Genomic DNA, 115,343 nt, shown 5'->3' on the forward strand with positions numbered 1-115,343 from the left:
GCACAGGCCATTGAACGTTATGCCTTGCATGCAAGACAAGTGAAGACGGGATCCTGACGAAACAGGTTTGTTCTTCCCATGATCACAACAGTTCGGTATGCATCCGGTCATATTCGATGGCGAGCAGGAATAGGTTGTAGGGCTGCGGACTGCGAGTACAGTTTCGGAATAGGGACGAAAGGGGAACGGATCGATGAAATATTTCTTTGCTTCCCGTACCAACAGGCTTTTGTCATCACCACTGAGGGATATACGTGAGATGTCTGGCAGGGATTATTTCATTTCTCTGGCGGAAGAATTGCCTGCGGAGGAGTTGTTTCCTTTCAAATTGTTGGAAGAAGCAGCGGTGTCTGTCTTTAGTTCAGGCCCTTCCGCATTGCAATATGGAGAGCCAGCAGGCTACACACCCCTAAGAGAGTGGTTGAACAAAGACTGGAATGCACGCAAAGGCATACGAACGGTACCCGAGCAGATTCTGTTGACCACTGGTACCCAGCAGGCCATCGATCTGGTGATGCGTCTATTGCTTGAGCCAGGAGATTCTGTACTGGTTGAACATCCCACATCTCCAGGCTGTCTTGAGGTTCTGGAGATGCAAGGAGCCAAGATTGTGCCCGTAATGGGTGATCGGGACGGCATACTTCCAGACCTTTTGGAGCATCACATGCAGCAGGTTAGACCGAAGCTGCTTTTTGCTGCACCCAGTTTCTCGAATCCGACCGGTGCTTTGTGGAGTATGGAGCGGCGGGAGGCAGTCCTTGAGCTGTGTTCGCGCTATGGTGTACTGCTCGTGGAAGATGATTCTTACGGAGAGCTCCATTTCGATGGGCTTGAGCCAACGGAATTCTATCGTAAATATCCTTCACTTTTTGCACTGGATACTGCCGATCAGGGTGGACATGTTCTCTACATTGGTTCATTCAGCAAAACAGTAGCGCCCGCTCTTCGAACCGGATGGGCCGCTGGACATCCTGCGCTGATTCAGGCAATGGCCTCGGTTAAACGAATTGCAGATGGTCAGTCCAGTCCGATGAATCAGCGGCTGTTGTATCAATTGCTTGCCCATTCCCCATTTCGTTGGAGTGATCACCTATCGATGTTGAATCGGGAGTATAAGACAAGACTCAAACTGATGCTTGAACTGTTGAAGAGGCCGGGCTGGAAAGGGTGTCAGTACAACATCCCTGAGGGCGGAATGTATCTGTGGGTACAGTTGCCGGAAGGATTGGATAGTGGCGCTCTGCTTAAGGCGGCTTTGCCCAAAGGTGTATCCTTTCTTCCTGGATCACTATGCTCCACAGGTGTACAGGATCAACGTTACATCCGATTGAACTTTAGCCACCCGGGCCGGGATGAATTGCTACTTGGCATGAACCTGATCAGTGAAGCCATTTCCGAATTTACGGCTCGTAGCTAAGTCAGATCAAAAATAGATTTTGTAGCAAAAATTAAAATTGGTTCATGACCAAAGTGATTACGTTATTGCATCCACTAACATTTTTATATATAATATGAATTAATGAGTTGTTGGTTTCTTTATATAAGCTACAATGGTGGCCAGTTCAGGAAAAGCACTCATATATTTTATTTAACGGGGGAAAATTCAACATGTCTAATATTTTATTTGTTAAAGCAAATGACCGTCCTGCAGATCAAGCAGTCAGCGTTAAATTGTACGATGCATTCTTGAGCGCATACAAAGAGTCCCACCCAGGTGACACAGTTACTGAGTTGGATCTCTACAATACAGAATTCCCATTCTATGGTAACACTGCTATCACAGGTACTTACAAAGCAGCTAACGGTTTTGAACTGACAGCTGACGAGCAAAAAGCAGCTTCACTTGCAGCACAATTGCAAGATCAATTCCTGGCAGCTGACAAAGTTGTATTTGCATTCCCACTGTGGAACTTCACTGTTCCAGCTCCATTGGTAAACTACATTGCTTACCTGAGCCAAGCTGGTAAAACATTCAAATACACTGCTGAAGGTCCTGTAGGACTTGCTGGCGACAAAAAAGTAGCTTTGCTTAACGCACGTGGTGGCGTTTATTCCGAAGGCCCAATGGCAGCTGCTGAAATGTCCCTGAACTTCCTGAAAACAGTTCTCGGCTTGTGGGGCATTCAAAACCCTGAAGTGGTTATCGTTGAAGGACATAACGCTTCTGCTGATCGTGCTGAAGAAATCGTTACTGCAGGTCTGAAATTGGCTTCCGAAGTAGCAGTAAAATTCTAATAACAATCTTCTATATAGAACACATCAAAACACCTGTAGTCTCCAGTGGAGATTACAGGTGTTTTTTTGCCTTCTCATTTTTTTTCACATCCGTTACTTCAGATGATTCCATATCAGATATGGCCTGTATTTTTTAAGTACTGCTCCACTGTTTCAGCGATGTGTGCAAGTCGTCCTTATTTTCACCAGATACAGAATACGTTACATCGAGTTCATTAATGGTTCGTTCAATCATATCATTATCCTCAAGCATGTGTGCATGCTCGGTTAACGCCTGTACTCCCTTAATCGTCAAAATATACTTTCCACGGGAGAGGCGTTCAAACCAGCCATAATAATTTTTTTGCAGAATTGCTGCGGCAGAACCTACGCCTGTCTGTCTGGCAAGGTTGGCCGGAGAGGCTTCTCCGTTCGTCCGTAGAGCGGATGCGACACGCAAAGCCTTCTCACGATATGCTGTGACCAGCTGTCTTCGTGTGCTGCCTCCCGTATTGTAGTCTCCGCTGCGTTCGTCGAATTCCTTGAGCAATCGTTTCCGCCGAACACCGCTTTTACGGGCAACCTGATTGGGGCCAGTGAGGGGGATCAGGGCGGAGGGCTCGCACAATACATCAATCAGGGGAGCTTTGGTTTTGTAAAATGTGACAGTCAGCAGCCCCAGACCGAGCTGTCTGCATAGTGCGGTCAGTTCGCTCCAGCGTTGGTTCACGGCTCCGCGTTTACTGCGATTGCGCTCGACGGCCAGATACACGAACGGGCTAAGTTTCAAGCGCTGCATGCCCTGCAGCAACAGGGAGAGGTTAAATGTTTTTTTCATCTCCACAATGAGTGGTTCGTCCTGGTCTGATCTGACTCCGACGAGGTCACAATGTCTGACTTCCGCCTTGACGTCGAAGCCACGCTGCTCGAAGAAAGTCTTCACGGGCGAATATAATTCGGTTTCGTATTTCACTGCCATCGTCCGTGCTCCTTTCCAGAAGTGGCCTGTCTCTGACCATGTGTTGTCCGGTTTCCTGAATTTAGAACCCTCATTATATCATATTCGTTCTTTTTTTTCTGAAGGCACAAGATGTCTGATAGAACAGGGAAAAGCCAAAATTCGAAGCGGTTGATTGAAAAAAAGAGGTCAACTTATCCGAATTGCCGCATAGGTATGTAATACACTTTTCACAACAAAACAAGACGTTTGGACAGAGGGTGGCGGGACAACACAGGACCGCAAGATTGGTATTCAAGCAGGAGCCGCAATTCTATTGATTTCTTCATACCATTCGGAATGGTTGACAATCACACTAAAGGAGCCATGGGAGGTACCAAGCATGAATATTTTTGAACGCGTTGCGGAACATCGGGCAGAGAGTGACCGTTTGACATGGAACGGAACATTTGAAGATTATATTGCACTGCTGAGAGAGGACCCGACTCCGGCAATGACGGCTCACGCCAGAGTGTATGAGATGATTGAATCGTTTGGGGTGGAAGAAGTAGGTGGGCATAAGCGGTACAAGTTTTTTGAACAGGAGATCTTTGGGCTGGACCGTTCGATTGAAAAGTTGGTTGAAGAATACTTTCACTCGGCTGCACGCCGTCTGGATGTACGGAAGCGGATCTTGCTCCTGATGGGTCCTGTAAGTGGAGGGAAATCGACGCTGGTGACGCTGCTGAAGCGGGGGCTTGAACAGTTCTCGCGGACAGAGAAAGGTGCCATATACGCCATTGATGGATGCCCGATGCATGAGGAACCGCTACATCTGATTCCACTGGAGCTTCGTCCTGAAGTGGAAAAGGAAATTGGAGTCCGCATTGAGGGTAACCTTTGCCCATCCTGCCAGATGAGACTTCGTACCGAATATGGTGGTGATATCAGCAAGGTGCCGGTGGAACGGGTCCTTGTTTCCGAAGATAATCGGGTGGGGATAGGAACGTTCAGTCCATCTGATCCGAAATCACAGGACATTGCCGATCTGACGGGGAGTATCGACTTCTCCACCATTACGGAGTTTGGTTCCGAATCCGATCCACGTGCCTATCGTTTTGATGGGGAGTTGAACAAGGCGAACCGTGGGTTAATGGAGTTCCAGGAGATGTTGAAATGTGATGAGAAATTCCTATGGAATCTCCTGTCGCTCACGCAGGAAGGAAATTTCAAAGCGGGACGTTTTGCCTTAATCAGTGCGGATGAAATGATTGTGGCGCATACGAATGAATCGGAGTATAAATCTTTTATCTCCAACAAGAAGAATGAGGCACTGCAATCCCGGATGATTGTCATGCCTATTCCGTACAACTTGAAGGTATCCGAGGAAGAGAAAATCTATGCCAAGCTCATTCAGCAAAGTGACATGAAGCATGTTCATATTGCACCGCATGCACTGCGGACTGCAGCCATTTTTTCCATACTTACCCGCTTGAAGGAAACGAAGAAACAAGGCATGGATCTCGTTAAAAAAATGCGCATGTATGATGGTGAAGAAGTGGAAGGATACAAAGAAGCTGATCTGCGCGAGATGCAAAATGAGTATCTGGATGAAGGGATGTCCGGCATTGATCCACGGTATGTCATTAACCGGATCTCCAGTGCTTTGATTAAGCAAAATCTTCAGTGCATTAACGCGCTGGATATTCTGCGGGCGATCAAGGATGGTCTGGACCAACATGCCTCGATCACGAAGGAAGAGCGGGAGCGTTATCTGAACTTCATTGCTCTTGCACGCAAGGAGTATGATGAACTGGCCAAGAAGGAAGTGCAGAAAGCATTTGTTTACTCATTCGAGGAATCCGCAAGAACGTTATTCGAGAATTACCTCGATAACATTGAAGCATTTTGCAACTGGTCCAAGATGCGTGACCCGCTCACGGATGAAGAGATGGACCCGGATGAGCGTCTGATGCGATCCATAGAGGAACAGATCGGGATCTCCGAGAATGCAAAGAAAGCGTTCAGAGAAGAGATTCTGATCCGAATCTCGGCATACTCCCGCAAGGAGCGCAAGTTCGAATACAGCAGCCATGACCGTTTGCGTGAAGCGATTGAGAAAAAGTTGTTCACCGATCTGAAAGATATTGTCAAGATCACAACCTCAACCAAAACACCGGATGCAACACAATTGAAACGTATGAATGAAGTCATTAAACGTTTAATTGAGGAACATGGATACACCGCAGCCAGCGCGAATGAACTGTTACGTTATGTGGGTAGTCTGCTTAATCGCTAATCGGCAACGAACCATTCCGGATCAGGCTCCTGATGCCTGTTGTGAGGCTCCTTCACAGCAGGGTCAGGGCCTTTTTAATTACATGAAGGTCATATTAGTCTAAAAAGCTGACAAATAAGGTTAATTTTAAAGAGAATTAGTTCTAATGGTATATGTATATTTAGGTATTTTAGTCTATAATCAATACATATATTTACAATTTAAAGTAATTTAGTGTTTATTAAGGAGCTGACTGAACCAGATATGAGCAGTATTTCCGCAACAAGACAGAAGCAACTTGATTACATGGGATTAACCGCAGGGGATCTAAAACTGCTTGCCGATCATCGGCCTGTTTTTAAAAAAGTCGTTAATGAAGTGGTGGATCATTTCTACAATCATGTGGGGAATTATCCTGAATTGGTAGATCTGATCGCTCGATTCTCTACCATTGATCGTCTAAAAGAAACACAGAAGATGTACTGGTTATCAATGACGGATGGAATCGTGGACGACGCATATATTGAGCAACGGATTGCGATTGGACTTGTGCATTCACGGATTGGTCTGTCTGAAGATTATTATCTGGGTACCTATATGGTCTACCTGGATATTGCAACGAGCATATTCCAACAGGTTATCCCTGATTCCTGGCATCTTGTCATTCAAGCGCTCAGCAAAATGTTTAATCTGGATTCACAGCTTGTCCTTGAAGCCTATGAGAAGAAAGAAAAAGAAAAGTTACATCAGCTTGCCGATGACCAACAACATACATTACAGGCAATTACGCAGATTACCCAAGAGCTTACAGGCATGATTAGTGAATTAAATGAAAGTGCAATGGCTATATCGAGTGTTGCCAAAGAAACAGCGGCTTCTCAGGATCAGGCTCAGGTTCTGCTTACCGAATTAACAGGAGAGATCCAGCAGATCGGAAAAATGGGTGAACTCATTCGCGAGATATCGGATCAGAGTCATCTTGTCGGCCTGAATGCAGCGATTGAAGCTGCTCATGCAGGAGAGTTTGGACGTGGCTTCGAAGTAGTCGCTAGTGAGGTGCGCAAGCTTGCAGCCAGTTCCCGGGATGCCCAGGGTAAGATTCAGTCTAATCTGGAGAAGATCATGAAGAAACTGAGCAGTGTGCAGCAGGAGTCGGATCATACGTCTCGCGGAGCACGTAGCCAAGCTTCACGCTCGGCTGAACTCGCTGTATTTGCAACAACAATGGAGAAACTGTCTCTGGATTTGAAGAATCTGGAACAGCAGGAATAGAGCTTAAAAGCATTAGGAACCTTCCATACCGTTTCAGGCTGTTTTAAGCTATAATGGGTAGACAAACCTGCCGATGTTATAGAAAATGCAGCCGGAGACAGGGGATTCGAAAGAGGTTGAGGTGATCAGATGGCTTCTATCCATGATGTAGCCAAGGAAGCGGGAGTATCTGTTGCAACCGTTTCCAAAGTGATAAACGATTATCCTGATGTAAGTGAAAAAACACGCAAAAAAGTCAATATAGCCATCGAATTATTGAAATATCAACCCAATGTGGTCGCACGTGGACTTGTCAAACGCCGTTCATGGACGGTGGGAGTACTGTTAACAGTTCCGTTTACGAACCCTTTTGTGTCGGAGTTGCTGGAAGGGATCAAGACAGCGCTGGAGAACAGTGGATATGACCTGGTCCGGTTGTCTACTCGATTCGATGATCCGGCGTACTCGTTCATCAAACATTGCCGCAGTCGTAATGTGGATGGCGTTGTGGTATTCGGGGAAGGCAGAGAAAACGCGAGTATTCAGGAACTGGTGGATGCAGAGATTCCAACGATGTTTGTTGATACGGACATGTTGGGCAAACGTGCCGGTTACATTACTACGGATAACGCGAACGGGATCTCGATGGGTGTCAAACATCTGCATGAGCTTGGGCACCGCAAAATTGCCTATATCTCAGGGACACTTGGACCTGCTGTAGCCAATCTGCGATTGGAAGGATATCGGGAAGGGCTGCGAGAATGCGGCATCCCGTATTCTACGGTATATCTGGAGATCTGCGATTATTCCTTCGACGGGGGAAGCAAGGCTGCCCGACGATTGCTGGCACTTCAGGATCAACCAACGGGAATTGTCTGTGCATCAGACATGTCTGCTTTTGGTGCGATTCATGAAATTGAAAAGCATGGACTGAGTGTACCGGAAGATATCTCGGTTGTCGGGTTCGATAACACGTATTATGCTGAGGTATTCAAACCGGGGTTGACCACGGTGAATCAGAATATCTATTCCATTGGCATTAAGTCCATTGAATATCTGATTGCCATGATCGAGAATCCATCTTATTCTCCTCCTGTGGTGACGGAACCTTCCAATCTGGTCATCCGTCAGACGACAGCACCTTTAAAAGACTAAAAACGTAAATAGTAAAGATGTTTACACGAAGCACAGCTAATAAGCTGTGCTTTTTGTCGTTCTATATCTCATTTGGAAACATATGGATTATGGAGTGGTGCAAATCCTATAGTTTAACGGGTAAACAAAGTTTGCTGGCAATCGTATAATGAAAGTGCTTACAATTTTCTGTCCATTTGCATCTATCCATCCTGTATAACGATCTTGTAAAGGGCTGGCACATGGCAGAGCAAAGGTTATTCTTCACAAACAACGAACCAAGGAGGAGATCGGATGCATTTGAGAAAATGGTGGAGCTTGTGCTTGTCGGCTGTATTGATCTTCAGTTTGTTCCCAAGTGTGGGAACAGGAGGGACACGTGCTTCGGCAGCGGACGTTAAGACTGGCGATGATGAAGTACTGTTCAAGGCTGATTTTGAAGATGGTGTGTTGGGACAATGGCGTCCACGTGCAAGTGAAAAGCTTGATATCGTAACGCAAGTAGGTCATGACAGTACACGCAGCCTGAGAACCTCTTCACGTACCGAAACGTTCCATGGACCCTTAGTTGAAGTGCTGGATCATGTACAGAAGGGCAGCACAGTTCATATTTCATTTTGGGCCATGTACGATGAAGGGCCGGACAGTCAGGTCCTTAACGGTGCACTCGAGAAAGAATACAATAAAGACGCTTCGAGTCTTGAATATGCTACCTTTGCCTCCGCTACCTTGAACAAAGGACAGTGGAAAAAAGTCGAGGCCGATGTGGTGATTCCCGAAGAAAATAGTGGCATCACCGGATTCCGCATGTATGTGGAGACACCATGGAAGACGTCAGCGGAAGTGACGCCGGCAGATACGATTTCATTTTACGTGGATGATGTTCTGATTACGGCTGCTCAGAAAATTGAAATTGAGAAGGATATTCCGAATCTGGTCGATATCGTGGGACAAAATTACGCAATGGGAGCTGCCATCAACCAGTCTGCACTAGACGCGGAAAACCAGCATTCCCAGTTGTTGACGAAACACTTTAATAGTATTACAGCGGACAATTTTATGAAAATGGATGCGATGCAGCCCAAGGAAGGAGAGTTTGTCTGGTCAGAGACAGATCGCCTGGTGAAGTTTGCCGAAGCAAATGACATGGAAATCAGAGGTCATACGCTGTTATGGCATAGTCAGGTGCCGAATTGGTTCTTTACTGATCCGAATGATGCATCGAAACCTGCCACGCGGGAACAGTTGCTTGCAAGGATGAAAACCCATATTCAAACCATCGTGACCCGGTACAAAGGAAAGGTTCATACATGGGATGTCGTCAATGAAGTCATCTCAGACGGAGGTGGCTTGCGGAATGAGGCCAGTAATTCCAAGTGGAGAGATATTATTGGGGATGTAGATGGCGACGGAGATGACAGTGATTACATTGAGCTGGCTTTCCGTTATGCACGTGAGGCTGACCCCGATGCTGTACTGGTGATTAATGACTATGGAATGGAGGGCAATGGAAACAAGGTGAATGATATGGTGAAGCTTGTAGAGAAGCTGCTTGCCAAAGGAACACCGATTGATGCGGTTGGATTCCAGATGCATGTATCCATGTACGGACCGGATGTAAAGCTCATTCGTGAGGCTTTTGAGAAAGTGATCGCTCTTGGTGTAAATGTACAGGTTACAGAGCTGGACGTTTCGATCTATTCGAGTAATTCTGAACTGGAGATGCCTGTCACAGATGAATTAATGCTGCAACAAGCTTACCGTTATCGTGAACTGTTCGACCTGTTCGACGAGCTGGGAAAACGCGGCGTAATGGACAGTGTTACAGTATGGGGACTTGCGGATGATGGTACATGGCTTGATAATCATCCAGTCAAAGGACGCAAAGATGCACCATTGTTATTTGATCGTAAATTAAAAGCAAAACCGGCATTTTGGGCACTGGTGGACCCTACCACCCTTCCGATCTATCGTAATGAATGGACAGCATTGAAGGCCAGCCCTTCTTTCCCGAATCACAAAGGACAGGAAGATATTCTTTGGGGTGCTGTGAAAGGACTCGAAATTAATCATCTGGCAGATGGTACATCTGCGGTTACGGGTGAGGCTCGTATGATGTGGGATGCCAAAAAGGTGAATTTACGAGTGGAAGTGAAGGATACCACACGTCGCAAAGGGGATCAGGTGCAGGTTTTCCTCGCGGAAGAAGTCAAGGGGACAGGCGCTGCAACTTCTGAAGCTGATCTGTCTGCCAAGAAGAAAAATCCGTCGTCTGCAAATGGTCAATATACATTTAAACGGGATGGCGGTAAAGGCAAAGATAAAAATACTTACAACGTACAGGAGACAAAAACCGGGTATGTTGTATACGCATCACTGCCTATGTCAGCTGCTTTACTTACCGAAGGGCAGGTCTTGTCTCTGGATTTTCGGATTACGGATGAACATGCTGCTGGAAAGACAGCGACCATTGTTTGGAATGATATTTCCAATCAACAGCCCGACAAACCAGCCAACCGGGGCAAACTGAAGCTCGGTTCTGTCTTGAAACAAACCAAGGTCACTTATGGCAAACCTGTCATTGATGCAAAAAAGGATAACGTCTGGAAAAAAGCTGCATCTGTTAAAACGGATGTCTGGGTGGTCGGAAACTCCGGTGCAACGGCGACTGCACAGCTGTTATGGGATGAGAAATACCTGTACGTATTGGCAGATGTGAAAGATCCATTGCGAAGCAAATTAAGTTCTAATGCACATGAGCAGGATTCGATCGAGATTTTTATCGACCCTAGCAAAGATCAGACGACATTCTATCAGGAGGATGATGCCCAGTACCGGGTCAATTTTGATAATGAGGCTTCTTTTGGTGGAAATGCACGGAAAGAAAGTTTCAAATCAGCTACCCGATTAACAAGCGGAGGGTATACAGTTGAAGTGGCAATCCCACTAGACAGCGTTCGTGCTGAAGGGCAAAGATGGATTGGGTTTGATCTTCAAGTTAATGATGATGGCGCGGGAGATGGCAAGCGAAGCAGTGTGTCCATCTGGAGTGATTCATCAGGTAATTCTTATCAAGATACTTCCGGTTTTGGCAGTCTGTTACTGACTCGTAAATAGAATATTTAGTTGTGAATTAGAATATGAGAATGTTAGTTATTCAACATTGTATATCTGGAAATAAGTGTTGATTTTAAAGGCTGGGACGTTTAGACTATATACATTCATATAAACGGGTTCCAATGTATGACAACGGCTTCAACTAAGTCTGTTGTCACGAGTCAAATGATGCGGAGGGAGTGCCTGTCATCCAGACAGCGCACTCGCTTCTTTTTTACATTTTTGCATACATACAAGGCATTTCCCGGTTGAAAGGACAGAGTGAGTGGAGCACCTACATGGCACGTACAACTTAGAACTTGTTATTTTATCCTATATTATTGCATCGTTAGCTTCATACGCTGCCCTTGACCTTGCAGGCCGTGTAAGTCAGGCTAGCGGGATGGCGCGGAATGTATGGCTTACCTGCGGTGCAGTATCGATGGGGCTGGGAATCTGGTCCATGCATTTCGTAGGTATGCTAGCTTTTGTTCTGCCTACGCAAGTCTCCTATTCCACCGGTAAGGTTGTTTTATCTGTTCTACTTGCTATTGTCGCATCGGGGGTGGCCTTGAACATTGCGGGTAGACAATCGGGCAGGATAAGCAAACTCATGATTGCTGGAGTACTGATGACCGCGGGGATCAGCTCGATGCATTATGTGGGAATGGCAGCGATGTCAATTCCGGTTACGTATGAACCAGGCAGAGTGGTGTTATCTATTCTGATTGCAGCGCTTGCTTCATTTGCGGCATTGTGGCTCATGTTTTTCTTCCGTTATCATCAATCAAGACATACTTGGGTTTACAAGATGGGCAGCGGTCTCATTATGGGTATTGGAATCTCTGGCATGCATTATACCGGGATGTCAGCGGCACATTTCCATCATTCACATGGCTCGATGGTAAGTTCAGGTATGCAGATTGAGCCAGGTATTCTCGCCTACTTGATCGCATCGGGCACATTTATTGCTTTGGGCTTGACGTTGTTTGGCATATTTATCAATCAGCGAATGTCACAGAAAGATCGACGGATTCATGAGAATGAGCAGTGGTATCAGGCCCTGTATCATAACCATTCGGATGCTATTATTTCAGTGAACAAGGAAGGTATTGTTAAAGGGATTAATGCTGCTGTAACAACAATCACTGGATATCCTGAAAAAGAGGTCATGGATCGTTCCATTGATGAGATCGCTCAGCAAATCGATATAGAGTGGATAAGTGAATTTGATTCCATCGATTGGGATGATCATGGGCTGGAGCAGGCGCACTACATGGCCAAAATGAGAGATGTGCAGGGTGAACTTCTGGACCTTAGTATTGTTGTAGTTCCTGTTGTCATTGATGGCAGACATGTGGGAAGTCACATTTTGATCAAAGACGTAACGGAGGAGAAACAGGCTCAGGAGAAGATTCGTCACCAAGCTTTGCATGATCCGTTGACGGGGCTGCCCAATCGGCGCAAGTTGGATGATGTGCTGGCTTGTACGATTAACGATTCAGCAGAAAAAGGGAACTCTTTTGCCGTTATGGTGATGGATATAGATCGTTTCAAGATGATTAATGACTCGCTGGGACATTCCATTGGAGATGTATTTCTAAGAGAAGTGAGCAACCGGATCATGAAAGCCATAGAAGCTTCTGATCCCTTGGCTATGGAGAATGTCATGCTGGCCCGGATGGGCGGGGACGAGTTCACACTCGTTGTGACCCAGGGTCAAGCGACAGAAGTAAGAGTGGCAGAACTTGCAAAACAGATTGTTGAAGCCATTCAGTTACCTTATCGACTGAAGGAGAATGACTTTTACGTAACCGCCAGCATTGGAATTGCGATGTATCCAGATCATGGAGTGGGTGTGGATGCTTTGCTGAAACATGCGGACTCCGCCATGTATGAAGTGAAGAAAAACGGCAAAAATGGTTTCCAATTCTACACGGCCCAACTGGATTCGGAACTATATGAACGCATTGAGCTGGAGGGTTATCTTCGTAAAGCGTTGGAACGTGATGAGATGGTCCTGTACTATCAACCACAGATTCGTACCGAGGATAGCCGCATGATTGGTGTGGAGGCTCTTATACGTTGGAACCATCCACTCAAAGGTCTGCTCGCACCCAATGTGTTTATCCCGCTTGCAGAAGAGACAGGCATGATCTATGAGATTGGCAATTGGACGCTGCGGGAAGCATGCAGGCAGATGAAACTCTGGCATGCCAGTGGCGGGCCACTCATTCCGGTATCGGTTAACTTGTCCAGCCAGCAGTTCCACCAATCCAACTTGGTAGAACAGGTCATGAATGCACTCTTGGAAACAGGGCTGGATGCTCGATATCTGGAGTTGGAAATAACAGAGAGCATGATGATGGATGCAGCCGTATCCACGGCGATTCTTAATGAACTGACAGCACTGGGTGTCAAGATCAGCCTGGATGATTTCGGTACGGGATACAGCTCACTCAGTTATCTGAAGCATTTCCCGATTCACAAGCTCAAGATTGATCGTTCGTTTGTGACGGACATTACAGAGAGTCACAGCGATCAAGCCATTGTGGCGACCATTATATCGATGGCACAGAATCTCAAGATGGAAGTCATTGCCGAAGGCATTGAGACGAAAGGCCAACTGGATATTCTGATGCAGAATGATTGCCGGGAGATTCAGGGCTATTATTTCAGTCGCCCACTGCCGGCAAGTGAAGTGGAGCATGATTTTTTTGTGCCGCTGCGATTGCAGGGTAATGGTACACCACCGGCACCATCCTAATTTTATGTATGCCAAGCGGCAAGTCCCCGTTTATGTCGGGAACTTGCCGCTTTTTTATATCTTATCTTTTATTGATATCGTTCACGATATGAGCATTTATTACGGGCTGTTTAAAGTGTACGATAATCCAAAACCTCACAAAAACTTGCCAGTAGGATGCCAAGCCTTCGTTTAGCTAAGGTGGATCTATGATTGTCATATTTTTTCATGAGAAAGTGAGGTTGAATTTCATAGAAGTATTATTTCCTTTGATGTATAATATTTCTATTGATAAGGGCATGTAGTTCATGCGAGTGACCCTCATGACTCCAATAAGGGGAGAATACTATGATAGTAACTAAATACACATCCAAAAAGTCTGCAAATAATCAAGCCACTTGTTATTTCTGTGGAACAACTCTAAAAGAATATATTGAAAATTTGCCAGCAGATTTTATGGAATATGATATACAAAGAGGCATAGTTAACAATGTGTACTTAGACAGAATCGTTGAAACTGTTTTAAACAAGGATCACATTCCACCAATCACTATTGTTACTGAAAGTATCGACAATGATATTAAAGAAAATAACAAAATGATTGTACAAGAATTTAAAATTCTTGATGGTCTCCAGAGAACATTTAGACTGAAAATCTTGTGGGATACAGTAATATATCTTGAGCAGCTTCTTAAGGATAATCCAACGATATCTGAGTTTTCAAAACTAGGGTTATCTCGTAAGTTTGGAAGGGAACTTAAAAAAATCTCTTCGTCAACACTAGTGTTGGAGCGTTTAATAAGCAGTGAGAAAGACATGCGCGAGATCAAGGAGTGTTTCAATGAAATTCAGTGGATTGAGGTCTGGGAGGGGCTTAGTCCGCATCAGGAAATCGAAAAAATGTTACTGTTAAATGCAGGTCATAAACAGGTTTCCTTAAAACATCAATTAGAATTATTGTTTTTGAATCTAGTGTCATATTTTGATGATATTAAAAAGGAGCATCCAGAGTTTACGTTACTTAGAGAAAAAGAGATCAGCTCAATAAGTTTTAGTAAAGGACGTAAGAAATGGGAGTTTCATTTTTCTCACTTAATTACTTCATGTTTGGCCTTTTTAGAAAAAGACACTATCACTGCAAATGCATCATTAATTAAAGGAATTCAAGATGAAAAACTTAAGAATGGTGAATTCGTAGGCATTATTTCTTACGAGCTCTTAATAGGACTTATTAAATTTTTAATGGAATTCGATACATATCTCGAGAAAAATTATTTGTTTGATGAAGGTATTCAATGGATTTCTCGCGATACTGTAACAATAGGATTATTTGCAGCATTAGGTAAGTATTCAGAGAATAGTAGTGTTAATAACCCTCAAGATGTGTTCGATCAATTTCTCGTTTCGCTTACCACAAGTGATGATAGTGATGTGCTAAATATCAAAGAGTATAATAGGGAACGAGCTAACATCAATTTAAGTAAAGTTAACGTAGGGGAATTTACAAAAAATGCAGTATATTTGGGCGTATACAATTATTTAGAAAACAAAAAGCCTATTATATGGTCGGAATGCTTTAGGGGTGTAGAACATGCAGATAACTGATACATCGAAGAAAGCTATAGATATATACTATGATAAGTTGGAGTCTTTAATTAATTCTGTTATCACTGAGTATGAACAAAACTTTGAACGTGAAAATATTGCAGAATTAGACAATTATATTGCTGTACTAAACGATAGCTTAGATACTGTTCAGGATAAAAGAGCCACGGGAGAATTTTATAGTGAATTGGAAGTAATTTTTGGGATTTTTAATAAGCTTAATGATGAGTATCCTGCAATATTGAAGGAAGCAATTCATTACTTTAAAATAATATTTGCACTATTCTCAAAAATTTCTAGACTTGACATCAGTGTAGTTCCGTTAATTCCTCTAATTGATGAGGATATGTTTAAACTTATACCATTCGACACTTCTTTTGAAGAATTTTACTTCAGTCCAGCAGATATAAGAAAGGCAATTATTGTATTTTCACTTAGTGATTTATCTGGAATAAATGATTTCTTAAATAAATTTAATGTTGAATTATTATTTCATTTACTTGATAAATTGGATTTTACAAATGAGAATAGTGGGACTCAAAAATATTTATTAATTGCTAAGGATAGTCTGGACAATCCTGATAGCCTTAAGTCGTTTATGAATTTATATGAGGTATCTGTAGGGAAAGAGATCCATAATGCGTATAGCTATGAGCAAACCCCATCCATAAGATCTGATGTTGAATGGGATTATTCAAAAGGGTATCAACAATTTGATGATACTATTTATATTCTAAGCGAGTACAACTATCAAAAAAATATCATTGATAAATACTTAAAGCTTTATCAAGTTATTGAGAATTTTATGTTTAGAGAGCCCATTTGTTCTCTTGTAAACTTAAGCGGTGATGTTATGTTTTCAATAAGGGATTTTCAAAACTTGTATAAACGTGTTATGGAAAATGAGATGAACGCATTAAAGAAGTTTATGAAGTTAGCACTAACTTTGAATTATAAGGAAACAGAATCCATTAAGTTCAAAGACATAGTGTATCTGAATTGGGGAAATTTGATTAATACTCCTGATAAAACTGCTGAGATTAATGGATTCCTTCGGAAGTTGGGTTATAAAGAAAATTATTCGGAAACTGTTAATTTGGGAAATATACAGGATTTCTTCTCAGAGGTTGTTTATAAACTTAGAAACTGTATTGTTCATAATAAAGAAACTGAATTCCATTTGACATATGGGAACTTTTCTGAATACCCTGCCATCGCAAGACTATTAGAGGATTTTTTAATTGTTTGCCTAGAAGAACTTACATTTAACATGTTGATAAATAAGAGTCAATTAATATCGTATAATTACCCACATATCAAGCTTTTTAGGTAAATGGGGAAGATTATATTTATAATTTTAGAGGTAGTGATTAAATAGGCGCTTCTATATCACTTTTCCTATGATCGATGCGTCTCCTCACTAAACACGGATTCCGAGAATCTTATCTTGTCCGAGAGAAAGAAACAAAATTAGTTTTTCTGAAAAGCTAATAAAGCAAAGTAATGTGAACAGAAAACCGAGAAAAGCTTACTGAGCTGAAACTCTGCTTAGACTGGCTAACATAGAAAGCCGAACAAATCCAATACAGGAGTTCAGGGAGACTATGTGATAACGACGAGCGACTTTAGGAGAAACGCCCGTAACTTTGCTGAAGGGTTGGATATCGATCTGATTATGGTTGGAACATTTGGAAACTAAGAGTGAACGTGTTATAATGCTGAATCTTGTTGCGCAAACGTAATCAACAAAAAGTAATGGTTTCATGGCTGAGTTGCAACATGGTTGTATGCTATAATTCAGGTGAATGTTCTATTCGTCAAGTTTAATGTATCATTAAAGGAGGTCGCGAGGGATGAATTTTAGTCTTAAAGCTCCTGATGGGACCGTCATTGAATCCTATGAGAAGGATCATAAAGAATTCATTCGTATTGCCGGTCTGGAATATGAAGTCTATAACCCGGTTGAGCTGGACTCCGATCCGGAGATACGGCAAATGATTGAAATTTCTGAGAAAGACATTAAGCAGGGAAACTTGTATCCAACAGATGACTTGATAAAACTGGTGTGATCACTTCATTTAAGCTTAAAATATTAATTATGAAATGCCAAGCGGCAAGTTCCTGAGTATGTCGGGAACTTGCCGCTTTTTTTGTTTTATCTTTTATTAAACATTAAACTTATCCATGATAAGAGCATTTATATTTTCGTTTCCAATAATGATAATTGAAAACCTTAATAAACTTGCGATGGTGTTTCTTGCGATCATACGTAAACCAGATCGGTTTATCCTCGACACGTGTCTCCACATGTACCGTACATCCCCAGAGGCGATACAGATAAGGCAGGGTGCGTTCCATATATTTCAGATCCAACTCGATGCCTTCATATTGATGTTTCAGCACGAGTTCCCCTGTCCGCAGATAATCAGCATCTTGCACGACCAAGTAAGGGGAGCCCCCGTTGACACGTGAAAATACGAGCTGATCACGTATATTTCCCAGGACTTGTCGGTGATTTTCCAGTCCGGACCTTTTTTCTCAAATACGTAGAGGTCTAGATCCTCTGTTAATTGTTTGGTCATGTAATTGCGGATAAAGGAGGTATCGGAATCGAATTTACGCACCTCGAACATTTTGGCACGACCTTGCCCTGGTTTGCAGCCCCAACGTTCCTGTTCTTCCCGGGTTGGGTTATCCCAGCGCCGTTCAATATCTTCGAAAATCTTCAAACCCAAATAATACGGATTCAGACTTTGTTTGGATGGCTGCACCACGGAGGAGTTGAGTTTGGCAAATTCGATCGTATCCTCACTGTTCAGATCCAGTTCAAGTATAATGCGTTGATGCCAGTAAGAGGCCCAGCCTTCGTTTTGCTAAGGTGCTTAGAAAACCAGGTGAAAATATGTAGGAAAAAAGAGGTATTTATATATACGTGTCGAACTTTATACCTATTAAATTTCAATATAGATAGCGGGGATCATATGTCAGGTTTTATTCATACAAAAGGGTCACAATGGAGAAAATGGGATTTACATGTTCATACACCTGCATCTTTTCACTGGAAAGGTCAAAGACTTGCAACAATGACTCCTACCGAGAAGATTGATGCATTCAGACTAATGTTAGACACGATAAATAATTCTGATGTTGATGTATTCGGAATTATGGATTACTGGACATTTGAAGGTTATTTAGAATTCATGTCAACTATTCGATCCCAGGGGTGGGTACTAAATAAAACAGTCTTACCAGGGATGGAGTTGCGAATCGAGTCACCGACTAACTATCGCTTAAATATACATGTTATCTTATCTAATCAGCTCACAGACCAGCAACTTATAGATTTTAGATCTCATTTAAAACTGAGGCTACCAGATAGACAAATATCAAATGAAGCATTATCGGCTTTATCAGATGAATTAGGTAATGATAAAAAACGCGCTCATGGATTTGATCCTGATTGTATGGATGATGAAGCACGATTACTTTTTGGTTCGATGGTAGCTGAAGTAACGAAAGATTCTTTTGTTGAAGCGATTAAACGTGTTCCTAATAATAAAGCTTTTGTATTGCTTCCATACGACACAAGTGATGGTTTGAGTAAACTTGATTGGAAAAGTTTTCCTATTTCAGACACCTTCTTTCTAAGGTTTGCAGACATATTTGAAACGAGAAAACAAGAAACATTGGACTTATTTATAGGTAATTGTACTCCTGAAAATGAAGATTTTATTAACGATTTTCAAGATGCCTTAGGAGGCGTTCATAAACCAGGAATCGCAGGAAGTGATGCACACTCGTTCGCAGATTACGGGGTTTATCCAAGTAATAAGATCACCTGGATTAAGGCTGATCCCAATTTTAATGGATTAACTCAAATAATTCATGAACCAGAGACACGTGTATGCATTTCTCAGAATAAACCGAACCCTAAAACATCATATTTAGTTATTGATAAAGTTAGGTTTAATGATAAAAGACAAGTTAGAGAATTCGATGATACCTGGATTGAGCTCAATGAGGGGTTGAATGTAATAATTGGGGGTAAATCTTCTGGAAAATCATTACTACTACATTGTGTTGCAAAGAGCATTGACCCGAATCAGGTGAATGAAAAAACGACTAATAGAACATATGATTTTGAACATGATTTAAATTTTAATTTTGAAGTAAAATGGCTTGATGGGTCAGTGAACTACCTTCGGGAAGATATTGAAAGCAAGTCATTGCATCAAATTTCATATATCCCTCAGTTATACATTAATCATTTAGCAGACGAATCAGGACAAGAGAATTTAAGGGAAATAGTTTTAGGGATATTGTTACAAAACAGTACTTTCAAAAAAAAATATAATGATCAGATGGATGGAATAACAAAGCATTATACAAATATCGACAAAGAAATAATTGCTTTGTTTACCTCTAAGGATGAACTGGAGAAAAATAAAGAGCATCTTAGTAAAATGGGTAACAAAGAATCAATCAGTATTGAAATTAAGAAAATTGAAGATGAAATGGACCAATTGAAAATAAACTCAGGTTTTTCGCCTGAAGAAGAAACAAAATATAACGATCTCATTTATAAGAAAAACTTTCATGACGCTGAAATAAATAGATTATCTTCAATGAGTTCGGCACTCGAGTTGTTTGCTAAGGAAATAAAAAGTGTTACTTCAAATTATGCAACTGCAATGCAAAACTCAATTGGTCAGTTGCGAAAGCAGTTCCAAACAGATGAAAAGAGCAGCTTGGTTGTAAATCAACTCATAAAAGACTTGGTTGAGAAACTAGTACCTACATTAACAGAAGTTAGTGACTTTATAAATTATGATAGCATTGATGAATCGCTTGTTTTAGTCAGTCAATTAAATGAGAAGATAACTGAGGAATTAAAACCTTTTGTTTCAAAGTTTGCAAACAGAACCCGACTTGAAGAACTTCAATTGAATATTGATGCTCAAAAAAGAATTTTAAATAACATTTTTGAGCAAGAAACCCGGCTAAGTATCGAAACCGAAAAATACAATGCTCAAAAGAAGTTGATTTTAGATGAATTTAAAGAAATGTTACACAAATATCAATTGATTAATGATGAGTTGAGTAAACCTGAGTTTAATACAATCTCCGACGATATGAATTTAGAAGCAAATATCATATTTGATAAAGCAAAGTTTTCTAAACAATTTACTGATTTATTCAACAGACAAAAAAAACTTCATAAGATCTTGCCATCTTGTTTCGATGAAAATGATGACTTATTGTTTACTAATCTTGAGACTCACTCGACTTTAATTGAAGAACTATTCAGGAATTTACTATCGAATGATGAATTAAGATTAAAAGGTGCATATGAACTAAAAACGGTAGTGAGATCTTTATTCTCGAACTATTATTATTTTGACTTTAATCTTATTCAGAAAAATGATCCGTTCATGCATATGTCCCCAGGGAAGAGAGGACTAGTTCTTCTGCAATTGTTTTTACATTTGAGTAACTCGACCCATCCGATTCTAATAGATCAACCAGAAGACAATTTAGATAATCGAACAATCTATACTGAGTTGAATGAATTTATTAAAAATAAGAAAATAAATCGTCAGATTATCATTGTTACACATAATGCAAATTTAGTTGTATTAACTGATGCTGAACAAGTAATTGTTGCAAACCAAACTGGGCAGCAGAATCAAAGAGAAAACCAAAAATACAGATTTGAATATGTTTCAGGATCATTAGAGTGTTCCTTTACTCATGATGAAACCAATGGTGTTTTGCAAAGAATGGGAATTAAAGAGCACGTTTGTGAGATTCTTGAAGGTGGGAAAGAAGCTTTCGAAAAACGCGAAAAGAAATATAATTTTTAATTTCTATCCTTCGTTCCTCTGGTATTATTGCCAGGGGACTTTCCTTTAGAGATATTTTCAAGGCGTATTGACATATCTTCCTTACAGTAATCATGAAGCCCGAATACTCCAGTTTCGTGAAAAATAAATTCGAAGTTTTTATTTGGTCCAATACCTTTGCGGCAGTAGTCACAATAAGCCATTGAGACAGCCTCCTTCTTTTAAATAATTTGTACAAGCATATGTGAGAATAGATATTTATATTCTTACGCAACTAATAGTGTTCAATACTTATTACCCAATCACCGAGAAATGTTTACTGAGTTAAATTCCTGTCCATAATGATGAATATAAAAACAGGATGAGCTCTATCGGAAAAGCACTCTTCAAGCACTCTATCTCGGTAGCCGGGTAGGCTGCCGTTTAATAAAGAAGATGTAATACCGAGCTTGTTAATTTATTGTCCTCAAATCACCAGAGCAACAATTGAAGAAGAGAAATAATTTCAATAATTGATTGAATATCAATAATATCTTCGTAAAGATGCAAGCGGCAAGTCCCCGTGTATGTCGGGAGCTTGCCGCTTTTTTTGTTTTTTTATGGTATGTCGCCATCCTTCATACGTGATACGAAGGTTCTCTTTTTTAAAAGGGAAAGGGCTGTTGGAACCTTACATAAACTTGCGGTGGTGTTTCTTGCCATCATACGTAAACCAGATCGGTTTATCCTCGACACGTGTCTCCACATGCACGGTACGTCCCCAGAGGCGATACAGATAAGGCAGAGTGCGTTCCATATATTTCAGATCCAACTCAATGCCTTCATATTGATGCTTGAGCACGAGTTCCCCTGTCCGCAGATAATCAGCATCTTGCACGACCAAGTAAGGGGAGCCCCCGTTGACACGTGAAAATACGAGCTGATCCCGTATGTTCTCCCAGGACTTGTCGGTGATTTTCCAGTCCGGGCCTTTTTTCTCAAATACGTAGAGGTCCAGATCCTCGGTTAATTGCTTGGTCATGTAATTGCGGATAAAGGAGGTATCGGAATCGAATTCACGCACCTCGAACATTTTGGCACGACCTTGCCCTGGTTTGCGGCCCCAACGTTCCTGTTCTTCACGGGTTGGGTTATCCCAGCGGCGTTCAATATCCTCGAAAATCTTCAGTCCCAAATAATACGGATTCAGACTTTGTTTGGATGGCTGCACCACGGAGGAGTTGAGTTTGGCAAATTCGATCGTATCCTCACTGTTCAGATCGAGCTCACGGATAATGCGTTGATGCCAGTAGGATGCCCAGCCTTCGTTCATGATTTTGGTTTCCATCTGTGGCCAGAAATATAACATCTCCTCACGCATCATACTCATGATATCCCGTTGCCAGTCGGTCAACACTTCGGAGAATTCCTGAATAAACCACATGACATCCTTCTCCGGTTCAGGCGGAAAATGATGAACCTGAATACCTTCAGCGGGTGCTTCTTCGGTCTGCACGTCATCAAGTGACCACAGATCATCATAGCGGCCTTCCGGCCGTGGTTTTTTCTCACCGCGCTGCTCCCGCATTTTCATCTCCATGTAACGTTGTTTGTCCAAATGGCGGGGTTTAATCAGCTGTGGGTCCACATGTTCCTGAATTGCGATCACGGCATCGATAAATGCTTCAACCGCTTCCGTTCCGTATTCCATCTCATAATTGCTGATCCGATCCGCCGTAGCGGCCATGCTTTCGACCATATTACGGTTGGATTTGGAGAAGCGGGCATTGTTTTTGAAAAAATCGCAGTGGGCCAATACGTGGGCTACGATCAATTTGTTCTGAATCAGGGAATTGCCATCCAGCAAGAAGGCATAACAAGGGTTGGAGTTGATGACAAGCTCATAAATTTTACTGAGTCCAAAATCGTATTGCATTTTCATCTTATGAAATGTTTTGCCAAAGCTCCAGTGGCTGAATCTGGTCGGCATGCCGTAGGCTCCAAATGTATAAATAATATCCGATGGGCAGATTTCGTACCGCATGGGGTAATAGTCCAGACCAAAACCATTGGCAATCTCCATAATCTCGGCAATAGCGTATTCTAGGTCGCGGATCTCATCTGTCATCTAACGCTGCCTCCTTCCCGTTTCTGGAAAAAGCTGCGCAAAGCTTTGTACACTTCGCCTTTTTCTTTGATCACATAATACATGAACTGATCCATCTTGATATGACGGTAAGCCGACATCAGTGTGCTGCTGCGGTTGTACTGATTCACTTCGCCGTATCCAAACATATTGCTACGCTTCATTAACTCACCGATCAGCTTCACACACCGTTCGTTATCCGAGGTCAGATTATCCCCGTCAGAGAAGTGAAAAGGGTAGATGTTGTAGCTTGAAGGTGGATAACGACTGTCAATAATATCCAGTGCCTTCATATATACAGAGGAGCAGATGGTGCCTCCGCTCTCGCCACGGGTAAAGAACTCTTCTTCGGTTACTTCCTTGGCTTCCGTATGATGGGCGAGGAAAACAATCTCAACTTTCTCATACTGACGGCGTAGAAAACGGGTCATCCAGAAGAAAAAGCTGCGCGCGCAGTATTTCTCAAACGAACCCATGGACCCGGATGTATCCATCATGGCAATAATAACGGCATTGGATTGTGGAATGATTTTGTCTTCCCATGTCTTGTAGCGCAGGTCATCCGGACTGATGTGATGGATGCCTGGCGTACCAGTCGTTGCATTGCGACGCAGATTCTCCAGAATGGTACGTTTCTTGTCAATATTGGACTGCATGCCTTTTTTGCGAATATCGTTGAAAACTACCGTATGTGTCTCAATCAGGTCTTTATCTTTCTGCTTCAGATCGGGTAATTCCAGCTCAGCGAAGAGCATATCTTCCAATTCCTCAATACTCACTTCGGCTTCCACAATATCATGACCAGGCTGATCACCAGCTTTTTCGCCTTTGCCGGGTTTCTGCGAAGCAGAGGGATCCCGACCGATGACGTCTCCGACCTGACTGTCACCGTCTCCTTGACCGACATGTTTTTGCTTCTGGTAGTTATACACAAAACGGTACTCATCCAGACTGCGGATTGGTACCTTGATGATTTGTTTTCCATCAGACATGATGATGTTTTCTTCCGTAATCAGATCAGGCAGATTCTGCTTGATGACATCTTTCACCTTTTGCTGATGGCGCTGTTGGTCCTGGTACCCTTTGCGGTGAAGCGACCAATCTTCCTTCGACACAACGAACGAGTAAGGCTGGTGTGAATTTGACATGTAGGCACCCCCCATTGATTACGCGGCACAGTTTGGCCTGTCGGTAATTAAGTATATTCACGGGCGAGGACGATATGTGATGAGAGTGGATATAAAATGATACAATTACGCAAGTTCACCTCAGAGGTAAGGTGAGTCGTAAGAACAGAACTGCACCATTTTTTACAGAAATAGTGAACAAGTGTGATATCCTTCCTTTACAATAGGAGAAAGACATCGATCTGGCATCTAATAGAGGTTGTTCAAAAAGTCCACTTAGACTTGTTGAACTCGCACTAATATAGAGATGCATGTAAAGGAAGGATTTATGTGAATAAAAAGGCGATCAAGGCTTGGATTATGTATGATTGGGCCAACTCGGCTTATGCAACAACTGTGCTGGCCGCAGTACTGCCTGTATTCTATGCATCGGTGGCTGCAACAACGCTGGATACGGATACCGCCGCCTCCTACCTGGCCTATACACACTCCATTGGCATGTTGTGCGTAGCTCTGCTAACACCGTTGCTAGGCACGCTAGCTGATTTGTCAGGACGGAAGGGCGACTTCCTGCGTGTATTTGCAATTATAGGCGTCCTTGCTACATTGGGATTCAGCGCAATCGGTGAAGGGGACTGGTTCCTTGCTTCCGCGTTGCTGGTCATATCTACAATCGGTTTTGCGGGTGGTAACACCTTTTACGATGCAATGCTGCCGGATCTCGTACCCGTGGAACGAAGGGACATGATATCCTCCAAAGGTTATGCCTATGGTTATATTGGAGGAGGCTTGTTGCTTGCAGTGAACCTGCTGATGATTCAGCAACCGGGCTGGTTCGGGATGAGCAGTACACTGGCAGGCACAAGACTTGCTTTTATCTCCGTCTCGTTGTGGTGGTTGCTGTTCTCGATACCGATCTTCCGCCATGCTCCGAGACGGCCTGCATCACCGGATCTGCCCGGAACGTGGACAGGGTACGTTGCGGTGGGCGTGCGCAGACTGCGGCAAACCTTTCGTCAGATGCGGCGTTTTCCCCAGTTAATCCGCATGTTGGTGGCTTTCTGGTTTTTTAATGACGGCATTAATACCATCATTCTAATGGCTACGATCTATGGGACAAGTATAGGCATAGGCACAGCCGACCTGATGCTCGCGCTACTGTTAACCCAGTTCATCGGGTTCCCGTGTACATTGTTACTGGGAGCATGGGCACAGCGTTGGGGAGCAAAGCAGGTATTAATCGTTAGCTTATCGGTCTACATATGTATTGTGATTCTCGGTTATTTCATGACACAAGCGATCCACTTCTATGTGCTCGCCGGGCTGGTTGGTGTCGTGCAGGGTGTGAGTCAATCCACAGCGCGTTCCCTGTTTAGCAATCTGATGCCAGCAGGCAGAACAGGAGAGTATTTTGGTTTTGTGAATATTACAGGCAAATTCTCTTCGATCTTTGGTCCATTTGTGTTTGGTTATGTTGGGCAGATCACTGGTTCCACACGTTGGGGTATTCTGTCGCTCATCTTCTTTTTCGTCGCGGGCATTGCTGTATTGTTAACCGTGAAGGTACAGAAGGGGATGCAGGATGCTACACGGGCAGATCAGGAAGAAGAGCGAAATGGGAGCGTTGGAGCTACTGGGAAAAGTTCAGATGTAAGATTTACCTGATGGTTGTTCACCCGTTTTCATATTAAGTTTCTCAACGGATTACGTATGGCTTCAGGCATTGTTCCTCACAGAACATGTCTGGAGCTTATTCGCGTTTGTGCAATCAGAACATAATTGATCCATGAATAAGTGCTTAAATGACAGACAGCAGAATACAGTGAAAGAGTATCAATTTATGAAAAGGTGAAAATAAAAGATTGACATGATACATTTTGTATCATAGAGTAAAACTATAAATACATATTGTATCCGAGAGTTGTCGAATGTAACCATGTGTTTTGCTTCATTCCCGGGTGAACTTCCGACGGAATATTGCAAAATGCTGACCTATAGCGTGCATATTACTCGTTTTGCCAAACACAAAGGTAGAGTCTGGTCTATCCCAGCTACACATTTATACTAATGAACAGAGGAGAGGCTGCCATTGATCGATGCTCAAGGTAACGGACTTGTTTTCTTACTATGTGTTCCCCGTAGTGGTAGTTCCTTATCCACCGTAATGCTGCAAAATCATAGTCGTATATTTGCCACCCAGGAAATGTGGTTTCTGATGAATCTTGTCGATTTACCCAAGGCTGATTCACGTGCTTACGGTGGCAGCTCCATCATGCGCCAGTTCTACAATGCCATGGTATCTGAGGATGTCTTCGAGAAGGCGTGCAGAAGTTTTGCTCTTGAAGTCTACAATGGATTCCTGGAGGGGAGCGGAGCAGACTTCGTCGTTGATAAATCTCCGCGTTATTATTACATGCTGGAATGGCTGGATCGTCTGTTCCCACAGTCCAAGCGCATTCATCTCCAGCGTAATCCTCTGGCCGTAGTAGCATCATTCAAAAAGGTAAACCGCCACACAGGAGAAGGATTCGACCTGATTCATAGTCTGCAGAGCCCCAAATTAAATATGAAATCCGTAGATCTCACACTTGGGATGCTCCGCTTGAATGATTATTTTGCCAAACCCCATTCCAATGCGTATGAATTGCAATATGAACGATTGGTTTCCAATCCTCAGGAAGAACTTGAGAAACTATGCGCATTTCTGGGAATTCGATATGAACAGGGAATGGAGCAGTATGGACAGTTTCTGGACAGTGCCAAGTCTGACATGTTCTACAGTATGGGCGTGGGTGATCCTTTCCTCTCTTCGCATCAAGAGGCACATCAGGGTTCTGTTAACAACTGGAAAAACATATTAGAACCTCATGAAGTTGAACTGTATTGCCGTGTGATGGGGGCAGATCTGTTCCACCAGATGGGATACAGTGAACAGCTCGCAGAAGCCGAACAATGGACGGGTGTACATTATGATGCAAGTCCGGATCAGGAGGTCATTGATCGAATCACGCATCAGTTGACAGCAGCGACCGGTTGCCAGTGGCAACCGCAATACCGAATGCAGCCAGCAGATTCTGTCGTTCATGATCCGCTTGGGAATCTTAATGACCAAGTTGTCGAAGAACCGGAAAAGACAGACCCGACGCTAGCTGCACTGGTAACGATCAGACAGCTGCAAGCCGCATTACGGGCAGCAGATCATCGTCTGGAACGGGGTTACAGTGAGCGAGAACGCTTGAAGGTCCAGCTGGCTTCTGCTCAAAGCAAAATACAGCGTATCAAATCATGGGTACCATTTGGTCATCAGATCAGCGCATGGGCTTCACAGCGCAAGATTCTACGGGGAGGCAAGTCATGAGCGCCATAGCAGGAATTGTTCACAACGATGGTCAGCAGGCGCTATGGGAAGACAGCTGGCGTCTGTACGCAAGCCTGGGGCATGTCCCTGCGGATACAACAGGAGTGTGGAAAGGCAATGAGGCGTTCCTCAGCTGTCATGCCCAATGGATTACACCGGAATCGGTTAGCGAGAAGTTGCCTTTATATGATGAGGAAAGTGGTCTGACCATCACGGCAGATGCCATTCTGGATAACCGGGAACAACTGGCAGATCAATTACAGATATCCAGAGCTGAACTGGCTATGTTAGCGGATAGTGAATTGATCTTGCGTGCCTATCAGCGCTGGGGAGACAATGTAGCCGTCCGATTGCTGGGGGATTTTGTATTCGCGATATGGGATGAGCGGAATCGCAAACTGTATGCAGCAAGAGATATTACAGGCATGAGAGCTTTTTATTACCGACATGATGGTTCACGTTTTGCTTTCTGCACACTTATGAATCCGTTGCTCGGGCTTGAAGGGGTACATAAAGAACTTGATGAGACCTGGCTGTCCGAATTCCTTGCCATTCCTGACATGCATGATTCAGCAGATATCAATTCAACTGTATATCGGGGAATAAGCCAGCTGCCTTCTGCACATACACTTGTCTTCCGGGATGGGAGACTGGAGCTGAAGCAATATCATCGCTGGAATGAAGTGGAACCTCTAAGGCTTAAATCCGATGGCGAGTATGTAGAAGCGTTTAGGGAGGTCTTTGGGCAGGCGGTTGGATCACGATTGCGAACGCACAGACAGGTGGCTGCTGCATTAAGTGGCGGACTGGACTCGGGAGCCGTGGTTGGTTTTGCTTCCGGAACACTGAGAAGTCAGGGCAAACGGCTGCAGGCCTATAGTTATGTTCCCGTACCCGATTTCACAGATTATACGTCGAAAACGTTGCTCGCAGACGAACGGCCCTTCATACGTTCCACGATTAATCATGTCGGCAATATCACAGAGAACTACCTCGATTTTGAAGGCAGAAGTCCACTTAGTGAAGTAGATACCTGGCTCGACATTATGGAGATGCCTTATAAATACTTTGAAAATTCATTCTGGATTCGCGGATTCTATGAAAAAGCGAGCCAGCAAGATGCAGGCATCCTGCTCACAGGGGCACGTGGTAATTTCACCATCTCCTGGGGACCGGCTCTGGATTATTACGCCAGTCTACTGAAAAGTGGCCGCTGGTACCGCTGGTTCCGTGAGATGCAGCAGTATAGTGAACGAACGGGCATGCCCTTCTCCCGTATTGCCAAGATCACCGGGAAAAAGGCATATCCGGATTGGTTCAAGGCGCAGTCCAAAGGAGCCAGTCAGGCGGCATCTGTACAGTTGATCCATCCTGATTTTGCGCAAAGAACAGGTGTGTTGGAACGACTCAAATCCATTATTGTCCTGCAGGGCGGTGCCCAGGCGGATGCTCTCAAAGTCCGTGCCGAGAAATTTAATAACCTGGCTATTGCGAACAAAAATGGTGCCGTAGCTACGAAATGTTCTCTCCGTTACCGCGCTTGGGAACGTGATCCGACAAGTGATGCCAGAGTCATCCGGTTCTGTCTGTCCGTTCCGATTGAACAATATGTGAAACACGGGACAGATCGTTCATTGATTCGCCGGGCTACTTCACCGGAGTTGCCCGACAAGGTCAGACTGAATCAACGGGTACGGGGTGTACAACCGGCGGATTGGTTACATCGCATCATTCCCAATTGGGATGCTTTTACTGCCGAGTTACGTGCTTTGTGTTCTGACAGCAAGGTCGCTGGCATATTAAACACGGAGCGTATCAAATCTGCCTTGGCCAACTTTCCGAGTCCGAGACCAGAGCTTGCTTCACATCCAGATCTGCGATTGATGATGCATAGTCTGATCGTCTATCGGTTCATTCGGAAATTCTGATATAGCCCGGTGAACTGTGAGCCCGGATTTTTCTTACATTTGACTCATGATAGGAGGTGAATACGATGCAAAGGGAAAAAAAGGAATGGCAAGAACCAGCACTAGAAATATTGGAAGTCAACCAAACAATGGCGGGCACAGGTTACAAACATATCGACTGGGTTACGGTTCACGATGCGGATCTCTACGGAACTAGTTAGAAAGCTTTACCATATGCCATCATACTTAGAAGTGCGAAAAGGAGGTGAATACGATGCAAATGGAAAAAAAGGAATGGCAAGCACCAGCTCTTGAAGTGTTGGAAGTCAATCAAACAATGGCCGGTACTGGCTACAGACAAATTGACTGGATCACGGTTCACGATGCGGATCTGTACGATCCAACTTCCTAAGTTGTTTAGTTTTATGAAGTGTCATCATACTTAAAGGGCGGAAATGCAACAAATCCAGCTTTTCGCCTCCGCCCTTATATTGAGCAACATGAATATAAGGGCTTTTTTTACATTTTATTACGAAGGAGGCGTCGTTCATTGTTGCCTTTGCATTATGTGGCGTATGGTCTGCGCTGGTCGAGCCAAATTCGAATGCCTGAACTACAGATCGCACCCAAGGATGCGGAGACTGATTTTGATGTCGTGGATGTGCACATCGAGTCTTCAGATCTGACCCCATTGTGGGAGGATTGGGATGTAGGCAACGACAACTTTGTGGCACGAGAGGGCAGTCTTTTTTTCAAAATCGAAGATACAGGTCTGTTTCTAATGGAGCATGGAAAGCGTATCGTTGTATCCCCTCAGCCAGGAGCGGATGAGAAGAAGGTCAGATTATTCATCCTGGGCACCTGTATGGCGGTCATTATGATGCAGCGTGGTATTCTTCCATTGCATGGTAGTGCAGTGGTTATTGATGGCTGGGCTTACGCATTCGTCGGACATTCGGGGGCAGGTAAATCGACGTTGTCGGCTGCACTGGCATCACGCGGATATCCGCTTCTCACCGATGATGTTGTTGCACTGACCTGGGATGCCGGAGGAAGAGCTATCGTATCACCTGGTTACCCGCAACAGAAGTTATGGCAGCCCAGTCTGGACGGCTTCGGCATGAAGGAACAGGACTATGCAACGGTTCACGCAGAGATTACAAAGTATGCGATACCTGTTCAGCACTATTTTCATGAGATGGCCGTACCACTAGGTGGAATATTCGAACTTGCTCCACAACCGGAGGCAAACCATACAGCTGTTCAACTGGTGGAAGTGACGGGGCTAGAACGACTGCATCTGTTATGCTCGCATACGTTCCGTGGTGGACTCGTTGCAAGACAGGGGCTGGCACAATGGTTGTTTGAGACGGCTTCAAGACTTTCAGCAAGTGTGGAGATTGGCAGATTGGTCAGAACGGGTGCTGAGTTTACAGCATTTGAGATGGTGAATCGGATCACAGATCATATACGTAAAGGAGTGCATACAGGACAATGACAGCGACTACGCCGATGAATGTGGAAGACCGGGTAACCCGGAAGGAAGGCAATCTGGTCAGTGATATGGGCAGTGAGAAAGTCATGATGAGCATTAGCTCTGGAAAATACTATAATCTCGGGAGTACCGGTGGACGAATCTGGGACCTGATCGCAGAAGAACGCACGCTGGGTGAAGTTGTTGAGGTACTTGCTGCGGAGTATGAGATTGAGCCAGATGTATGTCGTGAGCAGGTGGTGCAATTCCTGGAACATCTGTCCCGTGAAGGTTTAATCGACGTTACTCGCGGAGTGTAGAATGATGTTGCGAAAAATAAAGGCTTATCTCTCGCTCCCGCGGTCGATGCGTCGACTGGTATGGGAGGCCTATATCCTCCTTGGCTGGGCACGCATACAGAAGGCTATGCCATTCGCCAAAATCGCGCCAGGGCTGGGTACGCCTATGGTAGAAACACCGATGACAGGACTCGAACGTAGCGAGGTCATCACTATACGGAATATTTCCAAAGCAATTTCGCTCGCCAGCAAATATACGTTATGGGAAAGCCGCTGCCTTGTAATGGCGATTGCCGGGATGAAGATGCTTGAGCGACGCAAGATAGAGAGTACGTTATACATGGGGACTGCACGGAATAAGCAAGGACATATGATGGCTCATGCCTGGCTGCGAAGTGGTAAATTGATCGTGACCGGAGCTGATACTATGGACCAATATACGGTTGTCGGTGTGTTTGGCAAACGGTGTCCGGAGAAGGGATCTGGGGAGATTGTCTATGATACATGAAAGTGAACTCTATTCATCAGGGTTTCCGAAGGAGCTTAAGCTGATTTTGAGCATGATTAGAGGTGATCTGACGGCTCTATCCCCTGAAGAACTCAAGGCGGGTTTGCAAGGAACCGATTGGCAGCTTTTTCTGCGGCTTGTCTATCATCACCGCTTATACTCTGTCCTTTATGCGAAAATGAAAGAATTCAACTCTGCAATCATTCCTGCAGATGTTATGGAGAGTCTGAGACAACAATATACGGTCAATACGTTCCGCATGTTACATCTGACAGCTGAAATGGAGCAGGTGTGTGGAGCTTTTCGTGAACGCGGTATCCGCAATATTACACTAAAGGGACCAGCGCTCGCCCATGATCTCTATGGCGATGTATCGATGCGAACCTCCAAAGACCTGGATATCCTGATTCCGTTTGATGATGTGGAAGCGGCTGAAGGCATTCTGGCTACCCTCGGATATGTATCCAAGGAAGGGGAGCGGGCACCTACGGTGCGCAGCTGGAAATGGCGGGAACATCATATCTGTTACACCCATCCGGTCAAAAGGACTCAAGTGGAGATCCATTGGCGTCTGAACCCGGATTCGGGTAAAGAAACCGATTTTGAATTGCTGTGGAAACGCAGTCGGTTCAGTTCATACACACAGACACCTGTCCGTATGCTCGAACAAGAAGACCTATGGGCCTATCTCGTAACCCATGGTGCACGACACGGCTGGTTCAGACTGCGCTGGTTACTGGATATCGACCAGATGATCCGCAGCATGCCACTTGATGTGAAGAAATTAGAGAGACGTCTGAAAGCGGAGGGGCGTTTATCGATCGGTTCGCAGGCTCTTCACTTAGCCTCAGATCTGTTGAATACGCCGCTGGATGTAGAGTACAGGTCCTTGATGTCCTTAAGTGACCGTACAGGCAAGCGATTAGCCAACGAAGGCGCAAAGTTCATGAACGACATGCTGGAAAGTCCGGCTGATATGAAGTCTTATCAATCGTATTTGTTTAAACTTCGAAGTACAAAACAGAAATGGTTTTTCTTTATTGAACGTTTATATCCAAGTACATGGGATGTGGATCAATTGCCACTTCCACGTTCTTTGTTTTTTCTATACTTTCCGTTACGTCCGTTTCTCTGGTTCTGGCGGCGAATTAAAAGGTATACGGTGACGGAAAGGGGTAAAGTATGATCTCGGAATTAAGGTATTTCATGCGAAAGTTGCATCATGTCACGGGGCCCATTTTATATTGGAATCTGCTAGGGATGATCTGTATCAGTCTCATGGAAGGGATCGGTATCTACATGCTTGTTCCGATGCTGAGTCTGATTGGCATATTTGAGATGGGCTCCACAGGCTTAAACATTCCCTGGCTTGGCGACGTGTTGAATCGTTTTTCTGAAAATAGCCAATTGTTACTCGTATTGTTCACCTTTGTGTTGATTGTCTCCGGACAGGCCTGGATGCAGCGTCTCCAGACGATCCGTAATACTCGAATCCAACAGCAATTTGTACGAACGCTGCGCATGGAAACCTATGGTGCTATTATTATGGCGCAATGGTCATTTTTTCTCCAAAAACGAAAATCCGATTTTAACCATATATTAACGACTGAACTTGCACGTGTGAGCCAGGGAACGAGCATTATGCTGCAAATGGCAGCCTCTCTGATCTTTACGGGCATTCAGATCGGTCTTGCTTTCTGGTTATCCGCCAAGCTGACGGCACTTGTGCTGGTCTGTGGATTGGTATTATTTATCGTCTTACGAAAATTCGTCAAGCGGGCCAAGCAGATCGGAGACCAGACCTCTGAATTCTCGCAAAGTTATTATAACGGCATTACCGAGCATTTTAACGGCATTAAGGATATTAAGAGCAACATGCTTGAGCGCTCCCACATGAACTGGTTTGAGCGCATGTGCAGACAGATAGAACGCAATGTCATTCAATTTAGCCAATTGAACAGTGGAACACAGCTAATTCACCGGATGTCCGCGGCAATCATTATTGCGGCATTCATCTATCTTTCTCTCCGTGTAATGACGGTGCCACCCGCAAGTCTGCTGCTCATCATCCTAATCTTTTCCCGCTTATGGCCAAGGTTTACGGCAATTCAGTCCAATCTGGAGTACATCAGCTCCATGCTGCCTGCATTTCGGGTAGTCAGAGAATTACAAGCGCAGACGGCGAAGAGTCGGGAGATTAGTGAAGAGATTGCTTCGGCAGGAGACGTTGGAACTGATGGGATTCAACCTATGGAACTGAAGGGATCTATCACCTGTGAGGATGTCTGCTATCGCTATGAGGGAAGTGATGCTTACTCATTGAGAAATGTGCAAGCTTCGATTCCAGCAAGGGGTATGACCGCAATTGTGGGGAAATCCGGAGCAGGCAAGAGCACGCTGATAGATCTGATTATGGGCCTTGTGAGGCCTGAAACTGGTCGTATTTTGATTGACGGTGTGCCTCTGTCAGAAGAACGATTATTGAGCTGGCGAAGTTCAATCGGATATGTCTCCCAAGATCCATTCCTGTTTCACACAAGTATTCGTGAGAATCTGCGTCTGGTTGATCCAAATGCAAGTGAAGAACAGATGTGGCAGGCTTTGCAATTTTCCTCCTCTGCGGCATTTGTACGGAAGTTGCCTCAGGGTCTGGATACGATCATTGGTGATCGGGGTATTCGGCTATCCGGGGGTGAACGTCAGCGATTGGTGCTCGCCCGGGCCATGCTGCGGAATCCTTCTGTATTGGTACTGGATGAAGCAACGAGTGCGCTCGACAGTGAGAATGAACAGTACATTCATGAGGCGCTGGAACGGTTAAAAGGACATGTGACCATTATCGTGATTGCACACCGATTGTCCACGATTCGTACGGCAGATCGTGTAATTGTGCTTGATGAAGGTCGGGTGATTCAAGAGGGCGGGTACCAGCAGTTATCTACTGATCCGGTAGGGACGTTCAGCAAACTTTTGAACATGCAAGCGGGTGTTGTGGGGCAGTAAAGGGTATGACATAACGTAAAGAGGCGCGCCACGAGGGGCGCGCCTCTTATGTAGGTGGATCGTATAATGAGCAAGAATTAATGAACGAGGGCTGTTTTCGTAGGAAGCGGCAGTTGAAGAGCACCAATCTGCTCCAAATGCTGTACGATCTCTTGCACAGCTTCCTCAATGGACCATTGCTCTGTATCGATGATAAATGAAGGAGATTTGGGTACATCATAGGGGGCGGAAATGCCTGTGAAATGCGGGATGTCACCATTGCGGGCTTTTTTGTATAGACCCTTGGGATCACGCCGCTCACATTCTTGGATTGAACAGCGCACATAGATTTCAATGAAATCATCTGGTTCAAATAACTGTCTAACCATCTCCCGATCCTGTTCATGAGGAGAGATAAAAGCCGAAAGTACAAACAACCCGGCATCAACCATTAACTTCGATACTTCACCAATTCGCCGCAGATTTTCTTGACGATCCCCTGCTGTAAAACCGAGATCACGGTTCAGGCCATGACGTATATTATCCCCGTCCAGAACATAACAGCGTACGCCTTGATCGTAGAGATACTGCTCCAGGGCAAATGCAAGGGATGACTTTCCTGCACCTGATAACCCGGTAAACCATATGGCACGACTATGGTGCCCATTATGCTTCTCCCGGTCTTGCCTGTTGATGCTGGATGATTGCCAGGTTATGTTGCGCTCTTCCTTCGACATGAGTATCCCGCCTTTTCCCTACCATGATATGTATAATATTTTAACATATTTACAAGATTATAGCACCTTACAGATTTCTTCAAAATAAGCGTGAATCGACAAAATATCGGGTATAGATGTAGTACATACATAAGCATTATGCATATATCCAAGGAGTATTTTGAATCGAATGATGCAAAATGCTCACATAGCAGGAGGAACAATGTCATGAACAAAAACATACAAAACATACAAGTTGGGTTCAAATGCCCGGATTGCCAGCAGGATATCCGAGCGGAATTTATAGATGAACAGGTCAGCACGGTTCGTTGTAAAGGTTGTGACAGAGCGTATACACTTTTGAAGCCAACCATCGGTGATGAGATTCTACTGGATTGGGAGCAGGAGGCTTTGTATCACAAGCTGAGGGCAGAGCGGTCTGAACTGGATAATCACAATATGTCGGCCTTGATTATCAAAGTTATCGAGTTGCTTACATGGCGTGATCGGGGAGATGGACAGACCCGTGCCATTCAGACCGTGAGGGAATGGCTTGCTTCCAGTGGCAAACCTCAGACCTTACTTGAATTGTTCCATCAATCTCCGCCACAACCTGAAAATAAACGTTTCGATCGTTAATGATTTACATACATTAGCCGTTCCTGTGGCATATTACCTGAAGGTGTTCGTGTGTGCAAACGACTAACCGAATTTTTCAGGAACAGGAGCGGATAGAATGAAGCGAATGGTTCTATATATACTGTTGGGGCTGTTATCCATCAGTATGGTACCGGCACAGACTGAAGCATCACCGGTTACCGGAGCGTATCATTTTGGCTTCAAAAAAAGTCAAAACGGTCAACTGCCCTCCATTGATCAGGAAGGCTTTAAATCGATCTTACAACATAACGATGCCATTTTCCTGGGGGATACAAAGCAGAAGGAATTGTATCTCACGTTTGATAACGGGTATGAGAATGGATTCACACCTGCAATACTGGATGTTTTGCGTACCAAGAAGGTGCCGGCGGCTTTCTTTGTGACAGGTCATTATCTGAAAGATCAGCCTGAGTTGGTCAAACGTATGGCGGCTGAAGGTCATATTGTCGGTAATCATTCATGGAATCATCCGGATATGACCCGCATCTCCAATGAAAAGCTTAGAGAGGAACTTGAGAAGGTCAAGACGGAGGTCAATCGGCTGACCGGTCAACAAGCGACCTTTTTACGGCCACCGCGTGGAATTTTTAACAATCGTACGCTTGCAGAGAGTCATGCCCAAGGGTATGTGAATGTGTTCTGGTCTGTTGCTTATAAAGATTGGGATACCAATGTGCAGCGTGGCGCACAATATGCTCATCAACAGGTGTTGAAACAACTCCATCCGGGCGCTGTCATTTTGCTTCATTCGGTATCCAAAGATAACACGGAGGCTCTTGGTTCCATTATTGATGAGGCCCGCAAGCAAGGATACGTATTCAAAAGTCTGGATGATCTTCGGACCAAAAGTTATTGATCCATTATCATAATGAGCAATAGACCAAGTGTAGGTCATTCAAAAGTTTAGCAAAAATATTAAAGGGCATCCTGAGCGATTATGCTCGGAATGCCCTTTTTAGTTATAACGGTATGCCAGTCCAAGTATTGGATGTACCCACATACAGATTTAGAAGAAAGGATTGGGTAATACGATACGATGTAACGTGTAGTACTATAAAACAGTATTATAGATGATTCCAATCGTTTTCGGGCCGCAATGACTGCATACTACACAACCAGCAGTGGTTAGTTCAACTCGGGCACCCGTCTGTTCCTGCAAAGACTTCTGCAAGTCAAGCGCATCCTCTTCAGCCATGGTGTGCACAACAATCAGCAGGTCTGGATCGATCTGATCCTTCTGGCTGAGCGTATTATTCAGCATTTGTTCCAGAGCTTTCTCCCGTTTGCCGCGCACTTTATAGGCAGGTGCCATCTTGCCATCTGTTACCCGGATGACAGGACGAATCTTCAACAGGCTTCCAATCAGGTTCTGCATGCCCGAACAGCGTCCGCCTTTATGCAGATACTCTAGTGTATCGATAACAAACTCCGTGCGTACATTTGATTTCATCGCCTCAATCAGGTGTGTAATCTGAGTCAGGTTTTGTCCTTTATCAGCAGCATGAACAGCTTTCATCACCATCAGTGCAATTCCTGATGAGAGATTCTGTGAGTCAATGACCGATATTCGACCTTCCGGGAACTCGGAACTCGCTAGTCGTGCATTTTGATAGGTAGAGGAAAGTTCAGAAGATAAGCTGATATATAAAATCTCATCCCCTTGATCTATGTAAGGTTGAAATGCCGTTATGAAATCAGCGGGGGAAGGTGCAGCTGTTTTGGGAAGACGCCCATCTTGGCTAACACGTTCATATAGCTGTTCAGGCTTAATCTCAGCACCGTCTTTCAGTGATTCTTCACCGAACACGACATATAAAGGGATGATACCGATATCGTGCTGCTGGATCCATTCTGGAGCCAGATCACTTGTGCTGTCCGCAAAAATTTTGATTCGTGACATGTCAATCTCCTTTGAAAACAATGATTTTGGCAAAAAATATAGATTATACTTATGTGTAAACCCATTCATTTTAATTATAAGGAAACATGACGTTGATGCAAAGCGTTACATCAGCGTCATGCCTACCAAGATAAGTCCAACGAATAACAGAATCATGATCCCATTTAATATGGTTCCGATAATGGCAAAAACTTTCTTTCGATTCTTGAGGACAAGACCAATAATTCCGACGATACCTCCGGCCAGATTGAGAATCAGGCAGACCAGGATGGCTAATGAAGCCAGAACCACTGCTGGATGCAAGGCGATCTCTTCTGTCTGCAACGGGGTGAGAACTCCGATGGATTCGTTTACAGCCATGGTGGCAATAAAGAATATCAGAATATAACCCAAGATTGCAACCAATCCAATGACAAAGCTGGCGATCCCAGGTCCGGAATGTTTCAGTGGTGCCATTGGTTGCCTCTCATGATCTGGCGGGTATGCTTCATACCCATTGTTATTGTATGGATCTGCATGGCCAGGATTCTGATCCGTGTTGTTATAACCTGAATTATAGGAATCGCGATTATCCATAATGTTGACTTGCCTCCCTTAATCATCGTACTGAGTGTTATTAACCTAATCAATGAGTAATGATTCTTTCTTAAAATACAACGATTACATACCTGTTTACTTTTCCATAAATATCGATAAAAATCAAGGATTTACGCTTGTTTCCTACAATTTATAGGGCAGGGATAGGATTGTTAAGTATAAACAGACATATGACCTTTGAAGCTCCGTCCCGACTGGTAAAGAAGGAGTGGATTCGCTACAATAATAGGTGTGAAGTGTAGTTGAATTAAGGGAGAGAACTTATATGCAACGAAGATGGATGATGCTTGGAGCTGTAATGACCATGCTGTCGGTGGCGATTGGTGCGTTTGGTGCTCACATGCTCAAGGATACGATTGGGCCGGCGGCCATAGCTACATATGAGACAGGTGTGCAATATCACATGATTCATGCATTGGCTTTGCTCATTATTGGCTTGACGGCTGGTCAACTTGGAGCATCGACAAAACTGAAGTGGGCAGCGCGTCTGTTGTTTATCGGAATTATCGTGTTCTCGGGCAGTTTGTATGTGCTTAGTATTTCTGGCATCAAGATTCTGGGTGCCATCACACCGATTGGTGGGGTAGCCTTCATTGCCGGATGGTTGTTATTGGCATTAGATGTATGGCAGCGAGGTAAGGATCGCTCCTGATCGGTCCAAATAAATCTCGGAGGGTTCAATCCTACATGAACCATTGAACTAAAAAAGCAACTTGCGTTAGAATGTCCCGTCATTCTAACGCAAGTTGCTTTTTGTTTTAATCTGATGAAGTTAGTTACAGAAACTCATCGATTTCATTGGTTCGGAACGTATACACCTGTTTTTCATCGACATGGTAGATGCTCACAATACTGGTATCACGATCAAAATTCAGAATACGGCAAGGAATGCTCTGATGTTTACCGTTCTTGTTATTGACAACAATACGGGTGAGTTTATTCTCCTTGATGAGCGTGTCAATCCACGCGTCAAACGAGTTTCCATCGGATACATTAGATGTTTGGGTGGCAGGCTTTTTCTCACTAACCGGTTGTTCTTGTAGATTCTGTGTTTTGACTGGAGCAGGTGAGGCAGGTGTCTGAGCTGCAGTGGACGCCTTCTGTGCTGCGTTGGCTTTTTTGCGTTCGTTGTGAAGTGTGACGAAAGAGTCCTTCTTGGACTGGAGTGTCGCTTCAATAATTTTGCCTAGCTCTATGCCGGATTGAATCCGAAAGTCCGCAATTTGTTCTTCATTGTTTATGAACTCCAACAGGGACTGCAGTGCCAATGCATTTGAGCGGCTCTTAATAAGTATATCGACATTAAATAAAAAGCCGATGTCCTCTTGATTGGATAAGGTTTCTTTCATTCATCCCAGCCCCGTTAAAAATTATGTCAGCTCAAAAAACGCTTCAATTCACTATATCATTAAAAAGGAAATTATCATAGTGCTAGAGACGCAGAAATATGCCGATTCGAAATGAATCTAGCCCCGGAGTGCCCCTTAATTTCTCCCCAGAATAGAACAAATATTCTTCTTTTTTCATCCCCTGATCGTCCTGTTTGCCTGCGCCAGTCGTGCGGGTCTACTCTATAATTTATTTAATCAGGACAGGAAGCAACAGGGGGAATCGGGAATGGGCAATGCATATCAGGATCGATTGAGATACGTTTATAAAATTACATCTTCCAGAATTAGAAAAGCGGATTATGATCTGCATCTTACTTATCAAGAAGCGACAGTAAATGGAGAAGTGGCATCTATTGGAAACCATCAGGTGTTTCGTTTTATCGATCGTATTCGAGGCTACAAAGAGAGGGAACAAGATCTGGCTAGAATCAAGCTGGAAATAGAGCGATTAAAAGCCTTGAAAACCAATGCTGAACATAAAAGAACAATGAAGAAATTGCATGAAGAACTGAAAAACCTGAAATTTGCCGATGATTACTTGCTGGTGGTCATTGAAAATAATAAAGACTATGATCGGCTGAATTCATCGAAAACCTTCTCTGTTAACGGCAAGAAATACAAGCGTCTACTGGCTACGACAGGTGGAGCCAAAAGTTCGACGGTCATCTATGTGAGTAAGGATATTCATCCGCTGTTGGAGAAAAGATTGAATAACGGCAGAGATCCCAATAAAGAGCTGGTTCCTGCCAAACTGGAGGCATATAAGGCCTTGGCTTGCAGTACAAGCACGCCTGTGTCACATCCCGAGCGGGTATTGGTTGTTCATGATTGTATAACTGAATTTGGCGCAGACATAATTCAGATTGATGATACCGAGACAGAATACCCTCGCATAGAGAGTAAGAAAAATGAGCCTATTCAGATGAACATGAGTGATGGGTTCGGTCTTATCTCTCCTGCACTTAGTGAACGATGGGCAACCGAGCTGGGACATGCATATATCCCGAGTGGCTTCTGTATCCGTAATAGCTTCTGTAAAGGTATGGTCTTTACATTTGATTATCACGAATTTGCAGATCGAGTTGCAGGCAATGATATGGTGGACGATGCCTGGGGTAATCCTGTGGATATTCGAGAGGTAGACCTGATCATCACAACGTCCATGCTCAAACTATGGAGCTCATACAACAGTATCGACGATTACCTGTTATGTTGCGGTTATTATGGCTACACGTTCAGCGTAACGAAGGTTACACCCGAAGAACTGGAGGATGAGCGTCATTTAAATTACCAGTTTATTCAGTCACTCCAATTGGATGATAACGAGATTGGTGAACTTATTCGTCCCACAGTAGACTCGATTAAAGATGTGCTAGGTGAAGACTATCGCAAGGCACTGTTATTTCTCAAAGGAATTCACATCCATGAGAACGATTATAGAAATAGTCCAGATGATTATATCAAAGGGCTGATGGTAGACCCGCGACTTATAGATGATCCTTTTGTGCGCAACAAAATTCATACCTTAATACGTAAACGAATGAATGAAGCCAAGATCGGAGTTCTAAGAGTGAAAGGCAATTTCAGCATTATATCTGGCGATCCCTATACATTGTGTCAGAGCATATTTGGCTTGCCTTTAACAGGATTGCTGAGTTCAGGTGAGTTCTACTCCAGCTATTGGAATGAACGCCATGTGGACCGTGTAGCTTGCTTCAGAGCTCCGATGACTTGTCATAACAATATCAAGGTGCTTCGTTTTCAAAATACAGATGAGATGCAGCATTGGTATCGCTATATGAACACGGTCACGATCTTGAATTCATGGGATACGACGACACATTCCTTAAATGGTGCAGATATGGATAGTGATCAGGTCTTAACTACAGATAACCACACGATTCTTGGGGCAATACAGGAGCTTGATGCGATTGTATGTGTACAGAAAACCTCAGCCCATAAAATTCCGGATGAAAAGGATCTGATTCAGGCTAACAAAGACAGCTTTGGTGATCTGATCGGTTTTACAACGAACAAAATCACGTCGATGTTTGATGTATTAGCCAATTATGAGGAGCATAGTGCAGAATATCTGGAAATGATGTACCGAATTCAATGTGGTCAGCATTATCAACAAAATGCCATTGATCAGGCTAAAGGTATTGAATGCAAAAAAATGCCGAAGCACTGGTATGATATTCGCGCTGCGGTAACGGACGAGTCTGCCTTGAAAATGGTAGCAAACAAGAAGCCATATTTTTTCATATACAATGACCCGGAACAGAAAAAAGAATATGCCACCTATGTAGAAAAAACGAGTCAGAAGTGCTTGCAGTTATTTGGCATGACTGTGGATGAGTTGTATTTGAAGAAGGAGCTATCTCCGGATCAGGAACAGTTCCTGGCACAGTATGAACAGAGAATGCCTGTATCCACGGCACCATCTGTGATGAACCGGTTATGCCATCAAGTGGAAGATGAGTTCAACAAGTTAAAGCTAAAACAGTCCGAGAGTCCATTTGATCATACGATACTGATGAGTACCAAAAAATACTCACAAGCTCGTTACAAAGAGATTCAACGTTTATATCAGATGCATAACGAAGAGCTACGTAGCTATATGACTAACTTGCGCAAGAGTAAGGTGAAAAAGGAAGAAAGATCTGCCCGATGGCAGTTGTTTGTTTCACGCTTTAAGGAGCAGGCGCTGGAGATCTGTAATAACGAAGAAGATCTGTGCAATATGATTGTGGACATGTGTTATCGAAATGCGGAGAAATCAAAGCAATTTGTATGGGATGTGTCAGGAGATCAGATTATTCGCAATCTATTGCTCAGCAATGATCACATCATCCATTATCCGGTTAGAGAGCCGGACGGCGATATTGAGTATGCCGGAAGAACCTTTAAAATGACCCAAATGTATGTGAAGGAGCAGCGCCCTTGAAAATCATTCTGAATGAACGTCATCATGCCGAGCAAGCAATTGCACATGGGAAAATGGATAAGAAGCCAACCAAAACGTTGATTTGTTTAGCTAAATACGGGCTTCAACAAGGGAAGAACGCCGAAGATGCATATGCGTTGTTAAATCAGTTTATGACCAAGTATTATCCAGACTACAATGCTGTCCAGTGGGATACATTTCTCAATCGTATCATTAAGCAGTCTCAGAAGTATATCAAGATAAGGGAGGAGGCAAGCAAGAGCACGTTAATCGAGATTGATCATGTACCTGTAACGCACGAAGAACTTCAAAAGATCAAACAACTTAAAAGTAAACGACTCGAGAAATTGGCCTTTGTTTTACTGGTCTACAGCAAGATTAATAATCGAATCAATGAAAATGATACGTACTGGATTAATAATGAATGGAAAGAAATCTACGGTGATAGTCAAATGGCCGTAAGCAAAAAAGATCAGGGGTTATTGGTGCACAAACTTATTCAGTTAGGGTATCTCAAAGAAAGTCAACGTGTCGATTCAACTAACGTACAGGTTTTGTTCGCTGCGGAGCATGGTGAGGTTGCCTTCCAGTTAGTTCGCTTCGATGATTTTGTGTTGGAGTATTCTCGCTGGAAAGGAGAAAACATCAAAAATTGTACCGTATGCGGAAAACGAATGCTTGCAAAATCGAATCGAATGAAATACTGCAAGGAGTGCAAAAAAGCTGGCATTAGTCCAATTAGAAAACTTCTCTAAAGCCAGACACAGCAATGCTTTGCATGGTTGTTCAAGAATTTCTTTAATGATAAGCCAGAGACAGGTTTCCTAGTTATGGGGGAGGTATCAACTTGGAAACAGTCTTATAAAGAAAATATGCTACATAACGCTTAGGTAGGTGAATTATGTCAAATGGGATAACTTTAGCACATGTAGAGTCTTTAATTAGAGAAGCGGTGAAACATAGCGGTCCCGGGCAGCCAGGAGATCCTGGCGAAACTGAACTCGCTATCAAGCGGGCACTGGAGGCTGCTGGCGAAGCCTTACAGGCTGCCGGAAAAGCAAAAGAGGCTTATCAGACGACTCGACTTGTGTACCAGAGTCCGGTTGTTGATTTTGAGGAGTTAAGTATGCAATACCCTTCTCCTGAAATAGGCTGGACGGTGCAGACGTATAAGGATGGTAAAAGATATCGTTTTGATGGACAGACATGGGTAGAGATTGATGTATTTGGTCAAAACCTTCAGGTGGTTAATTCCGATATGGATGGGCTCATGAGTACAGCTGAACACCTGAAATTAAATGAGATTCCGTTGGAAGTACAGGATCGGGTTATAGTCTTTTGCAAAGAATCACGGGTGTACCCGGAAGTACTGGGGATTTTAGCCCCCTTTCCATTCGATGGCGAGATTTTACATGTAAAGGGCTACTGTGGAGTTTCTGGAGATACCGCGACTGGAATAAGAATTGAACGATCCAAGGATCTCATTCACTGGCAGGATGTGATGGGGAGTCCACTGAAATTTGAAGCATTTCAACATCAAGATGATGGTGAGGCTACATTTGAGGTGAGAAAAGTGGAGGCTGGAGATATCTTCAGAATCAACATCATCGAAGCCGGTTCAAACATTCAACATCTTACGATTCAATTAACGATCAGAACATAAAAAAGGAGATGGATTATAATGACACAACCAATTATTTCATGGATGGATGCTACACATAGTAATGAGATTATTACCCCTTTTGACTACAAGGTTATTGATGCGGATAGCAAAAGTGATATTTTTATTTTCAATGTATGGAACAATAAAAATGGTGCTTCGGACGTATCTAAAATGGAAGATTGCACGATTACAACGCGAGATATGACTGGTGGTACTGGTGACACGGAGGCTCATGATGTAGAAGTGGTGAAGAATAACTGGTTCCACGTTCAGGTTGATTCCTTGGGGGAGACAGACCTGGAAGAAGAAAGTTCACGTATTGGTAAGGATTTTTCCAAACCCATCGGAACAACAGGCAAGACAATCAAAGATCATACGGGAACCGCTTATGCAACACCATTTGCACCGGGACCGAAAGAAATCCTGGGGGTTAGTAACAATGGAAATCCTCAAGATGCGGCAGGTAACTATGTGACCCTATCCATACAATGTGTAGTACCGCTGAATGCAAAAAGTGGCAAGCAACAGTTCAAGAAACGTATCTCCTATCGTTACGTGTAAAAAAGAAATAATCATGTGGACAGGCTATTGCAGCCTGTCCTTTTTATTAAAAGGGGGGAAGTCCTGTGATTCTAGGTAATACACAATTTACGCGCTCACCTGTATCTCAAGCTTATGTATGGATTGCTGATTACTATGATGGTACTTATTTAAGCGAATTCGATTTGCAGACACAACAATCAAACAGTTTTTATAAAATTAACAAGGAAAAGTTGGTCTCTTTTGGATTGATCGGGCAAGGATCTCACGTGTATCACAACGTTGCCAACGGTGTATTTCATATTAATGCGGATCGGTACTCTATATCATACGTATGTGAAGAACAAGAATACCCGCTAACGGGTAGGACCTTTCTATACAGTGACATCATTCAATTCAAGAATGTTTCTTCAGATGTGAATATGAGTGGACATTCAGGTAATGGGAGTTCGGGGGCTTTCCATAATACGATTGAATGTTTTAACTTCGGTTACAAAAAAATGATGAATTTGAACGATGTGCAGATTAACTTTCAATGTGTGTGTTCCCTGCCGTTGAAAGAAACTGCGTTTCTCCAAATTAAAATCACCTCAGATCAGGACCTGCCTGGGCAATTAGTTATTCGTAAAAATGGCTTTGTCATAGATCAAATCGTTGCCCCTCTGAAGGCAAATCATGCAGGAATCATAAACTGGGACATTCGTTGAGTTGGATTTTGAGATGAGATAGGTGGTGAAAGTATGGCGATTCAAGAAATAGCACTGGATATAGATCTATCCATAGGTGTTTTTCAAGATATGATATTTCAGGATCAGAAATTGAAATTAAGAGAGTTGAGCCAGGATGCGGATGGGAATTCAATCTATCCAGCTAATGGATCTTGGGAGTCCACTCCCATCCGGATTCAGGATAAGATCGCATCATTTAAAGGTGTGGCTGCAAAGGTAGATGTAGTAGGGGGAGCATCATACAAGATCTATTGGAGTACATCTGAGGATGGCTTTGAGTGGGGGGCGTATGAGGAAATTCTAGCAGATGTGACTGCTCCTAAGTCTCCTGCAAAGTATATGAAGGTGAAAATTGAGATTTTTGCAGAAAAGAAATATTCGAATTTCTACATAGACGATTTTAATGAGGATGGGAAATACAACAATTCCTTTGTCGAAAGTGATTCGGGTTCACTAGGCTTAAAGAAAATATATCAATTGAACATGGAACGAGCATCGGACACTCCAACAGGGATAGTGCTACGTCAGAAGGTTGAAAATACGAAATTTCAAAAAGTAGATGGAATCAGAGTAAGTAAGGGGTGATTTTATGACAGCTCCAGCGACTACAGGGCAGTTGAGAACAAATATAGGAGATATGGAGATTGGCGATTATATTTCATGTAGTGCTATACGTTTAGGAACAATAAGCGCATCAACAGCATTTTATGATCTTGGTTATCCCAATTCAAATGAAGTAGCTTTGACTGGATTTGATGCAACCACTCAACAAACTGGAGTTTTTTATCTTGTCAAAGTTAATAAAGGCATTCTTGTGGCTGACCGAGTTGTTTTTAATATGGTAAGTTGGGATTTGCTTAATGCAAGAGGGCTGATAGAAGGTTATGCGAATTGGAATCCATTCGTTTTAACTCCAAAGATGACTAGCAATATTGCTCCTCATGGGGAAGCAAGTGCAAGTTCAGAAATAAGTACAAGGCAAGCTTACCAAGCTTTTGACAAAGTATATACTGGAAATAAATTTTGGCAAGCAAATGCAGCTACAGGGTGGATTCAATATAAATTTTTAGAAGGAAAAAGAGTGTCTAAGTATAGTTTGACTGGAATTGATACAGGACAATTCTCTTTACAAATCAATCCTAAAGATTGGACGCTTGAAGGTTCAAATGATGGTTCTAATTGGACAGTGTTGGATACAAGAGTTGACGAAAGTTTTACAACATTAGAGAAAAAAATATGCACCTTTAATAACACCGAAAAATTTACTCACTACCGTTTAAATATAACCAAGAATAATGGTATGGCTGGCTATGTTGCTCTAACTGAATTAGAGTTGATGGATAATATTGTTGGAACATTTCGAAGTCTTACAGGTGGAATTGCTTTTGCTGATTCGGATGGTAAAAAGTCTGCTTCAAAAACAGATTTGAATTTTGGCGCTTGGCCTAAAATCAACGAATGGGACAAGTACATTGTTAATTTCCCTATGGGTAAAATTCAAGCTGGCAAAACTCTAGACGATGTTTTTCACTGGAAAAACGTTTATTCATTTACACAGGACACTCCAGAGTTAAATATATCTTTCAGTGTTTCTAATTACAGAATGCCAAGAGGATCGACTACACCTCAAGGTACCTTAATATTACCTGCGGCATCAATCCATACAATATATGGGTATCGTCCTGTATTTGAATATAAGGAGGTGTAATGATGGCAACTGTAGGACAGCAATTACCAAAGCCCCAAACAGGATGGAAAAGATCCAATGCAATTTCCTCAGCAATTTCTTATGTAGGAACTTGGGAGAGATTTGAAACAACTATAGGCTCCTATCAGTTTACTGATAATGTTGGTATGTTCTCTATCACAGCAAACAATACAATGAAATTTAACTTTACTGGTAAAAAACTTATTTTGAAAGCATATGGAAATAATGATACAAGTGGATTTGTACTAATACTTGATGGAGTGAATCAGGGGAACATTAAGACTGCTTACGGAACTCCATCTACTGTGGTCGTTTATGAAAAAGACGATTTGGAAGATCGTGAACATAGCGTTGAAATAAAAGTCTTACCCTATACATCCGTTTCAGGGGCAACTAGGACAAGACTTTTGTTTGACTCCATTGATATTGATCAAGATAGGGATCTTGGATTGGTAAGACCAGTGGTAGGATCTCGATTAACAGCGCCAGAATCAGGATGGAAGAGATATGATGACAATATTTCCTCAATTAAATATGTTGGAAGTTTCACTAACGGTGCTGGTACAGGTGCATACAACGGGTACTCTAATTACACATCAATGATAGGCGACAAAATTGTCTTTGATTTTGAAGGAACTAAGCTAAGAATTATTGGAGCACGTTATACCAATCGAAGTGATTTAATTGATATTTACGTTGATGGAAAGTTGCATGGAACTCATTCACAACTAGGTTCGGAGCTTGCACAAGTACTTCAGGTTGAAATTGTTGGATTACCCGAAGCAAGACATCGAGTAGAAATGGTTAATAAATCCAGTCGATCAACGACAACTTTTATGGCTCTTGATGCAATCGACATCGATTCCGATGGTCGTTTATTTCATCCAGATGAAGTAGAAGATGTCTCTAAGCTCACTATTGGCAAGCGAATCAGGTGTAATTATGCTGTGACTTCAAACGGTGGAGAAGGTGTGTTCAGTGGTCTTGGGAAAGAAACAGACGACTTCATTATAACTTCTCCTACTGTCCCTGCAATCAATAAAGGTGACTTTTACTTTATTATGGCAGATGAATTCAACAACAAGAATATTCTGATTGCGGATAGACACATCCAAAGCTTTGTTTCGTGGGATCAATTAAATAGTTATGGTAGAGTTTTCGGTATTCCAGTTGATATGGGCATGGTAGAATTTAATTTCGTTGCACGTCTTTTGACAGGTAGTATAACATCTAATGATGATTATAGTGAATGGTATAAATACATTGTAACATCTACGTTAAATAACACTATTTCGCCAGGAGATAATAGTGTTTGGAATTGGAACAGTAGTAGTGCGTATAGTTGGACAACAACAACTGCATCAGCCAATTCAACTTATAGGGCAAGGAAAGGTTTAAGTGCAGTCAATGCGTTCAATGCTCCTGCTAGTAGTAATGCAACTTCAAACACTGGATATAGACCTTTGTTTGAAGTTGAAGTGCTTCCAATGAACAGATCATTTATTAATCATAAAGGGGCGTATAAAAGGTTTTACGCTGGAACTCCTGAAATATCTGAAACGCATGCCACCACGGATAGTATTCCACCAATGATATCAAAATCTTCTCCTTCTGGATTCGCGAGTGCAAGCGCGTATTTTAGTACATATGACGCTTGGCAAGCTTTTAGCGATACACCTTCGGGTAACATGGCGTGGATATGTACTGCAAGGACCGGTTGGATCTGCTATAGATTTGATATACCAAAAGTCATAACAAAATATACTATATTACCACCTTCAGATAATACGTCTGTCCTAACAAGAAGTCCAAAAGATTGGATTATAGAAGGTAGTAATGATAGCACAAACGGTTCTGATGGAACGTGGGTTACAATTGACACTGTAATAGGTGTTACAGGTTGGGAAATGAATAAGAAGAAAAAGTTCACCTGCTCCAATATTAACAGTTATCTTTCCTATCGCATAAGAATTACATTAAATAGTGGAGACACCTCATACGTTTCAATTTGGCAGATCGAATTGATGGAAAGAATAACTGCTGTTCCTGCAATTCCTTCAATGTGGAATACAATTTCCGAAACTCTACCATCAGTAGACACATTTATTAATGACGGAATGGATGATCTATCTGTTGTAGATAGAAAAAACGAAAATTTCGTTCAGATTATGACTGTAAAGGGATCACTAGGATCAGGTAAGTTTTTCAAAGGAAGAATCGAACTGAAAAAATATTATGAAGTAACAAGTGTAAATGTGAAGTAGAGTAAAATGCTCTACTTCTTTTTGTTTATAGAACAATAATTTTAATTAGAAAGGGGATGGTTAAATGGCAGTTGGGGATGTATTGGCTAATCCAGCTACAGGATTCTTGCGTATTGATGAACGTGACACAAACATTACTTATTTTAATATAGGTACACAATCAACCAATTCAAATAACCATGGAGGAACCTATTCAACAATTCAAACTAATACAGAAATTAGATTTAATTTTGTAGGAAGTTCTCTCAAATTAATTGGTGGATTAATAGGAAGCGCACTTTCTTTTAAAGTTTTTATTGACTCAGAACAAGATGGAAAAACATATACATGTCCAGTTAATAACAATAATAAGGTAGTATATTTTGAGATTGATGGACTCAGGGAAAGTGAGCACTCTATCATACTCAAGGATTTTAATGTAACTTTTAGAATAGATGCAGTTGACATACTTACGGGTGAAAGTTTAATGCCGTATAGAATAACAATTCAAAATAAATTATTACTTTCATCAGGTGATAAGTTTTATTCTCTATTAAATGATGGCATTCAAGAAACGACCTCTATACCTAAAATGACGAGTAATACAACTCCAGAAGGCGAGGTGCTTGTCAGTAACACGCCTTCTGGAAATATGACTTGGGGGTGGGAAGCATTCGATGGTAATAAAAGTTCGAATTGGGGTGGTAACACTCTCCCAGGTTCATTGCCAAGATGGTTAGGTTATAAATTTACAAAACCAAAAGTGATAGCAAAGTACAAGCTTTATGTTACAAGTGCAACATATTATCCTCGCAACTATGAATTCCAAGGAAGTAATGATGGTGTTAACTATGACACTCTTCATTCAATTGTTGGAGGAACTAGTGGTGTATTAGATTATGTTATTCCGAATAGAAAATCTTATACTCATTATAGACTCTATATAACTTCATTAAGCTCAGGTGTAACTTTACCAGCTATATATGAACTTGAAATGTTCGAAATAAAACCATCTTATCTAGTTCAAATGGAATCCGCAACCGAATCGGATTTTCTGGATCGAGGTGTTGGAGATATAAACTATTTCAATCAAATTTTAGAAACAAAGAAAAATTTAATAAAAGGAAATACTGTGCTTGGATCAGGAAAAACCTTTGAACACATAATTGATATGTCAAAACGCCGAGTAGATAAAATTACCCTCGGTTAATCGAGAACACCTTTATAAGATGTGTTCTATTTATTTTTGGGAAGGAGATGCTCCGTTTATGGAAACAATCCCAGTTACATTAAACCCAAACGATATGGGTTCAGGGTTCACTTTTTCTAATGGTAACCTTACCGTAGTCACCTCAACTGATTATCGTGCTATTCGTGCTACACACGGTAAGTCAAATGGAAAATGGTATTGGGAGGTTAAATATGATGCTGGAGTAAAAAACGTTCATATTGGAGTATCCAACAAATCATTCTTTTTAACAGGGAATATTGTTGCAGATAGCTCAATGTGGAGAACTTATTATGGTAATAGCGGGAACAAGTATCCGGAAAATACAGCATACAGTACAGTCTGGGATATTGGGACAGTTGTGGGTGTCGCACTTGATCTTGACAATGGAACATTAGAGTTTTTTAAGAATGGTGTTAGTATGGGCATTAGTCACACTAATGTAAAGGAATTAGGAGAAGTTTATCCTACTCTAGGCTCATTTAGTTCAAACAGTAAAACAGTCACAATTAACTTTGGTGTAAGACCCTTTGTACATAATGTTCCTTCTGGATTTAAAGCTTACAACTTAGTGTACTCTAATAAAATTTTATTTTCATCAGAAGACAAGCACTATAGCATTACAAATAAATACAAAGATAATGCTATTCCTGCAATGACATCTAACACTACTCCATCAGGTGTTGTTGATGCAAGTTCGACTTACACAACATTTTATCCATGGAGAGCATTTGATAGAATTGTTGATCCAAATGGATGGGTTGCAGCTAGTGGAATTTTGGTCGGATGGTTAAGCTATGAGTTTCCGCAGGCCAAATTAATAACTGCGTATTCTATTAAGTCTGGAACAACCCCAGTCAACAGACCTCCAAAAACCTGGACATTTGAGGGATGGGAAGGAACGAAATGGATTATCCTTGACACCAGAATAAATGAGCCTAACTTTACTGTAGAAGAGTTCCGTCTCTACGGGTTTAAGAATAAAGTTGGGTTCAAGAAATATAGAATTAATGTTACTGCCAACCAAGGCGCTGGAGACTTCTTGGCGATTGGTGATTTTGGCATGTATGAATCCGAAAGGTACATAACTTCCGTGGAATGTTCGGAAGTAAGTATTCTAGAACATGGGATGAACAAAGGAATGATTATTGATTTGGAGGATGAATTCAGCGAAAGAAGGTCATTGGTTAAAGATAGTGAAAAAATCGGTTCAGGAAAAGTCTTCAAACAAAAGATTAATACTAACAAAGTATCAATCAAAAAAGCATCAATTATTTAAATCAGTTAGATGAAATTGTTTAATTTACATTTAGAAAGGAGATGGGATTATGGCAAAGCTTGTGAATATCGTACCACCTATGACATCGTATACTTCACCTTCAGGGGTAGTAAGCTACAATGGTCAAAATGGTGCATATCACGCTTATAAAGCCTTTGATAGAAGTCAAGGTACGTTCTACGGAACCTATCGTGTCACTAATACATGGGTTTCTTACAGGTTTCCAACCTCTATAAAATTGGCAGGGTACTCGATATATTGCTTGGAAAACAACTCGCCACCTCGATCTTGGGTTCTGGAAGCAAGTAATGATGCAGTTACATGGGATCTAATTGACACAAGAAATGATTATGTAGTCGCATCATGGACAAACAATAGAAAAGTCACTTTCAATATCGCTCCCACTAAAGCCTATCTCAACTATAGAGTACGGGTAACAAGAAATAACACCTCTGAAGTAATCAATATCCATGAGATTGAATTTATGGATTGGGTCTATGACAATAAGTATTTAGTGCAAAATAGCTCAACCTATAAGTATTACGCAAGTGGGCAATGGCAAGTGATTTCAGGTTCACCCACCGAGCAGGACTATTTAAACTATGGTATGGACGACATCTCCATCATACCTGAATCCGCATGGTCACAACTTCAAGGTGAAGTAGAACTATGTTACTACACGGACGACCCAACCAAAACAGAAGCATCTTTCAATATCGAAACTGAACCCTTCACCCTAGCGGAAGAATGGGAAGACAAAGAGATCAAAATCATTGAATACACTGACGACCCGAATCAAACCGAATCAACGATTACAATCGAAACCGAGCCTTTTACAATATACGATGAGTTGGGTGATAGTGTAGACGTTCTATACTACACAGATGATCCATCCAAAACATCAGCGGAACTGAATATTACGGCTAACTACTCCCCATTGGATGAACTTGAGGGAGATTTTGACGTAGTTACGTGGACGAATGATGAAGAGGTAATCGCCGGAAATCGGGACATGATGCTGACGTATAACGCGCTACCGTTTGAACAATTAATTGTTCAACCAACAGACATAGCGCTCTTTGGAGATGTCAAAAAAGTTATTGCTACAAAAGTAACGGAGAACAGTCCGGAAGGTATACTAAGAATGGCTGCTTCATTCGACTCAGGGCTCACATGGAAGACATACCGTTTCAACAAGTGGCTCGATATGGATATCCAGAATACAACCCTATTCAAAAGAAAAGGAATGAATCTGGACACACTCAACGCCATCCCTGAAAAGGATCTAATTGATTTAACACGAATCGCCTATTACTTCGATAGCAGTAAGCATTATGAAAACAGCTACTTGCTTGACGAAGTGAAGATGGTCGTTGATGCACCGCGACATGCAGTGGAGTTTAGAGATATGTCACTACAACTGTTAAACACCACAGCCACAATCGACCTGACCTTCTCTGGTAACAAACTTACAGGTGTGCTTGATGATGCAGATCAGGGCAAGGTTAAATACCGCGTCTTGTTGAACGGTAAAACGTATTATCCGGCGGATGGCAATTTTACACGACTAGCAGCATCTCCATTCAATATTGAACTCAATATTGACGAGAGAAATGTTAATTTTGGCGTAGAGAATACATTGAAGGTTGAATTTCAGGATTATTGGGGTGCCGTAGACTCACGGGAAATCAAGTTTATCGGATCGTATTCAGGATTAATGTTTATGGATGAGTCTGGAGATTTTCTTTCAGATACCTTTGGTGGTATTTTGAAAAAACTTGATTATGGGGTGATCATTGCCGGACAGACGACGTTAACAAAGAAAGTCAGAATCAAAAACTTGCTTGGTTATGCTGTGGATCATGTTTACCTGGAGATGGATAAGAAATTCGAAACGGATGGTGTTGAAGTCCAATTATCCAGACAGGCCGACCCGTTTCTTCCGATCGATTATCTGACCTATGGTCTGATTCAACCGGAGGATAGCATCGATTTTTATATTCGTATCGCAACGGATATTCATGCCAAGCCGAATCCTAATGGCAATTTTGAAATGAAGGTCACAGCAGACCGGGTGTAGCTCTCAATACAATGAGACAGGAAGTGAGTGGAATTAATAACGGGGAGACTCTATTAGATAGTTATATACATATTAAAAGTCCGGAAAATCGTTTTACAGCAAAGTATATTCTGTACAATCAGGTGGATGAAGAACTGTCTTCAACCCTAATAGCTGCTACAAGAAAAGTGTCCGAGATCGTCTCTAGTGTATCCGTACGTGTCAGACGGTCACAGGAATTGAGCAATTCGCTATCGGTGATGTACAGGTCGCAAGGAGATCTGGGCGCAACCATTCAAGCGGCATCCAAAGTTGATCTTGAAGGCATGTTGTACGTTCGCCCACATAACCGTGCACACGGCAAATATGAATTACTGGAAGCACCGCGTGTAACTGTTAATCTTAAGCCTGTTGCTGATGCGACCACACGAAGCCAAACTCACCTGCAGACGCTCAACTTTGGTGATACACAGCGTATGATGATCGGTAGAGACGAGATAGAGCAATTCGAATCGTTTATACATTTCGGTGATTTGGATACTAGAATACCTGATCTGTTATATCTGGAAGACGCTAAATTGAGGTTATATTACACAGGAACCCTGGCACCTGGAGCACACATTGAGTTGCATCAGCCGGATACGTTGTGGCGTGAGTACGGGATTACGTATGCGAACAGACCTCAGTCCATTCAGCTCTTATCGTCCAGTTATATCCTGGATACGACTGAACGTTATGTTGAGTTTGATATGATGGCATTGCTTCGAATGTGGAGAGAAGGTATTCTTTCGAATGTTGGAATGATTATTCAGTCTAGCGGTAACACGCCGATCTATTTCAACACTCGCGAGTCTTCCAAACCACCTGTTTTGCAGATTAAATATATCACTTCTAAAGTCTATTCCATCGGTCGAACCGAAATTGAAAGTGAAGTTTTTATTTATGGTGTAGGTCGCAAGGATATAGCTTCAACGTTAGTTGTACACAGTGATATTGGGCTGGACTGGCTCAAATCTCAGTTGTACGTCCATCGTTATCAGGATCATATGCATCATGATATACCTCAAGTAATCGCGGTCAGCCGTCCGGACGTGGATGTAGATCTGATAGTAGCTAAACGTATAGATGCAGAACTGGATTCGAACATTTCTATTGCTGAAAGTAGGACAGAAGAGAAGGAAACATGGGTTTCTATTTCTAAGCCCGAGCTTCATTCGCAGTTCATTACTGCTATACGAACAACTAAGGATACAGACGGTAATCTTGCCGTTAGAACAGGTCTGGACGACGAAAAAACTGTAGAAATCGCAGTGTCTCATCCTGACTTACCTTCAGTTATTACGGTAGATAGACAAATGTCTCTAGTCAGTACGTTAACGATATCACAGCTGCTCGATGATGGACGGGATACGAGTTTAATTGTATCCGTACCAGATCTTCATGCTTCATTGGAAGTCTCCAATTATATAAAAGCAACTTCAACGTTGGGGTCTTTGCTTACGGTCATGTACGACGGTGATTCGACTGTGATTTCGGAGATTACGGTTAATAAGCCTGATCTGAATAGTGTTCTTCAAGTCAGAGCATTAGATCATGATGAGAGGGCAGGCAGTCTTGAGATTCCTTATTTGGAAGAACAGCTTGGGCAATTATATATCTCCAGACCTGATGTGCTTTCCAGCATTGAGGTCAAGTATATGGATGTTTTGGATGGCCACATTAGTATTAAGGAAAGAGAATACTTGGATGGCTATCTTCAGGTGCGAGAGTGGAAGGATATTCAGTCTACGGTAGATGTGAGACAGATTGTGGATATGGCTACTGAAGTGACAATTTCCAAGCCTGATCTGGCCGCGTATGTCTTACCAAGAGTTATTGCGAATGTAGAGTTAGATTCGATCACAAGTATCCGTAAACGGGATGCCGGTGATTTAGTGACCACAGTAATTGTGAAGAGTCCAGGAAATCAAGCGTATTTTTACATTTTATAAAATGAGTACATCATCAAAGAGGGCGTTGGCCCTCTTTTTTTTTACGTTTAGGCTCATGTCCATCCCTAAGCATCTGTACTTTATTGTGTAACAGTCGTCTTCTCGTTATGATACAATGTGTTCATCACACATTAAGGAATGAAGACCATGCATCAAGGGGACAGTGTATTTGAACAGATTATGAAGCAGAAAAGATTGAAGCCTATCAAGCCTGAAACTACAAAAGTTCTAGTTAAACCAATACATAAAAAGAAACTAGCTCAGGAGCAATTAAGTGATATGGATGTCCAGTTCAAAAAGTCGGTAGCTGAATCAATAGACCGCAGTGTACTGCATAGACGTGTACTGGGAATTAGAAGAGAGTTAACGGAGATAAGACGATTAAAGAATGATGAGCATACGTTTTAAGGTAGGCCCAATTTGGCTCACTTTAGACGACGCTTTAATCCGTTTTCATATGGTGTGAATTCCATTTATAGTCTATTTTAACCAGTTAAATTTATGATAGCAAAGACGTAGAAAAAGATATAGACGCCGATGTGGTTGCTTTTGAATCTAATTGGGTGAGGGTCAAAAATAACCATCTCCACCTCCTGAAACAGAGATTGATGATAGGTGGTGATTATATACTTGCGCCCTCTGTTTTTTATTTTCTTGCGATATATTGATGTATTGATTATTTCTAATAGCTTTATCTGAAAGTGGAGAGGAACGAACAACAGGTTCTCTATTGCTACTACAGTCTTTTTTCGGTGATTTCTTTTGTTGTTTTCTACATCCATAACCATGTTTAGGATTTGTCTTTTTGTTCGTACTTAAAGTTGTTAGAGGAGAGTCTACCTGAATCTTATAATAATAGTTATATGATTCAAAAGAGATAGACGTAAAGAAACAAATAGATTTAAAATGAAAGTCTGTTTGTATACTGATATTTAAGGCCTATTTCAAGCAGGATGAAATGGCAATTATTTAAAGACATTAGTCATTATTTACTATATAATTAGCAATGTAAATAGTACATTAGGAGGTAGTATTTTGAAGTTGTTAAGAATTTTAGCTTGGTTATTCGTTCCTTTCATTATGATTTTTGTCTCATGGAAGAAGCTTGGCAAGGTTGCGAAAATCGGCGGTGCTATATGGGCTGGCTTTATATTATTGATAATTGTGATACCAACTGAGGAAAAGCCAAACGTGACAGCAACCGTAGAAACAGATGCAGTGGCCTCACAGGAAAAAGCACCAAAAGTGGAAAAGGCAGTTGCTGTGGTTGATACAAAAACCGAGAAAAAAGATGATCAAAAGGCTAAAGAAGAGGCTAAGCTGAAAAACGAAACTGACGCTGCAGCTAAAAAAGCCAATCAAAAAGAAGTATTAGCATTTGAAAAATCTGTTTATGCATTAGAAGAGACTATGTCTCCAATTATGAATACATATCAAGAAGCTATGACAGGCTTAGGAAATGGTACGGTTGACATCTATACTGTCTATGAAGCAACAGAAAATGCACAGAAGGCCGCCAAACACTTGCAGAGCAAATTCTATAATTTAGATGTTCCAGAAAATCTCCCTAAAGATGTGAAACAAATGTTGAATGCAACGGCCTCGAACTTGAGTACAGCCTATTATTCTAAAGGTAAAGCATTCGATGCAGTTCTTGAGTTCTTGGACGATCAGAAGCCCAGTCATATGTCCAAATTTAAAGAAGAAATCTCTATGGCAGATTCATTTGTTATGAAGGGTATTTTGAAATTAATGGAAGCGAAAACTGCTGTTGGATTAGAGGTAGATTCAAAATAGGTTAATATTAGAATAAAAATGAGATGCCCGTTATAGGGCATTTTTTCATTTTTAAAAGATTAATTTTAACAGTAACTAAGCAGTCCTAATAGATCTCTTTTTTTATTTTATGAGAAATTAAAAAGAAGTCCAGTTCGTACTATATCGCATTTTTTGTCCTGTTAAAAAGCTGCCTCATTTCTGAGGTGGCTTTTCATATTCCAATGAAAGTGTATATCTATATCTAAGTCTGCGAGGAGAATTACCAACAGTATATTTGAACTGTAAGTACCTACATTTTCTCAAACACGGCTGGTGTCCACACGACAATCCAGAATGAGGCATACAATTATCGTGACCTGTGGAAGAGGAGGTGGATCGGGAAATTATGGTGACGATGGAGCCCATTGTAGTTGGAGAGCATGTATTGGTAGGGGTAGAAGTCAAGCTGCCCAAAACAACGTTGTTGACTATTAACACATCCAAAGGATATATCATGTGCGGAGCACTCGACGTGGGATTACTTAATGAGAAGCTCGGGGATCGCAAAATTATTGCGGCTCGGGCGGTTGGTGTGCGTACACTGGAGCAATTGTTGCATGCACCTATGGAGTCGGTGACAACAGAAGCCGAGGCCATGGGCATTACGGTTGGCATGACGGGTGTAGAGGCTTTGTTGAAAATGATCTAATCACGAAAAAGAAGGGCTCCCCATATGGGAAGCCCTTCTTTAGCGTCTTAGCGTCCTAATACAGAGCCGGGCACATCAGTAGCCAATGGCTCTATACACGATTTTTTTTCTTAAATACTCTCATTAAATTAAGCTTCTTCCTTCGCGAACAAGGCAGCCAGATTTTCTTGGAAAGGTGCGCGAACAACACCTTTTTCCGTGATAATAGCTGTTACATATTCGTTAGGCGTTACATCAAATGCTGGATTGTATACTTTAACACCTTTCGGTGCTGTACGTTTACCAAATCCTTCAGTGACTTCTTCCGCAGCGCGTTCTTCAATCGGAATGAGGTCCCCGGATGGAGTGGACAAGTCGATAGTCGACAATGGGCTGGCTACATAGAACGGAATATTGTGAGCTTTGGCAAGCACAGCCACGCTGTATGTTCCGATTTTGTTTGCTACGTCACCATTCGCTGCAACACGATCCGTTCCGACGATTACAGCTTGAATCCAGCCTTTGGACATCACCATGCCTGCCATGTTATCACAGAGCAGCGTAACGTCAATGCCGGCTTGCTGTAACTCAAATGCAGTCAGGCGTGCACCTTGAAGTACGGGACGAGTTTCGTCTGCAAATACCTTCAGGTGAATGCCACGTTCCTGTGCGAGATACATTGGAGCAGTTGCCGTACCATATTTCGCAGTAGCCAGTCCACCTGCATTACAGTGAGTGAGTACACCCATACCATCTTCGAACAATGGCAGTGCATTCTCACCGATCATGCGGCATACTTCTTCGTCTTCTTTCTGAATCAACAGAGCTTCTACTTCAAGAGCATCATTGCCCTCATCCAGGCTCAGGCCGGATTCAACGACCTCATTTGCTTTTTGCATCATGCGATCCAGTGCCCAGAAAAGGTTCACCGCTGTTGGTCGGGAAGTAGCCAGATGAGCACATATGGATTTTACGTGATCCAACCAACCTTGAACGGTTGTTCCGTCATATGATTTGGCACCCAATACAACACCAAATGCAGCAGCAATACCAATCGCCGGAGCACCGCGCACTTTCATGGAGTGGATGGATTCCCATACTTCCTCGGGTGTATACAATTTCAACATGAGGATCGTTTCGGGCAGCAGACGCTGGTCAAGCATTTCAAGCTTGTCCTTTTTCCAGATGAGAGAGGACAGAGGCTGATATTCAGGGGTTGTCATGGGTGGTTCCTCCGTTCCTTATGTTAAACCTTAGTAGTAGTAACAGCTGTGGATACAATATCCAGTACTTCGCCGATGGTATTCAAGCGACGATTGTTCTTGATCAATGCTTTACCAATGGCCAATGATTTACGCTGAGCATGTTCACGTTCAGTCGCATTTGGAATGGTATCTATATCCGCCACGTGAGCGAGTCCCACGATACGACGAACCATTTTGGCACCTGCGAAGCCAATGGAATCTCTGAACAATTGTTGCACATATAGATCCTGATACCCTGGCGTTTTTGCCATCGGATCAACGAGGTCATTAACCCAGAGGGCACGGAAACGAGATTCGAATTCAGTCCATACATCACGAACCATATTCAGCAAAAGCGTCTCACGCTCACGCAAAGCAGTCTCATCCTGAATCCATCCTGGCAGGGATGCGTAATTCAAGAGCAGGTTCGCAAGGACTGCACCGACATCAAATCCCATGGGGCCGTAATATGCAAATTCGGGATCGATGACCTTGGTTGATTCAGGTGTAACAAAAATACTGCCTGTATGCAGATCTGCATGAAGCAATGCCTGCCCATGTGTTAGGAATTTTTCCCGCAGTAAGGCCACTTCAAGGTGAAGTTCTCCATCTGTGCGGAGGGCTTCAGCCTCGTCCTCAATGGAAACATCATAATTATTTTTCTCAGCGATCCGGTAGGGTTCATCAAAGATCAGATCCTCCGTTATTTTGCATTGGTCCGGATTAATGAATCTGCCCTGTTGTTCCTTCTTCAATTGCTGATCCATGCCCAAGTCGGATGTGAAAAACAGCGTTCTTGCCATGAATTCCCCAATATGCTGTGCAAAAAGAGGATAGGAAACACCTTCGATCAGGCCTTTGCGCATGATCACATGATCACTCAGATCTTCCATAACCGTTAACGCGAGGTCATCATCGTAATGATACACTTCGGGTACCATCCCTGGACACAGACGATACTCTTCCTGAAGAATCTCACGTTCAATTCGGGCACGTACCAGAGAGAGCGGCCATGATTCACCAACCACTTTCGCATAAGGAAGCGCTTGTTTGATAATGATACTTTTATCGGAGTTCTGATCCGTGATGTGGAATACCAAATTCAGATTGCCATCGCCGATCTCGTGACAATCCAGATTTGCATCTGCCGCAAATGGACCCGGTAATGTTTTGGCCAGTTCAATTGCATCCTGGGGGGTAAACGGGCGATATTGGGACAAAGGTGCCACCTCCATATATATGAAGAAACAGGAAAACCCACTTCTTTGCTTGGTATATGTCAGTATATCGGAAATAGCGCGGTTTTTGAACTTTTTTTTGAGACAAGTCAAGTCGATCCTGATTCGAACTTCCGGTTCAAGGGTAAAAACAAATAGGCCGGACGGTTGAGAGAAACGCCGTTAACAAGCCTCTCCACTACATGTGGTGACACATTATTAACTCTCTGTTATGTATTGCGGGACAACCTGCTTATCATGGCATGACAGACTAATTTTAAATAAAGGATGGGATTAATATGGCTACAAAAAACAAAACAGATCAAGCAAAATCGGTGGAACAAGTACTTAATCGTCAGGTAGCTAACCTGAACGTATTGTATGTTAAAATCCATAACTATCACTGGTACGTTAAAGGACCTAACTTCTTCACGTTGCATGTGAAATTCGAAGAGTTCTACAACGAAGTTACAGTACAAATGGATGAAATTGCAGAGCGTATCCTTACGCTGAAAGGTAGCCCGGCGGCTACAATGAAAGAGTATTTGGAGCTTTCCTCTATCCAGGAAGCAGCAGGCGGAGAAGACGCAAAAACAATGGTGCAAAACCTGATCGAGGACTTCGCTACACTTTCGAATGAATATCAGGAAGGTATCGAAGTTGCAGATGCAGCTGAAGATCAACCAACATCCGATATGCTGACAGGTTTCAAGGCTGACCTGGAGAAACACATGTGGATGCTTCGCTCTTTCCTGGGTTAATATAGGTAAGATTTTGCCTAATACAAATGGTCTCTTACGTAAGCTTTCTGAGCCCGGATCATGTTGTCAGAAACGCCCTGAGCGTCTATACTGCTGACAAGAACGATAGGGGAGGGGACCGCTTATGTTAGAACCAACGATACCGGCTTTAAAAGAATGGGCTTCTGCAATCAAAGCACTGGAAACGGGTCGCCAGATTATGGTGATGCGCAAAGGCGGGATTGTAGAGGAAACCCGACATTTTGAGCTGAAAAGTCCAGCGTTTTATCTGTATCCGACTTATGAACATCAGCGTAAAGAACTGATTAAGTCCTCGGATCAATCCTATGTTGAAGAATCACTGGCCGAATGGGTGCCCGAAGCTTCGACAATCCGTATTACTGCATATGCCGAAGTAACGCAGGATCTGGAGATACGAGATCAGGAGATGCTGGATCGACTTCTTGACTTTCATATGTGGACAGCGGATTTTGCCGAAGACCGTTTGAAATGGAAACGTAAAGATCCGCTCCATGTATTGATTTTACGTGTGTACCTTTTGAAAGAACCGATGGAAATCCCCGTACTGCCTGAATATAATGGTTGCCGTTCATGGATTTCTATTCCGAATGGTCCGGTGCCGCGCGAAATGACGCCGGTGGTGGACGTTGCGGATTTTGACGAACAGGTACAGAAGATTAACGAGATGCTCAAATTGTAAATGGTAACGTTATTTAACGGAGGGACTTGTCCATAATATGGATGAGTCCTTTTTTTAGATTAGTGTACAGCAGATGACATAAAAGCTTGAATTGCTGTGATTTTTCTCACTGTGCATTTGTGCTTAAGATGTTTTCTGATTTGATTCAATTTGTCTTTTACTATAGAATCAGAAAGAATAAGGTTTCATGCAATGGACAAAGGTTCTTAGGAAATGACTTGATTATCATTGAGAATCAGTTTAGAATTATTCTAAAGTGTTCTTGCTTTAAGAATCGAGTACAGGAGAAATTCAGGGGAAGCCCTGTTCAGATATAATAGGCGCTTTTTCGTTTTCGACAACTAACATCAATTTAATCAATGGAGGGAAACAATACACATGGCTACGAATTTCGTCATTGAAGGTCTGAAAGCGACGATCGAAGGTAAGGAAATCCTGAAAGGCATCAACCTGGAAATGAAAGGTGGAGAAATCCACGCAATCATGGGGCCAAACGGAACAGGTAAATCCACTCTGGCTTCTGCATTGATGGGTCACCCTAAATATGAAGTAACAGACGGTAAAATTACACTTGATGGTGAAGATGTATTGGATATGGCTGTAGATGAGCGCGCACGTGCAGGTCTCTTCCTGGCTATGCAATACCCAAGTGAAATTGCAGGTGTTACAAACTCCGACTTCTTGCGTAGTGCAATTAACGCACGTCGTGGCGAAGGTAACGAGATCTCCCTGATCAAGTTCATTCGTCAAATGGAAGGTAAAATGAAAGAACTCGACATGAACCCTGAGTTTGCTCACCGTTACCTGAATGAAGGTTTCTCCGGTGGTGAGAAAAAACGTAACGAGATTCTGCAAATGATGCTGCTTGATCCGAAAATCGTAGTACTTGATGAAATTGACTCCGGTCTGGACATCGATGCTTTGAAAATCGTGGCTGACGGTGTGAACGCTATGAAGAGCGAAGACCGTGGCTTCCTGATCATCACTCACTACCAACGTCTGTTGAACTACATTACGCCTGACTATGTTCACGTAATGATGCAAGGTCGTATCGTGAAATCCGGCGGACCTGAATTGGCTCACCGTTTGGAAGCGGAAGGGTATGACTGGGTAAAGGCAGAGCTGGGAATTACAGACGAAACTGTAGGCCAAGAAGCGTAAAGACAAAACGGAGGAGGATTAATTAATGACTACACAAACAATTCTTCCGGTTGAATCTGAAGCGCTTCGCGCCTTGTCGGAAAGCAACAATGAACCCGGCTGGTTGACCGAACAGCGGCTTGAAGCTTTAAAGCTTGCGAGCGGGCTTGCGCTTCCTAAACTGGAAAAACAAAAAATCGAACGCTGGAATGTCAGCGAGTACGGAACATATAAAACAAGTGAAGCTATTTCTTCATTGACAGAAGTACCTGCTTCTATCAAAGATCTGGTTCAGGATCAAGCTGAAGGCAGTCTGGTTATCCAGCGCAATTCCGGTACGGTATACTCCAAGGTGTCTGCTGATCTGGCAGCAAAAGGAGTTATCTTCACGGATCTGGCTACAGCGGTTCGCGAACATGGCGATCTGGTAAAACAATATCTGAACACAGCAGTGAAAGCGGATGAGCATTCCCTCGCTGCATTACATGCGGCACTTTGGAATGGCGGGGTCTTCCTGTATGTTCCGAAAAATGTCGAAATCGAAGTACCACTGCAAGCAGTGTTGCTTACGGACGACGCATCTGCAACGTTTGCACCTCACGTGCTTGTAGTTGCAGAAGCAAACAGTTCAGTAACTTATGTTGATAACTATGTATCTGGCGAATTGTCCGCACCTGTTTTCCATAATGGAGTTGTGGAAGTATTCGCAAAATCCGGTGCTAAAGTACGTTTCGCATCGGTTCATCAACTGAGTGTGAATGTAACTGATGTTTCATTCCGTCGTGCAGTGTTGGAGAATGATGCTTCCATCGAGTGGATTGTAGGCGAAATGAACAATGGCGACACAGCGAGCAACACGATGACCGTGCTGAAAGGCAATGGATCAAGTTCTGATTCCAAAGTCATCGCTGTAGGTTCCGGTTCGCAGAAAATCAACTACACCACAGAAGCTCGTCACTTCGGTAAGAATACGCCAAGCCAGATGATTACACGTGCAGTTATGCGTGAAGAAGCTTCTGCAATCATCAACGGCATCACGAAGATTGAGAAAGGCGCTACCAAAGCCGATGGACAGCAGACAGAGAAAGTGTTGATGCTGAGCCCTAAAGCACGTGGAGATGCGAACCCAATCCTCCTTATTGATGAAGATGATGTAACAGCAGGTCACGCTGCTTCTGTTGGTCAAGTCAATGCCGAGCAGATTCATTACTTGATGTCGCGCGGAATTAACCGTACGGATGCCGAACGCCTGATCATCTATGGCTTCCTGGCTCCGGTGGTGGCGGATATTCCTCTGGAAGCACTGCGCACCCAATTGCAGTCCCTGATTGAGAAGAAGCTGGGACAATGAACCCATCCATTCGCGAGCAGTTCCCGATCCTCCACCAGGAAATTAACGGACACCCGCTCGTATATTTAGATAGTGCTGCAACTTCACAGAAGCCTCATGCTGTGATCGAAGCAGTCAAACATTATTATGAGTATGAGAACTCCAACGTTCATCGCGGTGTTCATACCCTTGGAAGCCGTGCAACGGACGCTTACGAAGGCGCACGGGAGAAGGTAGCCAAGTTTATCAATGCCCGTAGTACACAGGAGATTATCTTTACTCGCGGGACAACGACAGCCCTGAATCTGGTGGCTTCATCATATGCCCGCGCCAATTGCAAAGAAGGCGATGAAATTGTTATCACGCAAATGGAGCACCATAGTAATCTGATTCCTTGGCAGCAGGTTGCCAAGGAGACAGGTGCAACATTGAAATACATCCCGCTTCAGCCGGATGGTCATATTGAATTGGCTGATGTCGAGAAGACGATTACGAACAATACTAAAATTGTAGCAATCGCTTATGTATCCAATGTTATGGGTCTGATCCATCCTGTGAAACAAATTGCTGAAATTGCACACCGTAATGGTGCTGTCATCGTTGTTGATGGCGCACAAAGCACACCTCACATGAAGGTGGACGTTCAGGATCTGGACTGTGATTTCTATGCATTATCCGGTCATAAAATGTGCGGACCAACCGGAATCGGTGCACTCTACGGCAAAAAGGCGCTGCTAGAGTCCATGGAACCCATTGAGTTCGGTGGTGAAATGATTGATGATGTGGGTCTGTACGAATCCAACTGGAAAGAGCTTCCCTGGAAGTTCGAAGGCGGAACCCCGATTATCGCAGGTGCGGTAGGGTTGGGAGCTGCCATTGATTTTCTGGAGCAGATTGGTATGGATGAGATCGCACATCATGAGAGTGTGCTGGCAGCTTATGCAACAGAACGACTGGCCGAGATCGATGGGTTAACCATCTATGGCCCAGCCAAGCGGCATGTGGGTGTTGTTACCTTTAACTTGGGTGATGTTCATCCGCATGATGTGGCAACCGTACTGGATGCGAGTGGCGTAGCCATTCGTGCCGGACACCATTGCTGTCAACCACTAATGCGCTGGCTTGAAGTTAGCTCAACAGCTCGTGCCAGCTTCTATCTATACAATAACGAACAAGATGTAGATCGGCTTGTCAGCGCCTTAATCCAGACAAAGGAGTATTTTGGCGATGCAACTTGATGATCTGTACAGACGTGTTATAATGGACCACTACAAAAACCCGCGTAACCGCGGAACATTTGATAATGACGCTGTCACGGTGAATTTGAACAATCCAACGTGCGGCGACCGGATTTCACTGCAAATTTTGCTGAAAGACGGAATCGTCCAGGAAGCCAAATATACGGGTGAAGGCTGCTCCATCAGCATGTCCTCTGCATCGATGATGACAGAGGCCGTCAAAGGCAAAACGATGGAACAAGCACTCGATATCGCTAACCGTTTTTCCTCACTGATGAAAGGTGAAGAAGTCGATTTCGACGATTATGAAGATCTCGAAGCCCTATCCGGTGTGAACAAGTTCCCTGCACGCATCAAATGTGCCACTCTGGCCTGGAATGCATTACGCAAAGGGATTGACGAAGAGAACAAAGTACAATAACGATAGGGAGGTAGAGCAAGATGGCTAAAAAAGCACCAGAAATGGAAGAGTACAAATATGGTTTTCGCGACGAGCACAAATCCATCTTTCAAACCGGTAAAGGTCTGACTGCAGAAGTGGTTACCGAAATTTCCAAGATTAAGAATGAACCGGAATGGATGTTGGAATTCCGTTTGAAATCCCTGAAACAATTCGAAAAGATGCCAATGCCAAAATGGGGCGGAGATCTAGACGGATTGGATTTCAATGAAATTCAGTATTATGTGCGTGCTTCGGAGAAACAAGGTAAAACATGGGAGGAAGTTCCTTCCGAAATCAAGGAAACCTTTGATAAATTGGGTATCCCTGAAGCAGAGCAAAAGTTCCTTGCAGGTGTATCGGCTCAGTATGAGTCCGAGGTTGTATACCACAACATGCAAAAGGAATTGGAAGACCAAGGTGTAATCTTCATGGATACGGACACGGCTCTCAGAGAGCATCCCGAAATCCTGCGTGAATATTTTGCAACGGTTATTCCACCAGCAGATAATAAATTTGCTGCATTGAATAGTGCGGTATGGTCCGGAGGAAGCTTTATCTACGTGCCTAAGGGCGTTAAATGTGAAGTACCTCTGCAAGCCTACTTCCGGATTAACTCCGAGAATATGGGACAATTCGAGCGTACACTCATCATTGCGGACGAAGATAGCTTCGTTCACTATGTAGAGGGATGTACAGCTCCAATCTACAGCACGAACTCACTGCACAGTGCGGTTGTTGAGATCATCTGTAAGAAAAATGCTCGTGTTCGTTACACAACGATTCAAAACTGGGCACCAAACATCTACAACCTCGTTACGAAACGTGCGGTTGCTGAAGAAAATGCAACGATGGAATGGGTCGATGGTAACATCGGTTCCAAACTGACGATGAAATATCCAGCGGTTGTACTGAAAGGCCGTGGAGCTAAAGGTTCCGTACTCTCCATCGCTGTAGCTGGTAAAAACCAGCATCAGGATGCAGGTGCGAAAATGATCCACTTGGCTCCGGATACAACATCTACGATTGTATCCAAATCCATCAGTAAACATGGTGGTAAAGTAACGTACCGTGGTTTGGCTTCCTTTGGGCGTCAAGCTGAGGGCGCGAAATCCAACATCAAGTGTGATACACTCATTCTCGATAATGAGTCCACATCAGATACAATTCCTTACAATGAAATCATGAATGATAACATCATGCTGGAGCATGAAGCTACAGTATCCAAAGTGTCTGAGGATCAACTCTTCTACCTGATGAGCCGTGGTCTGACTGATGCAGAAGCAACACAGATGATTATCATGGGCTTCATTGAGCCATTCACGAAGGAATTGCCAATGGAATACGCCGTTGAGATGAATAGATTGATCAAGTTCGAAATGGAAGGTTCCATTGGTTAATCCAATGCAGCGCCTTTCGAAGCCGTAAAGCTGAAGCTAGTTGCTGATGTTAAGCGGTAGATATCTTTTTATGTGATCGAATACCCTCTAGAACAGACTTTCTAAAAAGTCTCTCTAGGGGGTATTTTTATTCAAAAAATCTGGGGATAACAGTGATCAGAAGATTATTTGTTATCGGAGTGGCAAGCGACTCTCCAATTACATAAAGGAGCACTCGGACGGGAACGCAGTTATCGTATTTGGGGATACCAATACACGGTACACCCGTGCCGCTGACAATATAGAGCTACTCATGTCTGAGAATGGGTTAAGAGATCCATGGATCGATTTGATTCGAGGTGGGAGTATTCCCGCTGATGGAGAAGCCCTTATGGATGCAAGCAATTTAAATGGACCCAACTATGAGATCGTGGACAAAATTTTGTATCGCGGAAGTAAAGCATTGTCACTTAATGCACAGAGCTATCGGTTAGAAAATCAAACATTTGTTGACCCGAGTGGGAAGCAACTCTCCGATCATTATCCGATTACAGCGGAATTTGTGTATAGCACATCTTCTCAGTACCAACTAAGTTCAACAATCGGAGGATCTGGAGGAAGTGGGTTTAATGATCTAAATCATATTCCGGAGTCCAGACCTAGTTCAGTGGTACTTAACTCGGGCAACCGTGTAGACGGCATTTCAACGTTGTACAGGGATGGAACGAACCTAGCACATGGTGGTCAATCCAACATTGTCACACTGAACCTGGCAGACGGAGAGTACTTAACTCAGGCTACAATTGGTCAGGGGACACGTAATGGAGATAAACGGATCTTTTACGTGGAGTTGTCCACCAATCTTGGAAATAAAGTTGAAGGCGGACAAAAGACCTCGGATCAAATCAAACTTGAGGCACCAGCGGGGTGGTACATTGCCGGATTTTATGGAAGAGCAGGACAGGAATTGGATCAGCTAGGCGTCATATACAGACCTCTGAATTAGAAGTGAGCAGTGGTTAAAATGAAATAATAATATATACATCTCATAGAGTGTTCATATTAGCACAGCGCCGCTTGGAATATACGTTGGAGAGAGACCATAAGGTTTCCCTAATGATATTCTGAGCGGTATTTTTGTGGAATAAAATAAGACCAATAGCACAAGCCATTTCATAGATTTAAGCATTTAATGATAGAAAAGGATGTGAGTGTATGAGCGTGAACCCTTTCGAGGGATATCGGATTACAAGTTCATTCGGCTATCGAATTCATCCTATTCATGGTGGACAGACATTTCACCGCGGAATTGATCTCGTGACAGAGCCTTGGAATGGCCCCGTCTATGCCTTTATGGAAGGCAGGGTACGTTTTTCTTCCGAAGGAGTTACAGGCTCCGGATTCGGCGGTTACGGGCTTACAGTTGCCCTTCAAGATCATCGTGGCTACTTGCATTGTTATGCTCACCTTTCGCGGATTGCCGTAACCGTTGGGCAGCGGGTGAAGCGAGGGCAGCTTATCGGGAATCAGGGAAGCACGGGTCAGAGTACTGGCCCGCATGTACATTATGAGATTCGTAAAACAAGTGCACCATCTTACGGGTACACAGCCAGCGAAGATGGTGTGACGGAACCGGGTGCGTATCTACAGGCCGAATACGGAACTGCATCTCAGGAACAGGAGGCTCCGCCGATGACCACTGAGCAGAAGAAAATGTTTGAAGCCATGCAGAAAACGCTGGAGATTCAAGGGGGATGGATTCAGCAACAGGAGCAACTTTCCAATATGGATTGTCCCGCATGGGCGAAGCAAGCATTTGATTATTATCGACCGTTTATTATGAACGACAAAGGCAGTTATGAATTTTGGAGATTACTTGTTATCATGTACCGCAAGGAAAAAGGCATCCAGGTTCATTCGGAGTCCGACATATAGATCCCTGTAAAGAACAGGGAGTAACAAAAGGCTGATCCACTTAGGTAGATGCAGACAGACAACCATTTATCGAATGTTGCCTGTTCGCCCGGTTCATTCCAACGGAAACGTCATATGTTAGGGTATACCTGATGAAGAGGAGGCAATCACATGAGCGAAGTAGGATATGGCTGTGGTGGCAATGTAGGCGGAGTAGGCGGCGTTGGTGGATACAATATGTTCACAAACACTGGTGCAATCTTGGTACTGTTCATTCTGTTGGTTATCATCACAAAAGCATTCTGTGTGTAATCCAACATGATCGAATCGGAATAGACAAAAGGGAAGCCGATTACGGCTTCCCTTTTGTCATATGCCAACCTATAAGTTGGTTATTTCAGTTACTATGGGGTTCTTCGTATACATGCTGTGTACAATGAACAGTTACTGTACATAAATCTCAACGATAGCAATATCTCTTTCTTTCGCTAAATCGATAAAGGCCGTAGAGGTCTGAACGAGTGGTCGGAAATAATCCGCAGGATTATTCATGACAATGAGCCCCGTCTGACCCGTGGTGAGCAGAACCCTTTTACCGATAAAATTAGGCAGCATGTGCTTGATCAGTTCCTGTGTTGCTTCAGCATTTAACTGACCAAAGCTGAGGCTGTACAGCTCACACAGAACAGAGATCAGTTCCTGTTTGGTCTGGTATACCCGATTGGTCGTCATGGCGCTGTAAACGTCTGCTACAGCAGTTATACGGGAATAGGGGTGGATCTCGTCTCCTCGCAGTCCATGAGGATAACCACTTCCATCCTCGCGCTCATGATGTTGAAGTGCAACCGTTGCCAGAATTTCATCCTGCGTGGATTCTTTAATGATATCGTACCCATAGAATGTGTGTTTCTTCATTTCGTCAAATTCTTCCGTGGTCAATTTACCAGGTTTATGTAAAATCTCAGAAGGAATCTTGGACTTGCCGATATCATGAAGATATCCTGCTTTGGCTACAGTTAGACATTCCTCGGGGTTGTAACCCATCCAGCCGGCGATATAAAAAGCGAGCATTCCGACTTGCAATGAATGGTTGTACGTATAATCGCTATCCCCGTCAAGCATAAGCAACAAGGAGACAACATCTTTTTGTTTTTCCAACTGTTCTGTTAGGGTAAACAAAATCTCATCGACCTGTGTCTCATCAATAAAACCCTTCTCCATCGCTTGTTGAAATAGAGATTCAGTACCTTTGATCGTATCGTTAAACAAGTTAGTTAACAGACGGGATTGATCGGAAGGTAAGGTTTGTGCATCAGAGTGTAGGTCGGATGGTGTGTGTTCTACATCTGCGTACTCGATTCCATGTTGCAACAGTTTGGATAGGTCATCTTCACTGAGGGTGGAACCTTTCATCAGCATGTGGAGACCCGAACTGTTGTATACATCATTTTGTAACAGGTCACCCGGTTTAAGATCAGTAACATGCACTCTCACGTATAAACCACCTTTTCTCGACTAATATCGACACATATAATTATAATAACAAGAAAAAAATGGGTTGACAACGACTTATTTACTATTAACCCACTCTGTCTAAAAAGGTGTAAAGGCTCATTATTTAGTTCTCCATGGGGTTCCATGGTCCTAATTGATGTCCCTTCCATTCAGATCCATCTTCCCAAATTTCCTTTTTCCAGATCGGAACGGTCTGTTTGAGTCTCTCTATGGCGTAACGGCTTGCATCATAACAGTCGTTGCGATGAGGCGAGGAAACAGCAATGACTACACTAATCTCTGCCACATCCACTTTGCCAATTCGGTGACTGATTGCACATAACACACCAGGCCAGCGATCCGAGATTTCCACACCAATGGCTGCCATCTGAGAAAGAGCCATCGGCACATAGGCCTCGTATTCAAGATAAACGGTGCGCTGTTCACCGGTCATTTCACGAGTCGTACCTACAAAAGTAAGAGCTGCCCCGTGATTCGGGGTAATCACTAGCTCCGTTGTTGCTTCCACGGACAAAGTGGATTCTGTAATTAGAAATAAGCCATCTTCAGTCCGATGCTCTGGAACGGTAGAGCGAAGCTGTTCATCGGAAATATCCGTACCATCACCTCCAGAGACGGGAGGGATCAACGCAAGTTCATCTTCTGAGCTAAGTATAGTATCGGCAGGAGCGTACTGCTGGTTAACTGCCAAAAAGGATGTCCTTATCTGAGAAGCTGCCTCTGGGTAGGCCAGACTCAGTTTTTCTTTTAAATCGGCAGCGGTTGGAATATCTCCAATGTACTCAAACTCCAGAAGGGATGTATTTAAACGTTCTGCAATGCCTGCAAATAGTTGAATTGTCAATTTCATAGATATGACTCACCTCTTTTTGATCTCTAAACCCTATAAATATATCATAACGACGCGGAAAATGTTATGCTTATCCATTAGAAGAATGAACGTTTATTGAAGAGCAGGGGAGGCGGTGTGATGAGCACCAGGGAGAAGCAAACGTTAACGATTCTGCACACCAACGACATCCACAGTCACTTCGGCTCCATGAGTACCATCGCCGCTATGATCAATGAGGAACGTGACCAAGGTGGCAACTTCCTTGTATTGGATATCGGCGATCATATGGACCGAATGGCCGTTGAAACAGAGGGAACACTGGGTACGGCTAATGTTGATGTTATTAACCTGACGGGCTACGATGCCATTACAATCGGTAACAACGAAGGACTAACCTTTACGCCAGATCAGCTCTCACAGTCCTACGCTGGACTTCTGTGTCCTGTGGTATGCAGCAATGTTGTAGAGCAAGATACTGGACTTGCGCCAGTGTGGATGAAACCTTCTCTGATTGTGGAGAAAGGTCCATTTCGCGTTGGTCTGCTGGGGGCAACGGCCCCTTTTACCACGTTTTATGAATTGCTCGGGTGGGATGTTCTGGACCCTGTGGAGTCATTAAGAGCTCAAGTGGAAGCATTACGTGATGAAGTGGATGTTGTGGTTATTCTTTCTCATCTGGGGCTTTCGACAGATCGGAGACTGGCGGAGCAGATTACGGGAATTGATGTTATTCTCGGTGGACATACCCATCATGTTCTCGAAGAACCCTTAGTCATTGGTCAGACCGTGCTGGGCGCAGCTGGAAAATTTGGCCAGTGGCTTGGGAAAGTGGTTCTGGAACGAACAAGTGTGGGGGAACCTCTCCAACTGGTAAGTAGCGGTTGTATGGCTGCCAAGAGTATATTACTGGATGATCAGGTCGCGCTGGCAATCGCTACGAATCGTGCGGAGGCTGAAAGGACACTCAATCAGACGGCAGTGATAACGGATCGGGTGCTGCCCATCACGTACGACCGGGAATCCCCGTTTGCTACCTTGCTTGCACAAGCTGTTCGTCATTTCACGGGGGCACAGCTGTCTCTGGTGAATGCAGGTCAGCTTCTCGGAGAGCTTCCACAAGGTAATATTACAAAAGGAATGTTGCATTCCCTATGTCCATCTCCTATAAATGCTTGTACAATATGCTTGAGTGGAAGTCATATTCGTGAAGCACTTGAGCAGTCCTTGTTGGACGAGTTTTCAGGTAAGCCCATTGTGGGATTTGGTTTTCGTGGTCATATTCTAGGCACGTTATGTATGGACGGAATGGAAGTTCAATACAATCCAGATGCGCCAGCCTATGAGAAGATCCAGGCCATATCCATCAATGGGGAGCCTATGGACGAACAATGTGAGTATATCGTTGGGACACTGGACATGTTTACGTTCAATGTGGGGTATCCTCCTCTTGCTCATGGAACCCGTACGCTCTATCATCTTCCGGAATTCATACGCGATTTGCTGGAAACGGAAATAAAACGACCAGGGGCTCTGGACGACAGCCTGCGAGCCCGCTGGCATCAAAGCTAAATTTAAAGTACTTGCCTTCTGCTGAAGCGGCGGCTAGTGGTAATTACATCTACGGAGCGGGAGAGGATAGGCTGTGCGTTTAGTACATATAAACTTATTGCAGCCTGGCATGAAGCTGGGGAAACGTATTTATAGTGAAGAAGGCCTTGTATTACTTAGTGAGGATGTAGAGCTAACCAGTCGATTGATTGGACGCCTTAAGGATCTCGGAGTCGGTTATGTGTATATTAAAGATGCTGCGACAGAGGACATCATTGTTCCTGAAATGTTGCAGGAAGAGACCCGAAGGAAAGCACTGGTCGAGATTAAACAGCAATTTCAGAGCATGTCAGGACTGAAAACCAAAAATCGGATTCCTCATTTCGGTAAAGCGCTTAGTGGTGTGATGAATGCGATTCTGGAAGACATCGGCAGTCAGAAGGAAGCCATGATTATGCTGATGGACATGAACTCCAGTGATTTTGACCTGTATAATCATTCGCTGAATGTATGTGTGTATACACTGGTTCTTGGTGTCGCTTCGGGTTACACACGCCAGCAATTAATGGAGATTGGTCTGGGTGCCTTATTGCATGATATTGGCAAGACACAGATTGCACCAGAAATTCTGCATAAGCCTTCCAGATTAAGTGACGAGGAATTCAAAATCATTCAGCAGCACACTACATATGGACATCGTATTCTCAAAGACGAACCAGGTATACCGCTTCTATCTGCACATTGTGCATTGCAGCACCATGAGCGAATTGATGGCAGCGGATATCCCTTTGGGCTGAAGGATAAAGAGATTCATGAGTATGCCAAGTGGATTGCTCTTGCTGATTCGTATGATGCCATGACAACGAATCGAGTCTACAAGCAAGCCTTGCTGCCACATCAGGCCGTAGAGGTGCTGTATACGGGCTCAGGAACGCTTTATGAACAACGAATGCTGGAGAGATTCAGGGATTGTGTAGCGATCTACCCCGTGGGCCTATCGGTCACGCTCAGTACGGGAGAGGTTGGGGTGGTCGCAGCGATTCATCCACGTGTTCCTCAACGTCCACTTATCCGGGTGCTCAAGGATGCCGACGGCCAGACCTTATCTTCGCCCTACGAAATTAACCTGTCCACAGCACTGTCTGTGATGATCACAGGTGTAGAGGGTCTGGAGGATACACCTTCATCTGCCCAAAGTGAACGGTTGGAAAGCTGAACAAGCTTAGAAATGATTAGCGCTCATGTCGTAATATCGGGGCCGTTTCGTGATTCGGCCCGGAGTTACCTGAGTGTTTTTTGTCATGTAATGGACAGGGTCTACGTATGCCGGAGCATTCAAAATTGTGCTATGATAAAAGATAACTCCAAAAAGAGAAACACAAGGTATGATGTAAATAAAACTTTTTAGGTTAATAAAAGGAATAAGGTGAAGAACAATGACCATGCTAAACTCAGGATCGGTACAACCGATGCCTTTATCTCCAACGAATGATCCGTGGGATCCGATTGGCTCTCTGCGTACATATGGACGCCATGTGTTGACCAGTGTAGAAATGACTGTGACACATCTGTGTAACATGCGGTGTGAGCACTGTGCCGTAGGAGATATGCTTACGATGCGTGAAGCGCCGGCTCTTCCATTACCGCTGATGCTGAAACGATTGGATGAAGTGGAGCATCTGCAGACGATTAGTCTGACGGGTGGCGAGCCAAGCTTTAGCCAGAAAACAGTGGATGAGATGATCATCCCGCTGCTCAAATATGCCAAGGAACGTGGAATCCGTTCCCAAATCAATTCCAACTTAACGCTGGATATCAGCCGATATGAGCAACTTTTGCCGTATCTGGACGTTATGCATATCTCATTCAACTACCTGAATGCTGACGATTTCCATCAAGTCGGATTTGCGAATAGTGGCAGACCTGTGAAACGTGAAGTCGCGGTGAAGATGTATGAGAAAATGATTGAAAATTCCCGCAAATTAAGTGAAGCAGGCATGTTTATCTCTGCCGAGTCCATGATTAACTTCCGTACACACGACAAGCTGGATGGTATTCATCAATTGATTCGTGAGATGGGCTGTGTTCGTCACGAAGTGCATCCAATGTATAATTCGAACTTTGCTTCGTCGTTGCCCGTGTTATCACTGGACCATATGAGAGCAGCGATTCATCGTTTGCTTGATGCACGTGACAAAGATATGTGGATGCTCTTTGGTACTCTGCCATTCTTCGCGTGCAGTGCAGCAGAGCAGGATCGGGAACTGATCAACCGTTTATACAGCGAACCAAATGTGACGGTACGTAATGATCCGGACGGACGCAACCGCGTTAACGTCAACATGTTCACGGGTAATGTGTATGTGACCGATTTTGCCGATATCCCGGAATTTGGTAATATTCGTGATCGTAAACTGGATGATGTGTTCCATGAATGGTCAGCTGAACATCCGTTGAATCAAACGGTCAATTGCCATTGCGATATTGCATCCTGTTGCGGACCAAACCTGCTAGTGGCAGATATGTATTACAAAGGTGTGGATTTCAAATCGAGAAAGGCAATCACACGTTGATATTCCAGGTGTGTTCCTGAAATAGATAGAAAAGGGGAGTTTCAACTTGGATATTCATACCGAATTTCATCTTGGGCAGCTGGTATTTAATCTGGTCTGTGTCTTTTTGCTCGTATTTTTGAATGGCGTATTTGTCGCAGCGGAATTTTCCCTTGTGAAAGTAAGGCAGACACGCTTAACTCAATTGCAGAGTGAAGGAAATCGTATGGCTGGTTATGCACTGAAGGTGAATAGTAAACTGGATTCCTATCTATCGGCAACTCAGTTCGGGATTACGCTGACATCGCTTGGACTCGGGTGGCTGGGAGAACCGGCCATCTCCGAATTGCTCGTTGAGCCACTCATGTTTAAACTTGGTGTAGGAGATACAGGGCTTATTTCGACCGTGTCGGTCATTATCGGTTTTTGTATCATTACGTTTCTGCATATTGTGCTGGGTGAGCTTGCACCTAAATCGTTGGCAATTCAAAAAACAGACGGAGTGGCATTGTTTTTATCTGCGCCCTTGCTGTTGTTCTACAAAATCTTCTTCCCGTTCATCTGGGTACTGAATGTATCGGCCAATGCATTGCTGCGTCTAGCGGGTATCGAACCTGCCAGTGAAGGCGAAGCTCACTCGGAAGATGAACTTCGTATTTTGATGAAGCAGAGTGCCAAAAGTGGTGTCATCGATAAAGATGAGATCAAACTGATGGACAACATCTTTGATTTCTCCGATATGCTGGCACGTGAAGTGATGCTGCCACGTACAGACATGGATTGTTTGTACACGCATATGTCTTTGGAAGAGAACTTGGAGATCATTAACGCAACCAAACATTCCCGGTATCCCGTAGCAGTAGAAGACAAGGATGAGATCATTGGATTTATACACATCACCGATCTGTTGCTGGCTAAACCGGAGCAACAACATGATCTGGCTTCACTTGTTCGTCCAATCTTAAACGTTCCTGAATCGATGGAAATCAGCCATGTGCTGCGTCTCATGCAGAAGAAACATTCACAGATGACGCTGGTTGTGGATGAATATGGTGGCACAGCTGGATTGCTGACTGCGGAAGAAATTCTGGAAGAGATCGTTGGAGACTTGTATGACGAGTTTGAGGATGAGCGTCCGCATATGGAACGGAGTGGAGATTCATTTTCCATTGATGGTCGTTCGCTTATTGAAGAAGTTCATAAGTGGACCGGAGCCATCATTGAGGATGAAGAAGTGGATACCATCGGCGGATGGTTGTTTAAAGAGCTTGGGGGCAATCCATCCAAGGGGAAAACGCAGGAGCTGAATGGGTACGTTTTTGAAGTGGAAGAATCGACTCGTTTGCGAATTACCCGTGTTCGAGTGTACAAGCAATCTGTCCCTCAAGACATGAATTCGGAAGAAAAACCAGCAGAATAGAACTCGTTGCAGGAGTAAGATAAGACGAGCAAAAGTATGAAATGATGCAGATTACGAAGATCTGCCAGGATGTAAGGCCTTTGGACGTTACCTGAAAGGGGAACGAACCGAAGGTCTTTTTTTATTTTAAAGAAGAATTTGGAGAAATTCTGCACATAGTTGAAACGAATTTCGGATTAACTTCGGGGACAGCGTCATATGGATATAGAGACGGGAAGCGGGAAAGAACTCAGTGTTATTCAATATGCACCAACGATGTAATAAGGAGGCGTTGTTTTGTGAAAGATCCGCAGCTTCGTGCTTACGCCCCTTTTGTGGGGCCGTTTGATCCTTGTCCGCCGGTAGCGATTCGGACGTATCTGGTACCTCCGCAGTTATTTATTCCATTTCAGCCCATGGGCTGGCCGCAGTACAGCCCGGCGGAAGCGTTGAGATTGGGAACCTTATGGCCTGCATTATACAGCCCTTATACACCAGCTAGATCAAAGGGAAGGAAGGTGGAAGTGGATGGAACCTGAAGTGCCGAAACCCTGTGACGCTAAATACTACGAATTGCTTGAAGAACTTCAGGCGCTGGATTTCGTGTTGGTGGAACTGAATCTGTACCTGGACACCCATCCGGGAGACTTCCAAAGCATTGAGCAGTACAACAAGTTCAGCCAGGAGCGAATGAGGGTAGCCCATGAATTTCAGCAGTTGTACGGACCGTTGATGAACTTTGGGCATGCTTTCTCCAAGTATCCTTGGGAATGGTCTCAGACACCCTGGCCATGGCAAGTGTGACACATCAGCCTCAGGCTTCCTTGCAGGACTTTAGGGACAGGAAGCCCGAGGGTTAGAAGAAGGGCTGTATTTTAATAACGTAGAGGGAGGCATCTTACATGTGGGTGTATGAGAAAAAACTGCAATATCCCGTAAGGGTTAGTAAATGTGATCCTCGTATGGCGAAATTGCTGATGGAACAATATGGCGGTGCCGATGGGGAGTTGGCCGCTGCCCTTCGATATCTGAATCAGCGTTATACGATTCCAGACAAGATTATCGGTCTGCTGACGGATATTGCTACAGAGGAATTTTCTCATCTGGAGATGATTGCCACCATGATCTACAAGTTGACCAAGGACGCGTCGGTGGATCAATTGGAAGAAGCGGGACTTGGGCCGAACTATGCTCAACGCGATTCTGCCTTGTTTTATACCAATTCCTCCGGTGTACCCTTTACAGCTGCCTACATTGCTGCGAAGGGTGATCCAATTGCGGATCTGTACGAGGACATTGCAGCAGAAGAGAAAGCCCGGGCTACATATCAATGGTTGATCGACCTGACCGATGACGTGGATCTGCAGGATAGTCTGAAGTTTCTGCGGGAACGGGAGATTGTGCATTCTCTAAGATTCCGCGAAGCCGTGGAGATTCTGAAAGACGATCGGGATACGAAGAAAATTTTCTGAATATTTGATATCGAGGCAGAAGTTCAGCAGTCCAGTAGGGCTGCTTTTTTGTATGAAAAGATAGTATTACTAAATAATTCATTTTAAAATAAAATTACATATAATTATATAATTTACAAATATTGTTGTTAGATGTACTCGCATACTATACAATGAAATTGTAGTTAAAAACTCTATTTAGGAGATGATCATTTTGAGACTTAGTAAAGTTCTTATGTTGACTGCATGTTCCTTTATTCTGACCACTTCCATTTCAAGTGGAGGCGTGTCTGCGGTAAAAGTTCAACCGAATACCAGTACAAATGTATCAGACGTAGTATCTCCTATGCTTGAAAGTAAATTTTTTTCTGTAGTGCATTATTACCCTGTAGGTTTTGGAGTACCAAAATATCTTACGGGCTATAAAACGGACGACGGATATGAAGGCACCTTGGTGTTGGTTAGTTATCATACGGTGGATGGAATTGTTGCTGCAAGATTTGAAGGGACCGTTTACAGATAATCAGAAATGGTAGATTAAACTTAGTTCACAGATTCTTATAACAACGATTTTATAAAATCATAAAAGTAGCAGTTCTCAAGATTGAATAATCTTGGAACTGCTACTTTCATTTAGGGCATCTTTTTCAGTTTAATAGATACCACATCAATTTAATAGATACTACAGTTGTATGCTGACGGTTTCTTCACCAGGGCTTACATAGTTGACACTTACTTTATTGGAAGGCACAGAGTGATATCCTCCGGTTTGTCCACTGCCCCAGCTGTTATATATAAGATTGCTACCTGAATAGTAGCCTACAGTGATATCGTGCCAGCGCACATTTTTAATGGTTGAACCTGTGTTCATGTTCTCGGGTTTTTGACCAATGGTGGTCATTCGTTTTACTCTCATCCCTATACCGCTTTTATCCCAGCCACTTACCCCGCTTCTTACAATTGTTGTTGTTAGCTGTTCGCCAGTCGTTGTGATTCCTGATACTGCCAACGTACATTCATTCGGATTAGTCACATAAAATTTCATATAAATGTCCTGATTTGAACGATAGCGAGTAGTACTGGGAACCATCGCTCCATTTGCTAGCGTCGTTGGGGACCAATTATCAAAGGCTGTGCTGTATTGTAAACCGGCATCGATCCCATTTCCGTTAGTTCCCCAACCGCCCAAGTATACATATGGAACATCTGTAGACACATTGCCTTTTACGTATGGGGCACCTGGGATGGTAACATACGTACTTAACCAGTTGTATCCATTATTTGAGAAAACTCTTCGATAAGGACCGGAACCTCCGCTTGGATTAGGTACTTCGGCAGCGGGCGAAATTTGGGTATCATCTTTAACGGCAGATGCTGGTAAATCATTCGTGGACACTCCAGGACCAACAATTTCTTTTCCGGATGCACTTTGATAGATGTTGTTCTCAACCAGATCATATACTTCTGTCGTCTCTTTGAGTTCCGTCTTGTTAGAGTAAATGGCACCGTCTTCTGCGACATAGATGACATTTCCTCGATCTTCTTCGTCAAGCCGGGCCATCACGTCAGCAATTACTTCTCGCTCATTTCCCGTGATTGATGAATCGATGTTGACTTCGATCCTTTTTTTAAGTTCATTGTTCATGGTGATCGTGTCCATATTACCATCTGCGAATACAAGATTTAATGGAGTTAATAACAAAGCTAAGGATAATAAAGAAGTTAGCGATTTTCTTATCTTCAATCTAAAAACTCCCTCTCTTAAATGGAATGTGTGTTGAATAATTACCAATGCAATTTCTAACTCCGTTTAATGCAGCAGCAACTCATGATAATAGATAGCATTTGAACATAAACATCTCCTTTTATGGGTTTTAATTACTTCTAAATCATAGTTTTTATGTAATAATATGTAAGTGACTATTTTCACAATAAAAGGTAATAAATTTTCAATGAACGTTATAGGTAGAAAATGAAGAAACAAAAAACCATCTCCAGTAGTGGTACCAGAGATGGTTTTATCGGATTTTGAAGTGTATACCTAATATTCAACTACCATGGCAACATTTTGCCACCCGGCTCCAACGGTCCAGAACAGAACTTTGTCACCACGCTGAATCTGACCGGTTGTAACCGCTCGATGTAGTGCGATGAACGGACTGCTGGTTGAGGTATACCCGAACTCATCTCCGATATAGACGGCAATATCATCACCAATGCCGACGTTCTCGGATACAGCCCGAATGTTACTAATGGATAGTTGGGAGAAGCAGGCGGCTTTGATCTCGTCTGGTCTAATCTCGTTGCGTGTCAGCAACGTACGAATGGACTCTGAAGCAGCATCCACACAGATGGAATCATCAAATGGGATGAATTTCACATGAAAGGCACCCGCATCTACACCCGTTTTGCCCAGCTTTGCCAAGCCTTGTGCAGGAAAAAGAGAATTACCATACACGCAGGTATCCGTCTGATAGATTGAATCAATGAAACCGACAGCATGTTCATCCCGCTCTACAATAATCGCCGCTGCTGCATCACCGAAATTGGCGAAGTATACGGGATCATCGGGACTGGCGTGAGGAGCCACGTAATCAGAGCCGATGATTAATGCGCGGCGAATTCGAGGATTGCCCAGCATCTGCCGGCTAACTTGTTCGAAAGCAGCAGTCATACCCGCGCAGTTGGCGTTGCTGTCAATACAGATCGTGTGAGAAGCGCCGTTAATCAGGCGATGGATCATCAGGGAATTCGTAGGAAAGATGTATTCTGGCGTTTGGCTTGCATAAGCAATCAGATCAATATCTGCACCGGTGAGCCCGGTTTTTTCCAGTAGGTTACTGGCCGCCTCATAGGCCATGCTTAGTGAATTTTCGTCATCGTTGTCAATTTTATAACGTGTATCACGACCAAGTGCCTGTAACAATCCACGAATATCTACACCTCTTGCATCAAAATGTTCAATATAAAAATCATTGTGCACCTTGGTTGCTGGATGATAGATATCGATATCTACAATACGAATTCCGGCCATCTTCATTCTCCTCTTGAGCGGAAAGGTGAATTCACAGCTTGTCCGCCTGGTTTATTAAGTGGTAACGGTAGATATGATTTCGAGATTGTCCAGACCGACTGACCGGCCGAGCCGGGACAATTGCATTTTTAGAATCGCGTTGTTCTCGAGGGTCAACACGACTTTTTTATATTCATCTTTTTTGAACAATTGAAGGCAGCCTTCCAGAAGAGGAACAATCTCCGGAGCAGTAACATTCAACTTTTTGCAATCGATGTTCAGGTCATACTCCTTGGTGTTAATAGAAGCGATCGTATCCTGATAGGCCGAGATGGAACGCAAACCGTCTTCTTGAGAGAAAGAACCCTCCAGTTCAATGTTTAACACCTTGTTTGGAACGTCAGTCTTCAGAATGAAATTTCCCATGTTTGATCTCTCTCCTTTAAATGAGTTAAGGCTATCCTGTTAGTGGATACACAGCCCATTGGGCCTCTGCCGAAAGCTTCTAAGATGCGAGCTGGTTCGAAGGATAATTTAACCATATTATAAAGGTAGGAATGTAAAAAGATCAATAAAAAAGTCGAATCATGTATAAAAATGTAGAAAAGTGAATTACTGTATTTCGTCCAAGGTGGCAAGCAAAATATTAAATGAACTTATAATGCGTGGAGCACCCACACATGGCGCCAGATGTAGCAATATTCCCTTGAGCTGATCTACAGTTACCCCGACACTCAGAGCCATCGTGTAATGTACGCCCAATTGTTCATACTGTCCTTGGGTGATCAACGAAGAGATGATAGCAACTTCCTTCCATTGATCCGTAATCGTGGTGCGCTGAAAGATATCCCCGTACGCCGTCCCCATAATAAATTCCGACAATTCGCGAAAATGTTCTTTGATGGGTGCGAGAGCTCTTGCGCCGTACTCACCAGATAGTTTCGCGAAACGGTCTAGTCCCTGAGCTACATGTTCACTCATGATATGCTCCTCCTAATTCAAATTTACGGTGCGGTGAGCTGTGGGTGGAATTTCATCTCGATCGGTCAGAAGCTCAATAACAGTTACCTGATTCAACGTCTGGGCTGTGTTCAGCGCAGATGAGAATTCAGCAAGAGTCTCTGCTCGAAACGCAACCGCACCGAGAGATTCGGCAAATTTGGCAGCATCCATAGGAACTTCATATAATGTGCCATCAATTCTGCCTGTTGTTTTTTCCATTCCTTTGAGTGCCATGTCCAGTTGTTTGTTGTTAACGACAATGAAAATGACGTTCAGATTGTTGCATACCGCGGTATTGATCTCCGTCCCCAGCATCATGAAACATCCATCCCCGGTGATACATACAACGGTCTCTTCAGGTGAAGCGGCCTTTGCACCTATCGCCATACCAATGGCGTTCCCCATGCAGGCAAAGTAAGCGTCAAACACAAAGCTGCCTGGTTTTTTGACTTTATATCGCTGAACCGCATGAAATCCATGGCTGCCATCATCAACAAACAGCTTGTGATCGTACGGAAGCAGATCGCTCATTCCATCTAGCACAGAAGCCAGAGACAGTTGGGGGAGATCTGGTAAAGGGACCGTGTAATCCATGGGTGCCGTGGTTCTCACAGGAGTAGGAAGTTCTTCTAATGTGCCCAGCAAATATTGCAGGTTGTCCTTCAAATCACCGGTGATATGTAAGGTTTGAGCGCTCAGAATCTTGCCTACAAATGTAGGATCAGCGTCAAATTGAATGAGGTGTGCCGGGTGATGTTCAGGCTTCAGATTGCAGAGGGTCATGTCACTTAGACGTGAACCGAGTACGATATAAAGGTCACTTTGGTTCAACATGTCGTCTGCATGCGGGAAACCTCCAACACCACAAGGTCCATGGTACAGGGGATGGTCCCACGCAATCGCTCCTTTTCCACCAGGAGTAGTAATGACGGGAATGTTGAACGATTCGGCTAATTGAAGCAATTCATCATGGGCTCTGGCGCGACTTACACCTTTACCAGCAATAATTAAAGGGCGATTGGATTGTTGAATGAGAGGAAAAATGCGATTCAGATTAGATACGCTAAGCAGAGGTTCCGGTTCGGGAATGACAATCCGGCATTGGGATAACAATTCGGTCTGTACGTCAAAAGGAATACAGAGGTGAACAGGGCCTTTATTAGGGCCGAGTGCAATGGAAAGGGCATGATTCAACAGTGTTCCGAAGTGATCTCCACGCTCAACCAGTTTGCTGAATAGCGTAGCAGGCCTGAACATTTCAGCCAGATCAGCCAGATAGGAAGAGGAATCCTGACACTGGGGTAGCCCCAGTTCCTGAATGGATTGATGACCCGTAATAAACAGTACAGGCAGATTGTTGGCCTTTGCATGGGCTGCTGCAGTAAGCAAATTGGTTCCGCCTGGACCGGATGTGGCAAAGGCAACGCCGAGTTTACCTGTCTGTAATGCATAACCGGATGCGGCAAAACCTGAGCTGGATTCATGACGGCCTGGAATGAACTCTAATCCGTAATCCACCATTTTCAGTACAGCAGGACAGATGGATTTACCAATAATACCAAAGACATGAGTAACGCCTAGATTACGCAGAGTTTCTGCCAAATAGTCCGCAACTGTTCTCATGCGGGACACCTCGCTTCATGAAATAGGTTATTAGAACCATACGCATATTCCATTTATTGAATGCAAGTTACAGTCTAAGGTTGTAAGAGGAAATATTCATTGTTATTAGGAAGAGTATCTTTTTTTGTGGTTTTTTGTCAACCTGTTTTTGTGAGTCTAAATTCCTGATTCTTAAGTTGGTAACGCTTTAAGTATTGCTGGATAAAGTAAAAATAATTGGTTATATATCCCTGCAACGAATTACCCAATCGCAACGAAGTTACAAATAATGTAAAATAATGACTGTAAATGATGAATTTCAGCCTCTAATAGCCACTTGAAAGCTAGAGGTTTATTTTTTTTTCGTATCAATGCATCGCATTCGCAATTCTTTGCTTTCTGCTATACTGGAAAGGAATTGGGAGGGGATGGAATGACAGTCATCAAGATGGCTCTGATTGGGCTGGGTAAAATGGGATTACATATGGTTCATCTAATCGAGAATACAAAGATGGACACGGAGATTGAGATTGTAGCGGTGTGTGATGCGAATGAGGAAGGTTTGGCGTCTTTTGCAGCTTCTCATCGGGGAGTTAGGACGTATACGGACTACAAGCAATTGATGAATGAACATCAGATTGATCTGCTGTATATTGCAGTTCCGCCGAAATTTCATTATCCGATTGTCATGGAAGCACTGGAGCGCAAAATTCATGTGTTCTGTGAGAAACCGCTTGCCAATAGTGTAGAAGAAGCCAAAAAGATGCTGGAGGCAGCAGAGCAGGCGGGCGTTGTTCATGCCATCCACTTCTCGATGCCGCATGAACCTTCCGTGCTGAAGTTGCAAGAGATGATTGAGCAGGGTACTGTGGGGGCAATTCGCAAAATAGATCTCATTTTGCAATTCCCGCAGTGGCCACGATCATGGCAACAGAATGCATGGATTACGAGCCGGGAACAGGGTGGATTTATTCTCGAAGTGGGGATTCACTGGATTCATATGATTCAAAAGGTGTTTGGTGCCATCCGGGTTGTTAGCACTCAGGTTCAATATCCTGAGAATGGTGACTGTGAACTAGAAGTACAGGCTGCAATGGAACTGGAAGACGGAACGCGAATTCAGCTAAATGGCATCTCTCAATTTGCGGGGGAAGAACGTGTATCCATGGTGGTGTACGGCACAGAAGGCACGATTGCCTTGGAAAATTGGGAAGAATTGAAGACGGGTCTGGTGGGGCAGCCACTGTCTCCAGTAGAAGTGCTTGAATCCGGCAGTGAATTGCCGGTTCTTAAACATGTCATTGCCCGTATACAGGGCAAACCAGCTAAGATATATGATTTTAACGATGGGTATCAGGCACAATTGATACTTGAAGCGCTACGGAACACGGAACAATCGAGATAAGAAAAGGAGTGCTTAGGTTTTTTCATATGAGGTGCCCGGTGCACCTTTTCCTGATCCAGCTCTCCTTAACACAAAGAAGCATCGCAGTGGCCCAGGTGTGCCTGTCTGCGATGCTTCTTTCCTTTGTTTTAGCGCAGGATAGAGCTATATAGACATTCTATCGGTATGTTGAATCAGGTCACGCCAGCTTGAATTGCTTAACCAGCTGATCAAGTGCATCAGACATTTCATTCAACTGCTTGGACGTGTCAGACATTTCCTGCAGAGAAGCAAGTTGTTCCTCCGTCATCGCAGATACTTCTTCCGTGGCTGATGCAGTATCTTCCACAACAGCCGATACTTCATTAATGGACTTCATCACAGCCTCACTACCGGAAGTTAACTCCTCGACAACAGCAGATACCTCCAGAACTTCACCACTGAGGTTATGAATATGCTGAGTAATGGTTGAAAAAGCATTACCTGCATCCTCAATGGTCCGCAACCCTTCATTCACATGTAGAGTGCTCTCATCAACCACCTGCACCGTACTTTGAACACCTGCAACCACGGTTTCCAATATACTTGTAATCTCTTTCGCTGATGTTGCACTTTGGTCTGCAAGATTACGGATTTCCGCGGCAACGACAGCGAAGCCACGTCCATTATCCCCAGCGCGGGCAGCTTCGATTCCGGCGTTAAGTGCAAGCAGATTGGTTTGTCTCGCAATACCCGACATTGAATCTGCAATGTTGATCACTTGATCAGACATCTTCGAAATTTCATTAATGGCTTCCTGTACAGAGAGGAAGGATTGCTCAATGGAACTCATTTTACCTACAGCATTATCAATGCGCTGTTGCCCATCCACGGCAATGGATTCGGTACGAACTGCACGGCCTGCCACGTCACTTGCCGAGGAGGCGACACGATTAAGCCCGTTGAGGGATTGCTGCATCGCAGCTACCATGGTTTGCGTAAGAGCAACCTGTTCATCAGCGCCTTCAGCGACACGTTCCATGGCTGTGGCAACTTCTTTTCCTGCAAGATGGCTATCGGCAACCCCTTTATCCAATCGATCCGAAGCTGTGCTCAGAATCATGGCATTGCTCTGAACGTCCAGCATCATTTGCTGCAAACCAGTGAGCATTGTATTGGCTGCCTCCGCGAGTTCACGAGTTTCGTCTTTCATTGGCGTAGCGATTCTCAGTGTCAGGTCACCATTGGAAGAACCGATGTCATTTAATGCCTGCTTTACGGTACGAATGTTTCTAACAATGGCACGTGACAGGACCAAAGCAGTGATGAACGAGATAATGGCGACAACGATAAGTGCCCCATACAGTTCCAAGTTCAGAATTGTGTTTTTTTGCTTCAGCGCTTCTGTACGGTTATCGGTTAACGTATGCTCGTTGGTTCGAAACGTATCGAGAGCAGTCCGAATCTGGTCCATGTCTCTTTTACCTGGATCATCTGCGAAAAAATCTCGAATGGCCTGTGTATTATTGGCTTGGCGAAGGGCGACCATAGGTTCACCAGCGACCTGGACCCAGTTCTCCATATTAGTATGTATGTCTTCCAAAAGTGCAAGTTGAGCCGGATTATCCGAAATTAAAGCAGCAAGTTCATCTCTGAGTGTAATAAGTTGCGCTTTTCCTTGGGTGTAGGGATCGAGATAATTGTCCTGACCCGTGATGATGTAACCGCGTTGACCTGTTTCCATATCTACCATGTTTCTTTCGAGTTCATAGGTGAGGGCATGTACCCTCATATCGTGATCGACCAGAAAATCCAGTTCCCGTTGGAGCTGACTTGTGCTGTTCTGAATCAGCAGGATGCAACCAGCCAGTACAGCCAGTACGAGTAAATATCCTAATCCGATCTTATAAAAAATCTTAAAGGTCTTTCGCTTTTTCATGTTTGTTATTCCTCTCTATGGGGTATATGTAGTTGTCGAAAAAACCGAAAATTTGATAATTGTAGGTCTTTAGATTAGGTGTCTAAAGCACTATTTTTTAGTATTATACGAAAAGATACTTCTTTTGTATATAGTTTGTTTAACTATAATATAATGTTTGGTTAATGCTGTATAAGGTTGGGGTTGATGATGTTTTACAATCGTTGGTTTACACGTTCAAACGTTATGTTTATCATGGGAAGGGAACGATTCCAATTACATATACAATATCCCAATCCGAAAGGAACATTGGACATGAATAAAGAGAAGGTATTGCTCAAACCGGAAGCGATGATTTTTGACATGGATGGTACGCTGTTCCAGACAGAGACCCTGTTGTTGCCAGCTTACCAGCAACTATTTGATACATTGCGTGCCGAAGGGCATTTTGAAGGAGAAACTCCACCCGAGGAACGGATGCTGGGAAGTTTGGGCATGTTGCTCGAAGATATATGGAAAGTGGTTATGCCTGAGGCGTCAGAAGCGGCACATCGCCGTGCAGACGAACTGTTGCTTCAACTGGAGATTGAGGGGCTTGATCAAGGAAGTTCTCAATTGTATCCTGGGGTGAAAGAAACGCTGCAAGCATTAAAACAACAAGGAGTGCGTCTTTTTGTCGCAAGTAACGGGCTGGAGGACTATGTGAAGGGTGTGGCGTTTGCACACGAGATTATGCCTTTCTTTGAAGGGGTATACAGTGCAGGCCAGTACAAGACTCCTTCCAAGATTAATCTGGTGCAGATCCTGCTTGAGAAACATCGTATTCAGGACGCATGGATGGTGGGGGATCGCTCTTCTGATGTGGAAGCGGGTAAAATGAACGGTCAGGCGGTCATCGGCTGTGCCTATGCCGGGTTTGGTCGTGATGAGGAGCTTGCAGGCTCAGATGTGCTCATCTCTGATTTTACAGAACTGCTGCGTCTGTATGATGAAGCAGAGTAGCCTCTACGCCGTATACGTATCCTGAGATTTAAGATTACGAACCACATGATATGAACCTGTAGACTCAACGGAAATTCGTTGAATACAGGTTTTTTTGTATGATCATGCAGTCACATTCTCCCCTGTAGAAAGTTGATTTCCCTATCCCGCTTTCCTCCATATTCCCTCTATACTTCATTCAAAAGCTATAGGGGGTCCGATTCTGGTGAAACCATCCAAAATACATGCCTATATGTTCATCTTTCCAAGTCTTTTTTTAACTGTTGTATTCGGGATCTATCCGCTGTTATGGGCGCTGCGTTACATGTTCTATGATTATCAAGGCATCGGGACGCCTGTCTTCATCGGACTTGATAATTTTGGACGAATTTTGCGTGACGGCCAATTCTGGGATTCAGTAGGCAACACGGGTGTGTATGCCCTGGGCAAACTCGTCGTTACGATTCCACTGTCGTTAACTTTGGCGATTATTCTGAATCGCAAATGGAGAGGGCGATCCCTCTTTAGGGCGATCTATTATCTTCCCACTATTTTTAGCGCTTCGGTCATGGCGATTGTATTTTTTATTATTTTCAACTCCTATAACGGAATATTGAACCAATTACTGCTTAAGTATCATGTGATCTCCGAACCGATCGGCTGGCTGGGAGCTGAGCATGCTATGCTGACGACCATTATCATTGCCATCTGGGGTGCTGTGGGCAACTATATGTTGTTGTTCATTGCGGGTCTTCAGAGCATTCCTGAAGAGCTATATGAGGCGGCATCGCTGGATGGAGCAAGTGAGTTTCAGAAACTGCGGAATGTAACGATTCCGTTGCTGGGTCCTGTCTTGCAGATGATTATCATGCTGGCGATTACCACGGCGCTGAAAGGATACGAGAGTATTATGGTGCTTACCGAAGGGGGGCCGTATGGCAAAACAGAGGTGATGTATCTGTATTTGTTCAAACTGTTATTTCCCGTGTCGGCTGACACACAATCACTCCAACAGCTCGGTTATGGTAGTGCAGTCGGTTTCACAACGGCTCTCATCGTAGGGGCTGTGACGCTCATTTACTTCCGGATATCCAAAAAGCTCAATGATGTCTATTAATCCCATTCAGGAGGAAACGATGATGACTCAAAACGTACTTGCGCCCTCAGGGTCTCCCCAACTCATTCGCTGGACCAAACGAACGGTACTTTGGTTGTTTTTGATCGCAATCGCTCTGCTGTCGTTGTTCCCCATCATACTTGTATTGCTCGGTTCCTTCAAAACAAACCAGGAATTGACCGGAGGGGCTACCATCTGGCCGAAGATTTGGCAGTTCTCCAACTATGCTCAGGCTTGGAAAAGCGCCAATTTTTCGGGTTTTACGATGAACAGCGTGTTTGTTAGCATCAGTACAACAGTTGGCACGTTGCTGGTAGCTTCGATGTCAGCCTACGCTGTGGATCGAGTGAATTTCAAAGGGAAAAAGGGATACACCCTGCTCATGGCATCTACTCTGTTTATTTCCATAGGCGCGGTTGTGCTGCGTCCGCAATTTGACCTCATGGTTAAGCTGGGGCTGAATACCACGTTGTGGGGCGTTATTATTATACTGATCAGCGCACACGCTGCCACATACTTTATTCTCATTGGTTTCTTCAAGAGCATCCCGCGCGAACTGGATGAAGCGGCGATGATTGATGGCTGTAATTTCTTCACCATATACTGGCGAATTATTCTTCCGCTCCTGCGCCCCGGACTCGCCGTTGCAGGTCTGGGTGTATTCCAGAGTTCATGGAATGAATATATTCTTCCTTTTGTGTTCACCATGAGCAATCCGGACTTGCAGACTTTGCCGGTTGGGCTGGCTAATCTGCGATATGGCATCGGAGCTGCGGCTGAGGTCCAACTGATGATGGCCGGAGCCTGTCTGTCCATTTTGCCGCTGCTCATCGTTTATATTTTTGCCAACAAATCATTCATGCAAGTGACCTTGGGAGCTGTGAAAGGATAGGCGTGAGCACAATCATGGAAACGGTTTTACGGGTTATTCCACTGTGCTATACTCATTTTAATTCACAGCGGACGGGCCAAGCCGTGTTCAAGGAGCGAGCGCCGATGATATTCGACTTTTATAAAATGTCCCTGAAAAAAAGAATACAGCTGCTGTACATTTTTCTCGTTGTTTTATGCATCAGTGTGACCGGGGTATGCTCTTATCTCTTTGCTGCACGAAGCATTGAGCAGAATGCACTTGAACTGAAACAAAGCATTCTGAACAAATCAGTGCAGGTTATGGATGAACATCTGAGGCATATTGTTGTATCCTCTTTTTCTTTTATGCTCAATGAAACGTTCACCCAGGTCATGAAGGACGTGGGAAAAAATAACACATCTCATTATTATCAGAATCTCTCGCTGCTGCAAACATCGTTTGCTCAATTGAAGCTCGTAGAGCCACTGATTGATACCGCATATCTGACAACACCCATCGGTGATTTTTTCTCGACCAAAGATTTTCCGAATCACAATAACTCATTCAACAAGGAATACGGACGCTACGTGAAGCTGCAAGGCTGGAATACGATGTGGTTTGGTTCACATCAGAGTCAGTTATTCCAATCCCAAGGAAATGTGTTATCTCTGTTGCTCAAACCTATTGTGATCGATAATCATACCTATTCGAATGTATATATGGTCGTCAATATGAAGGAAGAGGCGATGCGAGACATTCTGACGCAGGATCTCATGAATAACCAGATTCAACTGTTTTTGCTGCACAAAAACGGAAATGAAGTCATTCAGCCCAGGTCCCGAAATTACGATTTCATTATGGAGCCTGACTTTACCCAACAGTTTAGCCGTGGCGATGCTGGGGATTTTACCTACAGGAACGATCAGGGGGAGGACATGCTTGTTAATTATTCGGCATTGTCGATGAACGAGGATTGGGTCATGGTAAGTGTACAGTCCAAGGCTGACTTGTTGTCCCCCCTCCAAAAGATACGCTGGCTGATCATCCTGATCATGTTGTTTTGCATTTTGCTCGCACTCGGGTTGTCCAAGCTGCTGGCCTCCGCTCTGTTGAAGCCACTGAACAAACTGCGACGCCTGATGGTTGAGGTGGAGTCCAATGATCTGGATGTGCGGTTTCGCAGCAAGTATGACGATGAAGTCAGCGCTGTAGGGCATCGTTTCAATCGGATGTTGGACCAGATTCAGATTCTGTTTGAAGAAGTACGGACAACGGAGCAAGACAAACGGCGGTTTGAAGTTAAGGCGCTTCAGGCGCAGGTTGATCCTCATTTCCTCTACAATACCCTTAATACGATGTTCTGGAAGAGTGAGAGCGGAGAGAAGAAGGATGTAAGTGAGATGATCGTCTCCTTATCCTTGTTATTCCGTCTGGGACTGAATGATGGGAAAGACATCACCAGTGTGGAGCAGGAGATCAAACATGTCGAACAATACATGCAGCTTCAGCAAAAATGTTACGAGGATCTGTTCGTTTATCGGATTGAGGTGGGGGACCCCTCTTGTTACGCTGTTGATATTTTAAAAATATTACTCCAGCCCTTGGTGGAGAATTCCATCCTGCATGGATTCAAGGACAAAGAAGATTTGGGTGTTATCCTGATCCGCATTGATCGTCAGGGTGACACACTACGGCTGGAGGTGGCTGACAATGGATGTGGTATGGATGTAGCCAGCATCTATGCTGAGGATGTTCCTGACGGGGGACGCAAAGGTTATGCCCTATCCAATCTCCATGGCAGATTAAGCCTGCACTATGGGGATGTGGCCTCAATTGTATTTCATAGCAGTACAGATGTGGGAACAACGGTTGTTATCACGATTCCGATCACCTGAGGAGGGGCAGTATGGGCCAATTGACGATGTGTGTTATGGATGATATCCAGGCAGTTGTAAAGGGCATATCTTCAACTATTCCGTGGGAAGATCATCAGGTTCGAATTGTAGGCACGGCGGGCAATGGAGAGCGCGGTTGGTCCTTGTTGCTGGAGCAGCAACCCGACATCGTGATTAGTGATATCAGGATGCCCAAGCTGAGCGGGCTGGAGCTAATGAAGCGGGCATTGGATGCCGGACTGCGAGCCAAATTTATTTTCATCAGTGGTTATTCGGATTTCCAATATGCACAGGAGGCCATCAAGCTGGGTGCATCCGATTATTTACTCAAACCGTTTACCCCTGAAGAAATACTCGGTGCGGTGTTGAAGGTAAGACAGGTGATTAAGGAAGAACAGGCACAGTGCAAACAGTTGGAACAGTTGGAGCAGAAGGTGGAGAGCAGCAGCCAGTACGAGCGTCACAGCTATCTACTGGGCTTGTTGCGTCATGAAATCGGGGGATTCCTGAATGAAAGTCGCTGGAACGAACTGCATATTGATCTCGATTCCTCCAATCTTCTCGTCATGGTTATCGAGGTGGATGGTTATACGCGATATGGATACACGATGCATCTGGATGCCGAAATCGTTCCTTTTGCGGTTCGAAATATTGTTGGAGAAACCATAAACCGCTATACCAAAGGCGTTGTTTTACGGGAAAACCGATACCGGCTCGCAGCCATATTGAACACACCAAGCCAGATCGATGTCTCCGAGCTACTGGAGCAATGCCGCCAAAATGTGGAGCGATTCAGCAAAAAAACAGTCTCGATTGGTGTTGGTACGATTGCCCACAGACCACAAGAAATCTGGACGTCCTACGCACATGCAGATCAGGCGATATCCTATCGTTTTTACAGAGAAGGAAATTGCATCCTCCAGTATACTGAACTGGAAAATCAGGCCTGTGTGGCTCCGATATATCCTCTGGAGAAGGAGAAAGAGCTCTTTTATGCACTGAAATGTGGTAATGAGAGCACCTGTCACCGCATCATTGATGAAATTCTCGAAGAATGGCAGGTTTCCGAAGGTTTTCCCGAGCCACTCACGATGATTCGTTTGCTGTCTGGACTTGCTTTTGCCATCTACCGTGCCTTTTGTGATGAGATTACAGCAGAGGAACGCTTGCGTCTGGAGGCCGACCTGACAGTGCTTGAGGCGATGCGTTCCTTGACGTTTGAGGGCTGGAGGGGATATATCAAACATTTTAGCAGTATGGGTTGCGAGATTATGGACAAAAAACGACTCACTGATGTCAAACAGGCGATTAGCAAGGCACAGGAATATATCAGTTTGAATCTTGCAGAAAATCTGACGTTGCATGTCTGTGCCCAATCCGTACATTTAAGTCCGAGTTACTTTGCCAATGCCTTCAAAAAGGAAACGGGCATAACGCCGATTCAATATATTACTAAGATGAGGATGGAAAAGGCCAAAGAATTGCTGGTTGCAGGTGTACAGGTGCAAGAGATCTGCCAGAGGCTGGGTTATGAGGACAGGCCTTATTTCAGCGGTTTGTTCAAGAAATATTGCGGCATGACGCCAACCTGTTTCCGGCAAATGTATGAGAACTGAAACCGATACGGATCGTCATTTTTCCCACCATGCAAAGTCAGAATGTCCCTCACCTCCATGAAAGCGTAGCGATTATCATTACGTTAACGGATAACCAAACGGGTTGTCCAGACAAGCATAAGGGGGCATATCAATGGTTAAAAAGTGGATGGTGACTACGCTAAGTGCATTGCTGGCGCTAAGTTTGGCAGGTTGTTCTGCTGACAGTGGTACTTCGGCAAATAGCGAATCGGGGACCAGCGGGGAGAATGCCGGAGGGAAAACCAAAATCATATATTGGACACCGGACCGCCATGATGCTGATTTTATGAAATCCAAGATCGATGAGTTCAACCGGACGAACAAGGACAACATTGAAGTGGAGATGACCGTGATGGGGGACAACTATCCACAGGCGGTCGATATTGCTTTTGCCAGTAAGCAGGCACCCGATGTGCTGCAAGTTAATGATTTTCAGACGTATTATCAGAAGGGGTATCTCGCCCCGATCGATGGATACATGAGTGATGAGATGAAGGCCGTATTTAAAGACAGCTTGATTGAAAATAAAAACACGATTGATGGAAAAATATATTCCCTCCCCAATACAGGGCAGGTCTGGCGGCTTGTGTATAACAAAGATATTTTCAAAAAGGCAGGGATCGAGAGTCCGCCAAAAACGTTGGCTGAGATGGTTGCGGATGCCAAAAAAATTACCGAAGTTGGTAAAAGTGAAGGCATCTATGGCTTTGCCAGCCCATTCAAGAGCAGCAGCGGCTTCTGGAGAGCAGCCAATACGATTGCAGGTGCGAGCAATAATGTTGGTATTGATGGTTACAACTACAAGACTGGTCAATTTGATTTTGGGATGTACAAGGATATCGCAATGGCGCTTCGTCAGATGAATCAGGATGGCAGCATGCTGCCAGGGGTTGAAAGTCTGGACATCGATCCACTCAGAGCCCAGTTTGCTCAAGGCAAAATCGGAATGTACATTAACCACTCCGGTGAACCAGGTGTATATAAAGATCAGTTTCCTACAAAAGAAAATTGGGCAGCCGCTCCTGTACCAACTAATGATGGAACGATCAAGGGCGCTTCACAAGTCATCGGGGGCTCCTACATCGGCATCAATGCAGATTCTGCCAACAAGGAAGCGGCATGGAAGTTTATGGAGTATGTGTACAGCACAGATCTTCAGAGTGAGTATTACGAAAAAGGATACGGAATCTCACTGATTCCTGCTGTATTAAGCTCTGACAAAAAACCAAGCATTCCGGGCATTGAAGGTTTCCTGCCCAAACGTTATGATGCCATTTTCCCGGCAAATCCAAGTGTGGTAACTGAGAGTTCACTGGAAGGCACCAAATGGAGTGAGGCTTTTTCAATCTTTGTATTCACGGGTGGCGATCTCGATGCTGTGATCAAGGACTTGGATACAAGATACAATGCAGCTCTGGAGAAAACCAAAGCAGCAGGACTGACCAACATAACTGCTGATCCTTCGTTTGATTCTTCCAAACTTCAGGGTAAATTGTCCACAGAAGACTAATAAACGTTCATAGCGGCCGTGGTTTAACTACTTCGGTCGCTTATTCACAAGGAAAGGGGAAAAGCAAAATGATTATTAATCATGCGTCTATCGATGCACATATCGTGAACGAAACGAGTTCCCGCAAGATCTTGGGTATGGGCGGTACATTAATGATGGTGGAGGTTACCTTTGCTAAAGGTGGTATTGGAGAAGTTCACTCCCATGATGCGCACGAGCAGGTCAGTTATATCGTCAAAGGCAGCTTTGAGGTACAGGTCGGTGAAGAAACTTGCATCTTAAAAGCAGGCGACAGCTTTTATGCCGGTTTTAACGTCCCGCATGGGGTTAAGGCACTGGAGGACTCCGTCATTCTGGATGTGTTTACCCCGTTCCGTCAGGATTTTCTTGAGGCGTCCCAATGAGCGATTTTTACCTTTCGGCAACAGACCTGCAACGGGCTGCCCAATATTATGAAAAACATTTTCCGGAAGAAGCCCGAAATTCGCTCACGATTGCCAATCGTGCCATCCTGAATGAATTTATCGTTCCTTATACCAACGATCTGAATCGCTGGATTCCGATGGGGACACCCGTGGACTGGCTTCACAACCCGACCAATGATCTGGAGTTCACATGGGGCATCAATCGACACTGGCATATGCTCGATCTGGGCAAGGCGTATCTGATGAAGGGCAATCCGCTATATGTAACAGCATTTATTGACCACTTCCGTAGCTGGAGACAGCAAAACCCGGTACCTGTAAATCTGGTTTACGACGAGGCTGTGTTCTTTCAAAAACCCGGTCCGTGGCGGCTGCTGGAGACGGGACTACGTGTACAGTCCTGGATATCGGCATATAAATATATGGAAGCGAGTTCACTGATAGACGAAGGCTTTCAGGCGGAGTTTCAACAAGGTCTGGACGAGCACGCCGAGTTTTTGACCGGTTACCTCGGCAGCACGAAAATCAATCATGCCATTATGCATATGCAAGGCTTGTTCATGATCGCTACGTTCTACCACCAGCACCCGCGAAGTCCACACTGGCGTCAAGTGGCGATGGAACGTCTTGAGCTGTGTTTGCTGCATCAGTTGGGTGAAGAGGGAATACAGGTTGAACTGACAACACATTACCACAATGCCAGCATCGAAATGTTTGGCACACCTTATCGGTTGGGTGAGATTTCAGGCCATCCTTTCTCGGCATGGTATGCCCGCTGTCTGCGCCAAATGGCTGCATTCACCGAGGCGCTGATCCGACCAGATCATCAGTCTACCGGTATTGGTGATTCGGATTGGGTTGGCGATGGGCGACAACGACTGACCCTGCTTGGCGCGATCCTGGACGATGATGATTTGATGGCTCGCGGAACGGAGAGCTCGGAGTGTCTCTGGTTGTTGGGTGTGGAGAAATATGAGCGATGCCTCAGACTACAGGCTTCTTCTTCTCCGGCGTTGTCGAGCCGGGCTTTTCCGCAGACAGGATATTATGTCATGAGGGACAAGTATCAATATCTTTTTTTTGATGCGGCTGCCATGGGCGGAGCACACGGACATGCGGATGCGCTGAATGTGGAGTGGATGTGGAAGAACCAACTTTTCTTCACGGACACCGGACGTTATACGTATGAAGAAGGGAAATGGCGTCGGTATTTCAAAAGTACGCGGGCGCACAATACCGTCACGGTGGATGGTCTGGATCAGACACCTTATCTCTCCACACAGCAATGGGGTGAACCGGAGGCTCAGGCCACAACGCTACGTTGGGAGAGCAATGACAGCTATCACTTCATTGATGCTTCACAGGATGGATATACACATTTGCCAGATCCAGTTACACATCGTCGGTGGATGCTGGCAGGGGTGGAGATCCCTATACTATTAATTGTGGATTGGCTGGAGGCAGAAGCAGAGCATACTCTGGAGCAACGTTTTCACCTGCATCCGCAAGCGGATATTGCGTTGAGAATGAATGAAGCTGGAGAAATGACGGCGGATATGAGCTATGAGGCATCTTCCATAACGCTGACGATGCAATGGGTTACGGCAGGCATCGGGAAGGGAGCCTTCGCGTTGACGGAGCAGCCCGGCTGGGTATCTGAGGTGTATGGTTCCAAGTCGGAAACATCGGTCATCCAGGGCAAGACTGATTTCTCAGGTAAAGTGGGTATTCTGACGTTGTGCCTGCCCGCGGATCATACAGACCAAGTTACACGTGTAACCACATGCCAACTGGAACCTGACCTGATGAGATTGGCATTATCTTATGTGCAAGGTGAGGAAAAAGGGTATATTGTGATTGACAACGACACGCTGCAATGGTCGAAAGAACAGAAATAAAAACAGTGAAGCAGGAGCAGATGCTCGCACTTGGCGAACATAGACTCCTGCTTTTTCTTCACTCACTTGACTTTCCTTTTTCTTTTTACTCTGGGTGATTTTTGCGTAACGGGCCTGGGAATGGCTGGCTTTCTGGCCGTTCCGGGAGGTCGGTTGCGATATACCCATAAGGCATACTCCAGCGGCTGAGTGATGGCTTTATAATAGATATCCCGCTCCCCGATGCGAGCGAATACTTCACGTGCAGGTTTGGGATTAACTTCAAGCAGGTAGATACGCCCGCTTCTGTCAATCGCCAAATCCAGTGCCAACTCACATAGGTCCCCATACGTATCTTCCAGAAACGAAGCAACATCAATGCCGAATTTCTCTGCAGTTGTGTTAATTTCTGCCCGGAGGTCGTCATCTTCGATCCATTGCTTCATGAGTCGGTCCATCGCTATTGCCTGACCGCCGCCATGCAGATTGGAGGTTACGCTTTTTTCTGCACCCATGCGTCCAGCACATCCAGTAAGCTCCCATTGTCCTTCTCCGTTCTTCTGAACGAGCATGCGATAATCATGCACACGTCCATTCGGAAGCTGAAGTTGAATGCCCTTTTGTACAAGATACTTGTCTTTCATGTTCCAGTGCTGGAGCAACGCGCCAAGTCGTGATAAATGAACTTTACGTGGAGTGATGATACGACGCTTCTGATCCCGCCCTTGAACAAGCACTGTATTAGCCTCGCTACTGCTGCGTTCAATGCGCAGAATACCACGTCCGCCTGTTCCATTAATGGGTTTGAGATAGACCAGAGAAGAAACTTTAAGCATCCGGTTTACATCGGACATATCTTGAAATAGAGCGGTTTCCGGCAGGTGTTCACGAAAGTTGGCTTTTTGCAAAAGGGTCTGGTGGATGGTCCATTTATTGCGCAGTGGCCTGTTCAGAAAGAGCAGATGCCCATATTTCTCACGAAAAGCAAGCAATTGCTGGAACCTTCGGTTACGCTGAATCCGGCAACGATCAAAGATCAGGTCCGGGAATGATCGCCACTCCCTGGACCAGCCTTTTCCTTCATGAAAAACCATGGCTTCAATTTGTTTGCCGCCGGGGTGTACGTCGGCTGGTGTGAATACATAGATATCGAGTCCCCGCTTGCGCCCTTCAAGAATCATTCTGCGATAAACGCTTCGTTCTTCAAGAGCGCGATGTTCATTTAAGTACAACGTCATAATGCCCAGAACAGGTGAGGACACAAACAATCACCTTCTTTTTGCAGTATTCCTGTCTATCATCGTTTGGACTGACGGGCAAGATAAGCGCTGTAGTGAAATATACGTTCCAATGACCGCCGTCTGATCTGTGGTTCATCAAACTTCATGGGCTTTGCATTGGCTTCGAAGAACCAGAGTTCCCCCAGGTCATCAATGCCCAGATCCATGGACATTTCTCCGAGCGTGTAACCTGATCCCCGTTCTACCTGTCTTGCGATCATTAATGAAGTGGATTTCACACGTTTCATCAGGGTTGTTGACATTTCTTCGCCAAAAAGCTCGGTCAGCAGCTTCTCAGGGTCTTCTACGCTCCCGCCGCGCGGCACATGAGTTGTAATGCTACGGGAGCCAGCAAGTCTCGCTCCTACACCGGTTACGCTCCATTGGCCCTTGGTGTTCTTTTGTACAAGAACACGCAAATCGAAGGGGCGTTTACGAGAGGATGCCAGTTCAATGCCTTGTTGCATGATATAGGGCGTATGTCCGGTTTCTTTGCGAATTCGTGCCCATAACTTGGCAAGTGTAGATGCTTTATAGGTCGTGCTTCTACGTGTGGTTTGTATTTTGAGACGATAGGGAAGCCGTTCTTTTTCCTGAAATTTAAGCATCATGATTCCTTTACCAGCTTTGCCGCTCTCGGGCTTAAGGTACAGATAGGGATACGTCCGTAGAACGGCACCCAGAGAAGAAGCACTTCGCATCCGCCGAGTATAAGGGATCAGTTGCTGAGTCGATTTGGATTTCCTGAGCCATTCGAACAGATCCCATTTGTTGAAAAAGAATGGGTTATACAGTTCGATTCCTGATTGCATGCATTCGTCAATTTTACGCTGCACGGAAGGTTTTCCTTCGTCTTCCCGGTTGGGAATACGATTGTACAGAACATGGGGAAGGGGGAAAGGTTGTGAAACCCACTTTCCACTCCCCTTGTTGTACGTATATCCTTTCACGGTGGGGCCACTCACGTTCAGATCCCGTACAGTTACAATGTACACCACGTATCCCATGCTCTCGCCTGTCTGTAAGATATCCTGAAAATTTTGATGATTTCCCCTGAACATACGCTGTTTATCATGCATGGTCAAAACAGCAATGACAGGTTTGAAATCATCATGAAGGGTCATCAAATCTCTTCCTTCTTCCGGAACTTGCTCAAATACAGGCAGTGTTCCAAGATGTGCTCCACCGACGATTTGCCCTCCACCCGGAGTGAAGGGTGACGGAAAATGGAGCGCCCGGGTTTGGCGTTCGCTTCGAACATCCATACATGTTCCTCCTGATCAATGCCCAGATCAAAGCCAATCTCACCAATCAGATGCTGGTGCTGGGTTTCAATCGCCTGGGCCAGTGTAATAGCGACGGATTTGGCATGCTGAAGAACTTCTCCCGCACGATCGCCGAAGTTGCGACTGAGCGCCTGCTCAGGAGTCATTAGGGAGCCGCCATTTTTGATGTGTGTTGTGACGCTGCCACGTCCTGCCTTTTTGGCTCCAATTCCGACAACAACCCATTGATTGTTACCATTTTTGTGCATGTGAAAACGGAAATCAATTGGACATTCATCAATCTCAATTAGGCGTATTCCCTGCTGAACTACATATCCGCGTAGCTGCTTACCATGTCTTCCCTGAAGCATGCGCATCAGACTGTTGAAGGACCCAAAACGCAGGAGTGCATTACCGCCTTTTTTGCGATAACGTGCGAAATATCCACGTTTGGGCGAATAAGTCAGGCGGTAGATCCCGTTCCCCAGACTTCCTGCAGTAGGCTTATAGTAGACGAACTGATGGCGTTCCAACATTTCCTTCATCTGTTCAACAGAAGGATTGGTAATCGATTCAGGGATATACCGTCCTGCTGCCGGCTCGTTCTCCAGCAACGTATAGATATCCGATTTGTTGAAGAAGCTCCAGTTGAAGAACGGAATTTTTCGGCGAACAAATCGTTCCCGCAGCTGGTTGATGGCTGGTGAGAAGTCTGAACGACGGCTTGGTAACCGGTTGTAGACAACATCGGGCAGAGGTACCGTTCTGCGGGTAAAGCTTCCGTTATCATTCAGGAAAAAACCCGATACCGTCTCGTTCTGCCAATTGATATCCCGGGGAGTAAATGCGTAAATGTAGGATTTACGGCTGCCTTCACGGAGTAACTGTTTGATGAAACCAGTACGGGAACCGAATGGATTCGTGCTCGTCGCAGGCCCATCAGAGAGTACGCCGATCAGTGGACCTAACTGGACCTCATCATTTTGCAAATTCCGGAGATAAATACTGCCCCGTTTGGGAACGTTCATCATATTACGGATACCTGAAGCGAGATACAGATGTTTACCTGCTTTTTTGATTGGTTTGATCGTTGCAGGTACCCGGTCACGCCCGAAGCGAAGGTGCACCGTTTTTTTGCCGGACAGGTTGAGGCTCTTCATTAAAGCGTTGGATACATAAACCACTTTATCCGGTTGCTTGGTGAAATGCAGATTGCAAAAGGTCAAACTCATGATTTATCCTCCTATCCTGAAAAGATCCTTGGGCTCCATGGCAAGCGGGCGCTGCGGGCCTCAGCCGCCGTGAATCGGGATGGGTTTCAGGCCAGCTTTGCTGGATGTATTCGGCAATTTCATTGGACGAAAGACGTCCGTGAGAACATGTTGTTGCAACAGATAACGGGCATAGGCAAGCGGCCGGGTATAAGTCAGGGTATGCATGCGTCGGTCGCCCGCTTCTGCAAATGAGGTGCGGCCTGGTTTGGAGTTGACTTCAATTAGCCAGAGTTGGCCCTCTGCATCTGCTCCGAAATCAAGCCCCAATTCGGCTAACCTGCCAAAACGGCTTTCCAGCAGGGTGGGGATAAGAGTAGCAGTCTGCCGGATGCTCTTCAGCAGAGTTTCCGTCCGGATCGTTCCATATCGCTGGAGCAGATATGCGTGGGCAGGATATGCTTTACCCCCACCGTGAAGATTGGACGTGAGTGAACCTTCGGGTCCTTCCCGTACCATACATCCGGTAAGCGTCCAGCGACCTTGCCCATTCTTTTGCATTAGAGCCCGTATGTCGAATGCTCTTCCATGATGGCTAAGCTCCAGATATGGCTGCACGATCATCTTACGCTCAGCCTGATGTAATGCTAGCCAGGAAGATACAGCCTGGGTATGGTTGAATGTAAGAAAAAAGGGTTCATTGTCCTCGTTACGCCCCTCCACGATCCATGTTGATGGAGTCGTTCCCCGAGACAGGCGAAAGGTATTTTTGCCATGAGTCCCGGATACCGGTTTGAAGAACAGTCCTTTGGGCCAACGGTCCAGCCATGTTTCCCAAGGAATACGCGATCCGATCCGGGTTGTGGGAGCAAGTTGTGACCTCAATTCAGGATTTCGGGACAACACACGATGTACTTCCCATTTTCCTGGAAGGGAAGCAGACCAATAACGGTGTTGATCTGTGCCGTTGGTTGGTATCCATTCCTTAAGCTGTTGTCTGACGTACCTGGAGATAGGGCGAAGACAACGATCCATAATGAGATCGACTGCAGGAACAGGTACCGAATTCCACTTCCCTTGATGATAGACATATCCCCATTGAAGAGGGAGATGGACTGCATCATTTGATATCGGGATCACAATAATCTGAAGGGCGTATTTCATGCTCCCCAAACTGAGACGACGGCAGAAAAGTTCATCCGTAAAGGGAGGTGAGCCTTCGGTTGCACGTACCAGAATGGCCAGTGTCTTGGTCTGAGATGTTGGAAACATTACGCTGCACCTCTCCTCTATCAGATTTGTTTTCCATAGGGAATAACTTTTCAAAAACCCGCCAGGTACGTAGAATATTCGAGCATGGCTTTGACGGAAGGGCGGATCTTGCTCTCACTCAGTGGTGTATTATCATTCTTGGATGGTTTGGAGTTGACTTCGAGCAGCCATACGCGCCCAGTGGTGTCCAAGGCCAGATCAATACCAAGTTCACCAAAATGAGCAGGGATGGCACTCTCGATCCCTTTGGCGATATCCAATGCTGCGGTGTGCAATCCTGCATACGCGGAAGCTTTGGCTGATCCAGTCAACTGTGTTTTGGCAACAGCATCCTTGACGGTGCTGAGACTTCCACCCCGTGCCAGATTGGATACGTAGTGACTCCCGCCCGCAATCCGGGCGACGATGGAGGTTACACTCCATTTACCTGTACGGTTTTTTTGCACGAGCGCACGGAAATCCACGGGTCTGCCACTGTTGTCAATGAGAGTCAGCCCTTGTTGGATCTGATAACGCGTTGTTTTCATTTTCCCAGACATACTGGCATACAGTTTATCCAGAGAAGTATACGTTTGTTTCCGGGTCCCCCCGACGCCAGTCGCCAGAGTCAGGAAGCTTCCGTCAATCTGACGTGAGACCCGGATGATCCCTTTGCCCAAAGAACCGCGGACGGGCTTCAGAAATACAACCGGATGTCGGTTGCACATCGTTTTGAGCATGGCAGACGTCTTGAGCAAATGAGACTCGGGAAGAACTCGTTTAAGCGTTGAAATGGACTTGAGTGCGTCAAACACTTCGTTTTTGTCCAGAAACTTTTCATTGAAGGTTTGCGTGCCGTAGAGCGATTTTACTTCTTTCATAAAATGCTGTACGCTAGGTTTGTTCTCAAGCTTGCGGGACGTTAGCCGGTTATTGACGACGTCTGCTACAGGCAGAACAGTCTTTTTCCAGCCGTCATCATACACCCAGCCTTTCATATAACCCGTTACCGCTCCAATATCCTCCGGTGTGAAAAAGGATACATAGGCGCCTTGCTTACGGCAGGCGTTCACCAGTTCTTGACAGAACATCGTGATGGAGCCAAAGGGCCGATCTGGCTGATCGGGATAATCCTGGCTAACCAGTACACTGATGTAGGGTCCAAGGCGAAGCGTACGGCTGGCTGAACGATAGGATACCCTCAGGACCGAACGTGGAACGAGACCGGTCTTGCTGGCAACTGTCTGATTGATGCGCAGCCCGTCATACCTTGGTACCGGAATAACAGTGACTTCGCGGCGGAAAGAGCCAAATTGCAGCTGAAGCGGCCTTCCTGAAGGGATTTTAAGCGCCTTAAGCACCCCTTCGCCCAGCATGATGACGTCGTCCTGCAGGATGCCCGAGCCGGTAACCTGAATCGTTACTTTTTTAGTGGACATCACGGATCTCCTTCCGGGCGGCAACTTGATGTCTGATCTCGAAGTTGAACGGCATCTGAACATGGCATGTGCTTCATCATATGAGGACATATAACCCTTGGTGATTGACCCATATGGATTAAATGCATTTGATTTCGAGGCAGGTTATGGATGGCCTGTTTCAGATCGCCCTTGTTTGACAGCGAAGAAAAGCGTGTATTAACACGGATGAACAAACCAATCTGAGGAGGAATAATAGTGAACATTTATGACAAAGCCAATGATTTGGCCAAAGCACTGAGAGAAAGCAGCGAGGTGGAAGAGATTACTTCCGCGATGAAGCTGATTGAAGCTGATCCGGATGCAAAAGCAATGCTGGATAACTTCCGTGATCAACAAATGGAATTGCAACAACGTATGATGAGCGGGGATATGCCAGCTCCGGATGAGATGGAGAAAATGGAGAAACTGTTTGAAGTACTGAGCTTGAATCTGAATATCCGTCGCTTGTTTGATGCGGAGCGTCGCCTCAGTGTCATCATTGAAGACGTGAATAAAATTATTGCTGATAGCCTGGGTCATCTGTACGGTGGCGCTGAAGCGTAAAAAGGTAGTTCAAAAAGTCCACTTTTGATTACGAAGGATGCCTAGCTTCATTCCATCTTCTCGGTACTTAAAACTGATCTTTTTGAACACGTACTAAAAGGTTGTCTTGTTTTTTTACCTGAACCTTTCATATTAGCTCCTTATCGTTCATAGACTAGACATATAGAGTCGATCAAGAACGAAGGAGCTGTGAATGGTGAAGAGGTTGAAAAAAGCAAAACATGTAATCTATCTGCTTATTGCGTTGTCAATGCTGGTCATTGCACTGCCGCGGATTTCCTTTGCTGGAGGAATGGACTGGGTTAATATTTTTGGCATCGTATGGGTGCTGTTCTCCTTATTAATCGTTGGTGCACATCTGCATTTTATTCTCGGTGTAGATGAAGAGAAGAAGCGTGCACTGGAAGCCGTTCGCCGGGCGAAGCTGCGGCAGTGGGAGATGAAACTGCTGGACAAGCAGGAGCGGAGCGAGTCTGTATAAGGTACAGAATGAGATCCAACATGGAAGACCGGAATCCCTTGGTACAAAGGGGCCCCGGTCTTTTTTGGTACATACAGAATTAGAGGTTAATGTAATGATTAAATTCAGATGGCGAACTTGCCTGTGAGAATGGGTAGGGGTGGGGTTATTTTCCTAAAGCCGTGTTATAATAGATACAGTATAGTACAGATGCATCTTCGGGGGTGGTACAGTTGGACGGACAGGAAGAGAACGTCACGAAGCATGAACAGTTACTTCAACATATTGAACAACTGAAGGTTGGCAGCAAAATATCAGTACGTGGACTTGCGCGGGAGCTGGGTGTAAGTGAAGGGACAGCATATCGTGCGGTGAAAGAGGCGGAGAACTTCGGGCTGGTCGTGACCAAGGAACGAATTGGAACGGTGCGGATCGAGAAGAGACCTCGGGGCATGTCGGAACAGTTGACCTTTGCTGATGTTGTGACCATTGTTGAGGGCCATGTGCTGGGGGGGAACGAAGGTCTCGCCAAACCGCTGCACAAGTATGTGATTGGTGCGATGAAGGAACAGGCAATGGCCCGTTATATCGACGCTGGGAGTCTGCTGATTGTGGGTAACCGTGAAGATGCTCACTCGCTTGCCCTTGAACAGGGAGCGGGCGTGTTGATTACGGGTGGTTTTGGGACAAGTCGTGAAGTAAGAATTATGGCTGACGAGCTTGGACTACCAATTATTTCATCCAGACATGATACATTCACGGTGGCTTCAATGATTAACCGTGCGATCTTCGACCGGCTGATTAAGAAAAAAATTATGCTTGTTGAGGATATCATTGGTCAGAAACCTCGCTTGCAGGTATTGAAGGTGACCAGTTCAGCCGCAGATTTTCATATGTTGGTTTCAGAGACGGGTGAACATCGCTTTCCAGTCGTGGATGAATGGAACCGGGTCATCGGGATTGTGAGTCTGAAGGATGTCAGTGAGCTGAAAGAAGATCAAAGTATTGAGAAATGTGTGATACGCCGCCCGATTACGGCCTCATTGCAGACATCTCTTGCTTCTGCTGCCCAGATTATGACCTGGGAGGGCATCGATTTTCTGCCAATTGTGGATCGGAATCGCAAACTGATTGCGTCCGTCACACGCAAGGAAGTGCTTCAGGCCATGCGGGATGCACAGAAGCAGCCACAACTGGGAGAGACGTTTGATCATCTGATCTGGAACGGGTTTGCCGAGGAGCGTGGTGAACAGAACGAATTGTTATTTCACGGATTCATCATTCCTCAGATGGCAACGGATCTGGGTACGATCTCCGAAGGTGTTCTGTTGAATGTGATGACACAGGCTGGCCGGCGGGCAGCGTGGGATGTTACAGGGAACGACCATGTGGTGGATAATGTAACAACTTATTTTGTTCGACCGGTACAGATTGAGGATCAGATCCTGGTTCGACCGTTAATTCTGGAAACCAGTCGTCGAACGTGCAAAATGGACATTGTGGTTACCCGTGAAGGCAGTGTGGTATGCAAAGCGGTAATGACATTGCAGTCGATTGACCATGCCTAGCAGGGTACGTTGCCTCGGGCATAGACAACAAAGAGAGTACTCCCTGATCAAGAAGCTCTGCCGGGTTGCGCTGTCGCGCGGTTCTGGCTTCGCTTAATGAAGGGGAAGTACTCTCTTTTTGCAGTCACAACGATAGAGCTTCAACAAATCATGCAGATTGTCCGGAGGTTGTACCTGATCCGTTACTGGACCGTTGTTGAAGCCGCGCATAATAACTGCGGTTACGTATTCCGGCAAATACATTGTACGCACCCATAATCAGAAATAGCGCTTCCACAATCACAGATAAAGTGGAGCCCGTGAAGACAAACATCAGGATCAGGGCAAGAACAACAAGCATGCCACCCATCCAGATATTTGTCCACGAACGGTACAGACCGGCGCTGGTAGCATCCGAACTTCTGTGTGAACGAATACTGTTCAACGCTGCAAAAACCATGGCAACAGCAAAGATCGCGATTAGAGCATATTTGAGTACATCAATGAACACAAAGACGCAGCTCCTTTTCTGGAAAGCATTTACTGCCCTTATTGTACCATGGAGAGATGCAGACAAGGGCAGTTTTTTGCTGTTACGCAGGAACGTGCATGCGAATCTGTACCCAAACTTGCAGTACGCCTTCCATAACCAGCATCGTTTTGACCTGAACGGTGTACTCCTTTTCCCTGACCGAGTACACTTTCTGATTCAGCATGATTCGCGTCATTTTGCTATACTCATCGATGTTGAATACATCTCTGCCCCGAAGTACCTCAAGTTCGTCTCCGAGCTTCTGTAACATCACTTTCAGAGAAGCCTCGTCTGGCCCCTTATCCGATTCTTCTGCACGGACTTTGATTTCCTTGATAACGGTTTGGCGTTTACTGTATTTTTTCAGCGTTTTGATATCCTCCTCATTCTGATGCAGCTGAAGCTGCAGCTCCTGATTGTTCAGCCACAACGCATTGTAACTCAGGTGAAATACGCCGTTGTAGACGACACATCCAGCGATCATTCCCAGAACAAACACAGCGGTCATTCGCATCAGCGGGCGGTAACGAGAAAATGGCGGAACTCTCATGAACGCTGTTCCTGTCTCATATTAGCTCCGGCCTCCGCCGCACACCCATTTCACTAGCTCGGTTCCCATATGCGCGCCCATAAAAGCAGAGATCAGATACAGGATTTGTTTGACCGCCGGAGACAGGTTACCATCCAGGAAATTGCTCTCGATGACACGCATGGGATCTATTGTGCCGCCAACAGCGGCTGCGAGTGCCCATATCTTTATTTTCCCAGAAATATCGAGCATCGTCTGTGTCGGAGGCTGAAGAGAGATCACGGCTCCAATACCTCCGATCATCGCGCCGCCCAGCACGATTCCAAACGCAATAAAGAAATCAAGAATGGCTTTGGACAAAAATGTGCTCACTGGCAACACCCCTTTCAGACCTAGCAGCACACCTCCTGTCTTCGGTCTGTCACAGGGGGAGCGGCTTGTACTTCTATTGTATGGGCGTGCCCCCGAACGTTATGATAGAATGTCGATAAAAATGTATCGAGCGATTAAAGTTACTCACAGTCTGGCAGGGGAGATAAAGATATGAACTTGGAGACGAAATACGGATTGTTATTCAGAGACTGGACCATGGTGCTGAAAGATGCCGTGCAGGTCAGCTTGCTCGCAGGGGAAAAGTATAACTTCGGCACAGGTGTAGCTGTGAGGTCTGCTGCCGTGTCTGGCGTGGAGTTAGTCCTTGGAGTTAGCGGCGAGGGAGAGGTTGAACTGGAAGAGGGCATCCACTCCATTCGTCCCCATGACTTGTTTCTAATCGAAAAAGGGCAGTCGACCTTTCTGGTCAACCGGGGTTCAACTCCACTGGTCTGTTATATCATTCAATGTCATAGGGTTCGGCTGACGCAGGAGTTGGCGCCCACGGAAGATCCATGGGACAAGCAGAATGATGGGGACGATCATGAGCTTGAGCAGAGCAACTTCGTTGCTCTTCAACATGCTGCTGTGGAGGATGTTAAGAAGATCGTGGAGGCATTTCAACATACTGACTTGCATGATCCAATGTGGTGTCATCTTCTTTTTCAACAATGGATATGTACAGTGGTCGAGCATATAAGAAGGGAAGCTGAATCTGAAGTTCACTCGAAACAGCCCGATCAGGCTGTACAAAGAACGATTGACTACCTAGATGAACATTACGACGAACCTGTCACGGTCCAGCAACTGGCGCAGATGGCTAATGTCAGCCGCAAATGGTACACCGTAAGGTTCAGGGAAATCACGAATCAAAATCCAAGTGATTATATCACCGAATTACGCATGAAACGGGCCAAGGAGTTATTGAATCTTACTGGAGACAGTGTCTATGAGATTGCCCGTAAGGTCGGTTATGAAGATGAGCATTATTTCAGCCGAAGATTCAAGCAAAAAGTAGGACGTTCCCCCCGTCTGTATCTGCATAATCGTCGATATTTAGGAACCACGATGACTGCACCTGAGCTGTTATATACACTTGGGATGACTCCAATAGCTGCCCAAGCGCCGTTTTGTGAATTTCCGCATTACCTGAAAGAATCGTTCAAGCAAGTTCGCAAGTGGGAGAGAAGTCATGTACTCAACCTGGAAGAAATTCGGAGGATGAAACCCGATCTGATCATTGCGTCCGCATGGCAGGACAGCATGAATTATGAGCAACTTAACCGAATTGCAACAACGGTGCTTCTACCTGAGCGCAGCAACTGGAGAGAGGAACTAAGAGATCTGGGAGAATTATTAGGAAAAAGCAAACAGGCGCTGCAAGTGATCAGCAATTTTGATGAGGGGCTGTACCAGGCAAGAGAACAGTTACAGACGCTTATTCCTGATGAGACTATCGTCTACATTCGTCTGACCCGTGAGGGAATAACGCTTTATGGGGAACAGTCTTCAAGGGGGAGTATGCTGTATCGGGAGCTGGATTTGAACATGCCCAAGGCATCTCTTTTTTCTGGGGAGGGAACGCTGGTTGCCGTTGAACATCTCGCTGAAATTCAGCCTGATCATATTCTGCTTCAGATGGAGGATGGGGTAGATGCCCGGCTTCATCTTTATGATCACCCGATGTGGGATCGGCTTCTGGCTGTGCAGAATCATCGGGTGTATGTGCTTAGCAATACGGAGTGGTATAATTTCTCGTTTTCCCCACTTGCCACTCAATATGCCATTCATGAGATGTTAGATCTTTTGAAGAGGAAGAGACTGATAAGACGTATGACCTGAACTTGCCGACTTCGCAAAAATCCAAATCGGGACGCCCAAATATCCATTCATTAATATCTGGGTGTGTATATAATGAGAATGAGAATCGTTATTATTTAAACACCGAAGGGGATAAACAGATGAAACATTCGAACAAATGGTTTGGATTAGGAATGATCCTTACCTTGCTACTGGCTACAGCTTGCGCGGGGACGAATGGAGAGAAGGCGGAACCCAATGCGGGAACCGAACCTCAGACACAAGCACAGCGCGTGGTTGCGACTTCGGTGACATATCCTGATTTTTTGTATGTTCTTGGTGTGACTCCTGTGGCTGCAGAGAACTATCATTCGGATTATCCGGATTATTTGGAAGGCAAATTCGACAGCGTGCCTAAGTTAGGTAATGGTTCCAACATGGAGGGCATTCTCGCAACCGATCCGGATATCATTATCGCGCCGAAATGGCGGGATGAGAAATTATATGACCAGTACGCCAAGATTGCCAAAACAGTTCTTCTTCCCGATAGGGACAATTGGCGGGATGAATTGAAGGATATGGGTGAGGCACTGGGCAAGCAGAAGGAAGCGGAGCAGGCTATACAGGATTATGATAAGAAAATTGCGACTGCTCGCGATGAGCTAAAAGCTCTTGTAGGAGACGAGACGTTTATTTACTTAAGAATCATGCCCAAAGAAAGCTATGTTATGGGTGAACTGTCCAACAGAGGTATGGTGATTCATAAAGAGCTTGGATTGAAAACGGTAGCAGCCTATCCTAAAAATGAAGGGAGTGTGCCGGTCTCGCTGGAACTGCTTACCGAATATCAGGCTGATCACATCATTCTCCAAATTGACGGTGGCGATGACAACACGGATGCCCAGAAATTATACGATGAAATGAAAGAAAGTAACATCTGGAAAGGAATGAAGGCAGTCAAGGAAGATCAGGTATATCTGGTTGGGGACAAGGAGTGGATGAACTTTGGGTACTCATCCGTCGCTACTTTGAATGCAGTCGAGGATATTGTTTCTGTAATTAGGGAGAGAAATCACTAAGATGAAGAATACACAATCTAATTCGGTGGAGCGCGTTATTCGTGAGCGAAGAACAGTACGGTCATTCAGCAACAGACCCGTATCTGAGGATAAGCTGCTTGAATTGCTTGAGGCTGCGGTGTGGGCTCCGTATCATTCCAAACAAGAACCATGGCGCTTTATCGTTTTTATGAACGAGGGTCGCAAAATGTTCAGCAATGCTGTGCTATCGACATATACACCACAAGAACTCGAACAGTTTGGGCAGAGTGCAGCGAAGGACTATTGTGAAGACACGCCAGTGCATGTGTGCGTTGTGGTTCGACAGGGTACGGATCGTTGGAAAAATGAAGAGGCTTTGCTCGCAGCTGCTGGGCTGATTCAGAATTTGCAATTGCTCGCCTGGGAAGAACGCATCGGACTGGTATGGAAAACAAACGAATACAACCGGGAGGATACGTTTGCCGCGAAAATAGGCCTGAATTCCGGCGAACGGTTGGTGGGGACACTTCATCTTGGGTACCTTCGAGAAGATGCTGTTTCACGACCTGTAAGCAGAAAACCGGCAGAGCAACTCATTACCTGGATTCGTCATGAAGAGGGATAAGAAGGTTACACAGACTTGTAAAAAGAGATGTACAGATATTATGATATATCTGTTACCTCTCTTTTTTTTGTTCCCAGTCACACGTTTTTGCAAAGTTTAGCATACGTCTTTTATTTATAGATTTTTAATGGAATGTCTTTAGTGGGGAAAGGAAGAAAAAAACATGAGTTCTTTTGTGCATTTGCACGTTCACAGCGAATACAGTTTGCTGGACGGCGCTGCGCGTATTCCGGATCTCGTGGGCAAAGCCGCAGATCTCGGAATGACAACACTGGCGCTGACCGACCATGGCGTGATGTATGGTGCTATTCCTTTCTATAAAGCCTGCGTTGAACGAGGCATCAAGCCGATTATAGGGTGCGAGGCATACATGACAGCAGGGTCCCGCAAAGAGCGGGGAAGCCGCAAGGATCAACCGATTCATCATTTGATTTTGTTAGCCAAAAATATGACGGGTTACCGAAATCTGATGAAATTGTGCTCGATTGGACATCTCGAAGGTTTTCATTACAAACCCCGTGTAGATATGGAAAGTCTGGCTGCCCATCACGAGGGCATTATCTGTCTAAGTGCGTGTCTTGGTGGTGAAGTACCACAACATTTACTGCATGGACGAGAAGAAGAGGCGAGACGTGCGGCGTTACGCTACAAAAATATTTTTGGTGACGACTTCTATCTGGAACTTCAGGATCACGGGCTGTCGGAGCAAAAAAGGGTAAATCCACAGTTGATCAAACTGGCTGCCGAGCTTGAGATTCCACTTGTAGCCACCAATGATGCACATTATCTGTCCGAAGAGGACGCGGAGCTTCAGGATGTACTGATCTGTATCGGAACAGGCAAGACCGTGGATGATGAGAATCGGCTCCGAATTGGAACCAATCAGCTCTATCTGAAAAGTGAAGAAGAGATGGCTCGTTTGTTTCCTCATGTACCGGAAGCTCTGGCAAACACCGTCCGCATTGCGGATTCCTGTGAGTTGAAGCTGGAATTTGGCAAATCGATTTTGCCGGAATACAGACCGCTTCCTGATGGACTCAGCCCTTCGGTGTATCTGCGTCAGCTGTGCGAAGAAGGAATGAAGGAGCGTTATGCGCAGTCCACACGTTGGACAGATGCAGAGCTTCGATCCGAACTCGAACAACGATTGGCGTATGAGCTGGGTATAATCGACAGCATGGGATTCTCGGATTATTTTTTGATTGTTTGGGATTTTATCGCCTATGCGCATAAGCAAGGCATTGTTACTGGACCGGGCCGGGGCTCCTCGGCAGGTAGTCTGGTAGCGTACACTTTGCATATTACCGATGTTGATCCGATGAAATACAACCTGCTCTTCGAACGATTCCTGAATCCCGAGCGGATCTCCATGCCGGATATTGATATTGACTTCAGCGATGAGCGGCGGGATGAGGTCATTGATTATGTCGCGCATAAATATGGCAAAGCCCATGTCGCCCAGATTATTACGTTTGGAACGATGGCTGCCCGTGCAGCCGTACGTGATGTTGGGCGGGCCCTGAATGTGCCTTATGGCGAAGTGGACAAGGCTGCAAAGCTGATTCCGGCGCAACTTGGTATTAACATCGAGCGGGCCATGGAAGCTACACCTGAGCTGAAGGCGCTGTATGAAACCAAGCCTAAGACACGTGAGCTGCTGGATATGGCGATGAAGGTCGAGGGCATGCCACGTCATGCTTCGACCCATGCTGCGGGAGTGGTTATCTCCCGTGACCCGCTGACCGATGCGGTGCCACTTCAGGAGGGCAGTGAAGGGACAGCGTTAACCCAGTATTCCATGGAAAACCTGGAGTCTATTGGGCTGCTTAAGATGGATTTTCTTGGTTTGCGTACCCTCTCAATCATTGAGCGGTGTGTACGCTGGATTGGGGAACATGGAGAAATTCCGGATTTCCGCCTTATCCCCGATGATGATCCGTTAACGTACGAGATGCTTGGGCGAGGGGACACGATGGGCATATTCCAACTGGAATCTGCCGGGGTACGCCGTGTGCTGAAAGAGATGAAGCCAAGTAGTTTTGAAGATGTAATCTCTGTACTTGCCTTGTACCGTCCGGGTCCGATGGAGTTCATATCCAAATACATTCAGGGCAAGCATGGACAGATTGAAGTGGATTACCCCCATGTGGATCTGGAGCCTATCCTGAAAGATACGTACGGGATCATCGTGTATCAGGAACAGATCATGCAGATAGCCTCCCGGATGGCGGGTTTCTCGCTGGGTGAGGCAGATTTGCTCCGCAGAGCGGTCTCCAAGAAGAAACGGGAAGTGCTGGATCTGGAGCGTGGACACTTTGTACAAGGCAGCCTGAAACAAGGGTATAGCGAAGAAGAGGCAGACCTGGTCTATGATATGATCGTCAAGTTTGCAAACTATGGCTTCCCGCGTGCTCATGCCGCGGCATATGGTGTGCTTGCGTTCCAGACGGCTTATCTGAAGGCGCATTATCCGGTTCATTTTATGGCATCCATGTTAACAGCCGTAATGGGCAGTCATCGGAAAGTGGCAGAGTACGTGGTGGAATGTCGGCGTATGGACATGGAGGTGCTTCCG

General features: G+C 44.5%; 99 protein-coding genes and 1 pseudogene (2 of these 100 running past the window's edge). 74 read left to right on the forward strand and 26 right to left on the reverse strand.

The genetic code is table 11. The features are described from left to right. The 3 genes from CXK86_RS00800 to CXK86_RS00810 form a co-directional block, all read left to right on the forward strand. Positions 1 to 57 carry the final stretch of a response regulator transcription factor gene (locus tag CXK86_RS00800; protein ID WP_017689577.1) on the forward strand. It extends 600 nt beyond the left edge of the window, so the window shows 57 of its 657 coding nt (coding positions 601-657); the start codon falls outside the window, past its left edge; it ends in the stop codon at positions 55 to 57. Between the two features lie 136 nt (positions 58 to 193). Further along, the gene (locus tag CXK86_RS00805; protein ID WP_036610015.1) at positions 194 to 1,417 is read left to right on the forward strand and encodes an aminotransferase-like domain-containing protein; all 1,224 of its coding nucleotides are present in this window, start codon (positions 194 to 196) and stop codon (positions 1,415 to 1,417) included. Between the two features lie 191 nt (positions 1,418 to 1,608). Then, complete coding sequence (locus CXK86_RS00810; RefSeq protein WP_036610012.1) at positions 1,609 to 2,235, forward strand: FMN-dependent NADH-azoreductase; 627 nt, start codon at positions 1,609 to 1,611, stop codon at positions 2,233 to 2,235. Positions 2,236 to 2,368: 133 nt separating this feature from the next. On the opposite strand, the gene CXK86_RS00815 is transcribed toward CXK86_RS00810, so the two are convergent. Then, positions 2,369 to 3,193 carry a DUF2161 domain-containing phosphodiesterase gene (locus CXK86_RS00815; protein WP_076252408.1) on the reverse strand — a complete coding sequence of 275 codons (825 nt, stop codon included), beginning with the start codon at positions 3,191 to 3,193 and terminating at the stop codon, positions 2,369 to 2,371. A 361-nt stretch (positions 3,194 to 3,554) separates the two neighbouring features. On the opposite strand from CXK86_RS00815, the gene CXK86_RS00820 reads away from it, so the two are divergent. From CXK86_RS00820 to CXK86_RS00855, 8 genes are all read left to right on the forward strand, one after another. Continuing rightward, positions 3,555 to 5,450 (forward strand): PrkA family serine protein kinase, encoded by a 1,896-nt coding sequence (locus tag CXK86_RS00820; RefSeq protein ID WP_076252406.1) that lies wholly within the window; start codon positions 3,555 to 3,557, stop codon positions 5,448 to 5,450. 243 nt (positions 5,451 to 5,693) lie between these two features. Then, a complete protein-coding gene (locus CXK86_RS00825) occupies positions 5,694 to 6,701 on the forward strand; it encodes a globin-coupled sensor protein (protein WP_076252404.1) in 1,008 nt (335 codons plus the stop codon). Between the two features lie 129 nt (positions 6,702 to 6,830). Continuing rightward, the gene (locus CXK86_RS00830) at positions 6,831 to 7,835 is read left to right on the forward strand and encodes a LacI family DNA-binding transcriptional regulator (protein ID WP_076252402.1); all 1,005 of its coding nucleotides are present in this window, start codon (positions 6,831 to 6,833) and stop codon (positions 7,833 to 7,835) included. Positions 7,836 to 8,108: 273 nt separating this feature from the next. Then, on the forward strand, positions 8,109 to 10,931 hold the full coding sequence (locus CXK86_RS00835; RefSeq protein ID WP_101313297.1) for an endo-1,4-beta-xylanase: 2,823 nt from the start codon (positions 8,109 to 8,111) through the stop codon (positions 10,929 to 10,931). A gap of 265 nt (positions 10,932 to 11,196) precedes the next feature. After that, positions 11,197 to 13,677, forward strand: coding sequence for an EAL domain-containing protein (locus CXK86_RS00840; RefSeq protein WP_101313298.1), 2,481 nt, complete (start codon positions 11,197 to 11,199; stop codon positions 13,675 to 13,677). A gap of 327 nt (positions 13,678 to 14,004) precedes the next feature. Beyond that, positions 14,005 to 15,261, forward strand: a complete 1,257-nt coding sequence (locus tag CXK86_RS00845) for a hypothetical protein (RefSeq protein WP_101313299.1) — start codon at positions 14,005 to 14,007, stop codon at positions 15,259 to 15,261. Beyond that, complete coding sequence (locus CXK86_RS00850; protein WP_101313300.1) at positions 15,248 to 16,594, forward strand: hypothetical protein; 1,347 nt, start codon at positions 15,248 to 15,250, stop codon at positions 16,592 to 16,594. The genes CXK86_RS00845 and CXK86_RS00850 overlap by 14 nt, the downstream gene beginning before the upstream one ends. A gap of 520 nt (positions 16,595 to 17,114) precedes the next feature. Beyond that, positions 17,115 to 17,330, forward strand: coding sequence for a hypothetical protein (locus tag CXK86_RS00855; RefSeq protein ID WP_101313301.1), 216 nt, complete (start codon positions 17,115 to 17,117; stop codon positions 17,328 to 17,330). 109 nt (positions 17,331 to 17,439) lie between these two features. On the opposite strand, the pseudogene CXK86_RS00860 reads toward CXK86_RS00855, so the two are convergent. Then, a pseudogene (locus CXK86_RS00860) lies at positions 17,440 to 18,131 on the reverse strand (SpoVR family protein); the annotation flags it as partial. 111 nt (positions 18,132 to 18,242) lie between these two features. On the opposite strand from CXK86_RS00860, the gene CXK86_RS00865 reads away from it, so the two are divergent. Further along, the gene (locus CXK86_RS00865; RefSeq protein WP_144029788.1) at positions 18,243 to 21,125 is read left to right on the forward strand and encodes a TrlF family AAA-like ATPase; all 2,883 of its coding nucleotides are present in this window, start codon (positions 18,243 to 18,245) and stop codon (positions 21,123 to 21,125) included. Between the two features lie 649 nt (positions 21,126 to 21,774). On the opposite strand, the gene CXK86_RS00875 is transcribed toward CXK86_RS00865, so the two are convergent. Together CXK86_RS00875 and yhbH are read right to left on the reverse strand one after the other, a co-directional pair. Next, a complete protein-coding gene (locus CXK86_RS00875; protein ID WP_076252399.1) occupies positions 21,775 to 23,211 on the reverse strand; it encodes a SpoVR family protein in 1,437 nt (478 codons plus the stop codon). After that, entirely contained in the window at positions 23,208 to 24,377 is a 1,170-nt protein-coding gene (gene yhbH, locus CXK86_RS00880; RefSeq protein ID WP_036609998.1) for a sporulation protein YhbH, read from the reverse strand. Before yhbH ends, CXK86_RS00875 begins: the two co-directional genes overlap by 4 nt. A 309-nt stretch (positions 24,378 to 24,686) precedes the next feature. Here yhbH and CXK86_RS00885 point away from each other — a divergent pair, with 309 nt between their 5' ends. The 10 genes from CXK86_RS00885 to CXK86_RS00920 all read left to right on the forward strand — a co-directional run bounded on the left by CXK86_RS00885 (position 24,687) and on the right by CXK86_RS00920 (position 34,905). Beyond that, the gene (locus CXK86_RS00885) at positions 24,687 to 26,021 is read left to right on the forward strand and encodes an MFS transporter (RefSeq protein ID WP_076252397.1); all 1,335 of its coding nucleotides are present in this window, start codon (positions 24,687 to 24,689) and stop codon (positions 26,019 to 26,021) included. Positions 26,022 to 26,445: 424 nt separating this feature from the next. After that, complete coding sequence (locus CXK86_RS00890) at positions 26,446 to 27,714, forward strand: sulfotransferase family protein (RefSeq protein ID WP_101313304.1); 1,269 nt, start codon at positions 26,446 to 26,448, stop codon at positions 27,712 to 27,714. After that, the gene (locus CXK86_RS00895) at positions 27,711 to 29,642 is read left to right on the forward strand and encodes an asparagine synthase-related protein (RefSeq protein ID WP_101313305.1); all 1,932 of its coding nucleotides are present in this window, start codon (positions 27,711 to 27,713) and stop codon (positions 29,640 to 29,642) included. Before CXK86_RS00890 ends, CXK86_RS00895 begins: the two co-directional genes overlap by 4 nt. A 65-nt stretch (positions 29,643 to 29,707) precedes the next feature. Then, complete coding sequence (locus CXK86_RS31790; RefSeq protein ID WP_105598020.1) at positions 29,708 to 29,842, forward strand: paeninodin family lasso peptide; 135 nt, start codon at positions 29,708 to 29,710, stop codon at positions 29,840 to 29,842. 53 nt (positions 29,843 to 29,895) lie between these two features. Further along, the gene (locus CXK86_RS31795; RefSeq protein ID WP_174806426.1) at positions 29,896 to 30,033 is read left to right on the forward strand and encodes a paeninodin family lasso peptide; all 138 of its coding nucleotides are present in this window, start codon (positions 29,896 to 29,898) and stop codon (positions 30,031 to 30,033) included. Between the two features lie 138 nt (positions 30,034 to 30,171). Next, positions 30,172 to 31,119 carry an aldolase gene (locus tag CXK86_RS00900; RefSeq protein ID WP_101313306.1) on the forward strand — a complete coding sequence of 316 codons (948 nt, stop codon included), beginning with the start codon at positions 30,172 to 30,174 and terminating at the stop codon, positions 31,117 to 31,119. Continuing rightward, positions 31,116 to 31,415 (forward strand): lasso peptide biosynthesis PqqD family chaperone, encoded by a 300-nt coding sequence (locus CXK86_RS00905; protein ID WP_017689560.1) that lies wholly within the window; start codon positions 31,116 to 31,118, stop codon positions 31,413 to 31,415. The genes CXK86_RS00900 and CXK86_RS00905 overlap by 4 nt, the downstream gene beginning before the upstream one ends. 4 nt (positions 31,416 to 31,419) lie before the next feature. Beyond that, complete coding sequence (locus CXK86_RS00910; RefSeq protein WP_017689559.1) at positions 31,420 to 31,902, forward strand: lasso peptide biosynthesis B2 protein; 483 nt, start codon at positions 31,420 to 31,422, stop codon at positions 31,900 to 31,902. 52 nt (positions 31,903 to 31,954) lie between these two features. After that, positions 31,955 to 33,088, forward strand: a complete 1,134-nt coding sequence (locus tag CXK86_RS00915; protein WP_257467761.1) for a nucleotidyltransferase domain-containing protein — start codon at positions 31,955 to 31,957, stop codon at positions 33,086 to 33,088. Positions 33,089 to 33,108: 20 nt separating this feature from the next. Further along, entirely contained in the window at positions 33,109 to 34,905 is a 1,797-nt protein-coding gene (locus CXK86_RS00920; protein WP_257467746.1) for an ABC transporter ATP-binding protein, read from the forward strand. Between the two features lie 77 nt (positions 34,906 to 34,982). On the opposite strand, the gene cysC is transcribed toward CXK86_RS00920, so the two are convergent. Continuing rightward, positions 34,983 to 35,621, reverse strand: coding sequence for an adenylyl-sulfate kinase (gene cysC / locus CXK86_RS00925; protein WP_036669868.1), 639 nt, complete (start codon positions 35,619 to 35,621; stop codon positions 34,983 to 34,985). Between the two features lie 207 nt (positions 35,622 to 35,828). Here cysC and CXK86_RS00930 point away from each other — a divergent pair, with 207 nt between their 5' ends. Together CXK86_RS00930 and pdaA are read left to right on the forward strand one after the other, a co-directional pair. After that, positions 35,829 to 36,239: a hypothetical protein gene (locus CXK86_RS00930; protein ID WP_036609973.1), complete on the forward strand. Its 411-nt coding sequence runs from the start codon at positions 35,829 to 35,831 to the stop codon at positions 36,237 to 36,239. Between the two features lie 97 nt (positions 36,240 to 36,336). Next, positions 36,337 to 37,116 (forward strand): delta-lactam-biosynthetic de-N-acetylase, encoded by a 780-nt coding sequence (pdaA, locus tag CXK86_RS00935; protein WP_101313310.1) that lies wholly within the window; start codon positions 36,337 to 36,339, stop codon positions 37,114 to 37,116. A 195-nt stretch (positions 37,117 to 37,311) separates the two neighbouring features. Here the strand turns inward: pdaA and CXK86_RS00940 are convergent, their stop codons facing one another. Together CXK86_RS00940 and CXK86_RS00945 are read right to left on the reverse strand one after the other, a co-directional pair. Then, a complete protein-coding gene (locus CXK86_RS00940) occupies positions 37,312 to 38,160 on the reverse strand; it encodes a DegV family protein (protein ID WP_036609970.1) in 849 nt (282 codons plus the stop codon). A 105-nt stretch (positions 38,161 to 38,265) separates the two neighbouring features. Next, positions 38,266 to 38,736: a hypothetical protein gene (locus CXK86_RS00945; protein ID WP_051447149.1), complete on the reverse strand. Its 471-nt coding sequence runs from the start codon at positions 38,734 to 38,736 to the stop codon at positions 38,266 to 38,268. Positions 38,737 to 39,022: 286 nt separating this feature from the next. Between CXK86_RS00945 and CXK86_RS00950 the strand changes: the two genes are divergently transcribed. After that, entirely contained in the window at positions 39,023 to 39,409 is a 387-nt protein-coding gene (locus tag CXK86_RS00950; RefSeq protein WP_017689551.1) for a DUF423 domain-containing protein, read from the forward strand. Between the two features lie 124 nt (positions 39,410 to 39,533). Here the strand turns inward: CXK86_RS00950 and CXK86_RS00955 are convergent, their stop codons facing one another. After that, a complete protein-coding gene (locus CXK86_RS00955; protein ID WP_076318334.1) occupies positions 39,534 to 40,106 on the reverse strand; it encodes a hypothetical protein in 573 nt (190 codons plus the stop codon). A 268-nt stretch (positions 40,107 to 40,374) separates the two neighbouring features. Between CXK86_RS00955 and CXK86_RS00960 the strand changes: the two genes are divergently transcribed. The 15 genes from CXK86_RS00960 to CXK86_RS01035 all read left to right on the forward strand — a co-directional run bounded on the left by CXK86_RS00960 (position 40,375) and on the right by CXK86_RS01035 (position 59,001). Continuing rightward, positions 40,375 to 43,095 carry an RNA dependent RNA polymerase gene (locus tag CXK86_RS00960; protein WP_101313311.1) on the forward strand — a complete coding sequence of 907 codons (2,721 nt, stop codon included), beginning with the start codon at positions 40,375 to 40,377 and terminating at the stop codon, positions 43,093 to 43,095. Beyond that, the gene (locus tag CXK86_RS00965) at positions 43,092 to 43,850 is read left to right on the forward strand and encodes a hypothetical protein (protein WP_036669874.1); all 759 of its coding nucleotides are present in this window, start codon (positions 43,092 to 43,094) and stop codon (positions 43,848 to 43,850) included. The genes CXK86_RS00960 and CXK86_RS00965 overlap by 4 nt, the downstream gene beginning before the upstream one ends. Before the next feature lie 146 nt (positions 43,851 to 43,996). After that, complete coding sequence (locus CXK86_RS00970; RefSeq protein WP_101313312.1) at positions 43,997 to 44,758, forward strand: hypothetical protein; 762 nt, start codon at positions 43,997 to 43,999, stop codon at positions 44,756 to 44,758. A gap of 18 nt (positions 44,759 to 44,776) precedes the next feature. Beyond that, positions 44,777 to 45,319 carry a hypothetical protein gene (locus CXK86_RS00975; RefSeq protein ID WP_101313313.1) on the forward strand — a complete coding sequence of 181 codons (543 nt, stop codon included), beginning with the start codon at positions 44,777 to 44,779 and terminating at the stop codon, positions 45,317 to 45,319. Between the two features lie 65 nt (positions 45,320 to 45,384). Further along, positions 45,385 to 46,005 (forward strand): hypothetical protein, encoded by a 621-nt coding sequence (locus tag CXK86_RS00980; RefSeq protein ID WP_101313314.1) that lies wholly within the window; start codon positions 45,385 to 45,387, stop codon positions 46,003 to 46,005. A gap of 33 nt (positions 46,006 to 46,038) precedes the next feature. After that, positions 46,039 to 46,611, forward strand: a complete 573-nt coding sequence (locus CXK86_RS00985) for a hypothetical protein (RefSeq protein ID WP_101313315.1) — start codon at positions 46,039 to 46,041, stop codon at positions 46,609 to 46,611. Positions 46,612 to 46,615: 4 nt separating this feature from the next. Further along, positions 46,616 to 47,734 (forward strand): discoidin domain-containing protein, encoded by a 1,119-nt coding sequence (locus CXK86_RS00990; protein ID WP_101313316.1) that lies wholly within the window; start codon positions 46,616 to 46,618, stop codon positions 47,732 to 47,734. A gap of 2 nt (positions 47,735 to 47,736) precedes the next feature. After that, complete coding sequence (locus tag CXK86_RS00995) at positions 47,737 to 49,998, forward strand: hypothetical protein (protein ID WP_101313317.1); 2,262 nt, start codon at positions 47,737 to 47,739, stop codon at positions 49,996 to 49,998. Between the two features lie 64 nt (positions 49,999 to 50,062). Beyond that, positions 50,063 to 51,187, forward strand: coding sequence for a discoidin domain-containing protein (locus tag CXK86_RS01000; protein WP_101313318.1), 1,125 nt, complete (start codon positions 50,063 to 50,065; stop codon positions 51,185 to 51,187). 58 nt (positions 51,188 to 51,245) lie between these two features. Next, positions 51,246 to 52,484 (forward strand): SPRY domain-containing protein, encoded by a 1,239-nt coding sequence (locus CXK86_RS01005; RefSeq protein WP_180361703.1) that lies wholly within the window; start codon positions 51,246 to 51,248, stop codon positions 52,482 to 52,484. A gap of 484 nt (positions 52,485 to 52,968) precedes the next feature. Next, the gene (locus tag CXK86_RS01010; protein WP_180361704.1) at positions 52,969 to 54,564 is read left to right on the forward strand and encodes a hypothetical protein; all 1,596 of its coding nucleotides are present in this window, start codon (positions 52,969 to 52,971) and stop codon (positions 54,562 to 54,564) included. Between the two features lie 23 nt (positions 54,565 to 54,587). Then, on the forward strand, positions 54,588 to 56,534 hold the full coding sequence (locus CXK86_RS01015) for a CBM96 family carbohydrate-binding protein (RefSeq protein ID WP_180361705.1): 1,947 nt from the start codon (positions 54,588 to 54,590) through the stop codon (positions 56,532 to 56,534). 138 nt (positions 56,535 to 56,672) lie between these two features. Further along, the gene (locus tag CXK86_RS01020; RefSeq protein ID WP_180361706.1) at positions 56,673 to 56,942 is read left to right on the forward strand and encodes a hypothetical protein; all 270 of its coding nucleotides are present in this window, start codon (positions 56,673 to 56,675) and stop codon (positions 56,940 to 56,942) included. 627 nt (positions 56,943 to 57,569) lie between these two features. Continuing rightward, on the forward strand, positions 57,570 to 58,331 hold the full coding sequence (locus CXK86_RS01030) for a hypothetical protein (RefSeq protein ID WP_101313324.1): 762 nt from the start codon (positions 57,570 to 57,572) through the stop codon (positions 58,329 to 58,331). Between the two features lie 367 nt (positions 58,332 to 58,698). Then, positions 58,699 to 59,001, forward strand: coding sequence for a YunC family protein (locus CXK86_RS01035; protein ID WP_017689545.1), 303 nt, complete (start codon positions 58,699 to 58,701; stop codon positions 58,999 to 59,001). A 128-nt stretch (positions 59,002 to 59,129) separates the two neighbouring features. On the opposite strand, the gene mtnA is transcribed toward CXK86_RS01035, so the two are convergent. Further along, entirely contained in the window at positions 59,130 to 60,203 is a 1,074-nt protein-coding gene (gene mtnA / locus CXK86_RS01040; protein WP_101313325.1) for an S-methyl-5-thioribose-1-phosphate isomerase, read from the reverse strand. A 23-nt stretch (positions 60,204 to 60,226) separates the two neighbouring features. Then, positions 60,227 to 61,444: an S-methyl-5-thioribose kinase gene (gene mtnK, locus CXK86_RS01045; protein ID WP_180361720.1), complete on the reverse strand. Its 1,218-nt coding sequence runs from the start codon at positions 61,442 to 61,444 to the stop codon at positions 60,227 to 60,229. A gap of 296 nt (positions 61,445 to 61,740) precedes the next feature. Here mtnK and CXK86_RS01050 point away from each other — a divergent pair, with 296 nt between their 5' ends. From CXK86_RS01050 to CXK86_RS31940, 10 genes are all read left to right on the forward strand, one after another. After that, a complete protein-coding gene (locus CXK86_RS01050) occupies positions 61,741 to 62,202 on the forward strand; it encodes a Dps family protein (RefSeq protein ID WP_017689542.1) in 462 nt (153 codons plus the stop codon). Positions 62,203 to 62,326: 124 nt separating this feature from the next. Beyond that, entirely contained in the window at positions 62,327 to 62,902 is a 576-nt protein-coding gene (locus tag CXK86_RS01055) for a DUF1802 family protein (protein WP_017689541.1), read from the forward strand. Positions 62,903 to 63,280: 378 nt separating this feature from the next. Continuing rightward, entirely contained in the window at positions 63,281 to 64,063 is a 783-nt protein-coding gene (gene sufC, locus CXK86_RS01060; protein ID WP_036609931.1) for a Fe-S cluster assembly ATPase SufC, read from the forward strand. Positions 64,064 to 64,088: 25 nt separating this feature from the next. Continuing rightward, positions 64,089 to 65,393 (forward strand): Fe-S cluster assembly protein SufD, encoded by a 1,305-nt coding sequence (gene sufD, locus CXK86_RS01065; RefSeq protein ID WP_036609929.1) that lies wholly within the window; start codon positions 64,089 to 64,091, stop codon positions 65,391 to 65,393. Beyond that, the gene (locus tag CXK86_RS01070) at positions 65,390 to 66,610 is read left to right on the forward strand and encodes a cysteine desulfurase (protein ID WP_047842300.1); all 1,221 of its coding nucleotides are present in this window, start codon (positions 65,390 to 65,392) and stop codon (positions 66,608 to 66,610) included. Before sufD ends, CXK86_RS01070 begins: the two co-directional genes overlap by 4 nt. Further along, complete coding sequence (gene sufU / locus CXK86_RS01075; RefSeq protein WP_017689537.1) at positions 66,600 to 67,031, forward strand: Fe-S cluster assembly sulfur transfer protein SufU; 432 nt, start codon at positions 66,600 to 66,602, stop codon at positions 67,029 to 67,031. The genes CXK86_RS01070 and sufU overlap by 11 nt, the downstream gene beginning before the upstream one ends. 20 nt (positions 67,032 to 67,051) lie before the next feature. Then, positions 67,052 to 68,449, forward strand: a complete 1,398-nt coding sequence (sufB, locus tag CXK86_RS01080) for a Fe-S cluster assembly protein SufB (protein WP_036669904.1) — start codon at positions 67,052 to 67,054, stop codon at positions 68,447 to 68,449. A gap of 370 nt (positions 68,450 to 68,819) precedes the next feature. Then, the gene (locus tag CXK86_RS01085; RefSeq protein WP_257467747.1) at positions 68,820 to 69,434 is read left to right on the forward strand and encodes a jacalin-like lectin; all 615 of its coding nucleotides are present in this window, start codon (positions 68,820 to 68,822) and stop codon (positions 69,432 to 69,434) included. 209 nt (positions 69,435 to 69,643) lie between these two features. Continuing rightward, positions 69,644 to 70,363 (forward strand): M23 family metallopeptidase, encoded by a 720-nt coding sequence (locus tag CXK86_RS01090; RefSeq protein ID WP_101313327.1) that lies wholly within the window; start codon positions 69,644 to 69,646, stop codon positions 70,361 to 70,363. Between the two features lie 150 nt (positions 70,364 to 70,513). Next, positions 70,514 to 70,654: a hypothetical protein gene (locus CXK86_RS31940; RefSeq protein ID WP_017689533.1), complete on the forward strand. Its 141-nt coding sequence runs from the start codon at positions 70,514 to 70,516 to the stop codon at positions 70,652 to 70,654. 132 nt (positions 70,655 to 70,786) lie between these two features. Here CXK86_RS31940 and CXK86_RS01095 read toward each other — a convergent pair whose 3' ends face one another. Next, entirely contained in the window at positions 70,787 to 71,836 is a 1,050-nt protein-coding gene (locus CXK86_RS01095) for an HD-GYP domain-containing protein (RefSeq protein ID WP_101313328.1), read from the reverse strand. A 124-nt stretch (positions 71,837 to 71,960) separates the two neighbouring features. Then, complete coding sequence (locus CXK86_RS01100; RefSeq protein WP_101313329.1) at positions 71,961 to 72,707, reverse strand: molybdenum cofactor biosynthesis protein; 747 nt, start codon at positions 72,705 to 72,707, stop codon at positions 71,961 to 71,963. A 120-nt stretch (positions 72,708 to 72,827) separates the two neighbouring features. On the opposite strand from CXK86_RS01100, the gene CXK86_RS01105 reads away from it, so the two are divergent. The 8 genes from CXK86_RS01105 to CXK86_RS01140 all read left to right on the forward strand — a co-directional run bounded on the left by CXK86_RS01105 (position 72,828) and on the right by CXK86_RS01140 (position 80,162). Next, entirely contained in the window at positions 72,828 to 74,258 is a 1,431-nt protein-coding gene (locus CXK86_RS01105; RefSeq protein WP_101313330.1) for a bifunctional metallophosphatase/5'-nucleotidase, read from the forward strand. Between the two features lie 73 nt (positions 74,259 to 74,331). After that, positions 74,332 to 75,453, forward strand: a complete 1,122-nt coding sequence (locus CXK86_RS01110; RefSeq protein ID WP_036609917.1) for an HD-GYP domain-containing protein — start codon at positions 74,332 to 74,334, stop codon at positions 75,451 to 75,453. Between the two features lie 220 nt (positions 75,454 to 75,673). Next, on the forward strand, positions 75,674 to 76,810 hold the full coding sequence (yfkAB, locus tag CXK86_RS01115; RefSeq protein WP_101313331.1) for a radical SAM/CxCxxxxC motif protein YfkAB: 1,137 nt from the start codon (positions 75,674 to 75,676) through the stop codon (positions 76,808 to 76,810). Between the two features lie 46 nt (positions 76,811 to 76,856). After that, positions 76,857 to 78,209, forward strand: a complete 1,353-nt coding sequence (locus CXK86_RS01120; RefSeq protein WP_036609914.1) for a hemolysin family protein — start codon at positions 76,857 to 76,859, stop codon at positions 78,207 to 78,209. Positions 78,210 to 78,487: 278 nt separating this feature from the next. Further along, positions 78,488 to 78,727, forward strand: a complete 240-nt coding sequence (locus tag CXK86_RS01125) for a spore coat associated protein CotJA (RefSeq protein WP_036609912.1) — start codon at positions 78,488 to 78,490, stop codon at positions 78,725 to 78,727. Next, positions 78,717 to 78,992, forward strand: coding sequence for a spore coat protein CotJB (locus CXK86_RS01130; protein ID WP_036609910.1), 276 nt, complete (start codon positions 78,717 to 78,719; stop codon positions 78,990 to 78,992). The genes CXK86_RS01125 and CXK86_RS01130 overlap by 11 nt, the downstream gene beginning before the upstream one ends. A 98-nt stretch (positions 78,993 to 79,090) precedes the next feature. After that, a complete protein-coding gene (locus CXK86_RS01135; protein ID WP_101313332.1) occupies positions 79,091 to 79,660 on the forward strand; it encodes a manganese catalase family protein in 570 nt (189 codons plus the stop codon). A gap of 193 nt (positions 79,661 to 79,853) precedes the next feature. Next, positions 79,854 to 80,162 carry a hypothetical protein gene (locus CXK86_RS01140; protein ID WP_101313333.1) on the forward strand — a complete coding sequence of 103 codons (309 nt, stop codon included), beginning with the start codon at positions 79,854 to 79,856 and terminating at the stop codon, positions 80,160 to 80,162. Positions 80,163 to 80,321: 159 nt separating this feature from the next. Here CXK86_RS01140 and CXK86_RS01145 read toward each other — a convergent pair whose 3' ends face one another. From CXK86_RS01145 to CXK86_RS01165, 5 genes are all read right to left on the reverse strand, one after another. After that, entirely contained in the window at positions 80,322 to 81,383 is a 1,062-nt protein-coding gene (locus CXK86_RS01145) for a YrpD family protein (protein WP_101313334.1), read from the reverse strand. A gap of 297 nt (positions 81,384 to 81,680) precedes the next feature. Further along, positions 81,681 to 82,673, reverse strand: coding sequence for a 3-oxoacyl-[acyl-carrier-protein] synthase III C-terminal domain-containing protein (locus CXK86_RS01150; RefSeq protein WP_101313335.1), 993 nt, complete (start codon positions 82,671 to 82,673; stop codon positions 81,681 to 81,683). A gap of 54 nt (positions 82,674 to 82,727) precedes the next feature. Next, positions 82,728 to 83,078 carry a hypothetical protein gene (locus CXK86_RS01155; protein ID WP_036609902.1) on the reverse strand — a complete coding sequence of 117 codons (351 nt, stop codon included), beginning with the start codon at positions 83,076 to 83,078 and terminating at the stop codon, positions 82,728 to 82,730. Positions 83,079 to 83,264: 186 nt separating this feature from the next. Next, complete coding sequence (locus CXK86_RS01160; RefSeq protein WP_101313336.1) at positions 83,265 to 83,633, reverse strand: carboxymuconolactone decarboxylase family protein; 369 nt, start codon at positions 83,631 to 83,633, stop codon at positions 83,265 to 83,267. Positions 83,634 to 83,645: 12 nt separating this feature from the next. After that, the gene (locus tag CXK86_RS01165) at positions 83,646 to 85,277 is read right to left on the reverse strand and encodes a thiamine pyrophosphate-binding protein (protein WP_101313337.1); all 1,632 of its coding nucleotides are present in this window, start codon (positions 85,275 to 85,277) and stop codon (positions 83,646 to 83,648) included. A gap of 412 nt (positions 85,278 to 85,689) precedes the next feature. Between CXK86_RS01165 and CXK86_RS01170 the strand changes: the two genes are divergently transcribed. Further along, positions 85,690 to 86,661, forward strand: coding sequence for a Gfo/Idh/MocA family protein (locus CXK86_RS01170; RefSeq protein WP_101313338.1), 972 nt, complete (start codon positions 85,690 to 85,692; stop codon positions 86,659 to 86,661). Positions 86,662 to 86,839: 178 nt separating this feature from the next. On the opposite strand, the gene CXK86_RS01175 is transcribed toward CXK86_RS01170, so the two are convergent. Beyond that, positions 86,840 to 88,558: a methyl-accepting chemotaxis protein gene (locus tag CXK86_RS01175; protein WP_101313339.1), complete on the reverse strand. Its 1,719-nt coding sequence runs from the start codon at positions 88,556 to 88,558 to the stop codon at positions 86,840 to 86,842. Positions 88,559 to 88,852: 294 nt separating this feature from the next. On the opposite strand from CXK86_RS01175, the gene CXK86_RS01180 reads away from it, so the two are divergent. From CXK86_RS01180 to CXK86_RS01215, 8 genes are all read left to right on the forward strand, one after another. Continuing rightward, complete coding sequence (locus CXK86_RS01180; protein WP_047844222.1) at positions 88,853 to 89,539, forward strand: HAD family hydrolase; 687 nt, start codon at positions 88,853 to 88,855, stop codon at positions 89,537 to 89,539. Positions 89,540 to 89,744: 205 nt separating this feature from the next. Continuing rightward, positions 89,745 to 90,635: a carbohydrate ABC transporter permease gene (locus tag CXK86_RS01185; protein WP_017689516.1), complete on the forward strand. Its 891-nt coding sequence runs from the start codon at positions 89,745 to 89,747 to the stop codon at positions 90,633 to 90,635. A gap of 22 nt (positions 90,636 to 90,657) precedes the next feature. Then, entirely contained in the window at positions 90,658 to 91,527 is an 870-nt protein-coding gene (locus tag CXK86_RS01190; protein WP_101313340.1) for a carbohydrate ABC transporter permease, read from the forward strand. Between the two features lie 14 nt (positions 91,528 to 91,541). After that, complete coding sequence (locus CXK86_RS01195; RefSeq protein WP_257467748.1) at positions 91,542 to 93,383, forward strand: sensor histidine kinase; 1,842 nt, start codon at positions 91,542 to 91,544, stop codon at positions 93,381 to 93,383. An 11-nt stretch (positions 93,384 to 93,394) separates the two neighbouring features. Then, entirely contained in the window at positions 93,395 to 94,999 is a 1,605-nt protein-coding gene (locus CXK86_RS01200) for a helix-turn-helix domain-containing protein (RefSeq protein WP_101313342.1), read from the forward strand. 133 nt (positions 95,000 to 95,132) lie between these two features. After that, the gene (locus CXK86_RS01205; RefSeq protein WP_036669932.1) at positions 95,133 to 96,530 is read left to right on the forward strand and encodes an ABC transporter substrate-binding protein; all 1,398 of its coding nucleotides are present in this window, start codon (positions 95,133 to 95,135) and stop codon (positions 96,528 to 96,530) included. A gap of 68 nt (positions 96,531 to 96,598) precedes the next feature. Continuing rightward, the gene (locus CXK86_RS01210; protein WP_101313343.1) at positions 96,599 to 96,934 is read left to right on the forward strand and encodes a cupin domain-containing protein; all 336 of its coding nucleotides are present in this window, start codon (positions 96,599 to 96,601) and stop codon (positions 96,932 to 96,934) included. Beyond that, the gene (locus CXK86_RS01215; protein ID WP_101313344.1) at positions 96,931 to 98,853 is read left to right on the forward strand and encodes an alginate lyase family protein; all 1,923 of its coding nucleotides are present in this window, start codon (positions 96,931 to 96,933) and stop codon (positions 98,851 to 98,853) included. Before CXK86_RS01210 ends, CXK86_RS01215 begins: the two co-directional genes overlap by 4 nt. Positions 98,854 to 98,915: 62 nt before the next feature. On the opposite strand, the gene CXK86_RS01220 is transcribed toward CXK86_RS01215, so the two are convergent. The 5 genes from CXK86_RS01220 to CXK86_RS01240 are packed head-to-tail and all read right to left on the reverse strand — an operon-like array spanning position 98,916 to position 105,278. Beyond that, the gene (locus tag CXK86_RS01220; protein WP_101313345.1) at positions 98,916 to 100,094 is read right to left on the reverse strand and encodes a YheC/YheD family endospore coat-associated protein; all 1,179 of its coding nucleotides are present in this window, start codon (positions 100,092 to 100,094) and stop codon (positions 98,916 to 98,918) included. Between the two features lie 35 nt (positions 100,095 to 100,129). Further along, positions 100,130 to 101,236: a YheC/YheD family endospore coat-associated protein gene (locus CXK86_RS01225; protein ID WP_036609870.1), complete on the reverse strand. Its 1,107-nt coding sequence runs from the start codon at positions 101,234 to 101,236 to the stop codon at positions 100,130 to 100,132. Beyond that, positions 101,236 to 102,609, reverse strand: a complete 1,374-nt coding sequence (locus CXK86_RS01230) for a YheC/YheD family endospore coat-associated protein (protein ID WP_036609869.1) — start codon at positions 102,607 to 102,609, stop codon at positions 101,236 to 101,238. The genes CXK86_RS01225 and CXK86_RS01230 overlap by 1 nt, the downstream gene beginning before the upstream one ends. Before the next feature lie 60 nt (positions 102,610 to 102,669). Then, entirely contained in the window at positions 102,670 to 103,860 is a 1,191-nt protein-coding gene (locus CXK86_RS01235; protein WP_101313346.1) for a YheC/YheD family endospore coat-associated protein, read from the reverse strand. Between the two features lie 50 nt (positions 103,861 to 103,910). Beyond that, positions 103,911 to 105,278, reverse strand: a complete 1,368-nt coding sequence (locus CXK86_RS01240) for a YheC/YheD family endospore coat-associated protein (RefSeq protein ID WP_076318368.1) — start codon at positions 105,276 to 105,278, stop codon at positions 103,911 to 103,913. A 237-nt stretch (positions 105,279 to 105,515) separates the two neighbouring features. Here CXK86_RS01240 and CXK86_RS01245 point away from each other — a divergent pair, with 237 nt between their 5' ends. From CXK86_RS01245 to CXK86_RS01255, 3 genes are all read left to right on the forward strand, one after another. Next, on the forward strand, positions 105,516 to 105,863 hold the full coding sequence (locus tag CXK86_RS01245; protein ID WP_036609862.1) for a YlbF/YmcA family competence regulator: 348 nt from the start codon (positions 105,516 to 105,518) through the stop codon (positions 105,861 to 105,863). Positions 105,864 to 106,059: 196 nt separating this feature from the next. Continuing rightward, positions 106,060 to 106,344 carry a hypothetical protein gene (locus tag CXK86_RS01250; RefSeq protein WP_085981456.1) on the forward strand — a complete coding sequence of 95 codons (285 nt, stop codon included), beginning with the start codon at positions 106,060 to 106,062 and terminating at the stop codon, positions 106,342 to 106,344. A gap of 212 nt (positions 106,345 to 106,556) precedes the next feature. After that, a complete protein-coding gene (locus CXK86_RS01255) occupies positions 106,557 to 107,891 on the forward strand; it encodes a DRTGG domain-containing protein (protein ID WP_036609860.1) in 1,335 nt (444 codons plus the stop codon). A 148-nt stretch (positions 107,892 to 108,039) separates the two neighbouring features. Here CXK86_RS01255 and CXK86_RS01260 read toward each other — a convergent pair whose 3' ends face one another. The 3 genes from CXK86_RS01260 to CXK86_RS01270 form a co-directional block, all read right to left on the reverse strand. Continuing rightward, positions 108,040 to 108,381 carry a YtpI family protein gene (locus CXK86_RS01260; RefSeq protein ID WP_036669948.1) on the reverse strand — a complete coding sequence of 114 codons (342 nt, stop codon included), beginning with the start codon at positions 108,379 to 108,381 and terminating at the stop codon, positions 108,040 to 108,042. 82 nt (positions 108,382 to 108,463) lie between these two features. Beyond that, positions 108,464 to 108,952, reverse strand: coding sequence for a sporulation membrane protein YtrI (locus CXK86_RS01265; protein WP_036609856.1), 489 nt, complete (start codon positions 108,950 to 108,952; stop codon positions 108,464 to 108,466). 21 nt (positions 108,953 to 108,973) lie between these two features. Continuing rightward, a complete protein-coding gene (locus tag CXK86_RS01270) occupies positions 108,974 to 109,303 on the reverse strand; it encodes a YtrH family sporulation protein (RefSeq protein ID WP_026081169.1) in 330 nt (109 codons plus the stop codon). A 171-nt stretch (positions 109,304 to 109,474) separates the two neighbouring features. Between CXK86_RS01270 and CXK86_RS01275 the strand changes: the two genes are divergently transcribed. The 4 genes from CXK86_RS01275 to CXK86_RS32480 form a co-directional block, all read left to right on the forward strand. Continuing rightward, a complete protein-coding gene (locus tag CXK86_RS01275; RefSeq protein ID WP_101313347.1) occupies positions 109,475 to 111,145 on the forward strand; it encodes an AraC family transcriptional regulator in 1,671 nt (556 codons plus the stop codon). Between the two features lie 119 nt (positions 111,146 to 111,264). After that, entirely contained in the window at positions 111,265 to 112,182 is a 918-nt protein-coding gene (locus CXK86_RS01280) for an iron-siderophore ABC transporter substrate-binding protein (protein ID WP_076252317.1), read from the forward strand. A gap of 1 nt (position 112,183) precedes the next feature. Beyond that, on the forward strand, positions 112,184 to 112,768 hold the full coding sequence (locus CXK86_RS01285; protein ID WP_076252315.1) for a nitroreductase family protein: 585 nt from the start codon (positions 112,184 to 112,186) through the stop codon (positions 112,766 to 112,768). Between the two features lie 163 nt (positions 112,769 to 112,931). Next, positions 112,932 to 115,343, forward strand: partial view of a DNA polymerase III subunit alpha gene (locus CXK86_RS32480; protein WP_256720073.1) — the 5' portion only. The gene runs 1,698 nt beyond the window's last position; 2,412 of the gene's 4,110 nt are visible here — the first part of the coding sequence; the start codon lies at positions 112,932 to 112,934; its stop codon lies beyond the right edge, outside the window.

Origin of the sequence: Paenibacillus sp. BGI2013 (assembly GCF_002843485.1) — a bacterium.
In the GTDB taxonomy this organism is placed as follows: Bacteria; Bacillota; Bacilli; order Paenibacillales; family Paenibacillaceae; genus Paenibacillus; species Paenibacillus amylolyticus.

Coding starts and splice junctions, on each gene's coding strand:
- CXK86_RS00805 (WP_036610015.1), top strand. CDS start 194: ATGAAATATTTCTTTGCTTCCCGTACCAACAGGCTTTTGTCATCACCA.
- CXK86_RS00810 (WP_036610012.1), top strand. CDS start 1,609: ATGTCTAATATTTTATTTGTTAAAGCAAATGACCGTCCTGCAGATCAA.
- CXK86_RS00815 (WP_076252408.1), bottom strand. CDS start 3,193: ATGGCAGTGAAATACGAAACCGAATTATATTCGCCCGTGAAGACTTTC.
- CXK86_RS00820 (WP_076252406.1), top strand. CDS start 3,555: ATGAATATTTTTGAACGCGTTGCGGAACATCGGGCAGAGAGTGACCGT.
- CXK86_RS00825 (WP_076252404.1), top strand. CDS start 5,694: ATGAGCAGTATTTCCGCAACAAGACAGAAGCAACTTGATTACATGGGA.
- CXK86_RS00830 (WP_076252402.1), top strand. CDS start 6,831: ATGGCTTCTATCCATGATGTAGCCAAGGAAGCGGGAGTATCTGTTGCA.
- CXK86_RS00835 (WP_101313297.1), top strand. CDS start 8,109: ATGCATTTGAGAAAATGGTGGAGCTTGTGCTTGTCGGCTGTATTGATC.
- CXK86_RS00845 (WP_101313299.1), top strand. CDS start 14,005: ATGATAGTAACTAAATACACATCCAAAAAGTCTGCAAATAATCAAGCC.
- CXK86_RS00850 (WP_101313300.1), top strand. CDS start 15,248: ATGCAGATAACTGATACATCGAAGAAAGCTATAGATATATACTATGAT.
- CXK86_RS00855 (WP_101313301.1), top strand. CDS start 17,115: ATGAATTTTAGTCTTAAAGCTCCTGATGGGACCGTCATTGAATCCTAT.
- CXK86_RS00865 (WP_144029788.1), top strand. CDS start 18,243: ATGTCAGGTTTTATTCATACAAAAGGGTCACAATGGAGAAAATGGGAT.
- CXK86_RS00875 (WP_076252399.1), bottom strand. CDS start 23,211: ATGACAGATGAGATCCGCGACCTAGAATACGCTATTGCCGAGATTATG.
- yhbH (WP_036609998.1), bottom strand. CDS start 24,377: ATGTCAAATTCACACCAGCCTTACTCGTTCGTTGTGTCGAAGGAAGAT.
- CXK86_RS00895 (WP_101313305.1), top strand. CDS start 27,711: ATGAGCGCCATAGCAGGAATTGTTCACAACGATGGTCAGCAGGCGCTA.
- CXK86_RS31790 (WP_105598020.1), top strand. CDS start 29,708: ATGCAAAGGGAAAAAAAGGAATGGCAAGAACCAGCACTAGAAATATTG.
- CXK86_RS31795 (WP_174806426.1), top strand. CDS start 29,896: ATGCAAATGGAAAAAAAGGAATGGCAAGCACCAGCTCTTGAAGTGTTG.
- CXK86_RS00905 (WP_017689560.1), top strand. CDS start 31,116: ATGACAGCGACTACGCCGATGAATGTGGAAGACCGGGTAACCCGGAAG.
- CXK86_RS00910 (WP_017689559.1), top strand. CDS start 31,420: ATGTTGCGAAAAATAAAGGCTTATCTCTCGCTCCCGCGGTCGATGCGT.
- CXK86_RS00915 (WP_257467761.1), top strand. CDS start 31,955: ATGATTAGAGGTGATCTGACGGCTCTATCCCCTGAAGAACTCAAGGCG.
- CXK86_RS00920 (WP_257467746.1), top strand. CDS start 33,109: ATGCGAAAGTTGCATCATGTCACGGGGCCCATTTTATATTGGAATCTG.
- cysC (WP_036669868.1), bottom strand. CDS start 35,621: ATGTCGAAGGAAGAGCGCAACATAACCTGGCAATCATCCAGCATCAAC.
- CXK86_RS00930 (WP_036609973.1), top strand. CDS start 35,829: ATGAACAAAAACATACAAAACATACAAGTTGGGTTCAAATGCCCGGAT.
- pdaA (WP_101313310.1), top strand. CDS start 36,337: ATGAAGCGAATGGTTCTATATATACTGTTGGGGCTGTTATCCATCAGT.
- CXK86_RS00940 (WP_036609970.1), bottom strand. CDS start 38,160: ATGTCACGAATCAAAATTTTTGCGGACAGCACAAGTGATCTGGCTCCA.
- CXK86_RS00945 (WP_051447149.1), bottom strand. CDS start 38,736: ATGGATAATCGCGATTCCTATAATTCAGGTTATAACAACACGGATCAG.
- CXK86_RS00950 (WP_017689551.1), top strand. CDS start 39,023: ATGCAACGAAGATGGATGATGCTTGGAGCTGTAATGACCATGCTGTCG.
- CXK86_RS00955 (WP_076318334.1), bottom strand. CDS start 40,106: ATGAAAGAAACCTTATCCAATCAAGAGGACATCGGCTTTTTATTTAAT.
- CXK86_RS00960 (WP_101313311.1), top strand. CDS start 40,375: ATGGGCAATGCATATCAGGATCGATTGAGATACGTTTATAAAATTACA.
- CXK86_RS00970 (WP_101313312.1), top strand. CDS start 43,997: ATGTCAAATGGGATAACTTTAGCACATGTAGAGTCTTTAATTAGAGAA.
- CXK86_RS00975 (WP_101313313.1), top strand. CDS start 44,777: ATGACACAACCAATTATTTCATGGATGGATGCTACACATAGTAATGAG.
- CXK86_RS00985 (WP_101313315.1), top strand. CDS start 46,039: ATGGCGATTCAAGAAATAGCACTGGATATAGATCTATCCATAGGTGTT.
- CXK86_RS00990 (WP_101313316.1), top strand. CDS start 46,616: ATGACAGCTCCAGCGACTACAGGGCAGTTGAGAACAAATATAGGAGAT.
- CXK86_RS00995 (WP_101313317.1), top strand. CDS start 47,737: ATGGCAACTGTAGGACAGCAATTACCAAAGCCCCAAACAGGATGGAAA.
- CXK86_RS01000 (WP_101313318.1), top strand. CDS start 50,063: ATGGCAGTTGGGGATGTATTGGCTAATCCAGCTACAGGATTCTTGCGT.
- CXK86_RS01005 (WP_180361703.1), top strand. CDS start 51,246: ATGGAAACAATCCCAGTTACATTAAACCCAAACGATATGGGTTCAGGG.
- CXK86_RS01010 (WP_180361704.1), top strand. CDS start 52,969: ATGGATTGGGTCTATGACAATAAGTATTTAGTGCAAAATAGCTCAACC.
- CXK86_RS01020 (WP_180361706.1), top strand. CDS start 56,673: ATGAAGACCATGCATCAAGGGGACAGTGTATTTGAACAGATTATGAAG.
- CXK86_RS01035 (WP_017689545.1), top strand. CDS start 58,699: ATGGTGACGATGGAGCCCATTGTAGTTGGAGAGCATGTATTGGTAGGG.
- mtnA (WP_101313325.1), bottom strand. CDS start 60,203: ATGACAACCCCTGAATATCAGCCTCTGTCCTCTCTCATCTGGAAAAAG.
- CXK86_RS01050 (WP_017689542.1), top strand. CDS start 61,741: ATGGCTACAAAAAACAAAACAGATCAAGCAAAATCGGTGGAACAAGTA.
- CXK86_RS01055 (WP_017689541.1), top strand. CDS start 62,327: ATGTTAGAACCAACGATACCGGCTTTAAAAGAATGGGCTTCTGCAATC.
- sufC (WP_036609931.1), top strand. CDS start 63,281: ATGGCTACGAATTTCGTCATTGAAGGTCTGAAAGCGACGATCGAAGGT.
- sufD (WP_036609929.1), top strand. CDS start 64,089: ATGACTACACAAACAATTCTTCCGGTTGAATCTGAAGCGCTTCGCGCC.
- CXK86_RS01070 (WP_047842300.1), top strand. CDS start 65,390: ATGAACCCATCCATTCGCGAGCAGTTCCCGATCCTCCACCAGGAAATT.
- sufU (WP_017689537.1), top strand. CDS start 66,600: ATGCAACTTGATGATCTGTACAGACGTGTTATAATGGACCACTACAAA.
- sufB (WP_036669904.1), top strand. CDS start 67,052: ATGGCTAAAAAAGCACCAGAAATGGAAGAGTACAAATATGGTTTTCGC.
- CXK86_RS01085 (WP_257467747.1), top strand. CDS start 68,820: ATGGATGCAAGCAATTTAAATGGACCCAACTATGAGATCGTGGACAAA.
- CXK86_RS01090 (WP_101313327.1), top strand. CDS start 69,644: ATGAGCGTGAACCCTTTCGAGGGATATCGGATTACAAGTTCATTCGGC.
- CXK86_RS31940 (WP_017689533.1), top strand. CDS start 70,514: ATGAGCGAAGTAGGATATGGCTGTGGTGGCAATGTAGGCGGAGTAGGC.
- CXK86_RS01100 (WP_101313329.1), bottom strand. CDS start 72,707: ATGAAATTGACAATTCAACTATTTGCAGGCATTGCAGAACGTTTAAAT.
- CXK86_RS01105 (WP_101313330.1), top strand. CDS start 72,828: ATGAGCACCAGGGAGAAGCAAACGTTAACGATTCTGCACACCAACGAC.
- yfkAB (WP_101313331.1), top strand. CDS start 75,674: ATGACCATGCTAAACTCAGGATCGGTACAACCGATGCCTTTATCTCCA.
- CXK86_RS01130 (WP_036609910.1), top strand. CDS start 78,717: ATGGAACCTGAAGTGCCGAAACCCTGTGACGCTAAATACTACGAATTG.
- CXK86_RS01135 (WP_101313332.1), top strand. CDS start 79,091: ATGTGGGTGTATGAGAAAAAACTGCAATATCCCGTAAGGGTTAGTAAA.
- CXK86_RS01150 (WP_101313335.1), bottom strand. CDS start 82,673: ATGGCCGGAATTCGTATTGTAGATATCGATATCTATCATCCAGCAACC.
- CXK86_RS01155 (WP_036609902.1), bottom strand. CDS start 83,078: ATGGGAAATTTCATTCTGAAGACTGACGTTCCAAACAAGGTGTTAAAC.
- CXK86_RS01160 (WP_101313336.1), bottom strand. CDS start 83,633: ATGAGTGAACATGTAGCTCAGGGACTAGACCGTTTCGCGAAACTATCT.
- CXK86_RS01165 (WP_101313337.1), bottom strand. CDS start 85,277: ATGAGAACAGTTGCGGACTATTTGGCAGAAACTCTGCGTAATCTAGGC.
- CXK86_RS01170 (WP_101313338.1), top strand. CDS start 85,690: ATGACAGTCATCAAGATGGCTCTGATTGGGCTGGGTAAAATGGGATTA.
- CXK86_RS01175 (WP_101313339.1), bottom strand. CDS start 88,558: ATGAAAAAGCGAAAGACCTTTAAGATTTTTTATAAGATCGGATTAGGA.
- CXK86_RS01180 (WP_047844222.1), top strand. CDS start 88,853: ATGAATAAAGAGAAGGTATTGCTCAAACCGGAAGCGATGATTTTTGAC.
- CXK86_RS01190 (WP_101313340.1), top strand. CDS start 90,658: ATGACTCAAAACGTACTTGCGCCCTCAGGGTCTCCCCAACTCATTCGC.
- CXK86_RS01195 (WP_257467748.1), top strand. CDS start 91,542: ATGGAAACGGTTTTACGGGTTATTCCACTGTGCTATACTCATTTTAAT.
- CXK86_RS01200 (WP_101313342.1), top strand. CDS start 93,395: ATGGGCCAATTGACGATGTGTGTTATGGATGATATCCAGGCAGTTGTA.
- CXK86_RS01205 (WP_036669932.1), top strand. CDS start 95,133: ATGGTTAAAAAGTGGATGGTGACTACGCTAAGTGCATTGCTGGCGCTA.
- CXK86_RS01210 (WP_101313343.1), top strand. CDS start 96,599: ATGATTATTAATCATGCGTCTATCGATGCACATATCGTGAACGAAACG.
- CXK86_RS01215 (WP_101313344.1), top strand. CDS start 96,931: ATGAGCGATTTTTACCTTTCGGCAACAGACCTGCAACGGGCTGCCCAA.
- CXK86_RS01225 (WP_036609870.1), bottom strand. CDS start 101,236: ATGACCCTTCATGATGATTTCAAACCTGTCATTGCTGTTTTGACCATG.
- CXK86_RS01230 (WP_036609869.1), bottom strand. CDS start 102,609: ATGAGTTTGACCTTTTGCAATCTGCATTTCACCAAGCAACCGGATAAA.
- CXK86_RS01235 (WP_101313346.1), bottom strand. CDS start 103,860: ATGTTTCCAACATCTCAGACCAAGACACTGGCCATTCTGGTACGTGCA.
- CXK86_RS01240 (WP_076318368.1), bottom strand. CDS start 105,278: ATGTCCACTAAAAAAGTAACGATTCAGGTTACCGGCTCGGGCATCCTG.
- CXK86_RS01265 (WP_036609856.1), bottom strand. CDS start 108,952: ATGAGAGTTCCGCCATTTTCTCGTTACCGCCCGCTGATGCGAATGACC.
- CXK86_RS01275 (WP_101313347.1), top strand. CDS start 109,475: ATGAACTTGGAGACGAAATACGGATTGTTATTCAGAGACTGGACCATG.
- CXK86_RS01280 (WP_076252317.1), top strand. CDS start 111,265: ATGAAACATTCGAACAAATGGTTTGGATTAGGAATGATCCTTACCTTG.
- CXK86_RS01285 (WP_076252315.1), top strand. CDS start 112,184: ATGAAGAATACACAATCTAATTCGGTGGAGCGCGTTATTCGTGAGCGA.